This is a genomic window from Streptomyces tibetensis, from assembly GCF_040647715.1.
GTDB classification, from domain to species: Bacteria; Actinomycetota; Actinomycetes; order Streptomycetales; family Streptomycetaceae; genus Streptomyces; species Streptomyces tibetensis_A.
Map to the genome: position 1 here is coordinate 1 of NZ_JBEZCR010000019.1, position 102,182 is coordinate 102,182.

Annotated in this window: 95 protein-coding genes and 2 pseudogenes; 53 read left to right on the forward strand and 44 right to left on the reverse strand. The window is 70.2% G+C overall.

Going from position 1 to position 102,182, the window contains the following annotated elements:
* Positions 1-198: 198 nt before the first annotated feature.
* The 4 genes from uppS to AB0B29_RS35240 all read right to left on the reverse strand — a co-directional run bounded on the left by uppS (position 199) and on the right by AB0B29_RS35240 (position 4,600).
* On the reverse strand, positions 199-2,070 hold the full coding sequence (gene uppS, locus AB0B29_RS35225) for a polyprenyl diphosphate synthase (protein ID WP_362246389.1): 1,872 nt from the start codon (positions 2,068-2,070) through the stop codon (positions 199-201).
* Positions 2,067-2,465, reverse strand: coding sequence for a DUF6114 domain-containing protein (locus AB0B29_RS35230; RefSeq protein ID WP_362246391.1), 399 nt, complete (start codon positions 2,463-2,465; stop codon positions 2,067-2,069). The genes uppS and AB0B29_RS35230 overlap by 4 nt, the downstream gene beginning before the upstream one ends.
* The gene (locus tag AB0B29_RS35235) at positions 2,462-3,043 is read right to left on the reverse strand and encodes a DUF6230 family protein (RefSeq protein WP_362246393.1); all 582 of its coding nucleotides are present in this window, start codon (positions 3,041-3,043) and stop codon (positions 2,462-2,464) included. The genes AB0B29_RS35230 and AB0B29_RS35235 overlap by 4 nt, the downstream gene beginning before the upstream one ends.
* Before the next feature lie 174 nt (positions 3,044-3,217).
* Positions 3,218-4,600: a cytochrome P450 gene (locus tag AB0B29_RS35240; RefSeq protein WP_362246395.1), complete on the reverse strand. Its 1,383-nt coding sequence runs from the start codon at positions 4,598-4,600 to the stop codon at positions 3,218-3,220.
* A 73-nt stretch (positions 4,601-4,673) separates the two neighbouring features.
* Between AB0B29_RS35240 and AB0B29_RS35245 the strand changes: the two genes are divergently transcribed.
* The 5 genes and pseudogenes from AB0B29_RS35245 to AB0B29_RS35265 all read left to right on the forward strand — a co-directional run bounded on the left by AB0B29_RS35245 (position 4,674) and on the right by AB0B29_RS35265 (position 9,396).
* Positions 4,674-6,212 carry a GMC family oxidoreductase gene (locus tag AB0B29_RS35245; protein ID WP_362246397.1) on the forward strand — a complete coding sequence of 513 codons (1,539 nt, stop codon included), beginning with the start codon at positions 4,674-4,676 and terminating at the stop codon, positions 6,210-6,212.
* Between the two features lie 6 nt (positions 6,213-6,218).
* Positions 6,219-6,716: a nitroreductase/quinone reductase family protein gene (locus tag AB0B29_RS35250; protein WP_362246399.1), complete on the forward strand. Its 498-nt coding sequence runs from the start codon at positions 6,219-6,221 to the stop codon at positions 6,714-6,716.
* Between the two features lie 317 nt (positions 6,717-7,033).
* Positions 7,034-7,892 (forward strand): annotated as a pseudogene (locus tag AB0B29_RS35255) (IS5 family transposase); the annotation flags it as partial.
* A 183-nt stretch (positions 7,893-8,075) separates the two neighbouring features.
* Positions 8,076-8,198: a hypothetical protein gene (locus AB0B29_RS35260; RefSeq protein WP_362246401.1), complete on the forward strand. Its 123-nt coding sequence runs from the start codon at positions 8,076-8,078 to the stop codon at positions 8,196-8,198.
* An 814-nt stretch (positions 8,199-9,012) separates the two neighbouring features.
* Entirely contained in the window at positions 9,013-9,396 is a 384-nt protein-coding gene (locus tag AB0B29_RS35265; protein WP_362246403.1) for a hypothetical protein, read from the forward strand.
* Between the two features lie 203 nt (positions 9,397-9,599).
* On the opposite strand, the gene AB0B29_RS35270 is transcribed toward AB0B29_RS35265, so the two are convergent.
* Positions 9,600-9,734, reverse strand: a complete 135-nt coding sequence (locus AB0B29_RS35270; protein WP_362246405.1) for a hypothetical protein — start codon at positions 9,732-9,734, stop codon at positions 9,600-9,602.
* Between the two features lie 163 nt (positions 9,735-9,897).
* On the opposite strand from AB0B29_RS35270, the gene AB0B29_RS35275 reads away from it, so the two are divergent.
* Both AB0B29_RS35275 and AB0B29_RS35280 read left to right on the forward strand, forming a co-directional pair.
* Entirely contained in the window at positions 9,898-10,779 is an 882-nt protein-coding gene (locus AB0B29_RS35275) for an alpha/beta fold hydrolase (RefSeq protein WP_362246407.1), read from the forward strand.
* 782 nt (positions 10,780-11,561) lie between these two features.
* Positions 11,562-11,876, forward strand: a complete 315-nt coding sequence (locus AB0B29_RS35280; RefSeq protein ID WP_362246409.1) for a hypothetical protein — start codon at positions 11,562-11,564, stop codon at positions 11,874-11,876.
* Positions 11,877-11,991: 115 nt separating this feature from the next.
* Here AB0B29_RS35280 and AB0B29_RS35285 read toward each other — a convergent pair whose 3' ends face one another.
* Both AB0B29_RS35285 and AB0B29_RS35290 read right to left on the reverse strand, forming a co-directional pair.
* Positions 11,992-12,714: a peptidoglycan recognition protein family protein gene (locus AB0B29_RS35285; RefSeq protein ID WP_362246411.1), complete on the reverse strand. Its 723-nt coding sequence runs from the start codon at positions 12,712-12,714 to the stop codon at positions 11,992-11,994.
* 104 nt (positions 12,715-12,818) lie between these two features.
* Positions 12,819-13,274: a carboxypeptidase regulatory-like domain-containing protein gene (locus AB0B29_RS35290; protein ID WP_362246413.1), complete on the reverse strand. Its 456-nt coding sequence runs from the start codon at positions 13,272-13,274 to the stop codon at positions 12,819-12,821.
* A 718-nt stretch (positions 13,275-13,992) separates the two neighbouring features.
* Here AB0B29_RS35290 and AB0B29_RS35295 point away from each other — a divergent pair.
* Together AB0B29_RS35295 and AB0B29_RS35300 are read left to right on the forward strand one after the other, a co-directional pair.
* Positions 13,993-14,316 (forward strand): RICIN domain-containing protein, encoded by a 324-nt coding sequence (locus AB0B29_RS35295; RefSeq protein WP_362246415.1) that lies wholly within the window; start codon positions 13,993-13,995, stop codon positions 14,314-14,316.
* A gap of 134 nt (positions 14,317-14,450) precedes the next feature.
* Positions 14,451-14,762, forward strand: coding sequence for an MOSC domain-containing protein (locus AB0B29_RS35300; protein ID WP_436845963.1), 312 nt, complete (start codon positions 14,451-14,453; stop codon positions 14,760-14,762).
* A gap of 387 nt (positions 14,763-15,149) precedes the next feature.
* On the opposite strand, the gene AB0B29_RS35305 is transcribed toward AB0B29_RS35300, so the two are convergent.
* Positions 15,150-16,028 carry an SCO6745 family protein gene (locus AB0B29_RS35305; protein WP_362246419.1) on the reverse strand — a complete coding sequence of 293 codons (879 nt, stop codon included), beginning with the start codon at positions 16,026-16,028 and terminating at the stop codon, positions 15,150-15,152.
* Positions 16,029-16,223: 195 nt separating this feature from the next.
* Between AB0B29_RS35305 and AB0B29_RS35310 the strand changes: the two genes are divergently transcribed.
* Complete coding sequence (locus tag AB0B29_RS35310; RefSeq protein ID WP_362246421.1) at positions 16,224-17,411, forward strand: polyamine ABC transporter substrate-binding protein; 1,188 nt, start codon at positions 16,224-16,226, stop codon at positions 17,409-17,411.
* A 136-nt stretch (positions 17,412-17,547) separates the two neighbouring features.
* Here AB0B29_RS35310 and AB0B29_RS35315 read toward each other — a convergent pair whose 3' ends face one another.
* On the reverse strand, positions 17,548-19,311 hold the full coding sequence (locus tag AB0B29_RS35315; RefSeq protein ID WP_362246423.1) for a hydroxysqualene dehydroxylase: 1,764 nt from the start codon (positions 19,309-19,311) through the stop codon (positions 17,548-17,550).
* A 270-nt stretch (positions 19,312-19,581) separates the two neighbouring features.
* Positions 19,582-22,251: a SpoIIE family protein phosphatase gene (locus AB0B29_RS35320; protein WP_362246425.1), complete on the reverse strand. Its 2,670-nt coding sequence runs from the start codon at positions 22,249-22,251 to the stop codon at positions 19,582-19,584.
* A 198-nt stretch (positions 22,252-22,449) separates the two neighbouring features.
* Between AB0B29_RS35320 and AB0B29_RS35325 the strand changes: the two genes are divergently transcribed.
* Together AB0B29_RS35325 and AB0B29_RS35330 are read left to right on the forward strand one after the other, a co-directional pair.
* The gene (locus AB0B29_RS35325) at positions 22,450-23,568 is read left to right on the forward strand and encodes a PP2C family protein-serine/threonine phosphatase (protein ID WP_362246427.1); all 1,119 of its coding nucleotides are present in this window, start codon (positions 22,450-22,452) and stop codon (positions 23,566-23,568) included.
* A gap of 73 nt (positions 23,569-23,641) precedes the next feature.
* Complete coding sequence (locus AB0B29_RS35330; RefSeq protein ID WP_362246428.1) at positions 23,642-23,836, forward strand: hypothetical protein; 195 nt, start codon at positions 23,642-23,644, stop codon at positions 23,834-23,836.
* A 144-nt stretch (positions 23,837-23,980) separates the two neighbouring features.
* Here the strand turns inward: AB0B29_RS35330 and AB0B29_RS35335 are convergent, their stop codons facing one another.
* Positions 23,981-25,357: an APC family permease gene (locus AB0B29_RS35335; RefSeq protein ID WP_436845960.1), complete on the reverse strand. Its 1,377-nt coding sequence runs from the start codon at positions 25,355-25,357 to the stop codon at positions 23,981-23,983.
* Between the two features lie 256 nt (positions 25,358-25,613).
* On the opposite strand from AB0B29_RS35335, the gene AB0B29_RS35340 reads away from it, so the two are divergent.
* The 3 genes from AB0B29_RS35340 to AB0B29_RS35350 all read left to right on the forward strand — a co-directional run bounded on the left by AB0B29_RS35340 (position 25,614) and on the right by AB0B29_RS35350 (position 29,189).
* Positions 25,614-26,054, forward strand: a complete 441-nt coding sequence (locus tag AB0B29_RS35340; protein WP_362246430.1) for a hypothetical protein — start codon at positions 25,614-25,616, stop codon at positions 26,052-26,054.
* 177 nt (positions 26,055-26,231) lie between these two features.
* Positions 26,232-26,852, forward strand: coding sequence for an SRPBCC family protein (locus tag AB0B29_RS35345; protein WP_362246432.1), 621 nt, complete (start codon positions 26,232-26,234; stop codon positions 26,850-26,852).
* A 36-nt stretch (positions 26,853-26,888) separates the two neighbouring features.
* Entirely contained in the window at positions 26,889-29,189 is a 2,301-nt protein-coding gene (locus tag AB0B29_RS35350; RefSeq protein WP_362246434.1) for an FdhF/YdeP family oxidoreductase, read from the forward strand.
* A 13-nt stretch (positions 29,190-29,202) separates the two neighbouring features.
* On the opposite strand, the gene AB0B29_RS35355 is transcribed toward AB0B29_RS35350, so the two are convergent.
* Positions 29,203-29,418 (reverse strand): hypothetical protein, encoded by a 216-nt coding sequence (locus tag AB0B29_RS35355; protein WP_362246435.1) that lies wholly within the window; start codon positions 29,416-29,418, stop codon positions 29,203-29,205.
* A 406-nt stretch (positions 29,419-29,824) separates the two neighbouring features.
* On the opposite strand from AB0B29_RS35355, the gene AB0B29_RS35360 reads away from it, so the two are divergent.
* Positions 29,825-31,333, forward strand: a complete 1,509-nt coding sequence (locus AB0B29_RS35360) for a DUF4246 domain-containing protein (protein ID WP_362246437.1) — start codon at positions 29,825-29,827, stop codon at positions 31,331-31,333.
* A gap of 52 nt (positions 31,334-31,385) precedes the next feature.
* Here AB0B29_RS35360 and AB0B29_RS35365 read toward each other — a convergent pair whose 3' ends face one another.
* The 4 genes from AB0B29_RS35365 to AB0B29_RS35380 all read right to left on the reverse strand — a co-directional run bounded on the left by AB0B29_RS35365 (position 31,386) and on the right by AB0B29_RS35380 (position 35,233).
* On the reverse strand, positions 31,386-32,153 hold the full coding sequence (locus AB0B29_RS35365) for a DJ-1/PfpI family protein (RefSeq protein ID WP_362246439.1): 768 nt from the start codon (positions 32,151-32,153) through the stop codon (positions 31,386-31,388).
* Positions 32,150-33,154 (reverse strand): GlxA family transcriptional regulator, encoded by a 1,005-nt coding sequence (locus tag AB0B29_RS35370; protein WP_362246441.1) that lies wholly within the window; start codon positions 33,152-33,154, stop codon positions 32,150-32,152. Before AB0B29_RS35370 ends, AB0B29_RS35365 begins: the two co-directional genes overlap by 4 nt.
* A gap of 169 nt (positions 33,155-33,323) precedes the next feature.
* Entirely contained in the window at positions 33,324-34,685 is a 1,362-nt protein-coding gene (locus tag AB0B29_RS35375) for a PQQ-binding-like beta-propeller repeat protein (RefSeq protein WP_362246443.1), read from the reverse strand.
* Entirely contained in the window at positions 34,682-35,233 is a 552-nt protein-coding gene (locus AB0B29_RS35380; RefSeq protein ID WP_362246445.1) for a SigE family RNA polymerase sigma factor, read from the reverse strand. The genes AB0B29_RS35375 and AB0B29_RS35380 overlap by 4 nt, the downstream gene beginning before the upstream one ends.
* Before the next feature lie 183 nt (positions 35,234-35,416).
* Here AB0B29_RS35380 and AB0B29_RS35385 point away from each other — a divergent pair, with 183 nt between their 5' ends.
* Entirely contained in the window at positions 35,417-35,833 is a 417-nt protein-coding gene (locus tag AB0B29_RS35385; protein WP_362246446.1) for a hypothetical protein, read from the forward strand.
* A gap of 52 nt (positions 35,834-35,885) precedes the next feature.
* Here the strand turns inward: AB0B29_RS35385 and AB0B29_RS35390 are convergent, their stop codons facing one another.
* On the reverse strand, positions 35,886-36,104 hold the full coding sequence (locus AB0B29_RS35390; RefSeq protein ID WP_362246448.1) for a hypothetical protein: 219 nt from the start codon (positions 36,102-36,104) through the stop codon (positions 35,886-35,888).
* Between the two features lie 103 nt (positions 36,105-36,207).
* A complete protein-coding gene (locus tag AB0B29_RS35395) occupies positions 36,208-37,488 on the reverse strand; it encodes an NlpC/P60 family protein (RefSeq protein WP_362246450.1) in 1,281 nt (426 codons plus the stop codon).
* A gap of 842 nt (positions 37,489-38,330) precedes the next feature.
* Here AB0B29_RS35395 and AB0B29_RS35400 point away from each other — a divergent pair.
* The gene (locus AB0B29_RS35400) at positions 38,331-39,038 is read left to right on the forward strand and encodes a beta-glucanase (protein WP_362246451.1); all 708 of its coding nucleotides are present in this window, start codon (positions 38,331-38,333) and stop codon (positions 39,036-39,038) included.
* Positions 39,039-39,113: 75 nt separating this feature from the next.
* Here the strand turns inward: AB0B29_RS35400 and AB0B29_RS35405 are convergent, their stop codons facing one another.
* The 4 genes from AB0B29_RS35405 to AB0B29_RS35420 all read right to left on the reverse strand — a co-directional run bounded on the left by AB0B29_RS35405 (position 39,114) and on the right by AB0B29_RS35420 (position 44,024).
* A complete protein-coding gene (locus tag AB0B29_RS35405; protein WP_362246453.1) occupies positions 39,114-40,559 on the reverse strand; it encodes a serine/threonine-protein kinase in 1,446 nt (481 codons plus the stop codon).
* A gap of 224 nt (positions 40,560-40,783) precedes the next feature.
* Entirely contained in the window at positions 40,784-42,106 is a 1,323-nt protein-coding gene (locus AB0B29_RS35410; protein ID WP_362246455.1) for an aldehyde dehydrogenase family protein, read from the reverse strand.
* A 167-nt stretch (positions 42,107-42,273) separates the two neighbouring features.
* Positions 42,274-43,194 carry a glutathione S-transferase C-terminal domain-containing protein gene (locus AB0B29_RS35415; protein ID WP_362246457.1) on the reverse strand — a complete coding sequence of 307 codons (921 nt, stop codon included), beginning with the start codon at positions 43,192-43,194 and terminating at the stop codon, positions 42,274-42,276.
* A 395-nt stretch (positions 43,195-43,589) separates the two neighbouring features.
* Positions 43,590-44,024 (reverse strand): VOC family protein, encoded by a 435-nt coding sequence (locus AB0B29_RS35420; RefSeq protein ID WP_362246459.1) that lies wholly within the window; start codon positions 44,022-44,024, stop codon positions 43,590-43,592.
* Positions 44,025-44,268: 244 nt separating this feature from the next.
* Between AB0B29_RS35420 and AB0B29_RS35425 the strand changes: the two genes are divergently transcribed.
* Complete coding sequence (locus AB0B29_RS35425) at positions 44,269-47,037, forward strand: hypothetical protein (protein WP_362246461.1); 2,769 nt, start codon at positions 44,269-44,271, stop codon at positions 47,035-47,037.
* A gap of 138 nt (positions 47,038-47,175) precedes the next feature.
* On the opposite strand, the gene AB0B29_RS35430 is transcribed toward AB0B29_RS35425, so the two are convergent.
* Positions 47,176-48,087 (reverse strand): helix-turn-helix domain-containing protein, encoded by a 912-nt coding sequence (locus tag AB0B29_RS35430; RefSeq protein ID WP_362246463.1) that lies wholly within the window; start codon positions 48,085-48,087, stop codon positions 47,176-47,178.
* Positions 48,088-48,142: 55 nt separating this feature from the next.
* Here AB0B29_RS35430 and AB0B29_RS35435 point away from each other — a divergent pair, with 55 nt between their 5' ends.
* The 3 genes from AB0B29_RS35435 to AB0B29_RS35445 are packed head-to-tail and all read left to right on the forward strand — an operon-like array spanning position 48,143 to position 50,492.
* On the forward strand, positions 48,143-48,724 hold the full coding sequence (locus AB0B29_RS35435) for a non-oxidative hydroxyarylic acid decarboxylases subunit B (RefSeq protein ID WP_362246464.1): 582 nt from the start codon (positions 48,143-48,145) through the stop codon (positions 48,722-48,724).
* 33 nt (positions 48,725-48,757) lie between these two features.
* Positions 48,758-50,182 carry a non-oxidative hydroxyarylic acid decarboxylases subunit C gene (locus AB0B29_RS35440; RefSeq protein WP_362246466.1) on the forward strand — a complete coding sequence of 475 codons (1,425 nt, stop codon included), beginning with the start codon at positions 48,758-48,760 and terminating at the stop codon, positions 50,180-50,182.
* 31 nt (positions 50,183-50,213) lie between these two features.
* Complete coding sequence (locus tag AB0B29_RS35445; protein ID WP_362246468.1) at positions 50,214-50,492, forward strand: non-oxidative hydroxyarylic acid decarboxylases subunit D; 279 nt, start codon at positions 50,214-50,216, stop codon at positions 50,490-50,492.
* A gap of 6 nt (positions 50,493-50,498) precedes the next feature.
* Here AB0B29_RS35445 and AB0B29_RS35450 read toward each other — a convergent pair.
* Positions 50,499-51,101, reverse strand: a pseudogene (locus AB0B29_RS35450) (phosphotransferase); the annotation flags it as partial.
* A gap of 538 nt (positions 51,102-51,639) precedes the next feature.
* Here AB0B29_RS35450 and AB0B29_RS35455 point away from each other — a divergent pair.
* The 4 genes from AB0B29_RS35455 (at position 51,640) to AB0B29_RS35470 (ending at position 55,151) form a co-directional block, all read left to right on the forward strand.
* Complete coding sequence (locus tag AB0B29_RS35455; protein ID WP_362246470.1) at positions 51,640-51,984, forward strand: hypothetical protein; 345 nt, start codon at positions 51,640-51,642, stop codon at positions 51,982-51,984.
* Between the two features lie 201 nt (positions 51,985-52,185).
* Positions 52,186-53,946 carry a S8 family peptidase gene (locus AB0B29_RS35460; RefSeq protein WP_362246472.1) on the forward strand — a complete coding sequence of 587 codons (1,761 nt, stop codon included), beginning with the start codon at positions 52,186-52,188 and terminating at the stop codon, positions 53,944-53,946.
* 129 nt (positions 53,947-54,075) lie between these two features.
* On the forward strand, positions 54,076-54,567 hold the full coding sequence (locus tag AB0B29_RS35465) for a DUF2975 domain-containing protein (protein ID WP_362246474.1): 492 nt from the start codon (positions 54,076-54,078) through the stop codon (positions 54,565-54,567).
* A 107-nt stretch (positions 54,568-54,674) separates the two neighbouring features.
* Positions 54,675-55,151 carry an ATP-binding protein gene (locus AB0B29_RS35470; protein ID WP_436845964.1) on the forward strand — a complete coding sequence of 159 codons (477 nt, stop codon included), beginning with the start codon at positions 54,675-54,677 and terminating at the stop codon, positions 55,149-55,151.
* A gap of 184 nt (positions 55,152-55,335) precedes the next feature.
* Here AB0B29_RS35470 and AB0B29_RS35475 read toward each other — a convergent pair whose 3' ends face one another.
* Positions 55,336-55,941 (reverse strand): pyridoxamine 5'-phosphate oxidase family protein, encoded by a 606-nt coding sequence (locus tag AB0B29_RS35475; RefSeq protein WP_362246476.1) that lies wholly within the window; start codon positions 55,939-55,941, stop codon positions 55,336-55,338.
* 403 nt (positions 55,942-56,344) lie between these two features.
* Here AB0B29_RS35475 and AB0B29_RS35480 point away from each other — a divergent pair, with 403 nt between their 5' ends.
* Positions 56,345-56,995, forward strand: a complete 651-nt coding sequence (locus AB0B29_RS35480; protein ID WP_362246478.1) for an FMN-dependent NADH-azoreductase — start codon at positions 56,345-56,347, stop codon at positions 56,993-56,995.
* Between the two features lie 195 nt (positions 56,996-57,190).
* On the opposite strand, the gene AB0B29_RS35485 is transcribed toward AB0B29_RS35480, so the two are convergent.
* Positions 57,191-58,501: an MFS transporter gene (locus AB0B29_RS35485; protein WP_362246480.1), complete on the reverse strand. Its 1,311-nt coding sequence runs from the start codon at positions 58,499-58,501 to the stop codon at positions 57,191-57,193.
* A 71-nt stretch (positions 58,502-58,572) separates the two neighbouring features.
* On the opposite strand from AB0B29_RS35485, the gene AB0B29_RS35490 reads away from it, so the two are divergent.
* On the forward strand, positions 58,573-59,556 hold the full coding sequence (locus tag AB0B29_RS35490) for a GlxA family transcriptional regulator (RefSeq protein ID WP_362246482.1): 984 nt from the start codon (positions 58,573-58,575) through the stop codon (positions 59,554-59,556).
* A 155-nt stretch (positions 59,557-59,711) separates the two neighbouring features.
* On the opposite strand, the gene rph is transcribed toward AB0B29_RS35490, so the two are convergent.
* Both rph and msrA read right to left on the reverse strand, forming a co-directional pair.
* Positions 59,712-62,324 (reverse strand): rifamycin-inactivating phosphotransferase, encoded by a 2,613-nt coding sequence (rph, locus tag AB0B29_RS35495; protein ID WP_362246484.1) that lies wholly within the window; start codon positions 62,322-62,324, stop codon positions 59,712-59,714.
* A 702-nt stretch (positions 62,325-63,026) separates the two neighbouring features.
* Positions 63,027-63,536, reverse strand: coding sequence for a peptide-methionine (S)-S-oxide reductase MsrA (gene msrA / locus AB0B29_RS35505; protein WP_362246486.1), 510 nt, complete (start codon positions 63,534-63,536; stop codon positions 63,027-63,029).
* A gap of 435 nt (positions 63,537-63,971) precedes the next feature.
* On the opposite strand from msrA, the gene AB0B29_RS35510 reads away from it, so the two are divergent.
* From AB0B29_RS35510 to AB0B29_RS35555, 10 genes are all read left to right on the forward strand, one after another.
* Complete coding sequence (locus tag AB0B29_RS35510) at positions 63,972-64,496, forward strand: hypothetical protein (RefSeq protein WP_362246488.1); 525 nt, start codon at positions 63,972-63,974, stop codon at positions 64,494-64,496.
* A 398-nt stretch (positions 64,497-64,894) separates the two neighbouring features.
* A complete protein-coding gene (locus AB0B29_RS35515) occupies positions 64,895-67,024 on the forward strand; it encodes a hypothetical protein (RefSeq protein ID WP_362246489.1) in 2,130 nt (709 codons plus the stop codon).
* Positions 67,025-67,121: 97 nt separating this feature from the next.
* Positions 67,122-68,642, forward strand: coding sequence for a GT4 family glycosyltransferase PelF (pelF, locus tag AB0B29_RS35520; RefSeq protein ID WP_362246491.1), 1,521 nt, complete (start codon positions 67,122-67,124; stop codon positions 68,640-68,642).
* A complete protein-coding gene (locus AB0B29_RS35525) occupies positions 68,639-70,057 on the forward strand; it encodes a hypothetical protein (RefSeq protein ID WP_362246493.1) in 1,419 nt (472 codons plus the stop codon). The genes pelF and AB0B29_RS35525 overlap by 4 nt, the downstream gene beginning before the upstream one ends.
* 48 nt (positions 70,058-70,105) lie before the next feature.
* On the forward strand, positions 70,106-71,107 hold the full coding sequence (locus AB0B29_RS35530) for a GDP-mannose 4,6-dehydratase (protein WP_362246495.1): 1,002 nt from the start codon (positions 70,106-70,108) through the stop codon (positions 71,105-71,107).
* A gap of 69 nt (positions 71,108-71,176) precedes the next feature.
* Entirely contained in the window at positions 71,177-71,890 is a 714-nt protein-coding gene (locus tag AB0B29_RS35535; protein ID WP_362246497.1) for a nucleotidyltransferase family protein, read from the forward strand.
* 7 nt (positions 71,891-71,897) lie between these two features.
* Positions 71,898-72,800, forward strand: a complete 903-nt coding sequence (locus AB0B29_RS35540; protein ID WP_362246498.1) for an NAD-dependent epimerase/dehydratase family protein — start codon at positions 71,898-71,900, stop codon at positions 72,798-72,800.
* Complete coding sequence (locus AB0B29_RS35545; protein ID WP_362246500.1) at positions 72,797-73,459, forward strand: spherulation-specific family 4 protein; 663 nt, start codon at positions 72,797-72,799, stop codon at positions 73,457-73,459. The genes AB0B29_RS35540 and AB0B29_RS35545 overlap by 4 nt, the downstream gene beginning before the upstream one ends.
* Positions 73,456-74,277, forward strand: coding sequence for an endo alpha-1,4 polygalactosaminidase (locus AB0B29_RS35550; protein ID WP_362246502.1), 822 nt, complete (start codon positions 73,456-73,458; stop codon positions 74,275-74,277). Before AB0B29_RS35545 ends, AB0B29_RS35550 begins: the two co-directional genes overlap by 4 nt.
* The gene (locus tag AB0B29_RS35555) at positions 74,259-74,882 is read left to right on the forward strand and encodes a hypothetical protein (RefSeq protein WP_362246504.1); all 624 of its coding nucleotides are present in this window, start codon (positions 74,259-74,261) and stop codon (positions 74,880-74,882) included. Before AB0B29_RS35550 ends, AB0B29_RS35555 begins: the two co-directional genes overlap by 19 nt.
* Before the next feature lie 77 nt (positions 74,883-74,959).
* On the opposite strand, the gene AB0B29_RS35560 is transcribed toward AB0B29_RS35555, so the two are convergent.
* Entirely contained in the window at positions 74,960-75,238 is a 279-nt protein-coding gene (locus AB0B29_RS35560; protein WP_344456246.1) for a GlsB/YeaQ/YmgE family stress response membrane protein, read from the reverse strand.
* 127 nt (positions 75,239-75,365) lie between these two features.
* Positions 75,366-76,181: an alpha/beta fold hydrolase gene (locus AB0B29_RS35565; RefSeq protein WP_362246506.1), complete on the reverse strand. Its 816-nt coding sequence runs from the start codon at positions 76,179-76,181 to the stop codon at positions 75,366-75,368.
* 261 nt (positions 76,182-76,442) lie between these two features.
* Between AB0B29_RS35565 and AB0B29_RS35570 the strand changes: the two genes are divergently transcribed.
* On the forward strand, positions 76,443-77,327 hold the full coding sequence (locus AB0B29_RS35570) for an NAD-dependent protein deacetylase (RefSeq protein WP_362246508.1): 885 nt from the start codon (positions 76,443-76,445) through the stop codon (positions 77,325-77,327).
* Between the two features lie 468 nt (positions 77,328-77,795).
* Positions 77,796-78,983 (forward strand): type III polyketide synthase, encoded by a 1,188-nt coding sequence (locus AB0B29_RS35575; RefSeq protein ID WP_362246510.1) that lies wholly within the window; start codon positions 77,796-77,798, stop codon positions 78,981-78,983.
* 84 nt (positions 78,984-79,067) lie between these two features.
* Here the strand turns inward: AB0B29_RS35575 and AB0B29_RS35580 are convergent, their stop codons facing one another.
* The 3 genes from AB0B29_RS35580 to AB0B29_RS35590 all read right to left on the reverse strand — a co-directional run bounded on the left by AB0B29_RS35580 (position 79,068) and on the right by AB0B29_RS35590 (position 84,949).
* Entirely contained in the window at positions 79,068-81,218 is a 2,151-nt protein-coding gene (locus AB0B29_RS35580; RefSeq protein WP_362246512.1) for a SpoIIE family protein phosphatase, read from the reverse strand.
* Positions 81,219-81,386: 168 nt separating this feature from the next.
* The gene (locus AB0B29_RS35585) at positions 81,387-83,468 is read right to left on the reverse strand and encodes a SpoIIE family protein phosphatase (RefSeq protein ID WP_362246514.1); all 2,082 of its coding nucleotides are present in this window, start codon (positions 83,466-83,468) and stop codon (positions 81,387-81,389) included.
* 119 nt (positions 83,469-83,587) lie between these two features.
* The gene (locus tag AB0B29_RS35590; protein WP_436845962.1) at positions 83,588-84,949 is read right to left on the reverse strand and encodes an MFS transporter; all 1,362 of its coding nucleotides are present in this window, start codon (positions 84,947-84,949) and stop codon (positions 83,588-83,590) included.
* Positions 84,950-85,308: 359 nt separating this feature from the next.
* Between AB0B29_RS35590 and AB0B29_RS35595 the strand changes: the two genes are divergently transcribed.
* Both AB0B29_RS35595 and AB0B29_RS35600 read left to right on the forward strand, forming a co-directional pair.
* Entirely contained in the window at positions 85,309-85,560 is a 252-nt protein-coding gene (locus AB0B29_RS35595) for a DUF1275 family protein (protein ID WP_362246516.1), read from the forward strand.
* A 294-nt stretch (positions 85,561-85,854) separates the two neighbouring features.
* Positions 85,855-86,385: a GNAT family N-acetyltransferase gene (locus AB0B29_RS35600; RefSeq protein ID WP_362246518.1), complete on the forward strand. Its 531-nt coding sequence runs from the start codon at positions 85,855-85,857 to the stop codon at positions 86,383-86,385.
* 29 nt (positions 86,386-86,414) lie between these two features.
* Here AB0B29_RS35600 and AB0B29_RS35605 read toward each other — a convergent pair whose 3' ends face one another.
* Entirely contained in the window at positions 86,415-87,008 is a 594-nt protein-coding gene (locus AB0B29_RS35605; protein ID WP_362246520.1) for a TetR/AcrR family transcriptional regulator, read from the reverse strand.
* A gap of 147 nt (positions 87,009-87,155) precedes the next feature.
* On the opposite strand from AB0B29_RS35605, the gene AB0B29_RS35610 reads away from it, so the two are divergent.
* Positions 87,156-88,040, forward strand: a complete 885-nt coding sequence (locus AB0B29_RS35610) for an NAD(P)-dependent oxidoreductase (protein ID WP_362246522.1) — start codon at positions 87,156-87,158, stop codon at positions 88,038-88,040.
* Positions 88,041-88,298: 258 nt separating this feature from the next.
* Here AB0B29_RS35610 and AB0B29_RS35615 read toward each other — a convergent pair whose 3' ends face one another.
* Positions 88,299-89,060, reverse strand: a complete 762-nt coding sequence (locus AB0B29_RS35615; protein WP_362246524.1) for a ZIP family metal transporter — start codon at positions 89,058-89,060, stop codon at positions 88,299-88,301.
* Positions 89,061-89,374: 314 nt separating this feature from the next.
* Here AB0B29_RS35615 and AB0B29_RS35620 point away from each other — a divergent pair, with 314 nt between their 5' ends.
* On the forward strand, positions 89,375-89,950 hold the full coding sequence (locus AB0B29_RS35620; protein ID WP_362246526.1) for a dihydrofolate reductase family protein: 576 nt from the start codon (positions 89,375-89,377) through the stop codon (positions 89,948-89,950).
* Between the two features lie 33 nt (positions 89,951-89,983).
* On the opposite strand, the gene AB0B29_RS35625 is transcribed toward AB0B29_RS35620, so the two are convergent.
* The 5 genes from AB0B29_RS35625 to AB0B29_RS35645 all read right to left on the reverse strand — a co-directional run bounded on the left by AB0B29_RS35625 (position 89,984) and on the right by AB0B29_RS35645 (position 92,643).
* Positions 89,984-90,277 (reverse strand): hypothetical protein, encoded by a 294-nt coding sequence (locus AB0B29_RS35625; protein ID WP_362246528.1) that lies wholly within the window; start codon positions 90,275-90,277, stop codon positions 89,984-89,986.
* Between the two features lie 69 nt (positions 90,278-90,346).
* The gene (locus tag AB0B29_RS35630; RefSeq protein ID WP_362246529.1) at positions 90,347-90,877 is read right to left on the reverse strand and encodes a hypothetical protein; all 531 of its coding nucleotides are present in this window, start codon (positions 90,875-90,877) and stop codon (positions 90,347-90,349) included.
* A gap of 78 nt (positions 90,878-90,955) precedes the next feature.
* The gene (locus tag AB0B29_RS35635) at positions 90,956-91,198 is read right to left on the reverse strand and encodes a hypothetical protein (protein WP_362246531.1); all 243 of its coding nucleotides are present in this window, start codon (positions 91,196-91,198) and stop codon (positions 90,956-90,958) included.
* A gap of 332 nt (positions 91,199-91,530) precedes the next feature.
* Entirely contained in the window at positions 91,531-92,118 is a 588-nt protein-coding gene (locus AB0B29_RS35640; RefSeq protein ID WP_362246533.1) for a class I SAM-dependent methyltransferase, read from the reverse strand.
* A 237-nt stretch (positions 92,119-92,355) separates the two neighbouring features.
* Complete coding sequence (locus AB0B29_RS35645; RefSeq protein WP_362246535.1) at positions 92,356-92,643, reverse strand: hypothetical protein; 288 nt, start codon at positions 92,641-92,643, stop codon at positions 92,356-92,358.
* Positions 92,644-92,746: 103 nt separating this feature from the next.
* Between AB0B29_RS35645 and AB0B29_RS35650 the strand changes: the two genes are divergently transcribed.
* A complete protein-coding gene (locus AB0B29_RS35650) occupies positions 92,747-93,145 on the forward strand; it encodes a nuclear transport factor 2 family protein (protein WP_362246536.1) in 399 nt (132 codons plus the stop codon).
* Between the two features lie 87 nt (positions 93,146-93,232).
* Here the strand turns inward: AB0B29_RS35650 and AB0B29_RS35655 are convergent, their stop codons facing one another.
* Complete coding sequence (locus tag AB0B29_RS35655; protein ID WP_362246537.1) at positions 93,233-93,703, reverse strand: DUF488 domain-containing protein; 471 nt, start codon at positions 93,701-93,703, stop codon at positions 93,233-93,235.
* An 83-nt stretch (positions 93,704-93,786) separates the two neighbouring features.
* A complete protein-coding gene (locus AB0B29_RS35660; RefSeq protein ID WP_362246539.1) occupies positions 93,787-94,182 on the reverse strand; it encodes a RidA family protein in 396 nt (131 codons plus the stop codon).
* 132 nt (positions 94,183-94,314) lie between these two features.
* Here AB0B29_RS35660 and AB0B29_RS35665 point away from each other — a divergent pair, with 132 nt between their 5' ends.
* Both AB0B29_RS35665 and AB0B29_RS35670 read left to right on the forward strand, forming a co-directional pair.
* Entirely contained in the window at positions 94,315-95,286 is a 972-nt protein-coding gene (locus AB0B29_RS35665; RefSeq protein WP_362246541.1) for a helix-turn-helix transcriptional regulator, read from the forward strand.
* 387 nt (positions 95,287-95,673) lie between these two features.
* The gene (locus AB0B29_RS35670) at positions 95,674-96,201 is read left to right on the forward strand and encodes a DUF4232 domain-containing protein (RefSeq protein ID WP_362246543.1); all 528 of its coding nucleotides are present in this window, start codon (positions 95,674-95,676) and stop codon (positions 96,199-96,201) included.
* 62 nt (positions 96,202-96,263) lie between these two features.
* Here AB0B29_RS35670 and AB0B29_RS35675 read toward each other — a convergent pair whose 3' ends face one another.
* The gene (locus tag AB0B29_RS35675; protein WP_362246545.1) at positions 96,264-96,617 is read right to left on the reverse strand and encodes a TetR-like C-terminal domain-containing protein; all 354 of its coding nucleotides are present in this window, start codon (positions 96,615-96,617) and stop codon (positions 96,264-96,266) included.
* 36 nt (positions 96,618-96,653) lie between these two features.
* Positions 96,654-96,869 (reverse strand): hypothetical protein, encoded by a 216-nt coding sequence (locus AB0B29_RS35680; protein WP_362246547.1) that lies wholly within the window; start codon positions 96,867-96,869, stop codon positions 96,654-96,656.
* A 467-nt stretch (positions 96,870-97,336) separates the two neighbouring features.
* Between AB0B29_RS35680 and AB0B29_RS35685 the strand changes: the two genes are divergently transcribed.
* The 6 genes from AB0B29_RS35685 to AB0B29_RS35710 form a co-directional block, all read left to right on the forward strand.
* Positions 97,337-98,119: a restriction endonuclease gene (locus AB0B29_RS35685; protein WP_362246549.1), complete on the forward strand. Its 783-nt coding sequence runs from the start codon at positions 97,337-97,339 to the stop codon at positions 98,117-98,119.
* Positions 98,120-98,662: 543 nt separating this feature from the next.
* Positions 98,663-99,652, forward strand: a complete 990-nt coding sequence (locus AB0B29_RS35690) for a Fic family protein (protein ID WP_362246551.1) — start codon at positions 98,663-98,665, stop codon at positions 99,650-99,652.
* Between the two features lie 80 nt (positions 99,653-99,732).
* Positions 99,733-100,158 carry a DUF6003 family protein gene (locus tag AB0B29_RS35695; protein WP_362246553.1) on the forward strand — a complete coding sequence of 142 codons (426 nt, stop codon included), beginning with the start codon at positions 99,733-99,735 and terminating at the stop codon, positions 100,156-100,158.
* Positions 100,159-100,404: 246 nt separating this feature from the next.
* Positions 100,405-100,932, forward strand: coding sequence for a hypothetical protein (locus AB0B29_RS35700; protein ID WP_362246555.1), 528 nt, complete (start codon positions 100,405-100,407; stop codon positions 100,930-100,932).
* Positions 100,933-101,013: 81 nt separating this feature from the next.
* Entirely contained in the window at positions 101,014-101,862 is an 849-nt protein-coding gene (locus AB0B29_RS35705) for a DUF4097 family beta strand repeat-containing protein (RefSeq protein WP_362246557.1), read from the forward strand.
* An 81-nt stretch (positions 101,863-101,943) separates the two neighbouring features.
* A partial coding sequence (locus tag AB0B29_RS35710) for an ATP-binding cassette domain-containing protein (protein WP_362246559.1) occupies positions 101,944-102,182 on the forward strand: 239 nt, incomplete at its 3' end.

Consider the following 102,182-nt stretch of genomic DNA (forward strand, 5'->3'; position numbering starts at 1 on the left):
AGGGGATACACCGTCCAATCACCCGCCAACCCGACCAGGGCCGCCACCACCCACCACGCCAACCCCGCACCGCCACATACCACCGCGCCGGTCAGGCAGGGCGTCGCGTTCGAGGACTATCACCTTGTCCACGTACGGGGCCATGGCCACGGCGGCCAGGGGTTCCCGCCAGCCCGCCTCCCAGGATGACCACGTGACTCACGTCATCGGTGCTCCGTGTCCACTCAGGGGGCCGGTCTGGGCGGGGATGCGGGGGACCGCGCCGTAGCGGCGGGTACGCCGGGCGTACTGTTCGATCGCGTCCCACAGGGTGCGGCGATCCACCTCGGGCCAGGGGGTGTCGAGAAACAGCAGCTCGGCGTAGGTGGCCTGCCAAGGCAGGAAGTTGGAGGTGCGCTGGTCGCCGCCGGTGCGCAGGAGCAGGTCGACATCGGGCAGTTCGGGGACATGGAGGTAGCGGGCGAAGGCGTGCTCGGAGACGGAGCCGGGGTCGACCTTCCCGGCGACCGCTTCCTGGGCGAGTTTCACTGCGGCTGCCGTGATCTCGGTGCGGCCGCCGTAGTTCACGCACATGGTCAGGGTCATTCCGGTGCGGTCGCGGGTGGTCCGCTCGTCCTGGAGGAGTTGCTCGATGACGTCGGCCGGGAGGCGGGAGCGCACGCCGGCCCAGCGCACGCGGAGGTCCAGTTTCTCGTCCACCAGGCGACGCACGCCCTGGGGAATCTCGTACATCAGGGTCTGTAGTTCGGCGGCCGGGCGTTTCCAGTTCTCGGTGGAGAACGCGTACACGCTCAGGTACTTCAGACCGATTTCAAGGGCACCGTGGACGACGTCGACCAGTGCCTCGACTCCTTGCCGGTGGCCGTCGGTGCGGGGCAGGCCGCGGGCGGTGGCCCAGCGGCCATTGCCGTCCATCACGATCGCGACGTGGCGGGGCATGTCTTTTCCGGGCAGTTGGGGCGGGCGGACTCCCGAGGGGTGGGGAGTCGGAGTGACGGTCGAGTGCCGCTGGGCGGCAGGCGAGCGCATCTCTTCGGCCTCGCCGGACCGTTCGGGCGTCTTGGCCAGTGCGGGTTGCGGCGGGCAGGGCTGGATGGGGAAGGGGAACAGGCCCCCGGCCAGCGCGGCCTTCGCCTGGGCGGGCAGCATCAGGCGCAGCCGGGTGCTTCGTGGCAAGGCCGGGCGGCTGTGCAGCAGCGTGGCGGGGGCGTCGGCCACGGTCTTCAGGCGTAGCCGGTACAGGTCGGTGTAGGCGCCGAGCGCGATACCGACCGACGGGTGCAGCACCGGCGGCAGTGGCGTGTGGTCCAGCCAGGTGCGGGCCCGGTCGGCCAGGCGGCGCACCAGGTCCTCGAACTCCGGGGTGGTGCGCCGGGCCAGTAGGTCCGTCCGGTGCACGCCTGCCTCGTCCAGGGCTTCCTGCGGCAGCGCAACGTGGCCGCGGTTGAGATCGTCGGAGAGGTCGACGAGGGCGTCGGTGAGGTAGATCGCCTCGACGGCGGTCTGGCAGGCCATAGCCGCGTGCGGCACGGTTGCGGCGATCGCCTCCGGCTCGGTGGGCAGGCCCGCGGCCCGTAGCAGCAGGGAGCCCGCCCGCAGCACGAGCGGGGTGTTGATCAGGCTGTTGTAGTGCCGCCACTCCTGCCAGGTGGCGAACTGCCGTCCGTGGACGTCCTGGCGGAGTTCCTCGAACAGGGTGTGCAGGAATCCTGACGGCAGGTTCCAGGTCAGCATGGTGTGGATCAGTGCCTGCCGTACTGGGTCGCTGCCGCGGCCTTCGCGCAGGTCCGTGTCGAACGCCGAGATCCACGCTTCCAGCCGTTCGGCCCGCCCCGGATCCGACTCGCCGGCGGATCCGACCGCGTCGGCCAGGTCGTCCACTGCCCGGACAGCGCCGTACAGCGCCCAGATGGCGGTCCGCAGCGGCGGTGGCAGCAGCAGCGAGACGGCGTACTCGATCTCGCCCGTCGCGCGGGTGGCGCGGCGGCACACCTCGTAGCCGCGGCGCAGGGCCGCGTCGTGGATGCCGCTGCGCCGGTAGACGGCGGCGGGCAGGGCGGGAGAACTCACCTCACCCCTCCTCTTTCTGGGGTCGAAGGTGCTTGCTGGGGGATCCAGGCCAGGGCGAGGGCGCTGCCGACGGCGGTGAGCAGGAAGCCCAGCAGCAGGCCGCCGAGGTTGGCGGCGACCAGGCTGACCAGGGACATGACGGCTGCCAGGACGCCGGAGAAGTAGCGCAGGGCAGGGTTGCGCCATGTCGTCACACCGGCGACGACGAACAGGGTGCCCAGGGCCCATGAGGCGGCGCCCGCGGTGCCGGTGAACCGCAGGAACCCCAGTCCCACCCAGGAGACGCAGATCAACTCCAACCCTCCGAGCCCCAACAGCAGGCCCGCCGTGAACGGGCGGCCCCGACGCCACGCCCGCCACCCAGATCGCGGGCCGGGGCGGGTCGCCGTACTCACCGAGCCGCTCCCGGCTCGCAGCTGCCATCACCCTGGCGCAGATCGATGGTGACACCCCGGGAGGTGATCGTCCCGGCCGTGAAGGCATGCGGTTGTGTGGTCACCGTGCTGCCGCTGACTTTCCGCGCGCCGACGGTGAACAGGCCGGTGGGCCGGTTCGGGGACACCTGCGGGGTGCTGAACTTCGCGCCGGTGAGCTTCACCGAGCGGGCCGTCGCCTTGTCCGTCTCCACTGTCAGGCCAGCGGCGGTGGAGTGCTCGATACGTACGACTGCCGTCACCGCTCCGACGACCGGCAGGTGGGCGGTGGAGGTGACGCAGGCACCCTCCACCGTGGCCTGTTCCATTCGCGTGGCCAGCGCCGGCAGCAGTCCGCCACGGCCGGAGGCGGCCGGGGAGGCCGACACGCCGACTGCGGACACCCGCGCCGCGTGGACCGTCACCGGCACCTCCCCCGCGAACGCCATCGATACGGCTCCCTCGGCACTCCCGGCCAGCAGGACAGAGGCGCCCACGAGCAGGGGTGCCAGCGCCAGAGCGAAACGCCGGCGGCTCGTCCGCCCGCCGCAGGTTCTCATGGGTAATTCGTCGCCGATCACGATCAGCCCAACGACCATCCCGGACCGAAGTACCGCCAAACACACCATCGGCTGATACGTCATCGCAGCCAGTTGCCGCGCCAGGCACGGATTCCGCGCGTGCTGTTGGCCCATGGACGAAGTGCACGGGATGTGCGGCGAGCCGACCTGGCCTCATGGACGCTTACGGGGGTGGCAGGTCATGGGCATCGGGCCCGGGGCGAGAAAGATGCCCACCCGCGGCCGGTAGCGGTGCCCCGGCGCGGTGCGCAGGGTCCAGTGGCCGGCGATGGTGGCCAGGGCGATGAGGATCTGGTTCATCGTCATCGCGTCGCCGATGCACTTGCGTACTCCGGTACCGAAGGTGAGGTCGGCGCAGCGGGGCAGAGGCTTGAGACGCTCCGGCAGCCAGCGGTCGGGGTCGAAGCGCAGCGGATCGGGGTGAACGTCCGGATTGCGGTGTACCGCGTAGTTGTTGTAGAGGAGCTCGGTGCCCGCCGGCAGTTCCGCCGGTCCGAGACGGACGGGCACGAGGGTGCGGCGGGCCACCACCCACACCGCCGGGTACAGCCGCAGGGTCTCCTTGACGACGCGTCGGGTGTACGCGAGCCGGGCCAGGTCCTCGGCCTGCACAGGACGGCCCTGGAGGACGGAGTCGATCTCGTCGTGCACGCGCTGCTCGATGTGGGGATGGCGGTGCAGCTCGTACAGGACGTGGGGCAGCACGTCCTTGAGGCCGTGGACGCCGGCGAAGAGCAGGAACAGCATGTCGGAGATGATCTGCTGGTCGGTGAGCGGCTCGTCCGTGTCCGCGTACCGGGCTCGCAGGAGCTGGGAAAGGACGTCGTCACCGCCGGCGCCGTGATGGCGGTGGTGAGTGAGAGCGGCGGTGACGGCGGCGCGCAGGCCGGTCAGAGCCCGCGTGAAGCGGCCAGTGCCCGGGACGTGCGTGAAACGGGCGAGCCGGGGAAGGGCCAGGCGCCAGTACAGGCCCGCGGTGGTGTGCGACGAAAGGCCCGCGATCCCGGCCACCACCCGGTCGAGGGCCGGGGTGTCTCCGCACAGGGCGTATGCGTTGACGGTGTACGCGAGTTGCGCCATCGCCAGATCCACCCGGAGCGTCGTGCCGGGCTGCCACCGGCAGATCGCTTCTTCGGTGGCCTGCCGGACCGCAGGTGTCCCGGCGGCGATCCGGTGCGGGTGAAAGGCGTGCTGCACGGCACGACGGTGACGGCGATGGGATTCGAACAGCGTCAATCCGTCGAACCGCATGTCCATCACCAGACTGAGGCCGAACTGGGAGCCGATGCCCTCGCTGATCCGCCCCTGTGCGTAGCTGCGGGCGTCGGTCACCAGCATCTGCTGGAGCAGGTCCGGCGAGTTGACCATGTAGACATCAGGAGTGAACAGGGGGCCCCGCCCCCGTACCAGCGGCCCCAGCCTGCTGAGCGACACGACGAAGCCGAGCGGATCACGTACGGCCTTCAGCCCGTGCCCCAGCAGGGGCAGCGCCCCGGCAGCGGTGGGGACGGCAGGCAAAGGAGCGGAGGCAGTCACGGGCACTCTCCCGGGTCGTCGCGAGCACATTATGCGACGGGTAATGTACTGGGCGTGATGGGTGGGGGTGGCCGTGGAAGCCGTGTATGACGTGCTGGTCGTGGGATCGGGGTTCGGTGGAGCTGTCGCGGCGCTACGGCTGGCGGAGAAGGGGTACCGCGTCGCCGTCGTCGAGACCGGGCCGTACCGGAGACCGGAGGACTTCGCCGCCTCCCCGTGGCAGGCTCACCGCTTGCTGTGGGCTCCCTGGCTCGGGTGCCGGGGGATCGTACGACTGCGGGTACGGCGCCGGCTGGCCGCCCTGACGGGCATCGGAGTCGGCGGCGGCTCGCTCGTCTACGCGGGGGTGCACTACCTGCCGGACGCAGCCGTACTCCGGTCACCCTGCTGGGATCCGGCCGTCGACTGGGCTGCCGAACTCGCCCCGCACTACCGGATCGCGCAGCGGATACTGGGCACCACGCCAGTGCCCAGGCAGGCGGCGGGCGACGACGCCCTGCGGGAGGTGGCCGACGCCCTCGGGGTATCCGGAACCGTGCACGCCACCCGGGTCGGCATCCACTTCGGCCCCTCCGACCAACCGGTGCCCGACCCCTTCTTCAACGGCCGTGGCCCGGCACGCAACGGCTGCACCCTGTGCGGACGCTGCATCCTCGGCTGCCGCACCGGCGCCAAGAACTCCCTGGACCACAACTACCTCCATCTCGCCGAACTTGCCGGAGCCGACATCCGGCCCCTGACCGAGGCCCGCACTCTCGTCCCGCTGCCGGAAGGCACCTGGCAGATCCATACGCGCGGCGGCCATCCAGTGCGTAGGAAGCATGTGCTGACGGCGCGCCAGGTGGTGCTGGCGGGTGGCGCCTGGGGCACAGTGGAACTCCTGCAGCGCTCCCGCCCTCACCTGCCGCGACTCTCGCCTGCGCTGGGCACGCACACCCGGACCAACCGCGAGGTGTTCACAGCCGTCTGGGCCGAGGACTTCGACGTCGGCCCCGGCGTCGCCATCAGCTCCGCGCTGCGGCCACGCCCCGATCTGCTGGTACAGATGTGCCGCATCGGATCCGGCTCCCATCCGGCGGCGCTGCTCACCGCGTCGTTGCCGCTCTCCTGGCGGGACTTCGGCCGTCGCAGCGCCGTGCTCTTCGCCATGGAACAGCGGGACTCACATCTGACCAGCCACTATCGACACGGCCCGTTCGGCGGGCGGATGAGCTTCCGCCCCGGCAGCCCCGAACCCGAACCAGTACGGCTGCCGGCCGCCGAGACCGTCGCCGGCCACTACGCCCGCCTCATCAAGGGCCGGGCCCGCCCGCTGTGGAACACCGTCCTGGGACTGCCGGTCACCGCCCATCTCCTGGGCGGATGCCGCATCGGCACCGACCCCGCCACGAGTGTCGCCGACCCCTACCACCGCATCCACGGCTATCCGACCCTGCACATCGCCGACGCCTCCGCAGTTCCCGCCAACCTGGGCGTCAACCCGGCGCTGACCGTGACCGCGATGGCCGAGCGGGCCTTCGCCACCTGGCCCGACGCGGGCCGCCCCGATCAACGCCCGCACCAGCACGAGCCGTACCGGCCCATCCCCTTCCCCGCGACCCCGAGGACATAGCCCCCCGTGCCCCACCCGCTCGTCGTCCGCCTCGGCACCACCCGTGCCTTCACCCGGATCGCCCCCCATGTGCTGCCTCGATGCGACCTGCTCGTCCACCGGCTCACCCGCGGTCGGCTCCTGCCCAGTCGGCTGTTCGTCGACACCATCATGCTGACCACCACCGGACATCGCAGCGGCCGTACGCGCACCACGCCGCTGTGCGCCCATCAGGACCGGGACGGCACCTGGATCGTCGTGGCCAGCAACTTCGGCCGCAGCCGCGACCCGGCATGGAGCACCAACCTGCTGCACGACCCCAGAGCCACTGTCACCACCCATGCCCGCGCCTGGCCGGTCATCGCACGGCAGCTCACGACCCACGAGAAGCAACAGCAGCGCCCCCGCATCCTGTTGGCTCTTCCGGTATACGACACCTACGCCGCCCGCGCTGGCCGGTACATCCGCGTCTTCTGCCTCACCCCGGTCACCGCTCAACCCACCGATCGAGCTCTCTTCACATGAGGACGGCACCGGCAAGGGGCTAGGCCGATTTGTTCGGATCACTCCCGCTGGCGGAGGTTGTCGTCGATGATGTCGGTGTGACTAACCGCATCAGCGCCCTGATCTCGGCCTTCGGTGTCGTTGCCAGCATGTTGCTGCTCGCCCTTGCTGTTCGTGAGTACCGTTCTGGGGCAACGATTCTCTGGATCGGGGCTGGAGCTTTGATCTTCCTTGGTGCCTCTTACACGCTTGTGCGGGACGTTCGGCGGCTCCGCTCGGGGCGGACGGCCTGACGAGCAGCGCCGTTCCCGACCACCCTCGTCGGTCGTTGTTCGTGTGTGCCGTTGACTGACGCGCAGTGGGCGCGAATCGAGCCGTTACTTCCCAATAGGACGCCGAAGAGAGGTGGCCGGTGGCGGGATCACCGTGAGGTGATCGACGCGATCGTCTGGAAGTTCCAGACGGGATCGCAGTGGATCCACCTCCCCGAGACGTACGGCAACTGGCGAGGCGTCTACAACCGGCTACGGATGTGGGCCATCGACGGCACCTGGGAGCGGGTGTTCACCGCGCTGGTCGCTCAGGCAGACGCCGACGAAGACCTCAACTGGGCCGTCTCAGTGGATTCCACAATCGTGCGCGCACACCAGCACGCGGCTGGGGCCCGCAAAAAGGGGCCCCGGCCGGCGAGCCGGACGACCACGCCATCGGCCGGTCCCGCGGCGGACTGACCACAAAGATCCACCTGGCCTCCGATGCCCACTGCCGGCCACTGGCTTTCGTGCTCACTGTCGGACAGGCCGGCGACGCACCCGCCTTCGCACACGTCATGGCCCGCCTTCGCGTTCCTCGACAGCGAGGACGGCCCCGCACCAGGCCGGACGTGGTCCTGGCCGACAAGGCTTACTCCTCCCGCGCGATCCGCGAGCACCTTCGCAAACGCGGTGTCCGGGCGGTCCTCCCCGTTCCGCCGACCAACGCGGCCAACGCCTGCGGCGCGGAAGCCGAGGCGGCAGGCCACCGGCCTTCGACCGTGAGGCATACAAGCAGCGCAACACCGTCGAACGCTGCATCAATCGCTTGAAGCAATGGCGGGGCATCGCCACCCCCTACGAGAAGACCGCGACCATCTACCTGGCCGGACTCCACAATTGCGGGAATCTTCCTCTGGTCCGCACGGTGATCCAAACGAAACGACCTTGCACCCATCCGGGTGAACCGCGGCGGCACGGCGTATCGCCGCCGAAGCGATCAAGATCTGCCTTGGGGCACCATCCTCCACAGCCCGGCACACGGTCGCTGCCAGCCGCCAGGGGAGCTCCACTGAACCGGCAAGGGCATTGACGTGCGCCGAAAGGCGCTCCCGCCGCATCTGTTGACGTGAGACGCCTGAACATCACGCTCGGGTGCAACGACTGGGCCAAGATCCCCGGCGGCCTCTCCATCATCGGCATGGCCGCCGAAGGCACCGTCTGGGGCGTCAACTCCGGCGGCGACATCTAGCGCTATACCGGAGACCAGCCGGGCTAATCCTGCCTGATGACGCTACACGGCGCCCCTCAAGGGGCTGCCCGAGTCACGGCCCGGGCAGCCCCACACCCAAGACCCTCACGGGCCACCCCCATCACCAGCCGGCGGGAGCGCCACCCGGAACTGACCAGCTTCTCTTTCGGGGGACCCGCTGGCCGAGCTCACAGTCCGTGCGGCGTGAACGGCACATCCTGATTCACTGTGACGCGATCGGCCGCGTCCCTCGCGCGCAGGTTGGGCCTGTTCGAGACGCGCATGCCGCTACCGACGGAACGGTCCGGTCCACCCGGCCCCCCTTTCGACCGAGTGCGATCATAGGAGCGAGGGGAATAAAAGGCCAGGTCAGGCGGTGTTTCGAGGCCATGCCCCTGAAGTGTGCTGCTGCCCGCCCCACGATGAGACCGGGAGGAAACCCACTCCAGGCCCCGACGCCGCGTCTGCCCAAGCACCCCTACGGGACCGGGAAAGGCCCCTCCCCGGCCACGCCAGGCAGACCCTTTCGACGAGTTCCCAGTGGCGCCGCAGGGCGAACGTTGTCTGACGCGGCACTAGTTACGGCTTGAGCCGTTACCGGCCAGCCTCCCCGGTCGGCCAGCAACGGCGCTCGCCTCCTCTCCTTGAGAGGCGATCCACCGGCCGCCTCCCGCTCCATCGATTTGCTGTCGTCCCCGCGCCCACGGGGTATTGGTGCTGGCGGCGGTGCGGGAGGAGTTGGAGGTGGCGGCGGGTAGGTTGGTGAACGGCCGGGGCGCCTTCGGCGCTGAGTGAGGAAATTGAGGGGGGCCACTTGACCGGACTGATAGGTGTCGGAGTGGTCCTCCTGCCGTTCGGGCTGCGGATCTGGTACGTCGAACGGAGCATGAGGCGCAACGGCGTGCGCGTGGTGGCCACCTGCGTCGACCACATCTACGAGGGCAACAGCGCCAATCCGAGACGGCTCGTCTGCACCGGCACCACCGCGGACGGCCGCTCCATGCGCTGGAATGTGGATGCCCACCTCGATTCGTTCCCGCGCGTGGGGGAGCCGATCGACCTGGTCTACGACGCCCACTACCCAGGCCAGGCGGAACGGTGGACGGAGAAGAAGTCTCCTGTCAGCCTCGGTGTCGGCTGGACCTCCTTGGCCGTGCTGCTGATCGCGGCGGGCACGCTGGTCGTGCTGCTCGGATAGAGCGGAGACCTGCGGTCACGCCGTACGCGCCCGGAACCGCGGCAACCGTTCAACTCCCGCTCGAATCCTGCTCAGCCGTCACTCGACGCGCCGACTGAGCTGGGCCAGGCGCAGTTCGTTACCGGGGCTTCGTCGGCCCGCTCGGCTGCCTAGCGCGCCTCGACCGTGGGATCGTCGGTGAGACGAAGGTGCCAGCAGTGCGATCACAGCGCCTCCGGTGCCCAGCGCACGAGAGCGCGCTCCAGCCTGCGGGTCAGCAGCGAGCCGGGCTGGTCGCCGTCGAGTCCGGCGCCCAGGACGACGACATGGGTGGTTTCCGGCAGGGGCCTGCTACACACCGGCCGAGGTGCCGGCTCACCGAGTTCGTCCGGTTCCGTGTCCGGCGGCGGGCGAAGGGGGTGAGGCAGGCGGAGGCGCGCTCCGAAGTGGGAGCGCGGCCCTGTCGTGGAGCGATGCCTGTCGCGCCGATGAGTTTCGGGGACGGAGCCGGTCTACACAGGTATGGAGACTCACACGCTTGAAACAGCCGGCGCGAACCTGGTCTATGACGTTCGCGGGCCGCTGCCGGCCGCAGATGGACGCGCGCCGTTGTTCATGATCGGGCAGCCCATGGATGCCAGTGGCTTCGTCGCGCTCGCCGCGCGCTTTCCGGAGCGGACGGTGGTCACCTATGACCCGCGCGGTCTCGGTCGCACCATTCGTAAGGACGGGCGGGTCGACCACACGCCGCAGACTCAGGCCGACGACGTGCACGCTGTCATCGAGGCGCTCGGGGTCGGGCCGGTCGAGATGTTCGCCAGCAGTGGAGGAGCGGTCACCGCGCTCGCGGTCGTGGCGAAGTATCCGGCAGACGTGACGACCCTGGTCGCGCACGAGCCGCCGCTCATCAACCTTGTGCCGGACGGCCCGGCGGCCGTGCGGGCGCGGGCGGGAGTCCGGGATGCCTACGAGAAGCGGGGAGGGGGCGCCGGGATGGCTGCGTTCGTGGCGATGACCTCGTGGAAGGGAGAGTTCACCGACGCGTACTTCGCACAGCCAGAGGCCGATCCCGCCGCGTTCGGGATGCCCACGGAGGATGACGGCTCACGTGACGATCCGCTGCTCTCCGACCGGTCATGGGCGGTGAGCAGCTATCGGCCGGATGCCGATGCGATCGCGGCTGCGCCGACCCGCGTTGTGATCGCTGTGGGTGAGGAGTCCGAAGAGGTGCTGACCGGACGCACCGCCGTCGCGACCGCTGAACTGCTCGGACAGCAGGTGACCGTGTTCCCGAGCCATCACGGCGGGTTCATGGACGGGGAGTTCGGATATGCGGGGAAGCCGGACGAGTTCGCGCGTCGGCTGCGCCAGGTCCTTGACGGCGCCTCGTACACCGACCTCTGACCGACCAGCTTTCCCACCCCGTGTGCTCTGGCCTCGAGCACGATGAGAGCTGGGCACGCGCGGTCGTACCTACCTGGGGACGTTCGAGCGTATGCCGACACAGGTCTTGCCAGATCGCCATGCGGATTCCCATGAGGCCCGTTGTTCGTCGGTCCAGACGGTACGAGCGGGTGGGTCGTGCTGGTCCTGGACGGGCGGTCGCCCGCAGAGGCATCGAGCGTGGACGCAGTGCTCCGCGGACTGCCCTGGTGGCCGGTACGGCGACCAGGGCGGCCCGGCCTGACACCGGGCCGCCCCTTTTGGGTGCCCAGGATCGGGCGCGCCGGGCCGTGACGACCACACATCAGCCCGCTGTTACTCACTTTCGGGTGACCTCCCCGCTCCCCCGCGGGGAGGCGGACCGTGGCGGAGGGACGGCGCACCACAGGTCCCGTAAGGCCTGACTGCGTGTCAGCGCGTCAACACCACGCGTGGAAAATATAGGTGGACGTGGCATCCGAGTGATACGGAACAGTGGGCAACAAGTAACAGGGGCCGCGTTTTGCCCTCAACTTCTTCGTGGCGTGGACAGAGTGCTCCTGTCACTCACTGCTCGCCTACTCGCCGCCGCCGCAGCGACGACCGGCCTGCACCAGGGCCGCCGCCCCTCCGTCTGAGACAACCGCTCCGCAACGAGCGGAAGGCCGGAGTGGCCGTGCCTCTTGTTTGGGTGTCGAGAGTCGCTCGAAGGGACACAGAGCTTTATGGGGAAGAAGAAGACGGGACCGCACAGCAATGGCCACATGGCTGGGACAGGCCGGAGACAGGTCAGCCGATCCAAGCGGGCGACCGGCAAGTTCGTGCGCATGTACCGCCGCTACCACGCGTGGCGTGCCCCGTTCCCGCTGTGGGCGCGGATCGTGTGCGACACCGTGTTCTGGGCCGTCATCGCTGCCGGGGCCTACGTGGCGATCGGCAGCCTGTGCGGGGCACTCCTCATCGCAGCTCCCCTTCTCGGGTTCCTCGGGCTCGCGTCCTCCAGGGAACACGACGACGGCATCGACTGGAGCGACCACCGAATGGGAGGACAGCCCAAGAACCCCGGGCCCAAGATTTGACCGCGGCTGAATGCGTGGTCGCGGAGGCAGCGGCGGCCTCCAACGGCGTTGACCTGATGAATTTGTTGCAGGGCGGCCATGTCGTGGACGCCGCCAAGCCTTGACGCGTTGACGGTCAGCGTTGGCGCTCGACCGGTACCGGCTCGGTATCCGGCCGGAGGGTGGGGTGTGCGTCCTTGAAGTGGTCGTACGCCACCTGCGCCGCGGCGAGGACCTGGTCGTAGATCTGGTCCATGTACGGGCCGGCGCAGACTGTCGAGGACCAGTGGTGGTGGTAGAAGACGTTGCTCCTGCTGGGGCGTTCGCCAATCACCTCTGCGAAGAGCCAGCCGGCGAGACGTGCGGCGTTCTTCCAGGTGGCCTCGCCGACCGTCCAGTTGGGCGCGAGTGTTGCGTTCGCCATTTCGATGCTGATCGAGCTCTGGTTGCCGACCGTGTTGCCGACGGCCCAGGCGTACTCGTGCACCTTGACGTACTGAGCGACGTCGCCTGCCGCATCAACGTCGAAGTGGGCCGAAGCGGGACGTACCTTCCAGACGTCGAGCACATCCTGGTGCGAAAGCCGGCCGGCGTTGTGGTGCAGCGTGACCGACGTCTTCATGTACGGCGTGTGGGTGACGTGGCCCGTCGCGCTGAGCTCGTCGATGAAGTTCGCGACGGGACAGTCGTAAGGGATGGTGGCGGTCGCCTGGGGGCCGGCGTCCGCGTCGTCCTCGGCGGACCCTACGAAGTCGCTCTCCGGAAGGTCGTCAAGGTTGTCGGTGCCGGGTCCATCGCCGGTGTCCGGCCTCTCGATGGCCGCCTTCACGTCCTCGTCGGCGACGTTCTTCTCAGGCATGACGCCGTCCTTTCAGTTGCGCGACTTCGCGTCACGGGTGGTCCGGGTGACGGACAAGGAGGAGTCGCGGCACGATGACCGCGTGCCGGGTCAGGTACGGCCCATCAGGCGTCGGCCTGGTCCGTGAAGTGCTCCATGAGGGCTGCCTGGATGTGCTGGAGAAACAGCGTGTCCTGCTTGATCCGGGACAGTCGCGTCGTGGCGTGGGCGGCGTACTCCGGCCCTTCCACGGCCGAGGCCAGGAGGCCGGCGGCGAGCACGTCGATACCGCGCGCCGTATCCGCGAACTGGCCCACGGGGACCAGACGGCGATCGAGCGGGACTGTGTCGTCGGCGACCACCTCGGTGACCACCGACGGCTGCCAGCTGTCCGCGTTGTTGAGCGAGTGATGGGTGTCGAACCGGACGGTGACGGTCTCACCGGCGGGCACGTCGACGCTGTACGAACCGTCGTCGTTGGTGAAGGCGTGGCCGATGAGCGTGAGGTCGGGGCGGTAGACGCTGACCTTGATCATGGAGATCGGCTCGTCATCGGTGATGGTTCGCACATGCCCGTGCATGCAAGTCTCCTCTCGGGCGCGGCCGGAGTCGACGAACGCAAGTCTGGTTGCGATACGGACTTCTGAGGAGCCGTTCAGGACGTCTGACTCCAGGTTCGCCCCCTGTGCAAACGCTGTCAATTTCGGTCGGCGCGTGCGTCCGCGCAGTCCTCGATCCGTTGGCGTTGCACCGGGCCGCACCATACGCCCACACATTCGAACCTTTGTCCGATAGAGCCCCAGGGTCGGTTGGGACTGTCTCGGCCAGCGGGTCAGTACGGTCGCCGGTCCTCGCGATCCTCGCCGTGTGAGCACCCTCCCCGCCTGGCTGGGCCAGCCTGTCGAGCCCGGTGTCTCGTCGTGGCAGAGGCGGCGTATGAGACAGCGGCACCGTCGGGGCGACGGTCCGTTGTTCGCTCTTGCCGCACCTCGATGCCACGGATGTTCTCCCTCGCCTGTTTGAATCCCTCAGTGCGCCGCCGCAAGGTTGCGTCGCATGCGCGGCCTGTGGGTGACCACCCGTCGGGAAGACCTGACGAGCGCCGCCTACGCGTTCGAGAAGTCCCGAGACTGAGGAGCACCGAGTCGGCCGACCTCGTACTGCTCGCGGGCGGATCGGTGACCATGACCCATCACGTCACCGGCACCTACTTCATGTGCAACGACTGGCACGACGGTGTCGGCATCACACCCAGACGCGGGCTCAGGACCTGTTCGCCAAGGACAACACCTCGCACCGGTGGTTCCTCGGCAGAACGCCCACGGAACCGTAGGGGTCGAGACCTACGCCAACCAGCGCTGCCTGACCGCCGGCGCCAACCCGCCCGACACCGTGACCCTCCGAGAACGCACCGACAGCCTCAACCAGCACTGGCGGCCGGTCCCCCACACGGAGCGTGGCAACGACTACTACATGGTCTCGGTCGTGCACCCGCGCTACGCCCTGGCCATCGTCGACCATCTTCAGGGCAACGACCGGCTGGTGGGCCTGACCCGCATGTGGGGCGGCCCGAACCTCACCCAGTTGTGGCGGATCTACCCCTCCTCGCAGGACGAGGGGTGAGTGACTGCCGACGAGCACGCGCGCTGTGCCGTGGTCAGAACTAGACGCCTGTCGCGGTAGCCGCCGCCTTGGGTCTCGTCCCGATGGCCGTTGTGCCTGCGCTTCCAGCGCCTCCGCCGTGCTGAAGGAAACAACTGACTGTCCGTCCGGCCTGGCGTGGCTTTCGGCCCAACCTCCTCATCCGCACACCACCGGGCACACCTGCGTTCGTGGAGGACCAGTGGCTCGGCTCCACCGTCCGCATCGGAAGCGCGGTGGGCGTCACGTTCGAACGCTCCAGCGAGCGCTGCATCATGGTCAGCGAGCCCCAGCGGGACCTGCCGCACTCCCCGCTCGTGCTGAAGACCATCGCCCGGGCGCACGACAAGCGTCTGGACGCACTGGGCACCGTGACCGAGCCGGGCTCCATCGGCGTCGGGGATACTGTCACTGTGATCCGATCCTGATCCGGGGCCGGTCGCACCGGCGAGGCTGGAGGCACCGAACCGGCGCATGTGGGGACCCCAAGGCGGCAACGAAGCGTGACTTGCCGGCGTGGCGCGACGATTGCTCACTGCCTCTGTCTCGGTCCGGGCGGATCATGCGCCATGTCGCCGCAGCATCCGTGCTCGCCGCCCCAACCGCATGCTGCAGCAGTTCGGCTCGGACTCGCGGTCGCCGTCTTCCTCTGGCCGACGGTGTGAGGGAGCCGTCGACGCTGCGTCCGTGCTTCTTCGTGTTGTGCCGCCACCACCGGTGCTGGTGCACTCGGTAGCCGGCAACCCGCGCTCCGGATCGCCGTGCGGCCGCGGCTGTCCGCCGCGGTCCCGATGGTGGGGCGCTGCGTCACCCCCTCACCCCGTCGAGCCCCACGTGTTCTCCGTCAGGCCAACCGGATTGCCAGTCGGCACGATTCCGGAGTCCAGGACGCGTCGCGCGAGCGGTTCGAGGAGGTGGGCAAGGCGGGTGGTGTCGTCGGTGCCGAGCGTCTGCCACGGTGTGGCCGCCGCCGCGTCCGTGTCCGCCTCGATCTGTTCGTGCTCGGCCGCCCCGGCCCTGGTGAGGCGCCCCTCCTCGTCGATCCAGCCTCGCTCGCGCAGCTTCGCCTGCGCCGAACGCCACGCCTCGGTGCTCCATCGACGGACGCGTCGCTGGAACTCGGCGTCGGTTTCGCCTGTCGCGCTCTTGAGTACCAGCGCCTCGACCGGCCCCAGACGACGGCCCACCAGCACGGCCACGTGTCCGTCGCCACGGTGTTCGCGCAAGGTGGTCACCGCCTGCCAGAGCCTGACATGGGGTTGGGCAGGTCGGGGCAGCTCCTGGTTGGCCACGCCGAGCACCCGTCCGGCGGTGTCCGCGGCGCGGGCTGCCTCCCAGGCGAGGTCGGCGGCCTCGGCCAGTTCGGCGGAGGCGACCACATCCGGACCGTAGAAGTTGGTCATCGCGGCCCCCACGGCACGCTCGCGCACCTCGATCAGCTGCTGGGGAGGGGCGAGATCCCAGGCGTCCGGCAGCACGCTCGCCGCCCGGTCGGGATGGAAGACGTAGAAGCAGCTGGTGACGACGGAGGCAGACACAGGGCCGAGCGGCGCGGCGCGCAAGGCGAAGTAGCCCTTCCAGTAGCCCCGTAGACCGAGGCCTTCCACGGCCTCGCGTACCTCGGGGGTGAAGTAGACCAGTTGGTGGACCGGTTCGAACCTCTCCCACATCGCCCGTGCGACGCTTTCGCTCACTTTCGGGCCCTCCCGGCTCGTCCTGCTCGGCTGAGGCGACACCGAGAGGCAGCATCCATCATGACAGCCGTCATAACAACCCCTCGGCTCAGGCCCCGCGGGCAGAGGCTTTCGGCAAGGTGTCAGGTACCAGTGCCCGGCCTCTCGACGCGGTGTCGATTGTCGGGTCATCAGCAGGCGCGGCATGCTGCCCCCATGCCCCTGATGACGGTCCCTCCGCTCTCCCGCCGTACGCTGCTGCGCGCGCTGGGCTCCGGCGCGGTGCTCGGCGGACTCGCCGGGTGTGGTGTCCCGGCCGCGTATGTACCTCCCGGCGACCGCGCCGCCGTCGATCTGTCCTCCACCGATCAGCGGCTGAACTGGGCGAACTGGCCGTTGTACATCGACACCGACGACGAGCGCCCTGCACGGCGGCCCACCCTCGAGGCCTTCGAGAGGCGTACCGGGATCTCGGTCGAGTACGTCGAGGAGATCAACGACAACGACGAGTTCTTCGGCAAGATCAGCCCGGCGCTGATGAACCGTCAGCCGACCGGCCGCGATCTGATCGTCGTCAGTGACTGGATGAGTGCGCGGTTCGTGCGGCTCGGGTGGGTGCAGGAGATGGACCGAGCCCGGCAGCCGAACGTGACCCGGTACCTCGATCCGCAGTTGCGGTCGCCCGCGTTCGACCCCGGGCGCACGTGCACGGTGCCGTGGCAGTGCGGCATCACCGGCATCGCGTACAACCGGCGCAGGACCGGCCGGGAAATACGGCAGGTGTCGGACTTGTGGGCGAGCGACCTGAAGGGCCGGGTCACTCTGCTGTCCGGTCTGGACGAGGCGTTCGCGTTGCTGATGCAGGGCAACGGCGTCGACATCACCCGGTGGGCGGCCGACGACTTCCACACCGTCTGTGACCAGGTGGAGAGGCAGGTGAGGGCAGGTCAGATCCGGCGCTTCACGGGCAATGACTACATCAAGGACCTGTCCAGTGGTGACGTCCTGGCATGCCAGGCGTATTCGGGCGATGTGATCCAGCTCCAGGCCGACGACCCGGACATCGAATTCGTGGTCCCCGAAGAAGGCGCCGAGCTGTGGGCCGAGTCGCTGATGATTCCCAACCTCGCCCGCCACAAAGCGAATGCGGAGCGGCTCATCGACTACTACTACGATCCCGAGGTCGCCGCCGAGCTGGCCGCCTGGGTCAACTACGTGTGCCCGGTCCCGGCCGCCCGGGACGTCCTGGCCTCCGCCCGGGACGAGGAGAGCGCCGCCCTCGCCGAGAACCCGTTGATCTTCCCCGACGAGGAGATGCGCACCCGGCTCGCCATCGCCCGGGACATCGACGCGGACGAGCGCGTGGAGTTCAGCAAGCGGTGGAATGGGATCGCGGGATTGTGAGGACGGCCGTCGCCACCGGCCCGTACGGTCGGGCATGCCTCTCGGCGCGGCGTGTGTCCTCCGCGCTCACAGCGGCTGACCATGCCGACAGCCGCTGCGCTGTGAACGCACGAGACGTGCCCGGCCGCAACGGTCTTCAGCCGATGTCGAAGGCATTCGGCAGGCCGAGGAGGTAGCGGGTGCGGTCGTGGCGTCTGAGGGGCTCCAGTTCGGGGGCGCGGTACAGGGGGGTCACGGTGCAGCGTGGCGCGGTGGATCCGCATCGGTCCAGCAGGGCGTTGACAGCCTGCCGGGCCGAGGAGTTGGCGCCCTCCATGGTGGCGAGGTCGATGGGTACCGCCACGTAGTCGCCGGCCAGGAAGAGGTTGGGAATCTTCGTGGCCGATCGCGGGCGGAGATGGAAGGTGCCCACCGGGTGGATGAGCAGTTGTTCGTCGTTGACGGGATGAGGCGTGCCGAGGCCGTCGACGGCGGGGTCGAGGAACCAGGAGTGCAGCACGGAGTCCTTCAGGACCGTACGGCCGCTGTCGTTGAGTGACGCTTTCAGCTGTGCCCAGACCTCGCGGGCGACCTCGGTACGGGTGCACTGCTTGGCGGTCTTGCCGTACAGGATGCCGGGGCGGTCCCACTCGGAGACGTCCACGGACAGGCAGTCCGCGACCGTACCGTCGCCGTAGTCGGCCGGGAAGTCACGGCCGGGCCAGTGCTGGGCCTGCGCGATCGCGGTCAGCGACCACGGGGAGTCGATGAGGTCGAGGTGGCCGTGCACCATCGGCATGCGTTCGGTCAGGTAGAACTGAATGCCCGTCATCCAGTCCGTCTCCAGGCGGTCACACTCGGCCAGCTGGGGGTCGGCTGCGCGGACGGCGGAGTTCCATGTGCGGCGGGCGTGCTCGACGGGCATCGCCGAGATGTAGTGGTCGGCGGTGACGGTCCGGCGCGCGCCGGAGCGGTCCTCCACGACGGCTCCGGCGATCGCACCCGCGTCCAGGGCCAGGTCCCGTACGGTCCAGCCGACGCGGAACTCGACCCCCAGTGACTTCAGGTAGGTCACCCAGGGGTCGATCCATGCCTCGTTGGTGGGTGCGTTCAGGATCCGGTCCAGTGGTCCGTCCGCGCCCCGCCCGAGGAGGTTGAAGGCGAAGGCCTCCAGCAGGGTTCCGACCGTACGGGTGCTGGCCTCCTCCGCTTTGGTGGCCACGATGTTGCGGGTGATGCCGACCGCGAGGACCCGCTGGTAGTCGTAGGACATGCGTCCGGCGCGCACGAAGTCCCACCAGGGCGTCCGCTCCCATACGGTGTCGCGGCGCTGGTCGCAGCTGGTGAGGAAGACCAGGAAGCGGTTGGCGAAGTAGAGGGCCTCATGGAGGGGGAGGTTGAAGGCCGTGTCCAGAACGGCGGTGCAGGCGCGGCGGATTTCGTCGAGGGTGAGTTCGGCCGGGGTGCTGTCGGGCCAGGGCAGGGGGATCCGGATGTCCTCGCGGCCGCCCGATCGGGCGAACAGCATCTCCTTCGGGGCGACGAGGTTGTCGTGAACGCCGCCCGGGTTGCCGGGGAAGGGGATGCGCCGCATCGTGTCGGGCAGGTTGTGGTAGATGCCGGGGATGAAGCGGAAGCCGTGCTCGCCCGGCAGGGGGCGCCGGCCGCCCGTGTCACTGGCGGGTACGTCCATGCTGCGGGCCTTGCCGCCAAGTGCCCTGCGTTCGTACACCGTTACCCGGAAGCCGCGCTCGGCGAGTTCGTGGGCGGCCGTGAGCCCGGCGACGCCGCCGCCCAGGACCGCCACGGTCTGTGGTGTGGAGGCGTTCTCGGCCGATGCCCGTTCCGGGGTTGCGAGGCCCAACCCGCCGCCGGCGGCCGCTGCAGTGCCCAGGAACCCTCTGCGCGTGGTGCCACTCATCGCCACCCCTTACCGTTGGTAACATCGGCCGCACGAGGATAGGGGCGAGGCAACGATCCCGGAAGGCAACCGGCACAACTTGGCCTGATGGCCCATCACGTGGCCTGGCCTCGGCGCACACCCTTGACAGGTACGGCCCCTCGGTGGCGCGCAGCGGGCCCGGGTCGCAATCAGCCCATGCCCATCAGTCGGCGCCTGCGTCCAGTGCCGCACCGAGGGCGGGCGGCATGCGGGGCCGTGACGCCTGAAACGCCCGCCCCGGCACCGGAACTAGGGCAGAGCCTGTTCCGCCCAGATCACCTTGCCCTGCGGGCTGTACCGGGTGCCCCAGCGCTCGGCCATCTGCGACACCAGGAACAGGCCCCGGCCGCCCTCGTCCGTCGTCGCGGCGTAGCGCAGATGGGGTGAGGTGCTGCTGCCGTCGGCGACCTCGCAGATCAGCGTGCGGTCGCGGATCAGCCGTACGTGGATCGGCCCGGAACCGTAGCGGATGGCGTTGGTGACGAGCTCGCTCAGGATGAGCTCCATGGTGAAGCCGAGCTCCGACAGGCCCCAGGTTTCGAGCCTTCGCGACACAGCGTCGCGCATGCCCGCGACGGCGGCGGGGTCCGGTGGCACGTCCCAGTCGGCGACCTGATCGGGCGGCAGTTGCCGCGTGCGGGCGACGAGCAGGGCGACGTCGTCCTTGGGACGGCCGGGAAGCACACGGTCCAGCACGTCCTGGCAGGTCTGCTCGGGTGGCCGGCCGGGGTTGCCGGTGAGTGCCTCGCGCAGCAGCTCCATTCCCACGTCCAGGTCGCGCCTGCGGTCCTCGATGAGGCCGTCGGTGTACAGGACGAGCTGGGTTCCCTCGGCGAGGCACAGCTCCGCGGTCCGGAACGGCATGCCGCCGAGCCCCAGCGGTGGGCCGGCGGGCACGTCCGGGAAGGTGACGGTCCCGTCCGGCCGGACCAGCGCCGGCGCGAGATGTCCCGCCCGCGCCATGACGTAGCGGCGCGTCACGGGGTCGTAGATCCCGTACAGGCAGGTGGCGCCCACGACGCCCGCCGCGCTCTCCGCGGTCTCGCTCTGGTCGATGCTTCCGACCAGGTCGTCCAGATGGCTCAGCAGCTCGTCCGGGGGCAGGTCGAGGGCGGAGAAGTTGTGCACCGCGGTACGCAGCCGTCCCATCGTGGCGGCGGCGTGGAGGCCGTGGCCCACCACGTCGCCGACGGCCAGGGCCACCCGGCTGCCCGGCATGGGAATCACGTCGAACCAGTCCCCGCCCACGCCCGACTGAGCCGGGAGGTAGCGGTAGGCGATGTCGAGGGCGTTCTGCTCAGGCATGGCCTGGGGCAGCAGGCTGCGCTGGAGGGTGACCGCCAGGGCGTGCTCGCGGGTGTAGCGGCGGGCGTTGTCGATGCTGATCGCGGCACGGGCCACCAACTCCTCCGCCAGCGACACGTCCTCCTCGTTGAAGCGCTCATGCTGCTGCGTGCGCCAGAAGGTGGCCATGCCCAGCACGACGCCACGGGCCTGGATGGGAGCGGTGATGAGGGAGTGGATGCCGTAGTCGATGATCGCCTTGGCCCGCTCCGGATCCTGCACGCGCCAGCCGGTGGCGGTCGGCAGATCGCTGACCAGCTGGGAGCGGCCGCTGCCGTAGCCACGCGCCTGCGGCGTGGAGGGGAGGTAGTCGAAGAGCCGGCCCTGCTCGGTGAGCGGATGGTTGTCCACGATGCCGGCCACGGCCGCGCGTCGCATGGCCGTCCCGGTGGGGGCGGGCTCCTCGCCGTGCAGGACGGCGTCGGCCAGGTCCACGGTGACGAAGTCCGCGAAGCGGGGAATGGGGACTCGCGCCAGCTCGTCGGCGGTGCGCAGCACGTCCAGGGTGGTACCGATGTGGAGTCCGGCGTCGTACAGCAGCCTGAGGCGTTCCCGTGCCACCTCCGCCCTGCCGGTCACCGCCTGCAGCTCGGTGGAGTCGCGTAGTGTCACCACCGTTTCCCTGGGCCCTCCCTCGCGCCCTGTGGGCCGCTGGTTGACCGCGAGCAACCGCTCTCCCGCGAGGTGCACCTCGTCGGTCGCCTCCCGTCCGGAGGCGAGCAGCGCCTTCATCTCGGGCTCGAGGCCCGGCAGGTCCGAGACGAGCCGCCCCTCGAGGTCCGGGGGCAGCTCCAGCAGACGTCTGGCTTCATCGTTGGCCAGCATCAGCTGCCCGTCGGCAGCCACGATCAGCACCCCTTCCCTGACGGAGTGGAGCACCGTGTCGTGGTGCTCGTACATCAGGGCCATCTCGTCCGGGGCGAGGCTGTGCGTCTGCCGTCGCAGCCGCCGGCCCACCAGTGCCGTCACTCCGGCGGACAACGCGAGCGCTCCCGCCCCCGCGCCCAGGATGATCGGTAGTTGCTGGTTCAACTGGCTTTCGACGTTCCTGACCTTCATCCCGGCCGAGACGAGGCCCACCACCTCGCTGTCGGCGTTCTTGATCGGGACCGTGGCCTGCACCTCGCGGCCGAGCGGGCCGTCGACGCTCTCCACGAAGACCTTCCCTGCCAGCGACGGCCCGATCTCGCCCACGAACCGTTTTCCGATCCGGTCCGGCAAGGGATGCGTGTATCGAATGCCCATGGTGTCCATGACCACGATGAAGTCGACGTCGGCGGCCCGGCGTGCCGCCTCGGTGAGGGGCTGGAGGATCGCGCTGGGGTCCGGGGTCTGCAATGCCGCCAGGACACCCGGCGAGTGTGCGAAGGTCTGCGCCACCGCTGTGGAGCGGCGCCTGGCCTCGGCGCTGCTGTCCCGTTCGGACTGCAGGATGAGAGCGACGACGGCGCAGGCGACGAGCAGCACCACCAGAGCCACCTGGAAAACCAGCACCTGCCCGGCTACAGTCCGCGCGCTCTTACTGATCAGACGCTTGACCGACAGGTGTCGAAGACGGGCGAAAAGACTCGCCATGCGACCTTTCTAACACCGGTGATCCCAAGTAGCCAGGGCGCGCCCGGTCCCCGATCGGCCGGCATCGGCGTCTGCGGCGGCCGTGCGCCGCGGTGCCTCGCCCCTCCCCGGAGCCTGACCGCCCGTCGCACATTCTCGAGCGCGCATGATCCTTGCACGCCCCGCGCCCGATTGGACCGATAAGATAATTTTGTGATCATGTCTGCATGGCCGTGGCGCCGTCGCCCCGCCTACAGCGGCCGATGGGAGGCTGCCCGGCTGGCGCCCCTGGTCCTGACCGTTCTCATCGCCGGCCTGGCGTTCTCCACCCCCAGGGAGATCGCCTTCAGCCGTCTGCTGCCCGTCGCCCCCGCTCTCGCGGCCGCCATGTGGCCCGTGCTCCCCACGATGGTGCTGGGCGCCTTCTGTCTCCTGCTCATGATCGTCCTCAGCTTCTTCCACACCGATCTGGGGACGCCGTACACGTCGGCCGCGATCATCGCGGTCACCTTGGCGGCCGCATACGGCAGCCATGTCCGGCTTCAGCGGGAGGAAACGCTCTTCCAGGTCCGGCTTGTGGCCGACGCGGCCCAGAAGGTACTGCTGCGCCCGCTGCCGCGCCGCATCGAGGGCGTCGAGATCGAGTCGCTGTATCTGGCGGCTCAGGAACAAGCGCGGATCGGCGGTGATTTCTACGAGGCGATCGGTACACCGCACGGGGTCCGGCTGCTCATCGGCGACGTACGGGGAAAAGGTCTGTCAGCGGTGGGGGCGGCCTCGGCGGTGATCAGCTGCTTCAGGGAGGCCGCCTACGACGAGCCCGACCTGCAAGGCATCGTCCACCGCCTGGAGACCACCGTCACGCGCCACAGCGCCGCGTTTCCCGTCCAGGACCAGCGCGAGCACTTCGCCACCGCCCTCCTCGCCGAGATCCCGCACGGCGGCGGCCGGCTACGACTGCTCAACTGCGGGCATCCTCCGCCGCTGATCGCGTACTCCGGGAAGGTCAGGGTCCTGGAGCCCACCGTCCCCTCCCCGCCCCTCAACCTCGCATCGATCATCGGTGACCGCTACTGGGTCGACATCGTCTCCTTCGCCCCGGGTGAGCAGCTGCTGCTCTACACGGACGGCGTATCGGAGACCCGGGACCACACGGGCCGGTTCTTCCCGTTGCCGGACTGGATGCGGCGGCAGGATCCGGGACACCCCCGCGAACTGCTGGACCAGCTGCACCGGGATCTGCTCCGGCACAGCGGCGGACGGCTCGACGACGACATCGCGGCCCTCGCGCTGAGACGCACCACCGTGCCGGATCGGATCGCCGGCGCCGAGGGCTGAACACGGAATCGACGTCAACGCCATGGGTACCCCGCATCGGAAGCCACCACTTCCAAGCTGCATTCGGAGAGTCATGACACAGGGGATCGAGAACGGGCAGGGCAATCGGTTCTGCAAGGCATGCGGCACACCCGCCGAGGACGGGAAGCTGTGCAGCCACTGCGGGGCCGTTCTGGACTTTCCCGACGGGGAGGGGCTGATCGAGGATGAAGGGGCGGCAGTGCGCCGGGATTTCGAGGGACGTGCCAGGCAGCAAGAGCAGGAGTGACTGAAGCTGCCCCTATCTGGCCTGGGGGAAGCGGTACAGTCGCGCAGGGGTGAGTGTGGTTCGGGCAGGCCGCGGATGCCGGTCGGCGAGCGCGTCCAGCGCCTGCGCCGAGGCCTCATGGGGAGCGACGGACGCGACGCGCGGTCAGCCGATGGGCGCGTCCCCGCCTCCGGCGGCGCTCTTGTTTCGCTTCGCGGCGGTGAGTGCGCCGAGCACTGTACCGACGGCCACGATCGCAAGTCCGCGCAGCCAGACCTGTGCCTCGATCTGCGTGGCAAGCACGACACAGGACGCGATGCCCAGCACCGGCACCACGGTTGGCGACCGGAAGTGGTCGGCCTCGCCCGGGTCCCGGCGCAGTACCAGCACCGCCGTGTTGACCATGAGGAACACGACCAGGAGCAGCAGGACCAGGGTGGACGCCAGGGTGGCGACGCTGCCGGTGAGCGCCAGCAGCATCGCCAGGAGCGTGGTGACTGCGATCGAGACCCAGGGCGTACGACGGCCCGGCAGCACCTGGGTCAGCGCGGCGGGCAGCAGCCCGTCCTTCGCCATACCGTAGGCCAGGCGTGAGGACATGATGCCCGTGAGCAGCGCGCCGTTGGCCACGGCGACGAGTGCGATGGCACTGAACAGTCGCGTCGGCACGGCCCCTGCCTCCTCCACGACCTCCAGCAGCGGCCCGCTCGACCCCGCCAGCCGGGCGGTCGGTACCGCTGCGGACGCGGCGATGCCCACCAGCACGTACACGGCCCCGGCGGTGGCGAGGGCGCCGAACAGGGCACGCGGGTAGGACCGCCGCGGGTTCCGGGTCTCCTCCGCGACGTTCACCGACGTCTCGAACCCGACGAAGGAGTAGTACGCCAGTACCGAGCCGCTCAGCACGGCCGTCGCCGCCCCCTTCTCCGGCGTACCCAGCTGCATGAGCCGTCCGACGTCGCCGTCGCCGCGAAGCAACATCCACGCGCCGAGGACGACGATGACGACCAGCCCGCCGACCTCGACGAGGGTGGCAACGACGTTTGCGCGGGTCGACTCTTCGATGCCCCGCGCGTTGACCAGGGCGAGCAAGGCCAGGAACAGCACGGCCACGAGCCCCACGGGCAGTGTCACGAAGGCCGACAAGTAGTCGCCGCCGAAGCCGCGCGCGAGAGCGGCCACGGAGACGAGACCGGCAGCCAGCATGCAAAAGCCCGCGATGAATCCGGCACACGGCCCGAAGGCGCGCGTGGTGTAGTGGGAGGCTCCGCCCGCCCGTGGATACTTCGTCGCCAGCTCGGCGTAGGAGGCTGCGGTCAGCAGCGCCAGCAGCAGCGCGACGACCAGCGGTACCCACACCGCTCCCCCGGCGTCGGCCGCGACCTGGCCGATCAGGACGTAGACGCCGGCGCCGAGGACGTCGCCCAGAATGAAGAAGTACAGCAGCGGGGTCGTCAGCGCGCGCTTGAGGCCCGTTCCTTCCTGTGCCCCTCCCTGTTCCACCGAGTCTGCCGACGCCCTGTTCCCGACTCTTCTCGCCATAGCGCATCGTGTCCCCCGTCCCGTGCGATGCACGCTCGGCCGACCGGGGAGCCCGCGCCATCAGTCCTCGACGCCGCCGGCCCGCTTTGCCGCCGGCTTCGGGTGGGGGCCGGTCTCAACTCGCTGTGACACCGGTGACAGAACAGTGACGAAGCACTCCACAACTATCGGTGAGCACCCCGGGTCTCATGATGCGTGGGCGGCGACGACCGCCGTCTGCGACCAACTGATTCGGACCACAAACCGGGGGAACATCATGAAGTCGACCCGCCGCAAGGCAGCCACCGCCGCCGCCCTGACCGTTCTCGCCCTGGGCGGAACTCTCGCCGCCACCGCACCGGCCTCGGCTGCCACGCCCACTCGTTACAACGGCGCCTGTGGCACCGGATACGACGTCATCCGGGCCACGCCGATCCGCTCCTCGCAGTCCACCGTCCCCGCCACCACGTTCGTGACCTACAACAGCACCGCCGGCAAGGTCTGCGCGGTCACCGTGCGCACCGCTCCGGGTCCCCGCGTCTTCATGGAGGTCACACTGGACACCTGGCCCTACAGCAGCGGTGAGGCCAAGGACTCCGGCTCCTACACCAGCTACGCGGGCCCGGTCTACAAGGACGTCCCCGACGACGGTCAGTGCCTGACGTGGAGCGGTTCGTTCGACATCTACTACAACTCGGACAACGGCAACTGCACCTGACCGGCCCCCCGTAAGCCCGGGAACCGGCCCGCCCTCTCGCAGGGCGGGCTCGCGGGGCCCGGGTGCCGGGGGGAGTTGAAGTGGGCGAGGCGGGAACTGGGAGAGCAGCCCTGACGCGCGAGGGTGGGCCGGCCGGATGCCCGGACGCCCGGTTCCCGCACCGGAAGGAAGACCACGATGGCGCACGAAGACGACACTCGGCAGGCCGTGCCCAACACGCTTGGGACGCGCCCTGACGGCGACGGTGTGACGCGCCACCGTCCTCTGCGGGAGCGGCACGTCGAGGAGACGGTCGAGGTCGCCGTGCCGGTGCGGACGGCGTACAACCAGTGGACGCAGTTCAAGACGTTCCCGCGCTTTTCGACCGTGGTGCGCGACGTCGAACAGATCAGGCCGACCGTGACCGCCTGGACCATCGGCTGGGGCCCCCTGCGCCACCGCTTCGCGGTGGAGATCCTGGAGCAGGACCCCGATGCCTACCTGGCGTGGCGCGCTCTGGAGCAGAAGCCTTCCCACCAGGGCGAGGTCGAGTTCAGGCCGACGGAATCCGGCGGTACCGCCATCACGTTCCGGTTGTGCCTGCAACCGCGGGGAGCAGCGAGGCTCCTCAACCGCCCGTCCGGGGTCGTCCGGCTGACGGCCCGTCTGGTGCGGGACGAACTCGTGAACTTCAAGCAGTTCATCGAAGGACTGGGGCAGGAGGGCGGGGCGTGGCGCGGCACCATCCGCAACGGCCGTGTGCAGCACGATCACCCGGAACCGCCCAGGAGCCGCGTGGCCCAGTGGCCCGTCGGCTGACCGGTGTGACGGACACGGCAGGAGAAAGGCGAACCGATGCAGAACCCGCCCGGCGAGGAGCCGGAGACCAGCCTCTCCGTGACACCGCCGAAGAAGTGGGCAGCAGGAGTCCCCGCGGTCGTGCACGCGCTGGAGTACTCCCTGGAGCAGACCTCCACCCGCAAGGCCGTGGTCGATCTGCTGACCATGAATCAGGTGGGCGGGATCGACTGCCCCGGCTGCGCGTGGGCTGACCCGGCCCCTGGCCGGCGCCATCGCAACGAGTACTGCGAGAACGGCGCCAAACACATCAACGACGAGGCCACCACGCGCCGGATCACCGCCGACTTCTTCCGTGAGCACAGCGTCTCCGACCTCGCCACGCGCTCCGACATGTGGCTCAACCAGCAGGGCCGGCTCACCGAGCCGATGATCAAGCGGCCCGGTTCCGAGCACTACGAGCCCATCGGCTGGAACGACGCCCTGGGCGTCCTGGCACGGGAACTCACGGCACTGGACTCCCCCGATGAGGCCGTCTTCTACACCTCGGGCCGCGCCAGCAACGAGGCCGCCTTCGTCCTGCAGCTCTTCGCCCGCGCCTTCGGCACCAACAACCTCCCCGACTGCAGCAACATGTGCCACGAGTCCAGCGGCTTCGCCCTGAGCGAGACCCTAGGCACCGGCAAGGGCACGGTCAGCCTCGACGACCTCCACCACGCCGATCTGATCTTCCTCGTCGGGCAGAACCCTGGTAGCAACCACCCGCGTCAGCTGAGCGCGTTGGAGGAGGCCAAACGTAACGGCGGCCGGATCGTGGCGGTCAACCCGCTGCCTGAGGCCGGGCTGCGACGCTTCAAGAACCCGCAGAAACCACACGGGGTCGTCGGACGTGGCACCCAGATCGCCGACCGCTTCCTGCACATCAAGCCGGGCGGCGACCTCGCGCTGTTCCAGGCCCTCAACGGCCTGCTGCTGGAGGCCGAGGACGCCCGGCCCGGCAGCGTCCTGGACCACGCCTTCATCGACGCCCACACCACCGGCTTCGAGGAGTTCGCCCAGCATGCCCGCGCGGTCGACTGGGACGACGTCCGCACGGCGACCGGCCTGACCCGCGAGGAGATCGAGAAGGTCCGCGACGAGGTTCTGAACAGCGAACGTGTCATCGTCTGCTGGGCGATGGGCATCACGCAGCACAAGCACGGTGTCCCCACCATCCGGGAGATCGTCAACTTCCTTATGCTGCGCGGCAACCTGGGGCGCGCCGGCACCGGCGCCTGCCCGGTGCGCGGGCACAGCAACGTCCAGGGCGACCGCACGATGGGCATCTGGGAGCAGATGCCGGACACCTTCCTCGACGCCCTGCAGAAGGAGTTCGGCTTCGACCCGCCGCGCCCGCACGGCCTGGACTCGGTGAACGCGATCAAGGCGATGCGCGAGGGCCGCGTCAAGGTCTTCCTCGCTCTGGCCGGCAACTTCGTCCGCGCTGCTCCCGACAGCGAGGCCACCGAGGAGGCGATGCGCTCGTGCCGGCTGACCGCCCACATCTCCACCAAGCTCAACCGCTCGCACACCGTCTGCGGCGACACCGCGCTGATCCTGCCGACCCTCGGGCGGACCGAGCGTGACGTCCAGGCCGACGGCGAGCAGTTCGTCACCGTCGAGAACTCCATGAGCGAGGTGCACACCTCCCAGGGCCGCCTGGAGCCGGCCTCCCGGCTCCTGCTCAGCGAAGTGGCCATCCTCTGCCGCCTGGCCCGTCACACCCTGGACGGCGAGGCGGACATCCCCTGGGACCAGTTCGAGGGCGACTACGGCACCATCCGCGACCGCATCTCCCGCATAGTGCCGGGCTTCCACGACTTCAACGCACGAGTGACCCGTCCCGGGGGCTTCCAACTGCCCAACCCGGTCAACGAGGGCGTCTTCAACAACAAGGTCGGCAAGGCCCTGTTCACCTGCAACGAGCGCGTCGTCCCCCGGGCGCCCGAGGGGCACCTGCTGTTGCAGACGCTGCGCTCGCACGACCAGTGGAACACCGTCCCCTACACCGACAATGACCGCTACCGCGGGATCCACGGAAGCCGTCACGTCGTGCTGGTCAACCCGGCCGACCTGACCGAACTCGGCCTCGCCCAGGGCGATCGCGTCGACCTCGTGAGCGTCTGGGCGGACGGCTCCGAGCGCCGGGCCGAGAACTTCCAGGTCGTGCCCTACCCGGCCGCCAAGGGCTCGGCCGCCGCCTACTACCCGGAGACGAACGTCCTGGTGCCGCTGGACAGCGTCGCCGACATCAGCAACCAGCCCACGTCGAAGGGCATCGTCGTGCGTCTCGAGCCCACCCTCGACCGGGGTGTCTGACGCGGAGGTCAACTCAGGTCGTGGCTCCGGTCAGCAGGAACTGCCGCAGGACGACGAACTGCTCCCGCACGAAGACGAGCTGCTCCCGCAGGACGACGAACTGCTCCCGCAGGACGAGCTGCTCCCGCAGGACGACGAACTGCTCCCGCAGGACGAGCTGCTCCCGCACGACGAGGAAGTGCCGCTGGAACAGCCGGTCGAAGTGCCTTCGCTCCCGCCTGCCTCCCACCAGGATGACTGGTCGACTGGGCTGTAGGCGTCATGCGGCGTCGTTGCGCTGTGAGTTCCGCTGCTGGTCGGCCACGCTCCGTGGCCTGGCCCGGCACTCGCCCCGTACGCCGTTGCCCGCGCGCCCAGATCGTCCCAAGCGCGTCGCCATGCCCGGCGCACCATCCAGGTGACCAGTGTGACGAGTGCCAGCACGCCCACCAACACGAATGCGATCAACACGACGCCCCCTTCCGCCGAGCTGCGCCCGGATTGACCGCAGTATGCCCGGCGTCGCGGTCGGCTGAAGCGCCTCTTGAGCAAGTCCAGAGCTTCGCCGGGGCGGCGATGACCGGGGTCCGGAAGCAGTGTCAGTCCGCTGAAGTACTCTTCCCGCCACCGAGTACCCACTGTGAGGACCGAGAGAATTGACTGCCTCGTCTGCTTTCCCCTTGCCTTTTCACGCTTCCCGTTCCATACCGTTCACGCCGCCGCGAACGCTGCGGGAACTGCAGATGATGCAGTGCAGCGCACACATCCGGGCGAAGCCTGGGTGGTTCGAGAAGATGAATGATGCCGGCATCGTCGCGAGGTGGACGCGAGAAGCGGTCTCTCAAGGCCTCACCGAAGCACAAGTGCGCTACGTGCTGGCCGAACTCGCCTATTACGCCGGTCTGAGAGATGAGAGAACCGGCATCGAGGTGTCCGCCGTCGACGGGGTGTGGCAGTCGGACGCTCTGGTCGACGACACGCTCCGAACGCGGTTGCGCAGAGCGGTTCAGGTTCTGGAACAGGTCCCCGAAGCAGACCTGGACTGGCACCCCGGATCCGGCGGCCAGGTATTGGATCTGGTTCATCCCTCACTGTTCTGTCTGGTGAGGGGGGTGAGCGGTGCGCCCGAGCGGGCCTGGCAGAATCCGACGAGCCACTACTCGAAGTACGAGTTCTCGGAGAGATTCCAGTGGCTGCCCACGGACGTCGACGTCTGTGACGACGGCGATGTCGCCTTCCGCTCGTACGTCAACAACATCCACCCCGAGACGCACCACGAACTGGCCACCGTCCTGCCGGACCTGTTCGCACGTATGCGTCCGCTACTGGAGAACGTGCTCACCGATCTGCGCCATCCGCGGCCCCTGCGGATCGAGGCCGACCCCTACGGTTGGTACGACTCGGAGCCCGAGTACCCGGTCAGATCTTCCTTCAGTGATGACGAGGCCTTTGCGGAAGCCCGACGCGTATGGGCAGTGGCCCATGACGAGTGGTGGGAGAACCGCCGCCCCGTCGTTCCGGACGCCCCGGCCTTCACTCCACCCCAGCCACCCGACGAATCCGCCCGAGTCGACCTGCGTGGCCACCGTCTCCAGGTCATCGTCAAGCTCGCCACCATCCACCTCACCCCCGACAAGCCCGAATACGCCGGTGGATCCTGGCATGTCGAGGGAATGCTGAACGAGCGGATCGTCTCCACGGCAATCTATTACTGGGACAGCGAGAACATCACGGAAAGCCGGCTGAGCTTCCGGGCGGCGCTCGACGACCCGGACTACGAACAGAACGACGACAACGGCCTGCGTGAGGTCTACGGCCTGGAGGACGAAGACGCACTGAACCAGATGCTGGGCTCGGCTTCGACCCCAGCGGGCCGCTGCCTCGCGTTCCCGAACGTCCTGCAACACCGGGTCGGCTCATTCCGCCTGGTGGACCCCACTCGCCCGGGACACCGCAAGATCCTCGCGTTCTTCCTGGTCGACCCGTCGGAGACCATCGTCTCGACATCCGATGTGCCACCGCAGCAACCGTGGTCCGACACCTCGACCATGACACTTGAACAGGCCAAAAGCTACCGCGAACAGCTGATGCAGGAACGCAAGTTCTTCGTCGACGAACACAACGAGCAGTTGTACGAACGAGAGTTCTCCCTCTGCGAGCACTGAGCCATTTCCCTCGCCGATGCAGCCGCCGAGTCGTGCTCTCGAACACCGGTCGTCACACCTGAGAGGCGGCGAGCAACTTCAACGCTCTCTCCTTCAGTTCGGCACTCGCCTCGGCGGCATTGCCGGAGTCGAAGGGCGGCTGGGGGTCGTACTCGACGGCGAGCTGGATCGCCTTGGCCGTCTGATCTCCCGCGATCAGGGACGCAAGGTACAGGGCCATGTCCACGCCCGCCGACACTCCGGCCGCGGTGATGATGTTCCCGGAGCGGACGTAGCGCTGTGGCAGGCAGGTCACGTCGAACGTGGACTGGAGGTACTCGGCGGAGGCCCAGTAGGTCGCCGCCTGTCTTCCGTCGAGCAGGCCGGCCGCCGCGAGGATGATGCTCCCCGTGCAGACGGAAGTCGTCCACTGTGTGTGCTGGTGGACCCGGCGGATCCAGCGCAAAAGCGACTGGTTGTTCATCGCACCTATGGTGCCCCGGTTGCCGGCGCCCGGAACGAGCAGGACGTCGAGGCGGTCGACATCGGCGGTGGACCGTTCGGCGACCACGGCCACATCTCCGGTGTCCGTGCGGACCGGGCCGCGCTTCTCGGCGATCATCGTCACGGTCGCGTCCGGTAGCCGCGAAAGGATCTCGGCCGGACCTGTGGGGTCCAGCAGGCTGTAGCCGTCGTACAGCAGGATGCCGATGCTCGGCCCCGAACTGCCACCCGGGGCGGCGGCGTACGCCTCCCCGGTCGCCGCTGCGGCGGTGGTAGCGAGTGCGGCGGTGGCTACGGCCCCGCGCAGTACGTCTCTGCGTTTCGTCCCATGGCTCATGAACCGGGAGTCTTCCGCTGTCTCGTGACGCGTGGCGGTGGGATGTCCGGCATCCTGCGCATCATGTCCCCCGTCATGCCGTAGTGGTCCCAGAACGCCTGCCTCAGGGTCTGTGCCGACCCGAATCCGCAGCGGCGGGCGATCGCCACGAGGGAGAGACCACTGGACTGCACCAGGTGTGCCGCCGCTTCGGTGCGCACCACGCGCACGGCCCTGGCCGGAGTCGTATCGAGGTACGTGCGGAAGAGACGGGTCAGGTGCCGGGTGCTGACGCCCGCCCGCCTCGCCAGAGCAGTGGGGGTCAGGTCCTCGGAGATGTGCGCGGCGATGTAGCCCGTCAGGTCCCGCACGAGCCGGTCGTCCGGCGGTGGAGCAGCCAGGAACGTGGAGATCTGCGCCTGATCGGCGCGGCGGTGCAGATGCGTCACGAGTTCCCGTGCGACGGCTCGGGCCAGCGTCGGGCCGTGGTCGTCCTCGATCAGGGCCAGGGTCAGGTCGAGCGCGCTGGTGACGCCGGCCGAGGTGTAGACGTTGCCGTCACGGATGTAGAGGGGGTTCGCGTCCACCGCCACGGCGGGGTGGCGGTCGGCGAGCCGGTCGCCCCATCCCCAGTGGGTGGTCACTCGCCGGTGGTCCAGAAGTCCGGCAGCGGCCAGCACGTAGGCACCGGTGCAGACGGAGGCCACACGCCGGCTGAGGCCGGCGAGCCGGCGAACCTGGCCGAGTAACCGCTCGTCCGCCGCCGCGTCCTCGCAGCCGATGCCGCCCACAACGATCAGGGTGTCCAGGCGCCCCGCTACCGTCTCCAGCCCCTGCTCCGCCCCCACCGTGATGCCCGCCGAGCTTCGGGCGGCCCGACGGCCCAGGGTTCCCAGTTCAACGGAGTACCGCGGCTCCGCGCCGTAGCGGTTGGCGATGTCCAGCGCGCCGCTGGGACAGGCGATGTCGAGGATCTGCGCATCGTCGTAGGCAACGATGAGAACGCGTCGCTTGGTGGTCATGGCTCCAGATACCAGCATGCGCGCGACCCAGGAGCCAGGTTCCAGACCGGCTGTTTCCGGCGTGACGGGAGTGCCGGTGTTCGTCCTCGGGCAGCGGTCCGTTCCACCGCGGTGGCGAAGCCCGCCCCAGGCCGGGGAGCGTGATGCCGCCCGGCCCGGGGCTTACGGGTCAGTCGCCGATCCGGGGCAGGAGGGAGACCATCTTGCTGCCGTTCCTGGCGACGAGTACGTCGTCGTACAGCAGGAGTTGGGGCGAGCCCCCGAATCCGGGCCTCGGCTTGCCGGTGTCGACGTGAGTGCGCCAGACCTGCTCACCCGTGTGCAGGTCGAGCCCGGACAGGTCTCCGTTGGGGCTGAAGAAGTACACGACCCCCTGCTTCGCCGACGCCACGGGTGTCGCGATCCCGGGCATCGTGTCCACGGTCGGCACCTTGACGCCCACCGGTCGGGTCCACAAGGTCTCCCCCGTGGTCAGCGAGTGCGCCGAGGCCTTGCCCTGCCGGGACACGGTGATCAGGCGTTCACCGACGACATCGAAGGTGGCCAGGGGGCCGTCGACCCGATAGGGGTGTGAGGCATGCTCTCCCGAGCCGCTGACGGTGGTCAGCCGCATGTCCTTGCGGTCGCCGCCTGCTGCTGCGATCAGGACGATCCGGTCCCCCGACGTCCCGACGAGCTGCTGCCCGCCGGGCAGAGTCGCGACCTTCGTGGTGCTTCCGGTCACGGGGTCGAGACGCAGGATTTCGGTGTAGCCCGGACTCTCGACGTCAGGTGTGCACAGGAGGTAGGGCACTGCGCTCAGCACGGCCCGCTGACACACGATGCCCTTGGCCCAGGTTTGGTGCCACTTCTCCTTACCGGTCAGCGGGTCGAGGGCCGACATCGTGCGGACCGAGGGGGTGTTGGCCAGTACCGCACCGTCGATGAGCATGGCGGCCTGGTCCGTGCGGTCGTCCTGCGGCATCTTCACCGTCCACAGCACCTTGCCCGTGCCGGCGTTCACCGCCATCAGGTCGGTGCCGCCGCTGTAGTCCCCGTTGGGCAGGTTCTCCGCGGTGTGATTGCGGTAGGCGTACACCACGCCGTCACGCACGGCGAACGGGTGGTCGTTGCCGTCGCCCTCGCGATTGACCTCGACGCCCCACAGACGCTTGCCGGTGTTGGCGTCGATCTTCGCGGCGTCGTACTTGGAACCGCTGCAGTACAGTGCGGCGCCGTCCACCACGCAGCCCCGCTCGTCGGCGTCCGGACTGCTGCTCTGCCAGGGTTTCCAGCCCTCCGGCGGCGTCGCAGGGGACGCTGCCGGCCGCACGGGCCGTTCATGTCGCGCCGTACCAGTGTCCCCGAAGCCGAACACCGCGCCCACGCTGATCGCGGCAACCGCGACCGCCGTCCCCGCGGCCTGTGAGAAGCGGCGCCGGCTGCGCCGCCGCACCACCTTCTCCGCCAGGTCCCCGGGCGCTCGCACGCGGTCCAGGGCGACCGCGTGCAGCGTCTGCCTGACCTTCTCCTCCACGCGCTCCGTCGTCATCGCTGAACCTCCTTGGGCGTGTAGCTGAGCGACTGGATCCGTTCCTTCGGACCTTCGGGCCCGAGCTCCGGTACGAGCAGCCGGAGCTTGGCGAGCGAGCGGTGCGCCGTACTGCGGACCGTGCCGACCGGGCACCCCAGGAGCGCCGCGACCTCGGCCTCCGGCAGGTCCTCGAAGTAGCGCAGTACGACCACGGCCCGCTGGCGCTTCGTCAGACGGCCCAGCGCCGCCCAGAGCGCGATCCGCAGCTCGGCGTCCGCCCCGGCCCCCGCACCCGTCGCCTCCTCGGGCAGAACGGGCACTGTCGTCTCCGCGCGGTGTCTTTGCAACCGCCAGCGGTTGACCTGCTGGCGGTACATCACCTGGCGGATATAGGCCTCGTGTTGCTCGATGCGCCCCCAGCGCCCGTAGGCCTTCATCAGTGCGATCTGCAGCAGGTCTTCCGCCGCATAGCGGTCCCCGCCGGTGAGCAGCACCGCCAGGCGTAGCAGCGCGGTGGAGCGCATCTGAACGAACTCCCGGAACTCGTCATGACTCGAGGCCTCCATCGACCCTCCCCTTCTCGAATCATCACGACGCGATGAGCCGCCCCTGGCTATCCCTCACCGGGCAAGATCATGCGTTCGCACTCATCCAGCGGGGCGCCGCCGGTCACAACACGGCCACGTGCCCCGCATGCCACCCTCGCGGGGCGCATGATGTCCTGTCAGTACACAGCACTTGGGGGGACCATGCGCACGCGCACATCACTCGCGGCGGTGGTCGCGCTGCTGCTCGCCACGCTCACCGCCTGCGGCGGCACCGAAGCCAAGGCGGATCCGCAGGATTGCAGGAAGGCCCTGTACGACCAGTACAGAGACACGGTCGCGGCCGGCGACGACACGCCTGAGAGCAAGAGGCCCGCAGCCTGTGACGGCGTCGACGACAAGGCGCTGCAGCGCCTCGCGGGTGAAGCCATCAAAGAGTACCTGGCGAGCGACGATGCCGAGAAGGCTGTCGACGATGCGGTGGAGGGCGCCATCGACGACGCCCCGTGGGAAGAGGTGATGCCGACCCCGGACGCCTCCGACCTCGGCAAAGAGTTCGACGACGCCAAGAAGAAGCTGGACGACCTGATGAAGGAGACCAGCGACGCCACGGCACCGTGACACAAGGAGCAGATGAGCCCTCGGGCCGACTTCCACCGGCGACGGCCCGGCGCTACTCAGCCTCTTCGCCTCGACGGCGAGCCCGCGCCCGTTCACCTGCCCTTCGCGCCTTGCCGTTCAACCGCTCCCGGCCCCATGACAGCAGGAGAGCCAGAGGCGTGGCGAGCAGACCGATCAGCAGTGCCGGACCCCAGTCCATGCCGTCTCTTCGATAGCGCATGAGCAGGACGAGAAGGACGTAGGTCAGCACGATGGTCACTGTGGTCTTCAATGGTTTGGGCAGTGTCATGCACCGCCATGTGCCCCGATGACTCGGGCACATGGCGGAATCCCCAACCTCACTTCTTCCCGTTCGCACCGGACGGTGAGCGGCGTCAGGCCGGACGGACCACACCCTTGATCGCCGACTGACCGGCGAAGAACACCGACTCCTCACGGATGAGCGCTCCAGGGCCCGGGGCGTGGATCATCATGCCGTCGCCGCTCCAGATGCCGACGTGGCCGAGGTCGTCGTGGAAGAAGACCAGGTCTCCGAATAGGGCCTCAGCGAGGGAGACTTGCACTCCCGCGCCCCACTGGGCCTGAGCGGTCCGGGGAAGCGTGACACCGGCAGTCTTCCACGCGGCCTGGGTGAGCCCGGCGGCGTCGTACGATCCCGGCCCGACCGCGCCCCATACGCAGGGCCGGCCGATCTGGGCGCGGGCGAAGGCGATCACCCGCTCGGTCCGGGTGCTGTGGACCTGGTCCGGCGCCGGCCACATTCCACCGTCGGCGCCGGCCGTGAGATCGGCTGCCAGAGCTGTGGCGTGCGGCGCGGTCGCGACGGCTGCCTGCCCGGCGCCGTACGACTCCGTCCCGTTCGCTGGAAGATCGGCCCGGTGAGCACCCGCCGTGTGGGCGAGGGCATCGGGCAGCACCCCCGCGGGATCCGGAAGGGCCGGCAGCGCCGCGGTGTGGTCCGGGACGGAGGGCAGCACCGCTGGGTGGTCCAGGACGGAGGGCAGCACCGCTGGGTGGTCCAGGACGGAGGGCGGCACCGCAGTGTGGTCCGGGACGGCCGGCAGCACCGCGGTGGACTGTGGGCTGAACTCCGGTGCAGGCACCGACGAGGGCTCGTACAGCGGCCACGCCACCATGTCGGCGTCGAGGGCCGACTGTGCACCGGTCGGCCAGGTGCCCTCGTTCTGCCGGGGCCTGCCTGGCGCAGTCGGTACGGCACGCTGCTCGGGCAGCTTCGGAAGGAACTCGGTGGCCGGCGTCGCAGCTGATCCGCTGGTCAGCTCGAGCGCAGCCCCGGTCGGTGCCGGGGGCGCTTCGAGGGCGCGGGGTTCTGCGGGGCGTTCCAACTGGCGCGCGGGGCGTGCTGCCCGGGGCGCGCGGTCGGGCCGGGCCTGCACCTCCTGGCCCGCGTGCCACGCCGGCACGGTCGGGCCCAACTTCGCGCGGGCGGCGTCGAACCACTTCCGGGCCAGGGTTCCGACCGCCGGCTCCGCGTCACCTTGGGACCGGCCACGGGCGGCCGCGTCGCGCTGTCGCGGGATCGCGGCGGCACGGGTCGCGTTGAAGCGCCCCGTGTCGCTCTCGGCCCGGTCGTAGAGCCTGTCGACCCATCGCCGCACCTCGTCGGGGCTCGGCCCTTCGCTGTCAGTCGCCAACGCGCGCACCAGCCACATGCGAGAGCCGTGCCTCGGCAGTGAGAGCGTCCGGGGCAAGGGAGTCGGCCTTGTCCGGGAAGTCGGTCACTCCGGGGGGCGAGGTTCGTTCCAGCGCCATGGAAAGGGCACTCCTTCCGTTCCGAGAGCGCACCAAACCACCGGCCCATCGGTGAGAGTTGTGCACAGGGTGACCAACTTAGCCAACTTGTGCGCCTTCCGTGAAGATCGAAGAACGAAATGCCTGATATGCCGCTGTGATCTTCGCCCCGTCCTTCGCGAACCATTATCCAAATGAGCTCACTGACGCAGCTTTTGATGCGTTTGAGGAGGTGAACAGGGAGCGGCCCTTGCGCGCTCCGCCGAGTTGCCCGAGGCTCAGAACAGCCGTCCCTGGCAGCCTCGTCGAGAAGAGAGCTGACCGGTCCCGCTTGTGGTTGCCGGCGCCGGTCCATCGCCGAACAGCGGAGCCGTACCGCACTCGTCCAGCTCGGCCGGGATCCGGCCGTCGACCTCCGGGCGCGGCGGTGCCTCACGGTCGAAGTCGTCCGGAGTCATGCCCACCCAGTCGCGGCCGCCTTGCTCACTCACTCGTCGTCACCGCCTCTCCCCGGGCCCCACTCCCGGAAAGCCTTCCGGGATCAAGTGTCGCCCACCCATGATCAGTTCCACCATCGGGCGCTTCTGAACACCGGAGCCCAGGAGGCGGAGGCGAACGGGACCGAGCCCGTCCGGGTCGCGAACGTCCGGCGGTCCTGTCTCCGGCCGTTCACCTGAAAGGGTCGGATCTGCCCGAGGCCGGGGGCTGCAGGCATAGGAGGCCTTCAAGCGGTGAGACATTCGCCATGACCGAACCCTTACCGGCCGGCTTCCTTCCCCCTCCCGGCCGCCCGCTCTCCCCACCGGTCGTGTTCACGGCGGACTTCACCTCCCCCTCCCAGTGGGTGGCGGGCCGTACGTGGGCCTATCCCGGCGGTGGCCCGGTCAACCCGCGCGACGACAAGCTCGATCACCTGGTGGCCGACCCCGCATACAGCCGCTCCGGCGTCTTCCGTGCCCGACGACGACAGGACGGCCTGTGGAACACCGGGCTGCTCACCACCGAGGGAAGTGAAGAGGGTCTCACCGTCCGTGCGGGGGACGTACTGGAAGCCCGGGTACGGCTGCCGGCAGAGAGCGGCGCCTGGCCTGCGATCTGGACCTGGCGCGACGGCGGCCAGGAGATCGACGTCTTCGAGTACCACCCGGACCATCCCGGCCTGCTCGAATTCACCAACCACGTACGCGGCACCAACCGCTACCACCACGACCAAGCGGTCGGCCCGGGCGCATGGGTGAACCTGCGTACCTTCTTCGGCGCCCGCTCGGTGGACTGGTGGCTCAACGGCCAACCGGTCTTCAGCGACGGGCGAGGCGTGGGCCGGACCTGGCAGGCCTACCTCATCGTCAGTCTCTCCGTGTGCGCCGGGCGATACCATCGCGCACCGCAGCCGGAAACGACCGAGATGTCATACGAGGTGAGCCACCTGCTCGTACGACGGCCCACCATCTGACCCGTATGTCGCCGCGGCGGGCGACGTCGGCGTAGGTGTCCAGGCCGGACACCTACTTCTCCTCGAGCACCGCTGTCAGCGCCTGCGGTTGCGCTGTGCGGTCGGTGCTGTCTTCTTTCCCTTTCGCTTGTCCCGTGCATGACCCGGCGGCACCTTGGGGGTCTTCACCCCGCCTTTCGCGGGTGCGTGGGCCGCGGTCCGCTCAGGGACGCCGTCAGTGGTTTCGTGGTGGGCTTCGGGCTTCGGCTTGCCGGAGGGCGGGGGAACGTCGCGCACGGGTACGGAATCGCTCAGCGGCCGATCGGAGTCCGAGGGACGCGAGGACCGGGTCGCCGAGGTGGGGGGCGCGACGTCCTGGTGACCGGCGGTGTCGGGAGAGGTGGGAGCGACCGGATCCGAGGCGGACGGGGCCGCTTCGTCCACGGAGTCGTGCTGTGACAAACCGTCGGTGACCGCCAGGCCGGTGGCGAGAAGGGCGGCCAGTGCGGCCGCCACCCCACGCGTTCGCAGGCCGACGCGTACGGAGGCGGATCGAACAGCCCCCTGAGAAAGTCCTGTCGTAGTACGCGACCTCCCGGAAGCTTGCGCAGCGGGTGGCACACCCCGGTGCGTGACGTCGGCGCGCTCCGCGACTGCGGGGGACACGACGCTGAGCGCGGGACGGGCATCGGATGCGGCATGCTCTTCCTGGCCCGTTCCGGAGAGCCGGGTCAGCTCTTGGGCGCAGTCGTAGGCGTCAGGACGAGCGTGTTCCTCCAGGCTGGTCATGTCCCGAAGGAGGGCTGCGAAGTCGTCGGGCAGGAAGTCGGGGAGTTCGGGCCGGCGGTGCAGGCGTGCTATGGCGGACTCCAGAGGGCCGCCGTCGTATTCGAGGCGGCCGGTGAGGCTCTCGAGGAGGACCAGGCCGAGGGCATAGATGTCGGCGGGCCGGCTGACCGGCTTTCCCAGTACCTGTTCCGGGGAGAGATAGGCCGCCGTGCCGGTCAGGGTGTCGGGAGCGGTGCGCGTGGTCGCATCCAGGGCCCGGGAGATGCCGAAGTCCGTCAGGTGGGCGCGGCCGGAGGAGTCGAGGAGGATGTTGGAGGGTTTGACGTCCCGATGGACGATTCCCTCCTGGTGGGCATGAGCCAGAGCGTCGGCCAAAGCCGCCCCGAGCGCGGCCACAGCCTCGCACGACAGGGGTCCTTCGGCGATGCGGGACTTCAGAGTGCGTCCGTCGATCAACTGCATGACCAGGAAGGCATCGCCGTCATCGCGTCCGGCGTCGAAGGCGGTCACCAGGCCCGGATGGTTCAAACGGGCGAGGATCACAGCCTCGCTCCGGAAGGCCTCCTCCGTGTCGAAGCCGGTGCCGTGGCGGAACACCTTCACGGCGACCGGCCGTCGCAGTCTGAGGTCGTACCCGCGGTACACGTCGGCCGCACCCCCCGAACCGATCAGCGCATCCAGACGGTAGCGGCCCGCCAGTATCCGGGCACAGCCCGGAAAAGCCCGGGCGCCCCGCACCTCGCGCAATCCCACCTCGATCTCCCCACTCCGCGCACTCGCATCGCTCACCAGGCCCGCCGTCGACGCGCCGCCGAACGCAGGTACCCAGCCGTCGGCCGCTTGCACAACAGTGGAAGTATCCCGCCTCGTCGGCCCCCGGCCGGACGACGTCCGGTGGGGGCCGGGCAGCGGGTCAGGGCAACACCGGGATCATCACGAGCAGCGATGGTGGTGCGGTGTGCGCCCGAACGAGGAGTTCAGGTCAGCGGCTTGTCCAGGACCGCCTTGCGGTGGCTGAACGTCTCGATGGAGTACCTGCCGTGGTAGTTGCCCATGCCGCTCTCCCCCACCCCGCCGAACGGCAGGTCGGAGACCGTGAGATGGGCGAGCGGCAGGCCGTATCCGAGGCCGCCCGAGGAGGTCTCCGCGGCGATCCGGTCGCGCGTCTCGCCGGACTCGCTGAAGACGTACAGGGCGAGCGGCTTGTCGCGGTCGTTGATGAAGTCGATCGCCTCGTCGAGGCCGGACACGGTGACGATGGGCAGGATCGGCCCGAAGATCTCCTCCTGCATCACAGGGGACTTCGGGTCGACGTCCGCGAGGACCGTCGGCGCGATGTACTTGCCGGTGCGGTCGCTGCCGCCGCCGGTCACGACACGGCCCGAGTCGAGCAGGGCGGACAGCCGGTCGAAGTGCCGCTCGTTGATGATCCGGCCGTATTCCGGCGAGGCGGCCGGGTCCGCGCCGTACAGGGCGTCGACGGCGCGTACGAGGGCGGGCTCCAGGCCGGCTGCGGTCTCCGGGGTGGTGAGGACGTAATCGGGGGCCACGCAGGTCTGCCCTGCGTTGATGAACTTGCCGCGGGCCAGCCGGCCGGCGACCGCGTCGAGGTCGGTGTCGCGGTCGACGAACACCGGTGACTTGCCGCCGAGCTCCAGGGTGACCGGGGTGAGGTGCTCGGCTGCCGCGCGCATCACGATGCGGCCCACGGTGCCGTTGCCGGTGTAGAAGACGTGGTCGAACCGCTCCGCCAGCAGGGCCGTGGTCTCTGGGACTCCACCCTCGACGACGGCGACCGCGTCGGTGTCGAGATAGGCCGGGAGGAGCTCGGCCAGCGCGGCCGAGGTGGCCGGGGCCAGCTCGCTCGGCTTGGCCACGACGGCGTTCCCGGAGGCGAGCGCGCCGACCACCGGGGCGAGCAGCAACTGGGCCGGGTAGTTCCACGGGGCGATGACGAGTACGACGCCGAGGGGGTCGTACCGCGTCCAGGCGGTCGCGTCGGCACCGAGGTGCGCGGGGACGGGAGCGGGCTCGGGGCGCAGCCAGCCGTCGAGGTGGTCGAGGGTGTGGTCGATCTCCCGGACGGTGAAGTCGATCTCGGTGCGGTAGGCCTCGGTGCTGCTCTTGCCGAGGTCGGCATGGAGGGCGGCGGCGAGGTCGGAGCCCTGCTCGGTAAGCATCGCCCGCATACGGCGCAGCTGGCCGGTGCGCCATTCCAGGGGCTTGGTGCGCCCGGTGCGGAAGGTGGCCCGCAGCCGAGCCACGACGTCGGCGGGCTTCTCGGGTGTGTGCTGGCTCATGGCGCCTCTCCGGTGGGCGCCGGGTGGTCGCCCGCCCGGCGCGGAATCTCGATCAGATGTATATGCCAACCTTTCTCTTGCTCCGTCGCATCCCGGCGACACGTTTTCGTGGCAAGGCTCACGAAGCGGCCGGGTGATCACCGGCATGCGGAGTCTCGTCGGGCTGGTCAGGCGGTACGGCCGTCCGTACCGGTGCGGGCAGGTCCCACCGCGGCGCCGTCCGCGGTGTGAACCGCCCAGTCCAGGATCTGTACCGCTGCCCCTGCGGCCTCCAGGCCCTGGCAGCGGGCGTGGTGCCTGTGGGCGATGCCGTCGAGGTCGAGATGGCGGCCGAAGGCGGGGTGAGCGGCGAGGCGGCGTGCGTAACGCCACAGATGGGGATGGTCGGCGAGGCGATGGACCGCGGCGGCGTCCAGGTGCAGACGGTGCACGGTGTCGAGCTGGACCAGTGCGACCCACAGCCGTACGTCGGCGGCGGTCATGTCGTCCCCGAGGACGAAGTCCTGGTGAGCGAGCCGCCACTCCAGTGAGCCCAGGACGCGGAGCAGGGTGCCGAGAGCGGTGTGGCGCGTCGCGTCGTCGATGTCGGCCTGCCCGGCGACCTGTGCGGCGTGGTCGATGCGGTTCTCGCAGAGGCGTTCGACGGCCTGGATCTCCTTCTCCGCGTCCTGCGGGTAGAGGAGGGGCCGGCCCTGGGCGTCACCGCCGAAGTGGCGGGCCAGGTCCCGCAGGATGTGCGAGGAGTGCGTGGTGACGATCCGTCCCGTCCAGGTGTCGCTCAGCACCGGCGCCACTGCCGGTCCGGGGTGCCGATGCGAGCTGGCCTCGTACAAGGCGTGCAGCGCGGAGTGGCCGCCGTCGGGCCGGTCGGGGACCGCCGGCAGCAGGACGACCGGGAGGGTGTCCTCCAGTCCGAGCAGGCTGTGAGTGATGGCGATCTGCAGACAGTTCGGGCAGGGCAGCGAAAGGTGCAGGCGGTAGCGGCGCGGCACGGCGTGATAGCCGCTGTTCGCGTCGCAGCCGATCCTGCTGGGGAACGATCGCGAGGAGGGAAGGGACGGCACGGTGGTCAGGGGCGTGGACGGCATGTGTCTCCCTGGGTCCGGAATCCGGCTGCTGGCTCTGGGAGGTGCGGCGAGAAGCGCACGCACGGACTGGGCACGCGGGGGACGTGGGCGCACATCCGCACGCGGCGGAGTGCGGTGCCTACGGACACCCCGGTTTCAGCGCAGGAGGCTCGCGGCGCTGCAGACACGCAGGAGATCGATGTGCCGACGGGAAGTGAGGAGGAGAGATGACCGGCCGACGCGCGGGGCGCGTTCGGCGGTCGGCTCCAGACGCTCCATCATTTCCTACCCATGCACTGGGGAATCCTCCTTTGGAGTGTCGGGGGCCGCTCCCGCCACGTCAAGAGGGCTGCCGATGTTCCGTCGAGAGTCCGGAGCTCAGGGCGCCGCCCCGGTCCCGTCGGTGCGCAGGATGCTCAGTCGAGGCAGAACTCGTTGCCCTCGATGTCCTGCATCAGGATGCACGATTCGTTCTCCTCGTCGGCGACCATCGTCTGTACGTGCGTCGCGCCGAGCGCGACCAGTCGTGCGCACTCGGCCTCCAGCGTGGCGAGGCGCTCTTCGCCCACGAGTCCCGTGCCGACCCGCACGTCGAGGTGGACGCGGTTCTTGACGACCTTCCCTTCCGGAACACGCTGGAAGAGCAGGCGCGGTCCCACTCCCGAGGGATCGCTGCACGCGATGTAGACGACCTGGTCCTCAGGCGGCAGTGAGCGGTGGTGGTCCTCCCAGGTGGCGAACCCCTCCGGGACCGGCGGTACGACGTACCCCAGCACCTCGCACCAGAAGCCGGCGAGGCGCGCGGGCTCTGCGCAGTCGAAGGTGACCTGGAACTGCTTGATCGATGACATCGGCGCACCATAGCAAGGGACGCGATCGCTCATCTCAGCAGGAGTTCGAACGGGGCTGCGCCCAGCATGCTGTGCGCGGCTTCGTTTCGAAGGGCGGTCAACTGGGCTGGCTGGGCACCTCGTTCGTCGGCCGTGTCGGCCTCTCCGTACAGACAACCCCCGGGCACCCCTCCCCGTCCTAGGTGACGCGAGAGGCGCCCGGTACCGACGGGACGTCTGCGCACGGGGTTTGAGGAGAGGTTCATTGATCCGTGCCCGGCGAATATGTGTGACCGCCGTGGCGGTGCTGGCGGCCCTGGGGAGCTCGCCCGGACCGGCACAGGCCGAACAGCCGTACTCAACGAAGGTGTTCAGCGCGACGGACGACAGCCCCCTTCCGCCGGGGTGGCGGATCGACGGAGAGGCCGGGGCGCGCGAGCTGGTCTGGCGGGCGCCGAAGGCCGTGCCCATGGGGGATGCGCGGGTCGAGTTCCGTAACGGGGACCGGCTGCTCGGGGTTCCGAGGCCGGCGAGGGACGGACGCACCTTCCGGCTCGACCTCGTGGGGGCGCGTCCGAAGGAGCTGACGGACCTTCATGTCATGGCGGCGGGGCGCCGACTGGACGCGGCGGCTGACGACACGCGTAGGTCCGGCTCGCGCGTGGGACGACTGCCCGCACCGGCACCGGCGAACGGCGTCGATCCGGGCAGACCAGGCTCGTACCGCACGGTCACCGGAGAGTACGACCTCGACCCGGTGCGCCTGCCGGGGTACGCCGTTCCGGTGGAGATGACCGCCCAGGTGGTGGCGCCGAAGGGTGCCGCCGGCAGCCGGCCGTTGGCGCTGTTCCTGCACGGCCGCCACGACACCTGCTACAAGCCGGGTTCCGAGGACGACGTGACCGGCGACTGGCCCTGTGCGGAGGGCTACAAGCCGATTCCGAGCCACCAGGGCTATCTGCGCGACCAGCGACTGCTGGCCTCGCAGGGCTATGTGACGGTGTCGATCTCGGCGAACGGCATCAACGCCCAAGATCTGGAGACCGAGGACGCCGGCGCGCAGGCGCGTTCCTCGCTGGTACGGCAGCACCTCGCCCGCTGGGCCGACTGGGCCACCCATCGCTCCTCCGCTCCGGCCGTCGTACACCAGGCGTCGAAGGCGGACCTCTCCCAGGTCCTGCTCGTCGGCCACTCGCGCGGCGGCGAGGGCGTCAACCGGGCCGCGATGGACAGCCTCTACCCACCGCCTGCCGCCGAGGACGGCTACCGGGGCCCGGTGCGCTGGAAGATACGCGGGGCCGTGCTCATCGCACCGACGATCTTCGGCCAGAATCCGGTCGCCGACGTGCCGTCCGTGACGCTGCTGCCGGGCTGCGACGGCGACGTCTCCGACCTGCAGGGCGAGGCCTTCGTCGACGGGACACGCGGGATCCGCCGGGGCACGGCACTGCACAGCGCGGTCTACATGGTCGGCGCCAACCACAACTACTTCAACAGCGAGTGGACCCCGGGAGCGGCCGTCGCACCGGCCAGTGACGACTTCGGGAACGACCCGGAGCAGCCGGACCCGGTGTGCGCGCCGGGTGCCGCGACCCGGCTCACCGCCGCCCAGCAGCACAAGGCGGGCGCCACGTACATCGCCGCCGCGGCCCGGCTCTTCCTCGCCGGGGACGACCGGGTGCGTCCGCTGCTCGACGGCTCCGGCAAGCGGGCACCGTCCGCGGGCCCGGCCCGGGTACTGACCCACGCGGTCGGCGGCCGCCGCAGCGGTGGGTTCCTGCCGGACGGCGGGGCGAAGGTGACCGGCGCCCGGTCGTGCTCGGCGATCGACCCCGACCCGGCCGTGGCCTGTCTGGATCCGGAGACCCTCGGTTCGTCACCGCACTTCGCGTCGTGGGAGACGAAGAAGGAGACCGGCCGCAGCGCGGTGGACCTCAAGTGGTCTGCGCCGGGCAGGGCCGTAGGTGTCACTCCGGCCAAGCCGCTCTCTCTGCGCGGGTCTCAGAAGCTCGCGCTGCGGGTCTTCGTACCGCCGAACACGACCGGCACGACGTTCGACGTGTCCATCACCGATTCGCGGAACCGCAGGGCGACACTGGGCCGGGTCGAGATGGCGGGGCTGCCGGGGTCCGCCGCCACCGCGTCCTACTGGGCTCAGGAGCTGCGCGTCCCGCTGTCGGCCGCGACCCGGGCCGGGCTCGATCTCCGGCATGTCGAGTGCCTCGTGCTGACGCCCCGTTCGCAAACCGGGCGGGCCTGGCTGATGGACGCCTGGGGCTGGGCCCCCGGCACCCCGGCGGTGAAGGCTGCCGCACTGCCGCGCGTCGACGTGGGCCGCACGCTCGTCAAGGAGGGCGATTCGGGCACCCGCACCTACCGGATCCCGGTCGAGGTCTCCGGCCGCGGCAGCGGGCAGGTCCGCCTGTACGTCATCGACCCGGACAGCGGCCGGGCCGAGGACCGCCTCGTGACCGTGCGGCCCGGCAGCGGCGCGGTCGACATTCCGGTCGAGGTGAGGGGCGACACGGCCTACGGCGACGATGTGGAGCACGACATCGCCGTCAAGGCCGTCCGGGGCGCCGTCGTCGGCAAGTACCGGGGCGGGCTCACCGTCGGGAACGACGACCCCGAGCCGGTGATCACCCTGTCGCCGGTCGCGGACCGGGTCACCGAGGGAGAGTCGCTGACCTGGCGGCTGTCCCTGGACGCGCCCGCGGAGGCGGAACTCTGGGAACCGGTACGGGTTCTGCCGGTCACCGACGGCGTCGAGCTGTCCACCAGGGACGTGGCCCCGCAGTGGCTCGAGGACTCGTCCGGTGACGTGCCGGACCCCGAGCGGCCGCTGTCCGACGCGCGCCTGTGGGTGTGGTTGAACATCCCGCCCGGAAGCACCGGCGTGGACTTCGAGGTGCCGACGGTACGGGACCAGGTGGCGGAACCGGCCGAGTCGATGCGCCTCGCGCTGACTGACCGCCGCGGCAAGCCGCTTCCCGACAGCCCGGTGCTGACGGGGACGGTGCTCGACAAGCCGTAAACACAAGGGGCGAGGAGCGAGGGAGCAGGAGCACCCCTCTCGCGCGGGGCCCGCTGCGTCGGGCCCCGCGCTTCACAAGGACCTCTTGAGGGCAGGGTTCGGTTGTCGGGCCCCGCGCTCCACGTCGACATCCGGAGGTCAGTCGGCCGGCTGTGTACCACGCGCCGCCGAGCGGAACTCCTGCGGCGCTCGGCCGTCGCGCTTGCGGAAGAACTTGGCGAAGTCGCCCGGGTCCCTGAAGCCCAGCCGGCCGGCGATGTCCGCCGACGTGGCGTCGGTGTGCACGAGGAGGCGCTTGGCTTCGAGCAGGATGCGCGCGTCCAGGTACTGCTTGGCCGTGGAGCCGGTGGCCGCGAGGGTGGCGCGGGTGAGGGTGCGGACGCTGTAGCCGAGCGCCGAGGCGTAGTCGGCGACCCGGTGGGTTCGGCCGAAGTCCCGCTCGACGGCAGCGTGGTAGCGGCCGAACGCCCCGTCGGCAGAGGCGCTCTCCAGCGGTCTGCCGGAACGGGCGTGGGTGAGGCGGAGCAGCAGGACGCCCAGCAGATGACGGAGCGCCTCGATGTGGGCGTCGAGCGGAATGGCACCCAAGTCGGCGTACTCGTGGGTGAGATGACGCAGCGCGAGTGCCAGCGCGCCGTCGTGGGCAGGGCCGGGCAGCAGGGGCGACGGGTCGCCGGGGGGTGCGGGGCCGGGCTCCGGATCGGTGGCGGTGAAGCCGGGCTGCCAGATGACGATCGTGCCGCGTGCGGGGGCGAGCTCGTCGGGTGAGTACTGGTGGACCTGGCCAGGGCGGATCCGCAGCCAGCTGCCGGGACGGAGAGTGTGGTCCGAAAAGTCCACGGTGTGCCGCAGCGGTCCGCTGCCGCCGTGGACGTGGATCAGATGGTGGAAGGCGGGGCGTTGCGGCGCCGTCAGGTCGATCCCCCGCCGTCGTCCCCGGTCGCGGAGTTCGGCGAAGTCCAGGACGTCCATACCGAGGGGGGCGCTGAGCAACGGGCGGTAGGGGACGTCCGTGATCTCCGCCCGGTCAACGTGTCCGTTTTTTCCCATGAGAAGTCCCCACCGTACCGGAGCGGCCGGTGGGAGTGCTCCTAGCGTCGGGGGCATGCGACTGATTGTGGGAATGACCGGGGCCACCGGGGCGCCGTTCGGGGTCCGTCTGCTGGAGCGGCTGGCCGCATTGCAGGAGGTCGAGACGCACCTCGTCCTCAGCCGCTGGGCGCGGACGACGATCGAGATGGAGACCGGACACACGGCCCGCGATCTCGGTGCCCTGGCCGACGTCGTCCACAAACCGGACGACCAGGGCGCCTCCGTCGCCTCCGGGTCGTTCAGGACCGACGGCATGGTGATCGTGCCCTGCTCGATGAAGACGCTGGCCGGAATCCGCGCCGGGTACGCGGACGGGCTGGTCGGCCGGGCGGCGGACGTGGTGCTGAAGGAGCGGCGTCCGCTGGTGCTCGTACCACGTGAGACACCGCTGGGCGAGATCCACCTGGAGAACATGCTCGACCTCGCGCGCAAGGGCGTCCGGATCGTGCCGCCGATGCCCGCCTTCTACAACCACCCCGCCTCGGTCGGCGACATCGTCGACCACGTCACCGCGCGCATCCTCGACCAGTTGGACCTGCCCGCACCGGATGCCAAGCGCTGGCACGGCATGCGCGCCGCCCGTCCGGCGGTGTAGGTCCCGGAACAGAAACGACGAAGGACACACGACATGGCCTACGACGACCTCCGCGGCTTCCTCTCCGCCCTCGACGACGAGGGCCAGCTGCTGCGGATCACCGACGAGGTGCGGCCCGAGCCCGACCTCGCCGCCGCGGCCAACGCGGCCTGCCGGATCGGCGACGGCGCCCCGACGCTGTGGTTCGACAACGTTGCGGGCTTCACCGATGCCCGCATCGCCATGAACGTCCACGGTTCGTGGCGCAACCACGCCCTGGCGCTCGGGCTGCCGGCCGGGACGTCGGTCAAGGACCAGGTCGAGGAGTTCGCCCGACGCTGGGACATGTTCCCCGTGCCGCCGGAGCGTCGCGAGGACGCGCCGTGGCGGGAGAACACCGTCGAGGGCGAGGACGTCGACCTCTTCCGCATCCTGCCGCTGTTCCGGCTGAACGACGGTGACGGCGGCTTCTACCTGGACAAGGCAGCGGTGGTCTCCCGGGACCCGGGGGACCCGCAGCACTTCGGGAAGCAGAACGTCGGCACGTACCGGCTCCAGGTCACCGGACGCGACCGGCTCGCCATCCAGCCGGTCCCGATGCACGACATCGCCCTGCACCTGCGTGCCGCCGAGGAGCGCGGCGAGGACCTGCCGGTGGCCATCACGCTGGGCAACGACCCGGTGATGACCATCGTGGCCGGCATGCCGATGGGTTACGACCAGTCCGAGTACGAGATGGCAGGTGCCCTGCGCGGTGCGCCCGCGCCCCTCGCCACCGCACCGCTGACCGGCTTCGACGTGCCCTGGGGCAGCGAGGTCGTGATCGAGGGCGTCATCGAGGGCCGCAGGCGCGAGATCGAGGGCCCGTTCGGCGAGTTCACCGGACACTACTCGGGCGGCCGGCGCATGCCGGTGATCCGGGTCGACCGGGTCTCGTACCGCACGGACCCGGTGTTCGAGTCGCTGTACCTGGGGATGCCGTGGACCGAGGTGGACTACCTGGTCGGGCCGAACACCTGCGTGCCGCTGCTGAAGCAGCTGCGCGCGGAGTTCCCCGAGGTGCAGGCGGTCAACGCGATGTACACGCACGGGCTCGCGGTCATCATCTCCACGAAGAAGCGGTACGGCGGCTTCGCGAAGGCCCTCGGAATGCGGGCGATGACGACGCCGCACGGCCTCGGCTACGTCGCGCAGGTGATCGTCGTCGACGAGGACATCGACCCGTTCGACCTGCCGCAGGTGATGTGGGCGATGTCGGCGAAGGTCAATCCGCAGGAGGACGTCGTCATCATCCCGAACCTGTCCGTCGTCGAACTCGCGCCGGCCGCCTCACCGGCCGGCATCACCAGCAAGATGATCATCGACGCGACGACGCCGGTGTCCCCGGACGTCCGGGGCAACTTCAGCACACCGGCGCGCGATCTGCCGGAGACCAAGGAGTGGATCGGCCGTCTGCAGTCCCTGCTGGGCGCCCGCTGACCCGCCGACCGTGAGGAACGGAGCCTCGATCATGACCTGCATCTGCCCCCGCTGCGCGTACGGCACCGTCGCGACCGTCGCCACCTCCCCCGTACCCGGGGTGTGGGACGTTCTGCAGTGCGGCCGTTGCCGCTACATGTGGCGCACGACGGAGCCGGGCCGCCGCACCCGGCGCGATCTGTACCCGGCCGAGTTCCGGCTGACCCAGGCCGACCTCGACGATGCCCCCGAGGTCCCGTCGGTACCGCCCGGGCTCTCCGGCCCGGCGACCGGCCGAACCACGGGCACGATCCGCAACGCCGCGTCCTGACGGCGTCTACAGCACCGAGACCAGGGCCAGGGTCTCGTTGCCGTGGTGCTCGGCGATCGCCTTCATGAAGGTCCTGTGGGGGAAGTCTCCTTCGAGGAGCCGGAGCGGTCCCGCCGTCAGTGACAGGCGCTGGACGAGCGTGTAGAGCGCGAGCCCGTCCTCGTCGAGCCCCTCCACCGCCAACCGCCGGTAGCGGTCATCGGGATGACGGAGCCTTAGGAACACGTGCTCCCACTCGACGTCGAAGTACATGAGGTCCTCGATGTCGATCAGAACAGGGTCGCCGGCCCGGTCCACCAGGACGTGGTCCAGGCCCAGTTCCCCATGGACGACGGAGTGCTCGGCACGCGGCCGCACCGCCGCGGCGAGCTCGAGGAGCCGCTGCTCGAGCCGGTCGCGGGCGCCCGCGATCCTCCCGTCACGGGAAGCGGCCTCGGCCAGGCAGTGCAGCCCGAATCCGAGCGCGGCCTGCTCGCCCGACGCCTCCCGCGACACGCCGCCGGCATCGACGAGGCCGACCTTGCCGAACGAGGGACCGCGGTGGCTTCCCATCGCCGCCAGGGCGTCGGCGAGGCGCGCCATGGTCGGTTCCGCAGCGTGCGGATCGCGGTTGGTTCTCCACTGTTCGCGGCGCCATGCCCACGACCCGCCTCCCGCTCGCGAGCGGGGCACCTTACGTGAGCGGCTCCGCGATGCCGAACGATGTGCGCAGAGCCCCGGCCGGACGGGGGAATCGCGGCCGGGGCGGTCAGGTGGTGGGTGCGGATGGCGGTCGCCTCTCGGCGAAAGGCTCCACAGGGCTTCAGCCGAACGATCGTCCCTGTGGGCGAATGGTGAGGCCCGGGGACACTGTCCCATCCGCACCCACGCTTTGTTCAACGGGCAACCAGCGCTGGTTGTTCCGTGCTCGGCTCGGAAGCGTGGTGATCCGCACCACTCCCCCGGGCCCGTCAAGGGTGGTCGGCCGCCGACCGCGCACGGCCACCCAGCCGGAACTTGAACGCGTTCACATTCGGTGGGAGGATCGCGCTCAACCGCTCGGGGGTGGGTGAGGATGCCGGACAAGGCAGCGCGTCAGAGGGCGATGACCGTGGGAAGGCCCGCGGGGCTCATCGCAGCATCCCTGGCGTGGGCGACACTGATCGCCGTGAGTCCCTGGCTGCCGAGCACCGTGGGCATCCTTGATCTGACAGGTGTGGCCGTCGTCCTGAGCATGCTGCTCTTCGGCCCCGCACCCTCCTTCCTCCTGGGGGCGCTGCTGGGGCGTGCCCGTGCCACCTGGCCGGTGGCAACGTGTGGCGCTGCCGGGCCGCTTCTCTGGATCCTCGACTTCACGGTCTTCAGCGATCCCCATGTCCGCTCCTCGACGGCGGTGGCAGTCGCTTTCGCGGGCGCTTCGGCCTCGGCGCTCGTCAGTGTCCCTCTTCTGGGGGGAGCGACGGCAGGCCGATTCTGCTGTCGCTCCGGCACGGCCGGCCGCTTCCGGGCTTGATCCGGAGCCAATCCACTCACTTGCCGGCTCACGACCACCGATGCATCGCAGCCCCTTCCCTTGTCATGCACTCATCTGAAATCTTGCGTCGACCCATTCGGCCCACGACCCGGTAGCGCCACCCAATGCCCCGGGCTCTCGGAGGATGCTGTGACAACCCCCCGCATATCCCAGCACCGTCTCAGACGGTCGCTGCTGTCCATGGCCGCTGCCGGAGCGGCTCTCGCGCTCGCCACTCCCGCCGGTGCGGCCGACGTGGACACCGGCCTTCCGCCGGGCCCGGCCGCGGCCCGCGCCACCACGCCCGCCCAGACCGCCGCTGGTTGGGCCGCCGGAACCCGCTCCTACCTCGTCATCACCGCTCCTGGTGACACCTCGGCCGCACGCAACGCCGTGACGGCGAACGGCGGTTCGGTCTTCGCGTACTACGACGCGATCGGCGTGGTCGTCGCACACTCCTCCTCCGCCGGCTTCGCCACCGCGATGCGCTCCGTCGCGGGTGTGCAGAAGGTGGGGGCGACCCGCACCTCGGACGTCCCCGCGGACGCCTACTCCCCCACCCTGCCGAATGCTCCCGCGCAGTCGCCCACCACCCTCACCGAGACCGCGCGGTGGGACATGACCCGGATCAACGCCGACAAGGCCTGGGCCGTCAGCACCGGGTCCCCGGCCGTCACGGTGGGCGTGCTCGACACGGGGGTGGACGACCGGCACCAGGACATCGCGCCCAACTTCGACGCGGCGGACTCCGCCTCCTGCGCCTACGGCAAGGCCGACACCCGAGCCGGCGCCTGGCGTGACGTCGACACCCACGGCACCCACGTGGCGGGCACCATCGCCGCCGCGAAGAACGGCAAGGGAGTGGTCGGCGTCGCGCCCGGCGTGAAGATCGCCTCTGTGCGCATCGCCGAGCCGAACACGAGCATGTTCTTCGCCGAGAACACGATCTGCGGCTTCATGTGGGCCGGTGACCACGGCTTCGACGTCACCAACAACAGCTATTACACGGATCCGTGGATGTTCAACTGCCCCGACGACCCGGACCAGGCGGCCATCATCGAGGGTGTGCGCCGGGCCCAGGAGTACGCGGAGGGCAAGGGCTCGCTCCAGGTCGCGGCGGCAGGCAACTCCGACTACGACCTGGCCGACAAGCGTTCGGACAGCTCCAGCCCGAACGACTCGACGCCCGTGAACCGCACGATCACCAACGCCTGCGTCGACATCCCGACGGAGCTGCCGGGCGTCGTGACCGTCGCGGCGATGGGCAACGGAAACATCAAGGCGTCCTACTCCAACTTCGGCCGGGACGTCATCGACGTCGCGGCCCCGGGCGGCGACGGAGCCTACGGTGTCTACTCGACGCTCCCGGGTGGCAAGTACGGGAACAAGAACGGTACGTCGATGGCCTCCCCGCACGTGGCAGGTGTTGCCGCGCTGCTGAAGAGCGCCGACCCGGCCGCCACCCCCGCCGACCTCCGTGCGCGGCTGGGAACCCAGGCCACGGACACCGTGTGCCCGTCCGACAGCCGCTGCACCGGCACCACGGCGAGGAACGCCTTCTTCGGGGAGGGCCAGGTCGACGCGCTGAAGGCCGTCGCCGGCAGCACGCCACCGCCCGGCCGCTCCTTCGAGAACGCCACCGACGTCACCGTCGCCGACAACGCCACGGTGGAGTCACCGATCACCGTGACCGGCGTGCCGGGCAACGCCCCGGCCACGCTGAAGGTCGGCGTGGACGTCAAGCACACCTACCGCGGCGACCTGGTGCTGTCGCTCGTCGCCCCGGACGGATCGGTCTACCCCCTGGAGGACTTCGCCGACGGCGACAGCGCGGACGACGTGGTGAAGACGTACACCGTCGACGCGTCGTCCGAGGCCGCGTCCGGTACGTGGAAGCTGCGGGTCCGCGACATCGCGGCCCAGGACACCGGCCGGATCGACACCTGGAATCTGACCTTCTAGACGGAGGGCAGCCTGCGCGCGCACGTCCTCCCCGTCGACCCTTCCTGACCACCCCTTGTTCTTGGCCCCTCTTGCCCAGCCTATCGAAATTCGATAGGTTCCCATCGTAAGTCGATTGAAGGATGGGTCATGGGGAAGCTGGCAGTGTGCGCGCTGCGCGCCGTGCTCGTGGTGTTGCTCGCCGGAACCGTGTTGGTCCAGGCATCGATGGTGTGGGCGTTGGTCAGCGGGAACGACCCGGAGGACGGGTCGCTCCCGCTGACCCCGTTGCGCGTGATCACGGTTCTGGGCCTGGCGGCGGCCCAGGCGGCCCTGGTCTGCGTATGGCGGCTGGTGACGATGGTGCGTCGCAGAACCGTGTTCTCCCCCGCCGCTTTCCGGTACGTGGACGTCGTGATCGGCTCGATCGTGACGGCCGCCCTCGTGTGGTTCGCGGTCACGATCCTCAACGCCCCGGGGCAGCGGGACGACCCGGGCGTCACCGTCATCATGGGTGGCATCGGTCTGGCCATCCTGGGTGTCGCCCTCATCGTGCTCGTACTGCGGATGCTGCTCGCGCAGGCCGTCGCCCGCGACGTCGAGGCGTCTCGGATGCAGGCCGAACTGAACGAGGTGATCTGAGACCGATCGCCGTCGAACCTTCGCGTGCGGGCCGGTGGCATTGCCCGGCGTTTTGTGGGTAGGCGGGGCTCGTGTTGGACGAATACTCGAAGGACGCGACGGCCCCCATGGACCACGAAATGGGAGGAAACGGCCCGGATGCATTGTCCGCCGGCGCCATTTCCGTATCGGCGGCGTTCGACGGCGACACCGGGATCGCCGAAGCCCGCGACCTGGCCCGGACGTTCCTGACCCGGGTGCAGGCGGTGCACGGCCTGCCGGTCTCCAGCCGGGCCATGGGGATGGTCCAGCTCGTGGTCAGCGAACTGGTCACCAATGCCCGCAAGTACGCTCCCGGCCCCTGCCTGCTGACCCTGGACATCGTGGACGGGGCCGTACGGACCAGCGTGTGGGACAGCAGCACCACGCTGCCGGCGATCCTGGCGCCCGACCCGAGCCGTATCGGACAGCACGGCCTCGAGATCGTGGCCGCCGTCTGCGTCGGGTTCGCCATCCACCGCGAGCCGGTCGGAAAGCGCATCACCGCCGACGTCGTACTCGCCGACGACCCCGGCGGGTCCGCCGCCGGCCACCAGGTGCTGTAGTACCGGCAAGGACATCGGTGGTGCCCGGCGTCGCACTCGCCGACGCCGGTCTCGACCACTGCGGCCGGGCATCAGACGTCACTCCTGGGCCGGCACGATGTGCTCCACCGCGGCCGTAAGAAGCAGGTTTTTTTTCCCGTTCCGGTCGGACGGTGCGCGTGTCGGTGTCCGGCCGGTCCGTGGATCAGCGTACGGCCTGGTTGCGCCGTGTCTCCGCTGCCTTGAAGTAGTCGCCGCCTTTGCGCTTGACGTCGTCCGTGCCCCAGGCCTGCTCCCCTCCGGCGGCGGAGCCGGCCTGCGCGGCATTCGGCCGCAGCGGTGCTCTGACCAGCCTGGGTATGTGCTTCGAGCAGTGGATGTAGGCCTCTTCGACCGCGACTTCGACCCACATCTGGGGGCGGCGGCCGGGCAGGGGATCGACGGGCAGATCGGGATGGCTCCGGCGCATCGCCTCATCGGGGACCATGCGGGCCCGGCCGTTGACGTGCAAACCGATGCGGTCCTCGGAGAAGTCGATCATCAGGAGGCCGACGTGCGGGTTCTCCAGGATGTTGCCGAGCGAGGCCATGACGCCGTTCCCCCGGTACTCCGGGTAGACGAGGGTCGCGTCGTCGAGAACATGGAGAAAGCCGGGCGGCCCGGCGCGGAACGTGCTGTCGCACTCGCCCTGACCGTCGGACGTGGCGAGGAAGAACATCTCCTGGCGGGCGACGAACTCCCTCATCCTGGAGTTGAGCCGGTCCAGGACCTGTTCGTCGTAGAACCGGTCTGCTCGGCTGGTGGTACCCAACTCGCCCTGAATGTGATGCTCTCCGTGGCTTCCGGGCCGGTCCGCCCGCGGATCCTGGTGCAACGGTCCTCCTGACAGGCGAACCAACGCCTGTGTCCGAGCCCTGCACCGGTGGTCGCTCGGCGCAGATGACTCTGCCGATCCCCTCGGAGGCCGAAGAGCGCTCACCGGCCACGCACATGAGGGTAGAGCAGGCGCTTGCACCGTCCGGTGTGCACCCGGCGTTCGCCCGGCGGTGAGGCCGCCACAGTCGCGTGCGAGCGGTGCGCTGACGATACCGGCAGGCCCGACGGTGACGTACATCACACCGACTGGACCTCAACCACGCTTGAGGAAGCAGGCTGTGGGACATCCCACCGGGCGTGCCGCGCAAGGGCAGCCCGATAGTCCGCAGGAGACCTTGATGGCCACGTTGCTTCACATCGACACCTCCCTCAACGGCGAGAACTCCCACTCCCGCGCGGTGACCGCCGCCTTCCGGCGCGTGTGGGAGGACGAGAACCCGCAGGGCTCGGTGATCTACCGCGATCTCGACGCCGACCCGATCCCCCATCTGCGGGCCGCGGCCTACTACGCCGGCTACACCGCCCCCGGCGATCGGTCCCCGGAAGAACGGGCCGCCTTCGCACTGCGCGCCGAACTGATCGAAGAAGCCGAGACGGCGGACGCGATCCTGCTGAGCGCACCGATGTACAACTACTCGATCCCCTCCACGCTCAAGGCCTGGATCGACCACGTGTTCGCCGTGGGCCGCACCTCCATGACCGAACATCCCTCGCTCGCCGGCAAGCCGGCGGTCGTCGTGACCAGCCGCGGTGGCTCCTACCAGGAGGGAACCCCACAGCACGGCAATGACTACGTGCAGAGCTATCTGCAGCAGGCCCTCGGAACCGGCCTCGGTCTGGACGTCACTTTCATCGTCCCCGAACTGACCTTGGCCCCGACCGTCCCGGCCATGGCCGATCTCATCCCCCTCTTCGAGACGTCCCGCAGGGCCTCCCTCGCGGCAGCCGAATCCCACGCCAGGGAGCTGGCCATGCGTCCTGCCGCATAGGGGTGGGGAGCCGAGCGGGCGGGACCGCCGGTCCCAGAGCGCCTCAACGGCTCCAGCCCTCACCCGGCCGCCGCTGAGACGGTCCGACGTGGCGACCCCGCCGGGCGAGTTGCTTCGGACTGTAGCGAGGGACGGGCGTCCCGGTGCCCGCCGCACGACGCCCGCCCGGTGTGAAGCCTGTGCTCGCTGTCGCCGTCACGGCCGTGCGGCTGATGTGGCGTATGCCTTCCGGTCGGCGTCGGCAGGGGGCGTGGGGTGGTGACGGATGACCAGGGGCAGCAGCGCTGCGGCGGCGCAGACCGCGCCCAGGGCGAGCCAGACGGGGTCGTAGCTGCCGAACGTGTCACGGGCGACGCCCCCGAGGAAGGACGCCGACGCGGCGCCGACCTGGTGTGCTGCGCCGGCCCAGCCGAAGACGATGGCACTGTCGTCTCCGTGGAAGGTCCGGCACAGGGCGATGACCGGTGGCACGGTCGCCAGATCGAGCAGGCCGAAGGCGACCACGAAGACGAGCATGGGCGCGCCGACCGTGGCCGTCATCGTCAGCGGCAGGCTGACCAGGAGCAGGCCTCGCAGCAGGAAGTAGACGGCGAGGAGCCGGCGGGGGTCCATCCGGTCGGTGAGCCATCCGGAGGCGATCGTGCCGACCACGTTGAAGATGCCGATGAACGCCAGCAGGGTCGAGGCCGTGGTGACGGGCATGCCCTGGTCGTGGGCAGCGGGGGTGAAGTGGGTCCACATGATGCCGTTGGTGGACGCGCCGCAGACGGCGAACGCGCCCGCGAGCAGCCAGAAAGGGGCGGTCCGGACGGCGCGGCTCAGCACGGTCAGGGTGCGGCGGGCGGCGCCGGGGACCGGCTCGGGCCGCGGGACGAAGGTGTCACTGCCGTAGGGGCGCCGTCCCAGGTCGGCGGGATGGTCGCGCAGTACGAGGTGGACCAGCGGGCTGATCGCCAGGGCGGCGAGGGCGAGGGTGACGAGGGCGGGCCGCCAGTCGTAGCGGTCGATGGTCCATGACAGGGCAGGCAGGAAGACCATCTGGCCGAGGACGCTGCCGGAGGAGAGGACGCCGGTCACCAGGCCGCGACGGGTGGTGAACCAACGGTTGGTGACAGTGGTGCCGAGGGTCATCGACAGTGCCCCGGTGCCCAGGCCCACGAGAAGGCCCCACAAGAGGGTGAACTGCCAGGCGGCGTTCATCGCGGTGGTGAGCATGGCTCCCGCGGCCACCGTCCCGAGCGCGGCGATGACGACGCGGCGGATGCCGAACCGGTCCATCAGGGCGGCGGCGTAGGGAGCGGTGAGTCCGTACAGGACCATGTTGACCGAGGCGGCCAGGCCGATGGAACCCCGCGACCAGTGGAACTCCTGCCGCAAGGGGTCCTGCAGAAGGCCCGGCAGGGTGGAGAAGGCACCGGCGACGATGATGGCCGTCCCGGCGACGGCGGCTACCCACCAGGCGCGACGCCCGGAGTCCTTGGTGTGATGGCCGGTTGTCTCATGCATGTCTTCATCGTCGGGGGCGGGGGACACCCGAAACCACTGGCCGTTTGGACACGTAGTGAAAGAATCTGGTCATGATGGTTCGTGATGAAGGGGTGCACACGGTCGCTGTCCTGGTTCGTTCCGGGTTGCTGCCCATGGAACTCGGGATCGTGCACCGGCTGTTCGGCACGGCGGTGGACGCCACCGGCCGGCCGCTGTATTCGGTGGTGACCTGCGCGGCGGAGCCGGGTGAGATATCCACGGAGGCCGACTTCACCGTCAACGTGCCGCTGGGACCGCAGGCACTGCGCCGGGCGGACACGGTCATCGTGCCCGCCGCCGTCGAGGACTACCGTCCGCAGCGGCGGGGTCAGTTGAGTCCGCCGGTACGAGCCGCCCTCGAGGAAGTGCCGGAAACGGCGCGTCTGGCTTCCATCTGCACCGGTTCGTTCGTGCTGGCGGCGGCCGGCCGTCTCGCGGGCCGCCGGGCGACGACGCACTGGAAGTCCTGCCCCGAACTCGCAGCCCTTTACCCCGAGATCGAGGTGGACCCCGATGTGCTGTACACCGACGACCGTGGAGTTCTGACCTCCGCCGGGGTCGCTGCCGGGATCGATCTGTGCCTGCACATGATCCGCAGCGACCACGGTGCCGACATCGCCAACACCGTCGCCCGCGGCACGGTGGTCCCTCCGCACCGCGAAGGCGGCCAGGCCCAGTACATCGACCGTCCCGTACCGGACTCCGACGACAGCTCCCTGGCAACGGTCCGCGCCTGGGCCCTGGAGCACCTCGGTGAGCCCCTCACCCTGGAGGATCTGGCGGGGCGGGCGGCGACGAGCGTACGCACGCTGTCGCGCCGATTCCGTCAGGAGACCGGGGTGCCTCCGATGCAGTGGCTCGGTCAGCAGCGCGTGCAGTACGCCCGTAGGCTGCTGGAGCGCACGGACGAGCCCGTGGACCGCATCGCGGCCGAGGCCGGCTTCGGCACGGGCACCGCGATGCGCCAGCACTTCCGAGACGCTCTGGGCGTGTCACCCCGCGCGTACCGCAACACCTTCCGTGGAGGGAGGTGAGGGCGCGGGCTGATCGGAACAAGCTGTCCCGCGCGCCCGTTGAGGCCCACGAGTCGGGTGGATGCGCCCGCCCCGGTGCCGGGGAGGGCGCATCCTGAGCAACGACAGCCGGCCGGTGTCCTCACGGCGGTGGCTCTCGCTGTCCGGTGGTGCTGTCAGGACAGGATCTCGACGTAGCCGTCGCTCCCGTGCACCCGGATCCGCTGTCCGTCACGGATCAGCTTGGTGGCCTGGTTCACGCCCACGACGGCCGGCAAGCCGTACTCGCGTGCGATCACCGCGCCATGGGTCATCAGGCCGCCCACCTCCGTCACCAGGCCCGCGATTCCGACGAACAGGGGTGACCAACTGGGGTCCGTGAAAGCCGTGACCAGGATGTCGCCCGCCTCGAGATCGGCTTGCGCCATGTCGAGCACGACACGGGCCCGTCCCTCGATGGTCCCCCCGGAAACCGGCAGGCCGATCAGGGCACCGGGCGGCACGTCGTCGCGCCGGTACGCCCCGTTGACGGCCTCGCCCTCCGATGTGAGGACCCGGGGCGGTGTGAGCGCGTGGTACGTCCAAAACGCCTCCTTGCGCTGCTCGATGAGCTGGTCGTCCACGTGCTTCGAGCGGACGACGTCGTGGAGTTCCTGGAACGTGAGGTAGAAGATGTCCTCCCTGTCGGCGAGCACCCCGGCCCGCACGAGTCGGTCGGCTTCCCCCAGCAGGGCTTGCTTGTAGACGAAGTAGCGGCTGACGATGCCGTACTTGGGGTACTCGCGGTACCCGATGAAGGTGCGGACCCGGTCGATCATCCGCTTGGTCTCGTCGGCTTTGCTCTCCCCGTCGGGCAGCGCCCGCAGGCGTGACAGCACGTCCTGTTCCTTCTTCCACGCCTCCTGCCGGCCCTGCTCGAAGCGCCGCCGGGCGGCGCCCGGTTCGAAGTTCCTCACGTTGTCGAGGATCGCCGGCACGAGCGTGCTGGGGCGCTCTCGCCAACGGGGCCTCGTGATGTCGATCTCTCCGGCACAGCGCATGCCGTACCGGTCGAGGTAGGCCTCGATGGCGTCGCGCGCCTCGGTGCCGCCCGCGAGCTTCGGCAACTCGTCCAGGAAACCGTCGTCGCGGGCGTTCTGCAGGAAGTCAACCACCTGTGCGTGGGGTCGGATCGCGTCCGCGACGTCGAGCAGCTCCAGTCCCATCTCGGACGTGACGTTGTCGGGGGCGGACAACGTCAGGGTGTCGGCCGCGTTCTTCTCCCCCAGCCATTCCTGGAGCTTGTCGTTGAGCCACCAGGTGGCCTCCATGCCGGCCATGATCGCCTGCATGCTCAGCGGATCGGTGAGCACTCGCTTGTGCTCCTCGAAGGCCTCCAGCAGGAAGTCGAACAGAGCCGGCCCGGTCTTCGTCCCGATCTCGCGCCGCAGGGCGGCGATCGACTCCCTGTTGCGCTCGATCAGCCCGGTGACGACGGCCGGATCGGTCTCGATCGGGGTGGGTGCGCCGCCACCGGCCCGCGGGCCGCCGGGAGCCGCCTTCGGGTCCGGGTCCGGGAGCGAGGGGATGAAGTCCTCGCGCTCCAGGACGGTTTCCAGCGCGTCCCTGGTCAGGGGATCGCCCCTCCCCATGAGGTCCAGGAGGCCGGCGCGGCTCGCGGGCGAGGACAGGGCCCGGGTGGCGTCGACGAACAGCCTGCCGCCGGCGTCGGAGAACGAGGCCATGGCCGTCAGCTTCCACACGGAGAGTCCGAGGGGCTTCATGGGGTCGGTCATCATCTGCTGATGGCCGACGGAGACGTAGACGTGGTTGTCCTGATCGTCGGTCTCGGGGATCGGGAAGAGCGTGGTGATCGGCCGGCTCTGGACCATCTGGAAGCCGTCGTCGACGAGACACCATTCGATGTCCTGGGGGCGGCCGAAATGCTCCTCGATCCGCCTCCCGAGCTGGACGAGCCGCACGACCTGCGCATCCGTGAGCGCCGGCTCCTGCTGCCGCTGCGGGTCGACCGCCACCTGCTGCGTGCCGCCGTCCGGCAGGGCGCGCACGGCACGCTGTTTGACGGCGACCGCCCTCTCGACGATCTCGTCCCCCCTCACCTTGTAGACGTCCGGGTTCACCAGGCCGGAGACCAGGGCTTCGCCGAGGCCGAAGCCCGCGTCGACGGTGGACACCTTCCGGTTGCCCGTGACGGGATCGGCCGTGAACAGGATGCCGGACGCATGCGGGAAGACCATCCGCTGTACGACCACGGCCATGTCGACCATGCGGTGGTCGATGTCGCTTCGCTGACGGTAGGTCACGGCCCGCTCGGTGAAGAGCGAGGCCCAGCACCGGCTGACATGCCGGAGGACCTCCGTCGGCCCCACGACGTTGAGGTACGTGTCCTGCTGGCCGGCGAAGGATGCCGTCGGAAGGTCCTCCGCCGTCGCGCTGGATCGGACCGCGCAGGCGACCTGCTCACCCAGCCGGGCGACGGCTCGGGTGATCTCTGCGGCGAGGTCGTCCGGGACGGCAGTCTCTTCGATGGTCCCGCGGATCCGCGCGCTGAGCGTGCCGATCGCCCCCCGGTCGTCCGGGTTCGAGCGCGACAGCTGATCCAGCAGATCCGCGATCGACGGCGACTGCGCCACGATCCGCCGGAAGGCGTCCGTCGTCACGCAGAAGCCGCCCGGCACGCTGACGCCCTCGATCCGTGCGAGCGCACCCAGGTGGGCACCCTTGCCGCCGACGACCGCGAGGTGCGTCTCGTCGACGTCACGGAGATCCAGCACGTACCGCCCGGTCATCGCGATACCCCCTGCTCTGCCGCATCCATGGTCGAGCCCGTTTCGATCTCCGACACACGCACCTCGTGTCCCCGTTTCCGCAGGTAGTGGCTTCGGTCGACGATTCTGCGACAGGCCCGGGGCCTTGCCGCAAGCCCCCCTGTGCGCTATAACTTGGGAGAGGCAAGGAGAGATCTCCTTGCCTTCGTGCTTTTCGTGCACAGGTCGCCAAGCCGCCCCGCCCGCTGCGCCTCGCGGCCTGGGAACTCGCCGCGCAGGCAGAGGACAGTGGGTGCCCTCTCGTGTCCCTCAAGGGCGTGCGGGTGGCCGGCCGGCTGCTTTCCAGCCGTGGGTGAGGTGCGCAGGTGGCCCGGACTGACGGTGGGACTGCTCACTCAAGACCCCGCGTTCGGGCGGCTCGACCGCACTCGTCCGAAACACCTACGAGCTGTCGGTGGGCCAGCGCCGGCGTCTGGCCCCGGCGCTGCTCGTGGGCCCGCGCGCCTCACCTGTTGCTGCTCGACGAACCCGCCAACCACCTCCCCCCGGCTGTGCGACGAGCGGGAGGAGGCACTGAGAGCCGGGGTCAGGTTCGCGACCACCGTAGCTGCCCGCCGCCGTCGTCTGTCACAGCACGTGCCTGAGTGCAGCCGCATGTGTGTGCCATGGACGACGCGTGGCCGGGAAGGGCGGCACCCTTCCCGGCCACGTCGGCGTGCAGGATCAACCGCGCCTGGGCAGCCGCCAGTTCGGGCGCGGGAAGTGGCAGGTGTACCCCTCCGGGTAGCGCTGGAGGTAGTCCTGGTGCTCCGGCTCGGCCTCCCAGAACGGACCCGCCGGCACGACTTCGGTCACCACCGGGCCCGGCCACAGGCCGGACGCCTCGACGTCGGCGATGGTGTCCAGCGCGACGCGCTGCTGCTCGTCGTCAAGGTAGAAGATGGCGGACCGGTAGCTCTCACCGATGTCGTTGCCCTGCCGGTTCCGGGTGGTCGGGTCGTGGATCTGAAAGAAGAACTCCAGGATCGCCCGGTAATCGGTCGCGGTCGGGTCGAACACGATCTCGATCGACTCCGCGTGCCTGCCGTGGTCACGGTAGGTGGCGTGGGGCTTGTCGTTGTCGCCGCTGTAGCCGACCCGGGTGCGGATCACTCCGGGAAGCGACCGGATCAGCTCCTGCATGCCCCAGAAGCAGCCACCCGCCAGCAGCGCCCTCTCCTCGACATCACTCATGGCGCATCACCCTTCTTGCCCGTATTCGTCCACACTCGCATGTAGTCACCATCTTGGCAGGTGACGACCCGGGCTGTCACGGCCGGTTCCTCTGCTCACCGGCCACGGCGTCCGCGTCCGCCGGGACGCCTCCCTGCACGCAGGCCGGAAACCGGCGGGTGGCCGAGAATCTCCAAGCGAGCCCGGGAGGGAGAGCGGTCCCGGGGATCCGATATGCGCCAATGTCATCTTCTCGCGCCGGGAGAGCGGGCCACCCTGCCCGGCCCGCTCAGCCATCCCGGCAAGCACCGGCTGCCTGGGACGACGCGAGGTCCGTCACGCCTTCATGTTTCCCACACGACTCCCTCACGTCATGAACACTTCCGGCCGAGTGGCGAGCGGCACCGTCCCGAGGGGGCAGACGGTGTACCCGGCCCCTGCCTAGCCTCCCAGGCCATGCGATCACCCCTGATGAGACGTTTCGGCCTCGGTGCCGTCCTCGCCCTCGCCCTCGCCGTGTTCGGCCTGGCCCCCAGCGCGAGTGCGGCGGCAGCGCCGGCGGAGCTGACCTTCACCACCGACAGCGCCACCACCGCACCCGGCGGCTCGGTCAAGCTGTCGATGACCCTCACCAACAACAACACCTACGACGTCTGGTTCGTGTACCAGACGATCGAGCCGACGTGGCTGACCACGCAGCGCCCCGACCTCAAGTACAGCTTCTCCGGGTGCAGCCTGACCACCACAAGCGGCCCGGCCCCGTGCTCCGGCACCGGCCCGGCCAACCTCGGCGGCAACTACGGCGCCACCGTCCCGCCCGGCCAGAGCCGCACGGTCACCCTGACCCTGGACGTCGCCCCCGACTCCGGCTGCAACGGCAACATCGGCTTCTACTCGTACTTCTACGCCGAGTTCAGCGACTCCACGAACGTCAGCGGCGGGCCGGTCTACACGCCCGTGACGCGAGTGCTCTGCTCCTGACGCTCCGTCCGTGGAGCCGGCGGCCGTGACCTGAAAGGCTCGCTGTCCAGGCACCGGCGCCGGTCTGGACCACTGGCACTCCGACCGGCGGGTCCCACAGACCCGCCGGTGCGCCGCACCGGGCCCGGACCAGCACACCGAGCCCTCGCGTCCACCGGGCCCGGCCTCATGCGGCAGCACAGAACCGCTCGTTCCGCTTTCGGAACCACCGCGTTGGGCACCTGCTCTTTTCCGTCATGTTCCGCAACATGACCGCGAATTCTCCACACAGACATCACTATGTGACGCGAACGGATGCGTGACGAACCGGCTTCTGAGGGGGACGCCGGCGGCACGCAAGGGGGTGTCCGCTCCACAGGAGCCGTGCTCACCCCTGCCCGGGGAGGGGACCTCACCGCATGAAGCGGACCTTTCGCACCACCGTGCTCACGGTGAGTGCGCTCATCGCCGCAGTCGGCCTGCCGGCCGGCGCGGCACACGCCGACACCACGCCCCGCATCGACCTGCGGGTGCTGGTGGTGAGCGACGGCGGCCCGTCGACCGACGCGATAGCCGCCGAACTGGCCGCGGCGGGAACGCCGTACACCCGCGTCGACCTCACGCAGGCGGGCCGGCCCGTGATCGACGCCGGCTTCCTCGCGGACACCGTCGACGGCAGGCCGCGCGCCAAGTTCCAGGCCGTGGTGCTGCCCAGCGACAACCCGTTCCCGGCCGGCTCCGCCGAGATGGCGGCACTCGCGGCGTACGAGCAGAAGTACGACGTTCCCCAGGTCGACGCCTACACCTACGCGCGCCCCGAAGCGGGCCTGCAGTACCCGGTCTACGGGGGCTACTCCGGCAGCATGGACGGCAAGCGGGCGGAGGTGACCGCCGCCGGGAAGTCCGGCCCCTTCGGCTACCTCGACGGGGCGGTGCCCTTCGAGGACAACGACCCGGCCATCGGCGAGAGTTACGCCTACCTGTCCAAGCCCGTCGCGGGGGCCGACTTCACCCCGTACGTCGAGGCGGTGATCCCCGGGCAGACGGCCAAGGGCACGCTGGTGGGCGAGTACCGGCACGACGGGCGGCGCGAGCTGGTCGTCACCTTCGTCTACAACCAGTACCAGCAGCAGTTCCGGCTCCTGGCCCGCGGCATCGTGGAGTGGATGACCGGCGGGGTGCACCTGGGCGCCTCACGGAACTACTTCTCCGTCCACGTGGACGACGTGTTCGCCGCCGACGACCGCTGGAACAGCCAGCTCAACTGCACCCCGGGCGACGTCGACTGCGAGGATCCCAACGCGGCACCCGACCCGATCCGGATGACGCCGGCCGACGTGGACCACGCCGTCGACTGGCAGAACGGCGAGAAGTTCACCCTCGACTTCGCCTACAACGGCGCCGGCAGCGCCGACCACCGTGAGGACAACAACGGTGCCGACCCCCTGGCCGACCGGCTGACCGCACGGCGGGGCGAGTTCCGCTGGATCAACCACACCTACTCGCACCCGTTCCTCGGCTGTGTGCAGGACATCAGCGTGGTGCCGTGGAAGTGCGCGACCAACGCCGACGGCAGCACCCGCTGGATGAGCCGCAACGACATCTCCGACGAGATCGCCACGAACCGTGTCTGGGGCGAGAGAGCCGGACTGCCCCTGGTGAACGACGAGTTGGTCACCGGCGAACACTCCGGCATGAAGGTGCTGCCGCAGCAGCCCCAGGACAACCCCAACCTGGCCCTCGCCCTCGACGACAACCACATCGCCTGGCTCGGCTCCGACAACTCCCGTGAGCCCGCCCAGCGCCGGGTCGGCCCGGCCACGACCGTGCCCCGCTACCCCATGAACGTCTTCTACAACGCCGGCCGGGCGGCCGAGCAGGTCGACGAGTACAACTGGATCTACACCAGCCGCGCCCAGGGCGGCAGCGGCATCTGCGACGACAACCCGGCCACCACCACCTGCCTGCCGGCACCGCTGAACCCCGCCACCGGCTACGCCGACCACATCGTCCCGCTGGAGACCCGGATCGCCCTCGGGCACGTCCTGGCCAACGACCCCAAGCCGCACTTCATCCACCAGTCGAACCTGGCCGAGGAGCGCATCGCCTACCCCGTGCTCAACGGCGTCCTGGACGGCTACAAGGCCCTGTTCGCCGACAACGCGCCCGTGGTGAACCCGCGGATGAAGGACATCGGCGTCGAACTCCGGCGCCGGGCGGACTGGCAGGCCGCACTCCGGGCCGGGAAGATCACCGCCTACCGGATCGGCAGCACGGTGACCGTCGACGCGCCGAACGGGCTGGCGGTCACCGCGACCCTGCCCACCGGCAGCACGCTCGCCGGGGCCGCGTTCGGCGAGGCGTACGCAGGGGCCGTGTCCGGATGGACGGCCGCCCCGGGTACGCCGCTCACCCTCACCCTGCCGGCCTCCGCCGCGGCTCCGGCCACCGGCAACACGGCCGACCCCGCCCCGGCCACCGGCACCGCACCGCGCACCCGTGTCCCCGCGGGCGTCAGCGACCCCGTGGGGCACACCGCAGACGGCTGAACGGCGCATCCACCCCAGTCCGACCGACGGTCCCGGCCGCTCCACAGCGGCCAGGACCGGCCCGAACCACCCCACTCCTCGGCCGTGGAGCACATCGATGCCCGTTCCCCAGGGCGCGCGACATGCCGGAGCAACGCGCGTCACCCTGCTCACCGAAGGCACCTACCCGCACAGCCACGGAGGCGTCAGCGTCTGGTGCGACCAGCTCGTACAGGGCATGCCCGACCTCGCCTTCGACGTCATCGCCGTCACCGGGACCGGACGTGAACCGGTCGTATGGGACCTCCCCCCGCACGTCACGGGCGTGCTGTCCGTCCCCATGTGGGGCGCCCCGCCCGAGGGACGCCCGCCGCGGGGCAGGTCCCGCAACCGACTCGCCGCCGCCTACGAGCGCTTCCTGACCGCGCTGCTCGAGCCGCGCGCCGAGGACGGGTTCGCGCCCGCCCTGTACACACTGGCACGGGCCGCGTCGGACGGGACGCTGAGCCCCTTCCTGCGCGGAGACCGCGCGATCGCCATCCTCACCGCGCTGTGGACCCGTCCCGGTCTCGCCGTGCGCGAGGCGCAGCCGACCCTGCACGACGCGCTCACCGCGACCGCCCTCCTGGAGCACGCCCTGCGCCCGCTGGCCGCACCGGCTCCCGAGACCGGGGTCGCGCACGCGGTCAGCGGCGGGGTCGCCGTCCTGCCCGGCCTCGCCGCGCTCGAACGGCACGGTGTCCCGCTGCTGCTGACCGAGCACGGGGTCTACCTGCGGGAGCGCTACCTCGGCTACCGCACCGCGCCCTACCGCTGGCCGGTGAAGGCCGTGATCCTCGGGTTCTTCCGGCTGCTCGCCCGGGAGAGCTACCGCCGGGCCGCCCTGATCACGCCCGGCAACCGCTACAACCGGCTGTGGGAGGAGGAGGGCGGCGCCGATCCGGAGTCGATCCGTACCGTCTACAACGGCGTCGACCCCGCCGCGTTCCCGGCCGCAGGGCCCGAACCGGACACCCCGACCCTCAGCTGGGCGGGCCGCGTGGACCCCATCAAGGACCTGGAGACCCTCATCCGCGCCTTCGCCCTGGTCCGCGCCGAACTCCCGCACGCACGACTGCGGCTGTTCGGCGGGACGCCCCGGGGCGGAGAGGCCTACCGCGAACGCTGCGAAGCCCTGGCCGCCGAACTCGGGCACGGCGACGCCGTCACCTTCGAAGGCCGCGTCGACGACATCAAGGACGCCTACGCCGCCGGGAACGTCGTCATGCTCTCCAGCATCAGCGAAGGCTTCCCCTTCACGCTGATCGAAGCCATGTCCTGCGGCCGGGCGACCGTCTCCACCGACGTCGGCGGGGTACGCGAAGCCGTCGGGGACACCGGGCTCGTGGTGCCTCCGCGCGATCCGCAGGCGATGGCGAGGGCAGCGCTCCAGCTGCTGGGCGACGCCGCGCGGCGCAGGGCCATGGGCGAGGCGGCCCGGCTGCGGGTCATCGAGCAGTTCACCCTCCGGCAGACCATTGACACGTTTCGGTCCGTCTATCTGGAACTGGCCCACCCCGAACAGGAGTCGCCGGCCATGACCGCCACGGTCAGGATCTCCGCCCCGGCCGTCCACGGCACCGGAAGCCTCGCCCTGTGAGCGGGCCGATATCCCTCGAACCGGGGGGCTCCGAACAGGACACGCTGGCCATCCGGCTGGCCGGCACCCGCCCGCCGCGCCGCCGGCCACGGTGGGCCCTGGACGACGCCACGCTCGCCATCCGGCTCCCCCGCAGCGGGCCCGACGAGCAGGCGGTCAGTGAGCTCGCCGCCGAACTCGCCGACCGCATAGGGCCCGCCGTCCACCCCTACGAGGTCGCCGCGCTGCTGGAGGCGGAGGGACTGTCCGCCTCCGTCATCAACGAGCGCTACGGTCACCCGAACCTGTTCTCGCTCGCCTCCGCCCTGTACGAGCAGGTGCCGCGCACCTTCCCCGAACCCGCCCCGGCGGCCGACCCCTGGCGCCCCGACACCGTGCGCTGTCTGCTGCGGGGCGTGCTGTTCGCCCTGCCGGGGCTCGCCTACCTGCTGACCGCACCCTTGTGGGACGCCGGCGGGTACGCACCCGCCCTGATCGTGGCCGGACTCGTCTCGTGGGCGTGGGGGCAGGCGCTCGGGCACCGCGCGCACCTGCGGTTGGCGGCCGGGCGCCGGGAGGCGGGCCGTACCCTCCTGGCCGGCGCACCCGTGGGAGCGGCGGTGGCCACGGCGGTCGCCGCGCTGCCGGCGGGCGGCGGACCGGTGACCCTGGTGGCGGCCGCGCAGTCCGCGTATCTGGCGGCCGCCGGTGTCCTGCTGGTGCTGGGCCGGGAACGGCTGCTGCTGGCGGCGCTCAGCCCGCTGCTCGTGGGTGCGGCCGTCCTGCCCCGGTGGGAGCCGGGCCCCGTGGTGCGGGCCGGGCTGCCCCTGCTGGCGCTGCTCGCCACCCTCGCCGTCACCGGCTGGGTCCTGCGGGGCGCCCTCGCCGTCCCGGCCGCCGTCGGCTCGGCCCGGCCGCGTCTGCTGTGGTCACTGCCGTACGGCCTGTTCGGACTGGCCGCCGGGGTGCTGGTTTTGCTGGAGGGGCGTGAGGAGCCGTACGCGGTGATCGTGCTGACGCTGAGCATGGGGCCCGCGGAGTGGCTGCTGTACCGCTACCGCGGACTGTCCGTCGCCGCGCTGCGCGCCACCGCCACACCCGCCGGGTTCCTGCTGCGTTCGGCCGGCATCCTCGGGCTCTGCCTGCTCGCCTATCTCGCGCCGCTGCTGCCCGCGGCCCTGCTCACCGGCGCCGACCCGGTCGCCCTGCTGCTGCTCGCCGCCGTCCTGTGGACCGCGCTCCTGCTCCAGGCGTTCGGGGCGGCCTGGCCGTCGGCCGGGATCTGCCTGACGGCAGCAGGCGGAGCCGGAGCCGTCGTCCTGTTCCATCTGCCACCGGGCGCCGCCCTGGCCCTGCCGCTCGGCTGCGGCGCCGCCGCCCTGTGTCTGTCGGCGTGCGCGCTGTGGCTGCTCGGCCGGCCGGCACCGCACGCCTGAGCGCCGCTTCTCCCCCGCTCCGTTCATCTCATCGAAGGGACCACGCAGTTGACCTCCGCACCGCTCGCCGCCGTCACCGGAGCCGAGGGCTTCATCGGCTCGCACCTCACCGAGGCGCTGGTCGCCTCCGGACACCGGGTGCGGGCCATGGCCCAGTACAACTCCTTCTCCTCCTTCGGCTGGCTGGAGACCCTGCACCCGGACGTCCTGGACCAGGTGGAGATCGTCCTCGGGGACGTCCGGGACCCGGGCTCGGTCCGCGGCCTCCTGGAAGGCGCCGACACCGCCTACCACCTGGCCGCCCTGATCGCGATCCCGTACTCCTACCAGGCCCCGCACAGCTACGTGGACACCAACGTCACCGGCACCCTCAACGTGCTGGAAGCCGTGCGCGCCCTCGGCACGCCCCGGCTGGTGCACACCTCCACCAGCGAGACCTACGGCACCGCACAGACCGTGCCCATCACCGAGGACCACCCCATCAACACCCAGTCCCCGTACGCCGCTTCGAAGGCGGGCGGAGACCGGCTGGCCGACAGCTACCACGCCAGTTTCGACACCCCGGTCGTCACCCTGCGGCCCTTCAACACCTTCGGGCCGCGCCAGTCGATGCGCGCGGTCATCCCCACGGTCATCGGGCAGGTCGCTGCGGGGGAACGCACGATCACCCTCGGCGACCTGCGCCCCACCCGGGACTTCACCTTCGTCAAGGACACCGCGCAGGCCTTCCTCGCCGTCGGTACCGCGCCCGCCGAGCGGGTCGTGGGCCGTACCTTCAACGCGGGAACCGGCGGGGAGATCTCGGTGGGCGACCTGGTCGCGCTGATCGGCAAGGTGATGGACACCGCCCTCGACGTCCGCGAGGACACCGCCCGCATCCGTCCCGCCAACTCCGAGGTGATGCGGCTGGTCGCGGACGCGAGCCGGCTCGGTGCGGCCACCGGCTGGCGGCCCGCGCACACCCTGGAGGAAGGCCTCGCGTCCACCGTGGAGTTCTTCCGCGACCCCGCCAACCTCGCCCGGTACAAGACCGGCATCTACAACATCTGACACCACACAGCGGATCTCGTCCGTCACGTCTGCGCACGTCCACGAAGCGTCCACGAAGGAGGAGCCCCCATGCACGCAGTGATCCTGGCGGGAGGCAAGGGCGTCCGGCTGCGGCCGTACACCACCGCGCTGCCCAAGCCGCTCGTGCCCATCGGCGACCAGCACGCCATCCTGGAGATCGTCCTGCGCCAGCTGTCCACGGCCGGCTTCACCAGCTGCACCATCGCCATCGGCCACCTCGGCGAGATCATCCGCGCCTACGTCGGCGACGGTTCCCAGTGGGGTCTGACCGTCGACTACGCCACCGAGGACAGCCCGCTGGGCACCATGGGACCGCTGCTCAACCTGCGCCACCGGCTGCCCGAGACCTTCCTGGTGATGAACGGCGACGTCCTCACCGACCTCGACTACGCCGACGTCCTGCGCCGGCACCGCGCGTCCGGGGCCCCGCTGACCATCGCCACGTACGCCCGCAAGGTGCACATCGACTTCGGGGTGCTGACCACCGACTCCAGCAAGGTCGTCGCGTTCACCGAGAAGCCGAGCATGGACTACCGCGTCTCCATGGGCGTCTACGGCCTGTCCCGGAGCACCCTGGACGGCTACACGGCCGGGCTCCCCCTCGGCTTCGACGAGTTGGTGCTCGACCTGCTGAAGAGCGACAACCAGCCGCACGCCTACGACTTCGACGGGTACTGGCTGGACATCGGACGCCCGGACGACTACGACCGGGCCAACGCCGAGTTCACCACCCGCAAGTCGCTGCTGCTCAAGGGAGCCTGAGCACGTCATGCGCATTCTCGTCCTGGGCTTCACCGGCTATCTCGGCGCTCATGTCGTCGAGCGGCTGCGCGCCCTGCCGGGCGCACTGGTGATCGGTGCCGGCCGGTCGCCTGCCGCCGACCTCGACGTCGATCTGGCCCGTGTCCGTCCGGAGCGGCTGGCGAAGACCCTCGCGTCGGCCGCGCCCGACACCGTCGTCAACTGCGCGGGCGCCACCGGCGGTGACGCCGTCACCCTCGCCGAGGTCAACGCCCGCGGTCCCGCGGTGCTGTGCGCCGCCCTGCGCGAGGCGGCTCCCGCGGCGCGCCTGGTGCACCTGGGCTCGGCCGCCGAGTACGGCCCGGGCACGCCCGACGTCCCGGTGACGGAGTCGGCGCCGACCCGCCCGGTCGGTCCTTACGGGGCGACGAAGCTCGCGGGCACGGTCGCGGTGACCGCCTCGGGCCTGGACTCGGTGGTGCTGCGGGTGGGCAATCCGGTGGGCCCGGGCGCTCCGCCCACCGGGCTGCCCGGCCGGATCGCCGCACTGCTGCGCGAGGCCGGTTCAGGCCCGGAGGCGGTGCTGCGGCTGGGCGACCTGTCCGCCTACCGTGACTTCGTGGACGTACGCGATGTGGCGCGGGCGGTGGTGCTCGCGGCCACGGCTGAGGGCCCGTTGCCGCCCGTGCTCAACATCGGCGGTGGCGGGGCCGTCCCGGTGCGCGACCTGGTCCGGCGTCTGGCCGCGCTCGCCGGTTTCCGGGGCCGGATCGAGGAGGACACGGCGGGTGCCGCGGGCTCGGCCCGTTCCGGGCAGGTGTCGTGGCAGTGCTCCGACATCACCGCGGCCGGGCACGCCGTCGGCTGGCGTCCGGCGCACTCCCTCGGCGATGCGCTGACCGCCCTGTGGGAAGGCGGCCGCACGCCGTGAGCCTGCTGATCCCGCTGTACGTCCATCCGGCCGAGGACCCCGGTGCCTGGCACCGGCTGATCACCGCGGCGACCCACACCTACGGTGTCGTCCTCAACCCGGCGAGCGGGCCGGGCGAGGTGCCCGACCCGGCGTTCACCGCGGCGGCCGGTGCGCTGCGGGCCGCGGGGGCTCGGCTGCTCGGCTACGTCGACACCGACTACGGGATGCGCGAGCCCTCGGCCGTCGCCGAGGACGTGCGCCGGCACCGTGAGTGGTACGAGGCGGACGGATGTTTCCTGGACCGGGTGACGGCGACCGCGGACGGACTGCCCGCGTGCCGCAGGCTGGTGCGGGCGGTGCGCAGGCTGGGTGCGGGGACGGTCGTGCTCAACCCCGGCGTCCATCCGGCGCCGGGGTACGCCCGCCTCGCCGACCTGACCGTCACCTTCGAGGGCCCCTGGTCGACGTACGTCTCGGCCTTCAGCCGGCCGTCCTGGGCCGCACGGCACCCGCCCGAGCGGCTGTGCCACCTCGTCTACGGTGTGCCCGAGGCCCTCGTTCCCCTGGCCGTGCGCACCGCACACGAGCGCGGAGCGGCGGTCTGTGGTCCGGTGACGGGCGAACCGCCCAATCCCTGGGACCGGTTGACGCCCGCGCTCACCGGGGCGGGGCGATGAGCAGGGCGGCGGTGTGGTGCGCGGCCCTGCTGACCGCTGTGACGGCCGCGGCGCTGACGGGCTGTTCCGGCAGCGACGAGCGGCCCGCCGACGGGCAGGGTACGGCGTCACCCGCTCGCGCCGTGTGGAAGCCACGTCCGGGACTCGCCTGGCAGTGGCAACTCGACGGCAGGGTGGACGCGTCGGCCGACGTGCCCGTCTACGACATCGACGGCTTCGAGAACTCCGCGGCGGACGTGGCACGGCTGCACCGCGCGGGAAGGAAGGTCATCTGCTACGTCAACGTCGGCGCGTGGGAGGACTTCCGGCCGGACCGGGACGCTTTCCCGCGCTCGGTGCTCGGCGAGCCCAACGGGTGGTCGGGCGAGCGGTGGCTGGACATCCGGCAGCTGACCGTCCTGCGACCGATCATGGAACGCCGCTTCGACATGTGCCGCGACAAGGGCTTCGACGCGGTGGAACCCGATCTGGTGGAGGGCTACGGAAACGACACCGGTTTTCCGCTGACCGCACGCGACCAGCTCCGGTACAACAGGATGATCGCGGCCCTCGCTCATGAGCGGGGGATGTCGGTGGGGCTGAAGAACGACCTCCCCCAGATTCCCCAGCTCGTGGGCGATTTCGACTTCGCGGTCAACGAGGAGTGCGCCCAGTACGACGAGTGCGGCGAACTCTCCCCGTTCATCGCGGCGGGCAAGGCGGTGTTCCACGTGGAGTACGCGGAGCCGCGGAGCGCTTTCTGTGCGGAGTCCCGCCGACTGGGATTGTCGTCGATGCGGAAGAAGCCTGAACTCGGGGTGTGGCGGAGCTCCTGCTGAGCGTGTTGCATGATCAGGGCATGTCGAATCCTGCTGCGTTCCGTGACCGGTCGAACTGGTCCGGCGGTTACTACGAACTGGCCATCGAGGTCGGGTCAACCGCTGATGCCGACCTGCAGGCGCTCCTGAGTGCTGTGTGGTCGGCAGCGGAGGTGCGGGGTTCGTTCGCGTTCACCGATCGTGAGCCCGAGGAGCAGGAGCCCGTGCCGTGCACGGTTGCCTCCCTCGCGGAGTACGGCCACCTTCATGGTCGGGTGCGTTTGCCCACCGGCCGGCTGATCGTGTGCGGTTGCGTGGCGATCCGCGGAGGTGACGACAGCAGCGACTGGCTGGACTTCTACATCCCTGATGGCGCGCTGGACAACGCGGGGGTCGCCCAGTGGGACGGCCGGCCGTTCTTCAGGTCTGCGGTCATGGACGACTGGCTCGCGTCCATCGGGACGGCGGTCTTCGACCGGGTGCGCTTCAGTCTCGGCGTGATCGGCTGGGAGGTCTCCGGATGCACCGATGCGGCAACGCTGGCGGGCAGATTGCCACAGGAGCGCTCGATCGGATACCTGCTTCCGCGAGAGGGAGGCCTGCAGTACGGGGCGGCCAACGACTGAGCAAAGCCTGACGGCCCCTCCCTCGTCAGAGGAAGGAGCCGTCGGAGTGTGTGCAGAGGCGTTCGTCTTCTACGGGGTCAGGCGTGCCGATGCGAGTGCCGGTTGCCGGTGACGACGCGGTACAGGGCGAGCAGGATGAGGGAGCCGACGATCGCGGCGATCCACGTGGAGAGTTCGAAGAACCCGTCGATGGAGTCCACTCCGAAGATGACCTTGCCGAGCCAGCCGCCGAGCAGACCGCCGACAATGCCGATGAGCATCGTGACGATGATGCCGCCGGGGTCCTTGCCCGGCATCAGGGCCTTGGCGATGGCGCCGGCGAGGAGCCCGATGATGATCCAAGCAATGATGCCCATGGTGCGTCTCCGCTTCGTCGTATAAGGATTCTGTTAAGTCATCGGGTACGCCGAATGCGCCGGGCCAAACGTCTCCTTCTGATATCGGCTCTGCGGGCCTTGCAGCGAACCGGGTTGCCGGGGTGGCTCAGCGAGAGGGGGAACGGTCGAGCGCGGCCACCTCGCGAACGGCGTCGGCGACGGCCCGGAAGTCCTTCCTCAGGATCGAGCCGTGGTTGCTGTCGACCTTCACGCTGCGGAAGTTCGGACGGCGCGCTGTCACCGCGTCGAGGCTCGCGCGGATCCGCTCCTGCTCGTCGCCGCGGCTTCCGAACGACGTCCCCGAGGCGACGACGTACCGCACCGGGACGGTGATGCCGTCGAGTACGGGCCCCAACTCACGCTCGCGGGAGAGCTTTCCGAGCTCGATGTTGCTGTTCGCCTGCTCGTCGGGAGTCATGCGCGGGGCCAGGCCCGTGGGGCGCAGCAGCGGCATGAACCATCCCATCCGCCGGAACAGCTTCCGGATCCGCTGCTCCATGGCCTCGTCGAGCCAGTCGTGGGGGAAGGCGCCGTCGACCAGGACCGCACCCACGGCGCGCTCCGGGTTCCGGGCGGCCCAGTGCGCGGCGACGACCGCGCCGTAGGACCAGCCCACGACGAGGGCCCGGTCGACGGCTCGGGCCGCGAGGACGGCGTCGACATCCCGGACGGCCGCCTCGAAGGAGTAGTCCGCCGAACGCTTCGACTTGCCGCGGGCCCGCTCGTCATAGGTGATGTGCCGCCACCCCGTTCCCAGTTCGGCGAGGGTGCGCCGCCAGTACCCCTGAGTGGCGAACTGACCGTTGAGGTAGACCACCGGCAGACCGGGGCCCCCGGTGTCGGTGACGGCCAGGGCCGTGTCCTCGACCGGCACCGTCCCGGCCCAGCGCTCCTGGTCCGGGGAGGTGTTGTTCTTCGTCATGTCCTGCTCCTGTTCACATGGGGAGGTGCCGGGTCGGGAATCTTGTGACGCCTTGTGACGCTTAGTTTCGGATGATGGAAACGCTACGTTGCATTTCACGAGTTCGACAACGAGGTTACTACGTATTTCACTAATCAGTGCAGCTCAGAGCCATGAAATCGTTGCACCGCCATTGGCGTCGAACGCAACGGAATCATCCAATCCGTTGCAATGAGTTGAAGGTGAACGCTCTGGTGGGTCACTGTTTCGTACCCTGACGGCATGCGCATGCGTCCCACCTTGAGCTGGACCCCCGCCGAGGACCTGCCGCCGGGCAGTACGGATCCCGAGCCGGTCGTCGATGCGCTGCGCAACGGTGGAGTGCTGGTGCTCAGCGGCGCGGGCATCTCCACGGAATCGGGCATCCCCGACTACCGGGGCGAGGGAGGGAGCCTGAGCCGGCACACCCCGATGACCTACCAGGACTTCACCGCCGCCACCCAGGCACGGCGCCGGTACTGGGCACGCAGCCACCTCGGCTGGCGCACCTTCGGCCGAGCCCGCCCCAACGCCGGGCACCGGGCCGTGGCGGCCTTCGGGCGGCACGGCCTTCTCCAGGGTGTCGTCACTCAGAACGTGGACGGCCTGCACCAGGCCGCCGGCAGTGAGGACGTCGTGGAACTGCACGGGACCCTGAACCGGGTCGTCTGCCTCTCCTGCGGCGCCTACAGCCCTCGCCGCGAACTCGCCGTGCGGCTCGAGGAGGCCAACCCGGGGTTCGAGCCCGTGGCCGCGGGAATCAACCCCGACGGGGACGCCGATCTCACGGACGACCAGGTCGCGGGTTTCCGTGTGGTTCCCTGCACGGCATGCGGCGGCATCCTCAAACCGGACGTCGTGTTCTTCGGCGAATCCGTTCCGCCGCAGCGAGTCGAGCACTGCCGCGAGTTGGTCCGTGCGGCGACCTCACTGCTGGTCCTGGGCTCCTCCCTGACCGTGATGTCCGGCCTGCGCTTCGTCCGCCAGGCGGCCCAGGCCGGGAAACCGGTACTGATCGTCAACCGGGATCAGACCCGCGGCGACCACCTCGCCCTCACCAGGGTCTCCCTGCCGTTGGGCTCAGCCTTGAACTCGATGTCGCTGCGCCTCGGCATTCCCGTGGACTGAGCGGACCAGGAAGCGGCGGTTGAGCGCGCATACAGGTTCCTGACCGGGGCGCGGGGGTGAAGACGGGGTGAGGCGCCGGCGGGCCCGAGCCGGACGGTGAGCCGGTGATCGACTCTCGCCGGGACTTCCGGGCCTGAACGCCGGCCGCCCGGTTCCGCTCATCGCCGCGGGAGGACGCCCGGTCGAACAGCCCCCGCTGCTGCGCCCCTTCCGCGCGGCAAGCCGGAGCCCGTCCCCCAGTGAGAACGGCAGCTCGCCTTCCACTTCAACGGTGTGCGTCGTGTCACACCCCCCAAAATCCGCCTAAGTTGTCTGCATCACAGCGGAAATGTCCGTATGCGTCCATGCTCGATTCGGACGTCAGCCCCCGAAGTGGGGCCTATCGCCATCCTCTTGGGCGCGAAGTTCAAAGTGACCCATGACACAGCAGGCGTGACATTCTCCCCGCTCCCCGGAAGGTGCCCCACCATGGCCGCATACCTCTGCCCGCCAGCCGTGATACACGGCGAGCACGCCGTGAAGACCAGCGAGATCGTGGCGGAGGTGAGCGACCGGCACCGGCATGCGGCGTGGGCACCGCGGATCGACGGCATCGCCGCCAGTACGGGCATCGAGACCCGCGGCTGGATGCTGCCGCTGGAGACCGCCGTCGCACCCGGCAAGGGCAGCGGTCTGGATGCCGTCGGTATCGAGCCGGCCCAAGAGGCGCTCGCACGCGACGGGTTCGCACAGCAGGACGTGGACCGCGTGATCGCCGCCCTCGAGTCCATACCCGCCCGGCAGACCGTCCAGGAGCGCACCGCGCCCGCCTGGGAGGCCGTGCAGTCCTACGGAGAGCGTGCGGCACGCGGGGCCCTGCAGACAGCCGGGCTCGACGCCGCGGACGTGGACTGCCTGATCACCAGTCACTCCACCACCCCGGCACTGCCGGGCCTAGACGTCGCCCTGGCCAACAAGCTGTCGCTGCGCAGCGACACGATGCTGCTCCCGGCGACGCAGTGGGCGTGTATCGCGGGGACGCGTTCCCTGGCACTGGCGGCGGAGCTGGTCGCCGCCGACCCCGACCGGGTGGTCCTGGTCGTCATCTCGGAGGCGTTGAGCACGACCTACCAGCCCGGGGACGACACGCTCGAGTCCTTGATCGTCCGGCTGCTGTTCGCGGACACCGCGGTCGCCGCGGTGGTCACCGGCCGCCCCAGGCCCGAGTCGGTGCTGCGGCTGAACTCAGCCTGGCACCACACCCTGCCCGGCACCCAGGACCTGCACCGTCTGGAGACCCGCGCGGACGGCACCCACTTCGTGATGGACCGGCGTGGGCCGCGCGCCGTACAGGAGACGGTCACCGCGATGTGGGAGTGGCTGCGCACGCGGTACCAGGACGACCCCGGCTCCTGGCACCCCGACGTACTGCTCGCGCACCCCGGGGGAACCCGCGTGCTGGAGTACATGGAGCAGACGATGCCCGACGGGTGGCCTTCGGGGCTGCTGGACTACAGCCGGGACAGCTACACCACCGGAAACCGCGGAGGCGCGGCGGTGTTCGACATCCTGCGGCGGGCCCATGACGCGGGACAGCTGAAGGCGGGACATCGCGCCGTCCTGTACGCGGCGGCACCGGGACTCACCGCGACCGCCCTTGAAGGGCAGTGGCTGTAGTGCGATGGGCGTCGTCCGTTCCGTCCGCGGGGGCCGGGGCGCGCGCCTGACGTGTCCTCACCGCACTCCGCCGGGCGGGCCGTGTCACCTCGCGACTTCCGCCCAGACGACCTTCCCGGTGTCCGTCCACCGCACTCCCCACCGGGTGGTGAGCCGGTGCACGATGCTCAGACCACGGCCACCGTTGTCGAGCAGGTCGCCGCGCCTCAGCCGCGGCCTGCCGTTGCCGGTGTCGCCCACCTCGCACAGCAGGCCGTGACCGGACCTGATCAGCCGCACCGTGACGGGACCGGTGGCGAAGCGCACCGCGTTCGTGACCAGCTCGCTGACCAGCAGCAGTGTCTTGTCCCTGGTGTCGTCCCTGGTGCCCCACTGCCTCAGCAGCGCGGCGACCCGCTCACGGGCGTGGGCGGGGGCATCACTGCGGGCGGGCAGCCGCCAGGTCGCCGTGTCCCCCTTGCGGTAGCCGATCATCCGTGCGAGCAGCAGGGTCACGTCGTCGCGCTGGGGCGCGGGCGCCAGTGCGGAGACCACGTGGCGTGCCGTCTGCTGGAGGGCGTCCCAGGGGTGAACCGTGGACACGACGTCCGCCAGCCGGTCGATGCCCTCGTCGATCGAGAGGGCGGGATCCTCCACCAGCCCGTCGGTGTACAGGGCTAGCACGGAACCCGCAGGCACGCCGATGGTGTACACGTCGAACGGCTCGCGCAGCGCGAACTCGGCGCCCAGGCCCGGGTGAGGGCGGATCGAGAGCGCGCCCGCGTGCCCGTCCGGGGAGACCAGGATCGGCGGGAGATGACCGGCGCTGGACAGCGTCACATGGTGGCCCACCGGGTCGTACAGGGCGATGCAGCAGGTCGACCCCAGGGCGCTGTAGCCGGCCGCCAGTCCTGAATCGGCGTCGTCCAGCAGCGTCACGGTCTCGTCCAGGTGTTCCAGTACCTGGTCGGGCGCGAGCCCCGCGGACAGCAGCGCACGGGCCTCCATGCTCAGCTGCCCCATGGTCGCGGCGGCTCCCAGGCCGTGTCCGACGACGTCCCCGACCACCAGCGCGGTACGGCCGTCGGGCAGCGGGAAACTGTTCACCCAGTCGCCGCCGACGCCGGCGCTGTCGGGGGTGGCGGGCTGGTAGACGCTGGCGATCTCGATGGTGTCGCCGCCGGACCGGGGCAGGAGCCGGCGTTGCAGGGCCAGCACCTGTGTGTGCTCGCGCTGGTGCTGGCGAGCCAGGTCCACGTGATGGGCGGTTCTGGCCACCAGTTCCTGCAGGTCGAACAGCTCGCTGTCGCGGAAGGGGCAGTCCGCCCGCCGCCACACCTCCGCCACGCCCAGGACGACGGGCGGCGCGCCGTCCAGAACCAGGGGGATGCACGCCACGCCCGCCGACCGGCCGCTGGGTACCAGGGCACGTACCACGCGGGGGCTGCCGAAGACCCGTTCGACGGCCTGGCGGTCGGGGATGACGATGGTCTGCGGGGCATCGTCCCTCAGGACCGCCTGCGCCAGCAGACGACTCGCGTCCCCGGGAAGATCGTCGCCCGGGGTCAGGTAGCCCTCGGGCCACACCCGGTCCGGGACCAGGGCCGCCCGCCGGAGGTGAATACGCCCCTGAGCGTTTCCGGTGACCCCCTCGCCCGTCCACACGGCGAAGTCGAGGTCTACGGCGGCGACGTCCCCCCAGGCCAGCAGGGACTCCGCGAGGGACTGTGCGGTCTCGCCGATGTCCAGCGAAGTGCCGATCGCGGTCTCGGCGGCGTAGAGGTGCAGCCTCCTGGCCATCGCGATCACGGAGACCGTCAGCCCTTCCTCCGGTGACGCGGCGGGCAGGATGCTCATCGACACGACCAGCTCGGATCCGTCGCACCGCCGCAGCCGCTGGATCCGGGCGACGTGCGCCTCACCGCTCTCCACGACCTGCCGCAACCTGCGGGTGACCGTCGGTACGTCACCCGGGGGGAGGAGCTCCACGAACGGTTTCCCGGCGTCGGCATCGAGACCCGCGAACACCGGAGCGTCAAGGTTGCAGCGGGTGATGATCAGATCAGTGTCGAGGTTGACCGCGCCGAGGATCTGCTCCTGTTGTCCGGCCGCCGGAGGGTCCGGAACCCGCTGACGGGTGGCACGGTCGCCCCGCGGGTCGGCCGCTGTCGCTCCACCCTGCGGGATGTAGCGGCCAAGTGCGCGGCTGACCAGCTCGAACGCCGAGGAGGACGAGGGCGAGGGTGTGGAGTCCATGCGGCTCTCTCAGCATTCCCCGGCGTGGGTGCCGGGGCTTTGTTCGGACCCGTGCGGTGGGGCCCCGAGTCCCTGACCGCACACCTCATTGAATAACACCGGGGGCCGCTTCGCACACATCAGCGATGGCTCGAGCACCCGGACACGGGGGGGGCACTCGCCCCGTGCTCAGAGCAAGGTCAGTGGCTGTGCTTGGGCGATGAGCAGCGCGACATCGTCGTGGTCGGCGGGATTGCGCAGCTCCCGGAGCAGCCGGTCGCAGGTTTCCTCCGCGGAGCGGCACGGCGGGGACAGCAGGCGCAGGAGCTCGGCCAGGCGCTTGTCGATGGGATCGTCCCGGGTCTCGACCAGTCCGTCGGTGTACAGGACGAGCTGGTCACCGGGGTTCATGGCGACGACGGAGGTCTCGAAGGGACCGCTGCCGACTCCCAGCGGGGTGCCGGAGGGCAGGTCGAGCAGTTCGGGCGGTCGGCCGGCCCGTACCAGAACCGGGGGCAGATGGCCCGCACAGGCCACCTGCAAGCGGGCGGTGTGCGGATCGTGGACCGCGTACACGCAGGTGGCGATGTAGGGGTCCAGACCCTGTGTGATCTTGTCGAGATGGGTGAGGATGCGGCTCGGCGCGAGGTCGAGGTCGGCGAGGGTGGAGGTCGCGGTGCGCAACCGGCCCATGGCGGTGGCCGCCGGGATCCCGCTGCCCATGACGTCACCCACCGCCAGAGCGGTTCGGTCGCCGCTGAGCGGGATGATGTCGTACCAGTCGCCACCGACCTCGCTGAAGGCCTGCGCGGGCCGGTACCGGGTGGCGATCTCCAGGCCGGGGCGGCGTGGCGAGGGGCGGGGCAGCAGGCTGCGCTGCAGGGTTTCGGCGGCGCTGCGGATGTGCTGGTGCAGGACGGCGTTGTCGATGCTCAGCGCGGCGGAGGAGGCAAGCTCGCAGGCGAGGGTGAGGTCGTTCTCGTCGAAGGGCTGCGGGTTGCGGGCGCGGGCCAGGCCCATCACGCCGATGATCTCTCCCCGGGCGATGAGGGGGACGGCCATGTCGGTGTGGACCCCCGCCTCGGCGAGCAGTCCGGCTGCGGCGTCGTCGGCCGCGATACGGCTGAGATCGCGGCTGTCGAGGTGGGTGATCAGCAGCGGTTTGCGGGTGCGCAGGCAGTGGGCGGCCGGATGGTCCGCGTGGTAGGTGGTGAGGTGGCCGGGCTGGATGATCGCCTGGGAGGCCCCGGTGGGGTAGGCGGTCTTCACCGCCAGCGCCCGGAACAGCGCCGGGCCGTCTCCGCGCTCCGGGCGGCCTGTCCGCATCACGGAGTCCAGGATGTCCACCCCGATCATGTCGGCCAGGTCGGGCACCAGGACGTCCGCGAGTTCCTGGGCGGTCCGCTCCACCTCCAGGGTGGTCCCGATGCGCGCCGAGCCGTCGGCCATCAGGCGCAGGCGCTGCTGGGCCCGGTCGGCTTGCCTTGCCGCCTCGTACCGGTCGGTCACGTCCACCACCACGTTGGCGATCCCCAGCACGTGCCCGCTCTGGTCCTCCAGTCGGTAGAGCGACACGGCCCAGGCGTGGTCGTGGTCCGGGTCGGCCCGGGTCCGGCCCACGACCTGCTCGTCCACCATGGGCAGGCCCGTCGCCAGGACCTCCCGCATCTGGTTCTCCGCGGTCTTGAAAGCCGCGCCGGGCAGGATCTCCCGGAAGTGGCGGCCCACGTGGTCGGCCTCGGGGACGCCGTGCATCGAGGCCAGGGCGCCGTTGACCGCCACGTACCGCAACTCGGTGTCCAGGACGGACAGTCCGATCGGCGCCTGGGTGACCAGTTGGCTGGAGAGGGCCACGTTGCGCTCCACCTGCCGCACCGTGGCCCGGTCGGTGGCAAGCCCGAGCGCGTAGTGGTCGCCGAGGCTGTCCGTCAGCCGCATGTTGCGGAACTCGACCGTCCGGGTACTGCCGTCCTTGAGCCGGACGGGGAACGGGCCGGCCCAGCCCCGGCCGGTCGCCATCACCTCGTCGAACAGTCCCCTCCCCGCTTTCCGGTGTTCGGGATGGAGCAGCAGGGCGGCCGCGTTCTGCCCGACCGCTTCGTCACCGGTGTAGCCGAACAGCTCCTCGGCCTGCGGACTCCACATGTCGATCCGGCCGTCGGCCTCCACCAGCACCGCGGCGACACCCAGCAGGTCCATCAACCCACTCGGGTCGGACGCCGGATCCTGCGGATCGCCCGCCTGCTCCGGAGGCTGGTTCGCTCGGCTCATCACATCGCCCCTCAGGCCTTCGACCCCACGGCGCACCCGTCCGCCCGAGCAGACGTGCACTGCGGCCGGTGGCAGGCCGGCGGCCGCTCACGATCCGGGTCCGGCTCACAGGTCGGTCCTTACCTGTCCAGCCTTCCACAGGTCTCGGCTTCGTCCGAGGAGATCATGGTCCGCCGGGGTCGGATCGGGGCGGGGAGCTGCCGGCCCAGGCGGGCGAGCGGGGACAGGGCCATGATCCCGGGTGACAGCATCATGCCTGCGGCGGTCACCAGCAGGCCGGTGCGCAGCCCCCACTCCCCCGCGAGGAATCCGCCGGCCAGGGACCCGACCGGGGTCAGCCCCAGGCCCGCCCACGTGATCGTCGCAGCGGCGCGGCCCTGCATCCCGTCCGGGGTGACGGCCTGCCGGACGGCCATGAGCGTGACGTTCACCAGCTGGCCGCCCAGGCCGAACACGAAGCCCACGGCGAGGAGCACCGGAACCGTGACGGCCGAGGAGCCGTCCAGTGCGGGCACGCACAGGAACACGCCGTCTCCGAGAGCCGCCGCACACATGACCACCGTGCCGTGACCGAACCGGCCCGGCAGGCGGGCGGCCAGCAACGAGCCCACGAGCGCGCCCGGCCCCGCCGCCGCGAGCGCCAGCCCCACGACGGTGCCCGACAGGTGCAGCTCCCGGGGCAGGAACAGGAGGTAGACGGTCATCATGGCCGCGAACGAGAACTGGAAGGCTGCCGAGGCCACGCACACGGCTCTGAGGAAGGTGTCGCCGACGACGAAGCGCAAGCCCTCATGGATCCGCCGCCAGACCCGCGGGGACTTCTCCTGACGGGTCGGCATCGATTCGGCTCGGCGGATGCGCCGGATCGACAGGAACGACAACGCGAAGAACAGCGCCCCGGAGACGGCGGCGAAGGGCGCCGCCGGCAGAGACACCAGTGCACCGCCGAGTGCGGGACCGCCGATCTGCGCCGCGGACCGGCTGCCCTCGAGGGCGCTGTTGCCCCGTACCAGTCGGTCGCGTTCCACCAGTCGCACGAGAGACGCCTGGTACGCCACGTCGAAGAACACGGACAGGGCCCCGACGGTGAAGGTGAGCGCGAGCAGGCTGGGCAGGCCGAGCCCTCCGACGAGCGCGGCCAGGGCGGCAGCGCCCAGAGCCAAGGCCCGGCCGGCGTCGGAGAGCATCATCGTCGTGCGGGTACGCCATCGGTCGACCCACGCGCCGACGAACAGCGAGAGCAGCAGGACCGGCGCCTGTCCCACCGCGCGAAGGACGCCCAGGCCGCCGGCACTGGCGTCCAGCGTCAGGACGGCAAGGAGCGGCAGGATCACCAGGGTTGCGTGTTCGCCGACTTGGGACGCTGTCTGACCCCACCAGAGTCTGCGGAAGTCGGCGTCCCGCCACAGACCGGGCCGAGCGGGTCGGGCGGAACCGGATGCGGCTGAAGAAGCGGAAGAAGCGGAAGAAGCGGACGGCACGGTATCCCTCGTGTTGCCGACAACGAGGCCCCGCCACCGGGCACGGCGAAGGTGCTTCGGTGGTTTCGGGCAGGAGAAGGCTCGCTGTGCCGCACCATCACAGGCAGCACGCGATGACAGGCCGTCACACGGCCTACGACGTCAACGCGCGCTCGGGAAACCGACCATGTCTCAGCTCCTCGTGGTGACCAGGGGGGCCCAAACCCTAACCGGCCGAGGGCCGGTACGGAAGACGGCGGTCTTCGACGCGGTTGCGGGGTTGAGCGGTGTCGGACCGTAGTAGCCCGCCCGAAGCCATCGGACGTGTGTCCTGGCCAGGGTCCGGTGCTCCGGCCGTCGGGGCTGCTCACACTGGGCGCATGTCCGATGCGTCCCCGGTCCTCGCGACCGATGCCCGGCGGGTGGCCGTCATGACCGTGCTCACCGTGCCGGCGGGCGCCGTCGACGCCGTGAGCTTTCTGACCATGGGCAAGGTGTTCTGCGCGCTGGAGACCGGCAACGTCCTCTTCCTGTCCTTCGCGCGCGCCGCGGAGGGTGACGTTCCCGTGGCGCGGCCCGCCACCGCGATCGGGGCGTTCATGGTCGGGGCGGCCTCGGGGACGTCGTACTGAAGCGCCTCGCGGAACGCAGGGGCCCGTGGTTTCCGGCCGGACTCGCCTGCGAGGCCGCGTTGCTGGTGTGCGCGCTCGGCACGCTGTTGCTGGTGCCGCTGGGCACGGGGCGAGCGCTGCTCGTCATCGCGGCGGCGGTGCTGCTCCTCGCGGTGGCGGCCACGGTCGCACCGCCCGGTGGGACGGAACCGGCCGAGGCCGGTTGAAAGGGGCGGACGGAGCCGTCGGCGTGGCATGCGTGGGGGGGCGGTCCCGGATTCGCGCTCCCACTGCCGTGTCGGCAGGATGTGGGGCATGACCGAGATCCGCACGCCCCGTCTCCTGCTGCGCCGATGGCTCGACGACGACCTCGTCCCGCTGTCCGAGATCCACGCCGATCCGGTGGTGATGCAACGCGTCCCAGACGGCTCACCGCGCTCCCTGGAACAGACCGCCGAGGACATCGAGGCCTGGGAGGAGGAGTGGGACGAGGAAGGCTTCGGGGTGTTCGCCGTCGAGCTCCTGGGATCCGGTGAGCTGGCGGGCGCCGTCGGGCTGTCCGTGGCCGACGCCCCGGCCGAGATCTCCGGCCAGATCGCGATCAACTGGCGGCTCGGGCGGGTGTTCTGGGGGCAGGGATACGCCTCCGAAGCAGCGCACGCCACCTTGGAGTTCGCCGTGCAGGACCGCGGTCTCGACCGGGTGGTGGCCGTCTGCCGCCTGGACGACAGGGCTTCGGCGAACGTACTCGACAAGCTCGGCATGCAGAGGGAGGGAGCCGCCCGGCATCCGGATCACGACCACGGCCTCGCGGTCTACGGCATCGACCTGACGCAGTACCAGTAATTCCCCGACTGCCGTTGCCCGCAGGGCCGTCAGCGGGTCCGCACGGCCGCGTCGAGCAGAGGGCCCAGCTCCCGGGCCACGGTCGTCAGGGCCCGGACGTCCTGGTCGGCGCGGGCCAGGAGGATCGCCCCCTCAAGGCTGCTGATCATGAGCGTGGACAGCGCGCCGGCCCGTTTCGCGGGCACGCCCATCTCGGTGAGGGCCGCGGCGACCGCGCCGGTCCACGTCGCGAAAGCCGCGGATGCGGCCGTCCGCGTGGAGGGGACCGACTCCGCGCAGTCCACCGTGGCGGCCGCGACGGGGCATCCGCCGGCGAAGCCGGTGGTCTCGTACTCGTCGGTCCACTGACGCACCATCTCGGCGAAGAGGCCGCTCGGCGTCGGCTCGGGCAGCGCGGCCAGGAACCGGGCGACACGGCCTGCCGCGTATCCGCCTGCCCACCCCACCGCCTCGTCGACCAGCTGCGTCTTGCCACCGGGGAAGTAGTGCTGGAGGGATCCGCGTGGTGCTGCGGCGTCGACGGCGACCTCGCGCATGCCGGTGGAGTGGACTCCGTCGCGGCGGATGAGCTGGGCCGCGCTGAAGACCATCCGCTCGCGCGGTCCCCGTTCGGCCTTCGCCATCGTCGGCCTCCGTCCGCTCGCTCGCACCTCGTTCCCGGGCCGACAGTCTATGACCGCGGTCATAAGCGGAGCTACTATGACCGCTGTCATAGTCGAGGCTCGAGGGGGGCGGCTCGACCCCGCCCGGGCTCGGGAAGGCGGTACGCCATGTACGTCGGTTTCATCGGTCTGGGGGTCATGGGGCAGCCCATGGCAGTGAACCTCGCCCGGGCCGGCACACCTCTAGTGGTCTGGAACCGCACTCCCGAGCGATGTGAGGTGCTGCGCGTCGCCGGTGCCGAGGTGGCGGCGGACCCCGCCGAGGTCTTCCGCCGGGCGGCGACCGTGTTCCTCATGCTGGCCGACGAGGAGGCCGTGGACGCGGTGCTGGGGCGTGGCACGCCGGACTTCGCCCGGCGCGTCGCAGGGCGTGCCGTCGTCCACATGGGCACGACTTCGGCCACGTACTCCCACGGCCTCCTGGAGGACGTCCGGGCCGCGGGCGGGCGTTACGTGGAGGCCCCGGTCTCCGGCAGCCGTGTCCCTGCCGAGCGGGGCGAACTGGTGGGGATGCTGGCGGGCGACGACGACGCCTTGGAGGCCGTACGGCCCCTGCTCGCTCCGATGTGCCGTGAGACGTTCGCGTGCGGAGCCGTCCCGGGCGCGCTGCTGCTGAAATTCTCGGTGAACCTGTTCCTGATCACCCTGGTCACGGGTCTTGCCGAGGCGTTCCATTTCGCCGAGCGGCACGGGCTCGACCGGCATCTCCTCCGGGACGTCCTGGACGCCGGCCCCATGGCCAGTGCCGTGTCCCGGGGCAAGGGGCCCAAGCTGCTGGAGCGGGACTTCTCCGTCCAGGCGGCCGCCGCGGACGTCCTGAAGAACAACCGCCTGATCGCCGAGGCCGCCCGCACGGCAGACCTGACGTCCCCGCTTCTCGACGTGTGTCACGCCCTGTACGACGAGACCGTCCAGCAGGGCCATGGTGACGAGGACATGGTGGCCGTCCTGCGCGCCTTGGAGGCCCGGACCGCAAAAGGACGACGGCGCTGAGCGAACGTCGATTCACATCCGCATCCCGCGGGTTCGGGACGACGGCCGCGAGGAGCAGCGGAACGCCGAGCCGTAGCAGGAGCTCCCCGCCGGCATGCGTATCGCGTCCAGCTCCGGCCGCCGCTCCGACGATCCGGACGGTGATTCCGTGGGCGTCGCCATGCCGTCCTCCCCCGACTCGCGTGCGTGGCACCCATGGTGGCGGGGAGGGTCGTCGAGGACCATACCCGCACGCGCGAGCCGTTCGAGGGTCTGACGTCAGGCGTGGGACAGGGCGAAGGAGACGAGGAAGCCGCTGACCGTGACGAGTCCGATCGCCAGCTGAGCCTCCTGGAACGCCTCGGGGATCATCGTGTCGGCGATCATGGCCAGGATCGCACCGGCGGCCACGGCCGTCACCCCCGCGATCACCGTGGACGAGAAACCGCCCAGGACGGCGTATCCGAGGACGGCGGACACGGTGCTCGCGACCGCGATGGCGCCCCACACGGCGAAGACGTATCCCTTGCCGCGTCCGGCCTTCCTCATTCCGGCCGAGCTGGACAGACCTTCCGGGATGTTGCTGATGAACACGGCCGCGACGGTCACGAGGCTCACTGCCCCACCGTTGAGCAGGCTGACGCCGATCACCGCCGACTCGGGCACTCCGTCCAGGAGGGCGCCCAGTGCCAGCGCCAGGCCCGAGCCGCTCTGCTGCTCCTCGGACGGCTGCGTCTGGTCCGTGTGATGGCCCGACCGCTTGCGATGGCGAGCACCTCGGCCGGCCAGCCAGAGATTGCCTCCCGTGTAGGCCGCCGCTCCCGCCAGTGTCCCCACGGCCGCCGGCCCCAGGCCGCCCTGTTCGTAGGCCTCGCCGACCAGTTCGAAGGAGACGGCCGAGAGAAGCACGCCGGCACCGAAGGCCATCACCAGCGCGATGACCTTCTGCGACACGCGCATCCCGTAGCCGATCACCGCTCCCAGCAGGAGAGCACTTCCTGCCAGCAACCCCCAACCACCTGCTTGGATCACCTCGGACATGCCGCGCGTGTACCCACGAGAGTGTGATCGGCACCTTGTGGCCGGTCAGATCCCCGGACGAACGGCAGGGCATCCCTGCTGGGCGTCAGCCGCAGGAACGTCAGCGGGCCGAGGGAGTCGGTGTGCGCGCCCTGTCGCTGCCGTGGCAGTGTCCTCATCCGCCGTTCGAGGGATTCGCGAGCACATGTGGTGGTCGCGGCGATGAGTTCTGCGAGGGCACCGGGTCCATGGGTGCAACGGTCGCCGCAAAACGCCCGGAGAAAGAGATCACCGGTTCCCACGCACACCGGTCAACCGCTCGCAAGGAGATCGACATGGCAGCCACCTACACCTTCGACGTCTTCTCCAGCCTCGACGGCTACGGCGCCGCCGGCGGCGACTGGACCGGCTACTGGGGCAAGCAGGGGCCCGAGCTGCTCGACCACCGCTTCGCCCAGTACAGCGAGGAGCAGCGGATGGTCTACGGGGCCAACACCTATCGTGCCTTCGTGCAGATGCTCGCCACGAGCACCGAGGGGTCCGATGTGCGGGACCCCTGGGTGACGCGGATGAGGAACCTGCCGACGACCGTGGTGTCGAGGACGCTCGAAGGCCCGCTCGACTGGCCCGACGCGACCGTCGCGAACGGCGATGCCGTCGATGTCGTCGCCCGGCTGAAGGCGGAGTCCGACGTGCCGCTGCGTTCGCACGGCAGCCTGTCGTTGAACCGGGCTCTGATGGCCGCCGGCCTGGTCGACCGCTTGCAGGTGACGCTCTTCCCCGTCATCACCGGTCAGACCGGGCTGGACCCGGTCTTCCGGGACGCGGCGGACTTCGACCTGGAGCTGGTCGAGCACCGGACGCTCGACGGCCACATCCAGGAGCTCGTCTACCGCCCCACGTTGCATTGACCCCTCGTGCGGCGGTGACCCCGGCGGCCTGCCTCAGGCGTTGGCGTGCCGACGCCACGCCGTCCTGCGCGGTGCGGCGTGGTGCACGGGCTCCTTCGGCTGGTCGGCCTGCCGGCGCCTCAGCCACAGGGACGTCATGGCCAGCAACGAGACGAACACCACCAGGAGCGCCACCGACACCCACATCTGCCTGCTTCCCGGATCGGCCCATCCCACCGACACGGCAGAAGCGGCCCACAGGACGGCTCCCCCGGTGTAGAAGGTGCGCATCCGGCGCAGCTGCCGCAGGGCTCGTACGGACTCAGCGTGATCGGTTTCCGATGCCATGCCGACGCAGGTACCCCGATCCGCGCCGGCTATCAGCACTCGGTCGGACGTTCACCCCGAGGTAGCGATTCACAGTCCAGCCGCCTGGATCAGCCAGGCCCGTTCGTCCTCGCCCAGGTGGAGGCCGGCCAGCAGTTCGCCGTCGGCCAGGAGGCGCCGCACCCATGCCGCGTCGGCGACGAATGCCGCGCGGCACAGGGCCCGTTCAGGGTGGTCCTCCTCGGGGCCGCTGACCGCCATGTCCCATGGGCTGTCCGGATCCGTCGGTGCGGACAGGGCGGCGGCCACGAGCACCAGTCCGAAGAGCTCGTCGCGGCGCGGAGTCGACGGGTCGGCGGCCAGGCGCAGCAGGTACGGGACGACCGCCGGCATCGTGGCGCTGATGGACATCGGTCCTGACATCACGAGCCAGTCCAGTGCTCGTTCGGCCATCTCGGCCGCGGCCGGATCGAGCAGCCCGCGCAGGACGACCGGAACGTCGACCGGACAGCCGGGGATGGCCGACCACTCCACCTCCTCGCACCCGTGCAGTGCCGGATGCGGAGCAGCCTCTCGCGTCAGATGCGGGTGGGCCGCCGTCAGAGCCGCTGTCGCTCTCACCGCTGCGGCCTCGTGATCCACCGTGCACACCGGCATCCCCTCCCAGGATCATCTACGGTCGATGGCGAATGTGATGAGTCATCCTGCCCGGCCGGGATGAGCGCTCCCCCAGTGGTGTTCGAGGAGGTACGGGTCATCCAGACGAATGTCGTCGGCACGGTCGCGCACATCGTTCAGGAGCCAGCTCAGCAGTTCCGAGGAGGCGTCGTACTCGTCGTAGAAGCCCATGCGCAGTTCGATGATCTCGTACTCGGTCAACACGTCGTCGATGAGATCGGCAAGGTGTGAGTCGGCGGCCGGGGTGCGGGGGGGGCGGTCCACGTGTCCAGCCAGGGACGCAGGGTGCCCGTGGCGACGGTGATGAGGCTGAGGGTCTCCCTGACGGAGACGGGGCTCGGGCTGCTGTGCAGGGTGGCCCGCCACCAGGCGGACCAGACTTCGTGGAGTGCCTGCGCCAGGGGCGTGTCCCAGGTGGTCCAGTCTGCTTCGCGCAGGCGTGGGCGCCTTCGCCTCGGGTGCGTCGAGCGCTGTCATGAGCTGCTGCTGGTGGCGGGACATGGCAACCTGCCGGGGACTCCGACCGGGGAATCGGCGAAGGTCGCAGGCTATCAGCCCGGCGCGCACCGACGAACCCCGGCGACGTGCGGGCGCGATCAATCCTCGAAGCGCCGACGCGCGAGATGGACGGTGAGGTCGGCGGTCATCTCGACCCGGTCCGGAAGAACCCGCATGATCCGGCTGAACACCTGCTCCCGCTCCGGGGCCCGCAGGACGAGATAGGCCGAGATGGTGGAGAGGTACCCGATGTAGTCGCGCGCGCTCATGGTCAATCGCCGTTCGATCGCGGACTGCCGAATGTCGGTGAACCACGGGGACCGCTGCAGTTCGGTCCCCGGCCACTGCATCTCCTGTTCCGGAGGCGTCCCGTCGGGCGACGGTATCTCGTCGCTCTCGAGGAACGGTGCCCGCGCCGTGCGCACGGCTTCCTCCACGGCCGGGTCGGCCAGGCGGAACGGGCCGCCGAACGAGGCGAACACACCACCCGGCTCCAGCAGCGCGGCGATGCGTGACCACCGGCCTTCGGGATTCGTCCAGTGCAGCGCGGCGGCCGCGTAGACCAGCCCGTACCGCTCGCCGGACCGCAGGTCCTCGAACGCGGCTCGCATCGTCGCGACGGTGCCCGGTACGTGCTTGCGCAGCTCGGCGAGCATGGACTCGTCGGGCTCCGTCGCGGTGACCACGACCCCCCCGCCGGGCGAAGAGCCGGGTTGCTTTGCCGGTCCCGGCGCCGATCTCGAGGGCGGTCCGGACCGGACGGCCCGCGTACCCGACCACCCTGTCGAACAGCTCCGTCGGATATCCCGGCCTGAACCGTTCGTAGGCTTCCGCCACGACTCCGAAGCTCAACGCGCGACCAGGCATGCCCGCCATCCTGACACGAGCCGCACCATCGGTGGTGGCAGTCGGCAGCCGACGCCTCAAGGAGCGTCGCCGCGGTAGTGGAAGCGGCACGTCACTCCGGGGCCCGGTGTGCCGGGGACCGGGTCGTACAGCGCGCGGCCGCCGGGGAACTGCCCGAGTTCGGTGGGCAGGGCGGCCCCGGTGCCGATCTCGTCCGGCGTCCACCCCGTGACGTCCAGCAGCAGACCGTCCAGCGGTCCTCCGATGAGCTGGGCATAGGTCCGCCCGGAGCGTGGGCCCGGATCGGGGTCGTCGTGGTCGTGGCCGTAGACCCGGCCGCGCAGCAGTTGCTCGTCGCCGTTCATCCGATCAGCCTCTCAGCCACCACTGACAGCGCGGACCGTGGAGCCACCGCGTGCCACAGGTCGAATGCGCGGGCGGCCCGCACGCCGGGGCCATGATGAGCGTATGACCGATCGTGACGAATTCCTGGGGTGGGTCGGGACCGCCCTGTACGAGGCCGAGCTCGCACTGCACAACGGAGATCCGGCTCCCCGCCGCGCGCTCTGGTCGCGCCACGAGCCCGTGAGTGTCCTGGGGGCGTGGCGCAGCGCCCACGGGCAGGCGGAGCTGGACAACCTCTTCACGACCCTCGGGGCGACTTTTTCCGACTGCACGTCGTACGTGTTCGAGTTGCAGGCGTGCGACGTCTCAGGAGACATGGCCTATACGGCCGGCCTCGAGCACACCTCCGCCTCCGTCGACGGAGAACCACGCACCTACACGCTGCGGGCCACCCAGGTGTACCGCCGTGAGGACGGCGAGTGGAGGGTGGCCCACCGCCATGCCGACACCGTGACCGAGTGAGCATGCCGACGGGTTCCCTACGCCGCGCCTGTCGGCGAGCCGGATCGAACTCTCGCAGCGTCTGCGCCGGGCATCGGGCTCGCCCCCTCACGGGCGCAGGTGCTCGATCGTGACGCCGTGCCGTTCGGCCAACCGCTGGGCGATCAGCGAGCGGTGACATGCCTCAGGGTCGCGCTCGACACAGAACAGCGCTGCTGTTCCGCTGTCCGGCAGCGCCGACACGATCGGTGCGAGGTCGGCGAGGTCGAGGATCTCCGCCGTGTAGCGGCGGCTGTACTCGGCGGCAAGCTCGTGGCGCGAGCGCTTGCCCACCCCCCGACGGTCGTCCTCGGCGTACTGAAGCCGTCGGAGTTCGGTGGTGGGGGCGAGCTCGGGGTGGTGCTCGTAGGCGATCCGGGCGCGGGCGAGGGCCGACTGAAGCCGAAGCGAGTTCGCCCAGGCGTACTCGGGTCCGCGCACACCGCGGCGCTGACGGACGTCGAGCAGAACACGGACGTCGGCGTGCCGCAGCCGTCGCAGGAAGGACTCGCCGTCGAAGCCGTAGACGCCGATCGTCACCAATCTGAGCATCACCCATCACCCATCTGCCTGCCGCTCGTGCCGGTTCGCCCGGCACGAGCGGCTGAGGCGGCGAGGTCGCGTCACGCGACGGCGGTCCCCTCGAGTTCGACCATCTGGCCGGGGACGGCCAACCGTGTCACTCCGAGCAGCGTGGTGGTGGGTGCCACTCCGGCGGCGCCCAGCCGCGACGCCAGCACGCCGTAGTGCGGAAGCAGCAGATCGACGTCGGTGGTGTAGACGTTGAGCCGGATGAGGTTCGCGAGGGACATGCCGGCCTCGCCGAGGACGGCTTCCACGTTGTCGAGGCTCAGCGCCAACTGTGCGGCCATGTCACCGTCATGGCGGGGTTTGCCGTCACTGCTCATCGCGGTCTGTCCGGAGCAGTAGAGGGTGCGGGTGTGACCTGAGACGGTCTCGCCCTGGTTGAATCCCATCGCCATCGACCACGTCACCGGATTGACCGCTGTTCGGTCCACTGCCACATCAGCTCCGTTCGAGTCAGGGGGTACGTGCGTCCGCCGGGGGCGACTGGGCTCGCCGACGTCGGTGCTCATGAGCCTGCCGACAAATCACGACACCCTCGGTCATGTATTCGATACGGTTCTCGAATGCGCGCTGATCGGCTGGTATCGCTGGTGCTGCTGCTCCGTCAGCGCGGTCGGTTGACCGCCGAGACGCTGGCCCGCGAGTTGGAGGTGTCCACCCGTACCGTGCTGCGCGACATCGAGGCGCTGTCCGCGGCCGGCGTCCCGGTCTACGCCGAACGCGGACGGCGCGGCGGGTTCGCGCTGTTGCCCGGTTTCCGGACCGAGCTCACCGGACTGAACCACGACGAGGCCCTTGCACTGCTGACCGCCGGATCGGGGCGCGGCGAGCCGGCGTTCGGCCTCGGTCCGGCCCTCGCGTCGGCGCTGCGGAAAGTGGCTGATGCACTGCCCGAGAGCCATCGGGCCACCGCGAACGACGCCGCCCGGCGCCTTCTGGTCGAGCCGGAGACCGACCTGCTCTCACGTCGGCTGGTCACGGAGGACGTGCCCGGCAGGACGATGTCCGAGATCCGGCGCGCGGTGCTCGCCGGGCACAGACTGCGCATCCACTACGCCGCTGCGGACCGGACGCCGCAGTGGCGCACGGTGGATCCGATCGGCCTGGTCACCGTGCGCGAGCGGGGTTATCTGCTGGCCACGCGATCCGGCGCGGACCGCACCTACCGGCTGTCGCGGGTGCTGGCCGCCGAAGAGCTGCCCGAACCGGCACAGCGCCCGAGTCAGGTCGATCTGGACCGGGCCTGGCGGGAACGCTGCGCACGGTTTCTGTCCACTGATCACATCGCCGTGCGGGTGCGGTTGCTCCCGGAGCGGCGAGAGGAGCTGCTGGGCAGTGCGGTGGCCGTGCGCGCCGCAGAACGTGATACCGACGGCTGGTTGCGGCTGGAGGTGACGTTCGAGGACCTACGGCACGCCGAGTGGGCGCTGTGGCAGCTCGGCACGGACGCGGAAGCCCTGGCCCCGCCGGAGTTGCGCGCCTCCCTGCGCGACCGGGCTGCCGCGATGTCGACCCACTACACGGACCTCTTCTGAACGGTTGCGGGGTGGCTGCCGGTTGCAGGTGGCTGACGGCTTTGGCCTGCTCGGTGTTCGAGAGCCGGGTGGCTGCTGCCGGATTTCGGCCTGCTCGGGTGTTCAAGGGCCGGGTACCCGCTGCCGGCATTTGGCCTGCTCGGGGTGGCCAAGGCCGGGGGCTGCTGCCCGCTTTGGCCTGCTCGGGGTTCGAAGGCCGGTTCCGGCTGCCCTTCGCGTCCCGGCGCATCGTTCCAGGCTGTCGGCGTCTGTGCTGGTCAGCAGGCGTTCCAGCGTTCCAGCGTCCCGAACCGACCGCATGTCGTGGCGGACGGGACGGAACACGCAACAGGCTGAGGCCGTCCGAGCAGCCCGCTGGACAACCCACTTCGCACCATGGAGATATCGATGCGTTCGCGCTTTTCCGCCCCCTCCGCCCGCCTCGTCCTGGCCGCGGTCGCAGCAGTGGCCGTCGCCGCCACCGCGCCCACCACGGCCGCGGCAACGACCGACAGCCGGAGCAACGCCGTGCGGGCCTGCGCAACCAAGGACCTGAGCTTCAAGGTCAGCCTGAAGACACAGGCGGGCGGCTACTTCCTCGTCACTGCCAAGGCCAAGTCCGGCATCACCTGTTACCTGGAGGGCGTCTTCCCCTCCGCCTCCTTCGGCTCCTCCGCCGACACCGAGGTGGCGCCGGCCGAGCACAGCGTCAGCGAACGGGTCACGCTGTCCGGCTCCACCGCCGCGTACGCGGGCATCAACCCCAAGACCACGACCGGCAACCACGGCAAGCAGTTCGACTTCCTGCACCTGTCCGTCGCCGGCGACGAGACCAACGCCGTCACCCTCACCCTTCCGGAGACCGCCACGGTCGACCGGCCCGTCGCCACCAACTGGCACGCCGATCCGGCTGACGCCGTCCCCTTCTCCAACTGACGCCACACCAAACGCCCCCGGCAGACGGACACCGCCGTCGGCCGGGGGTTCGGCGCGTCCGATCAAGGACCGGTTTCGGCCCGGCGAAGGCTGCTGAACACCGCGGGTGTGGCCCATCCGCGCAGCGTGGCGTGAACCGTCGACCTGAAGGCGGACTCGGCCGTGGCGGCGTCGTGGGCCCCGGCCGGTTCGAGCGTCGCGACCCCGTGCATCACCGCCCAGACCGACAGGGCGATCGACGTCGCGTCGCCGGCGAGGACGGATTCCGTCACGGCACGGTCGATCGTCTCGAGGAGCGGACGGATCGGGTCATTGGCGCCGACCTCCCCTGACGGGTGGAAGGACTGCACACCGCCGAACAGCACCGTGTACAAACTCGCGACGAGATCGTCGCGTTCCTCCGCTGTGAGGATCAAGGAAGCAGCCCCTGACGTGATGGCGTGCGGCTGCGGTTATGCGTGCCAGAGCGAGCTGCGCCGATGACGTGCCGACGGAATGTCCACCATGTCCGCGGCTTCGAGGGCGAGTTCGTCGGCGCCGGCGTGCACCAGCCGCATCAGAGTTCCCACCTGGTGACGCAGCCGCTGCCGCGCCCGGCGTTCCTCCCGTGCGGACCACTCGGCGATGGAGCGGTCCGTCCGGCGCCGGGCGAACGAGTAGACCTCCACCGTGCGACGGACCAGGTGAGGTCGAGGCCTTCGGGACTCTCGCGCCGCGTCGGTGAGGCTGCGTGCGCTGTATCTCAGGCTATGGAGAACCAGCGATCGCCAGGGGGCTTCTGGCGGGCAGTCGAGTGGACTCCGGCCGAGTGAAGGGGGCAGGTGGTGGGCGGTGCGTGTCACGGGGGCTCCGATCGCGGCAACCACCAGGCTTCTCCTGGTGGGCTACCTGAAGCCCACCGGGCCGGTCGAACGCGCGTTTCCCATACCTGCAACCCTATCTCGCTGCTTGCGGGTGCGCCCGCGCAATTCCCTGGCCCGATGGGTCGGTTCATGTGGTGTGCCCCTTCCCTTGCCGCGACGCCGATGCCCTCATGAAGGCTTTGATCTTGGGAAGACGGTGGGGGTGATCTTGCGGTCGGCCCCATGAGGGGGCTTTGATGAGGGGGGATGTCGTGACAACGCCTACGCGTCGTATGCCGTTTGCGAAGCGTCGCCGCTATGGGTTCGACCTCCGGTCGACGGCCCTGTTCTTCGTTTTTCTCGCCGTGCTGTTGTGTGTCCTGGGACTTGCCGCTCGCGTGGCGGCGGGCGCCCTGGAGCGGCGTCCCGCCTGGGTGTTCGTGCTGGTCGCGATGGCTGTCGCGGGCTGCCTGGTCCTGCGGCGCCGCTGGCGCTTGGCAGGAGTGGCACGCCGGGCCGCGGCAGCGCTCGACGAGGCGGCCAGGGAAGCGGCCGAGGTGCTGGAAGCTTCGGCGGTCCCCGCTCAGCGGCCGTCCACTCCCGCCCCCACCGCCACCGCCGACACTGTCGCCTTGGCCGTGTCCGTCGACTACGACGCCCTGACACCGGAGGAGTTCGAGGAGGCGATCGCCGGACTCTGCGAACGCGACGGCTGCACCGACGTCGAAGTGGTAGGAGGGGCCGGCGACTTGGGCGCAGACGTGCTGGCCGTGACGCCCGACGGGCGCCGGGTCGTCGTCCAGTGCAAGCACTACGGCGAGTCACACCGGGTCGGATCTCAGGACCTGCAGCGCTTCGGTGGCACATGCTTTACGGTGCACGAGGCCGATGTCGCCGTACTGGTCTGCACGAGCGACTTCACGGCGCCGGCCGTGGAGTACGCCGAGCAGTGCGGGATCTTGTGCGTGGACCGGGAGGCCCTGGAGGCCTGGACCGACGGCACCGGCCCGCGCCCCTGGGAGGCCGCCCTGGAAGACGGGGAAGCAGGGTGGGAGACCGCAGGAGCCGGAATCTGAACCTGGCGGACTGCCGAAATTCCGGACTGGCGGGCTGGTGGTCTGGCAGCGCTGACCGACTGGCGGGCGCGGGCTGGACGGGCCGCTTCTCCGCACGCACGGAGAGGGGTGGGCGTGCCGATAATTCGCTTGATCGGGCCCCAGACGGCTGTGGCAGGCTGGCGCGGTGATCTTCACGCTGTCCCCCGGGTTGCTGAACTGGGACGAGGTGGACCCTGCCCGCCACCCCTTCGACGCCGCGTCGGCAACCGAGGTCGTTCACTCGCTCGGTCCGGCCCGGTGTGTGCCGCGTCGGCCGGATGTCCCCTTCGCCGACCCGGCGATGAGCGCCTGGGACCGGGACGAGGCCACGCCGTGGGCCGATGCCGTGTCGCACGCCTTGGTGGAGCACTACGGCCGCTGGGCAACGGGCTGGCGCTGGTCCCACGACGAAGGGGACTTCGACGGCGGACCGGTCGGGCACTGGTGCTGCCCGCGCGACTCGATCACCACTCCCGAGGAGACGCTCCCCCGCGTGGTCGCGGCGCTTCGCGAATGGCGTGCGTGGCTCGAAAGTCTCGCGGATGGATCGAGGCGTACCCGCTCGACCTGCGCACCGTCGAGGACGACCGGATCCTGTGGGACCGGGCGGCCCGCAACCTGATCCTCCAGGTGACCGACCGCACCGGGTGCGGCAGCGGCTGGCACGGGCACTGCCACCAGGTACTCACCTGGTTCCTCGACCGCTGGGACGTCGCACCCCACGTCGCGGAGGAGTTGGTCGACAGCGCGATCGGCGGCCGGTTCAAGAGCTGGACCGGCCCTGACCGCGCACTGGTCGACGAGGTCGCGGAGCGCCTCGCGCGGTCCCTGCGGCCGGCTGACCGCGCACCGTCCCCCGAGCCGCCGCCGGACCACCTCGAGCGCTGGCTCGCCGTGCGTGAGGGCGTGCCGTGGCAGCAGGCCCGGGACAGTGGTGTGAACGGACCGCTGACCCCGTACCGCGACGGCGCGGCAGAGGACATCCGCGGCTTCGACGGTGCCCTGGACCCGGCCCGGGCCCAGGGCTTGCTCACCGCCCTGGAACTGCTGCGAGCCGACGCCGCGCGCGGGGCCCGCCTCGACTTCGCGCTGCTGCAACGCTGGCAGCAGCACGTCCTGGACGCCCCGCAGCCGCCGCCGTTGCGCAGCCTGCCCGCCTTCGCGAAGGGCGGCCGCGAGCGCTACGGCATCACTCCCGACCTCCGGAGCCGGCTGGATGCCTGCCTGTCCGAGAGCGCGCAGGACGCCGACCGGCCCCTCCCCCTGACTGCTCGTGCCGCACGCGCCTACCTCGACGTCTGCTTCTTCCACCCCTTCGACGACGGCAACGCCCGCTGTGCCTTCCTCAGCCTGCTCTTCGTCCTCGCCCGGGAGGGCATCGCCCTCGACGGTGTCCTCCTGCTGCGCCGGGTCGCCTTCCGGGCCGACGACCCCCGGGACGCGCTGACTCTCGCCTCGTACATAGACGTCCACATCACCGGGACCCGGAGCAGTGCCGTCTCACTCGATTGAGTGCCTGGTGATCCGGCGGTAATCCGGGCTCGGCGGGGTAATGGGATGTCGTTCAACACCCTGTGGAGAAGGAGCCGAGGATGACCGACGACGCCTATCTGTTCCTGCTTGACGACGCGTCCGCGCAGCTCGGTGTGTCACCGGCCGCCGTCGGTGAACTCGCGTGCATGGAAACTCCCGCTGTTCGCGCCTGGCTCGATGCCCAGGGTTGTGCGCCGACCTCCCCCCATCTGCGCCTGCTGCCGCCGGAGGAGACGGCGGCCGTGCCCGAGGGAGCGGAACGGCTGCCCGTCCCGCTGGGCGAGGAGGAGCTGAACCGACTGCGCCACCAGCTGGTCCCGGAGCCGCTGGCCCGGGTCGAGCAGGAACTGCTCGCCTACCGTGACTGCGCCGGTGGGCGGGACGGTCTGATCGGCAAGGCGCTCGCCGCCGGTGTGGCACCGCACCGCATCGTCGAGTTGACCGGTGTGGACCCCGCGACCGTGACCGCCGCTGCGAACGGGTGACGACACCGCGGGCCACCTTCCGTCCTCCCCGCTCCCACAATCGGCCCCGCCTGGCGAGAACCGTCCGGCGGGGCCGCTCGGCGTGCCCTCAAGCGGCATCACGCGCCACTCACTGGCGTCACCTGGCGCATGGTGGCACCACATGGCGCCACACGGCGCCATCCAGCCCTCTGCTGTGGGCCGCATCAGCACGGGGACACCTTGGCGGGCTTGCGCATGGCACCACAATGGTGCCACCATGGCGCCATGGACCTCACCCCGTACGTCGAGAACCTTCGCCGGGAACTCGCGGTGGCCGCCGAAGCTGGTGGCGATGAAGCTCGTGAGCTGGCCGAGAGACTCACCGCCCCTCTGGAGTCGGCGACCCGGCTGACCCTGCTCAACGTGCTCTCCGCCGCGACGGACGAGATCACTCGCGAACTCGCCCCCGGCTCGGTCGACGTACGGCTGCGCGGGCTCGATCCCGACTTCGTGGTGGCACTGCCGCCCACCCACGACGGTGCGCCCGAGGAACCGTCCACGCCCGTCGAACCGCTCACCATGCCCCCTGCCCCAGCCCCGGCAGACGGCGAGGAGGGCGGCACCGCCCGCGTCAATCTGCGCCTGCCGGCCCACCTCAAGGCCCGCGCCGAGGAAGCCGCAGGCCGCGAGGGCCTGTCGGTCAACGCGTGGCTGGTACGAGCCGTGGCAGCAGCAGTCGACGGCGGCGCCCGGCCGCGTACGGCGGAGAAGACCAAGACCCTCGGACAGAGCTTCACGGGCTGGGTGCGCTGACCGCGCCGAGCCCGTATTACGTCACCCACACCACGTCCCACCAGCCGGGACGCTCTGCAGACCCAAGAAGACGGGACAGCCATGCCTTCTTTCGACACTCCTGAAGCGGTCTCGGTCACGGCACGCGTGGAGGCCGGTTCCATCCAGTTCACCGCGGGCGACCGCCTCGACACCGTGGTGGAGGTGCACCCCCGGAACCCCAAACGGGAACCGGACGTGCGGACCGCCGACCAGACCGAAGTCACGTACGTGGGTGGCGTCCTGACCGTCTGGACACCCAAGGCCAATCTGTTCGGCCTCGGCCGCACCGGCGTCGTCGACGTGACCGTCGAACTCCCCACGGGTTCGCACGTCGACATGACCGGCGCCTGGGTCCAGGTCCTCGGGGAGGGCCGGCTCGGCGAGGTCTGCGTGAAGACCTCGGTCGGCGACATCCGCTTCGACGCCACCGGCCCGGTGAAGCTGACCGCGTCGCACGGCTCGATCACCGTGGACCGGGTGGAGGGCATGGCCGAGATCACGAGCAGCACCGGCGATGTACGGGTCGGCACCATCGACGGCCCCGCCGTCCTGAAGAACTCGAACGGCACCACGACCGTCGGTGCCGTGACCGGCGAGCTGCGGCTGAGCGGCACCAACGGCGGCAGCGACATTGCGCGCGCCGAGGGGCCGGTCACGGGCACCGCGACCAACGGCTATCTGCGCTTCGGTGAGGTCATCGGAGATGAAGTGCAGTTGGAGACGTCCAACGGCGTCATCGAGGTGGGGATCCCCGAGGGCACCGCCGCCTGGCTCGACGTCAGCTCCCAGCGCGGACAGGTGCGCAACGCGCTCGCCGCATCCGAGGCTCCGGAACACACCGAGAACACCGTCAAGGTCCGCGCGCGGACCAACTGGGGCAACATCGACATCCGCCGCGCCAAGGTCTGAGCGCCGCGTCCTCGACCGGCCCCGTCCCTCCCATCCCGCTTCAGCCTTCTCAAGGAGGGCTCCCGTCTCAAGGAGGGCACCATGCCTTCATCTGTCATGTCCACGCCTACGCTGGGCCGCTCGTCACCCGCCGCCGTCTCCGCCGTCGGTCTGCGCAAGTCCTACGGCGACAAGACCGTCCTCGACGGCATCGATCTGCGCATCCCGGCCGGGTCCGTGTTCGCACTGCTCGGGCCGAACGGTGCCGGGAAGACCACCGCCGTCAAGATCCTCTCCACCCTCGTCACCGCCGACGGCGGACAGGCCCAGGTCGCCGGCCA

Excerpts from the sequence above, each read along its gene's own strand:
- AB0B29_RS35235 (WP_362246393.1), bottom strand. The coding sequence starts at position 3,043 with ATGAGAACCTGCGGCGGGCGGACGAGCCGCCGGCGTTTCGCTCTGGCG.
- AB0B29_RS35275 (WP_362246407.1), top strand. The coding sequence starts at position 9,898 with ATGGAGACTCACACGCTTGAAACAGCCGGCGCGAACCTGGTCTATGAC.
- AB0B29_RS35280 (WP_362246409.1), top strand. The coding sequence starts at position 11,562 with ATGGCTGGGACAGGCCGGAGACAGGTCAGCCGATCCAAGCGGGCGACC.
- AB0B29_RS35285 (WP_362246411.1), bottom strand. The coding sequence starts at position 12,714 with ATGCCTGAGAAGAACGTCGCCGACGAGGACGTGAAGGCGGCCATCGAG.
- AB0B29_RS35290 (WP_362246413.1), bottom strand. The coding sequence starts at position 13,274 with ATGCACGGGCATGTGCGAACCATCACCGATGACGAGCCGATCTCCATG.
- AB0B29_RS35310 (WP_362246421.1), top strand. The coding sequence starts at position 16,224 with ATGCCCCTGATGACGGTCCCTCCGCTCTCCCGCCGTACGCTGCTGCGC.
- AB0B29_RS35315 (WP_362246423.1), bottom strand. The coding sequence starts at position 19,311 with ATGAGTGGCACCACGCGCAGAGGGTTCCTGGGCACTGCAGCGGCCGCC.
- AB0B29_RS35320 (WP_362246425.1), bottom strand. The coding sequence starts at position 22,251 with ATGGCGAGTCTTTTCGCCCGTCTTCGACACCTGTCGGTCAAGCGTCTG.
- AB0B29_RS35325 (WP_362246427.1), top strand. The coding sequence starts at position 22,450 with ATGTCTGCATGGCCGTGGCGCCGTCGCCCCGCCTACAGCGGCCGATGG.
- AB0B29_RS35330 (WP_362246428.1), top strand. The coding sequence starts at position 23,642 with ATGACACAGGGGATCGAGAACGGGCAGGGCAATCGGTTCTGCAAGGCA.
- AB0B29_RS35335 (WP_436845960.1), bottom strand. The coding sequence starts at position 25,357 with ATGGCGAGAAGAGTCGGGAACAGGGCGTCGGCAGACTCGGTGGAACAG.
- AB0B29_RS35340 (WP_362246430.1), top strand. The coding sequence starts at position 25,614 with ATGAAGTCGACCCGCCGCAAGGCAGCCACCGCCGCCGCCCTGACCGTT.
- AB0B29_RS35345 (WP_362246432.1), top strand. The coding sequence starts at position 26,232 with ATGGCGCACGAAGACGACACTCGGCAGGCCGTGCCCAACACGCTTGGG.
- AB0B29_RS35350 (WP_362246434.1), top strand. The coding sequence starts at position 26,889 with ATGCAGAACCCGCCCGGCGAGGAGCCGGAGACCAGCCTCTCCGTGACA.
- AB0B29_RS35365 (WP_362246439.1), bottom strand. The coding sequence starts at position 32,153 with ATGAGCCATGGGACGAAACGCAGAGACGTACTGCGCGGGGCCGTAGCC.
- AB0B29_RS35370 (WP_362246441.1), bottom strand. The coding sequence starts at position 33,154 with ATGACCACCAAGCGACGCGTTCTCATCGTTGCCTACGACGATGCGCAG.
- AB0B29_RS35375 (WP_362246443.1), bottom strand. The coding sequence starts at position 34,685 with ATGACGACGGAGCGCGTGGAGGAGAAGGTCAGGCAGACGCTGCACGCG.
- AB0B29_RS35380 (WP_362246445.1), bottom strand. The coding sequence starts at position 35,233 with ATGGAGGCCTCGAGTCATGACGAGTTCCGGGAGTTCGTTCAGATGCGC.
- AB0B29_RS35385 (WP_362246446.1), top strand. The coding sequence starts at position 35,417 with ATGCGCACGCGCACATCACTCGCGGCGGTGGTCGCGCTGCTGCTCGCC.
- AB0B29_RS35400 (WP_362246451.1), top strand. The coding sequence starts at position 38,331 with ATGACCGAACCCTTACCGGCCGGCTTCCTTCCCCCTCCCGGCCGCCCG.
- AB0B29_RS35410 (WP_362246455.1), bottom strand. The coding sequence starts at position 42,106 with ATGAGCCAGCACACACCCGAGAAGCCCGCCGACGTCGTGGCTCGGCTG.
- AB0B29_RS35415 (WP_362246457.1), bottom strand. The coding sequence starts at position 43,194 with ATGCCGTCCACGCCCCTGACCACCGTGCCGTCCCTTCCCTCCTCGCGA.
- AB0B29_RS35420 (WP_362246459.1), bottom strand. The coding sequence starts at position 44,024 with ATGTCATCGATCAAGCAGTTCCAGGTCACCTTCGACTGCGCAGAGCCC.
- AB0B29_RS35430 (WP_362246463.1), bottom strand. The coding sequence starts at position 48,087 with ATGGGAAAAAACGGACACGTTGACCGGGCGGAGATCACGGACGTCCCC.
- AB0B29_RS35435 (WP_362246464.1), top strand. The coding sequence starts at position 48,143 with ATGCGACTGATTGTGGGAATGACCGGGGCCACCGGGGCGCCGTTCGGG.
- AB0B29_RS35440 (WP_362246466.1), top strand. The coding sequence starts at position 48,758 with ATGGCCTACGACGACCTCCGCGGCTTCCTCTCCGCCCTCGACGACGAG.
- AB0B29_RS35445 (WP_362246468.1), top strand. The coding sequence starts at position 50,214 with ATGACCTGCATCTGCCCCCGCTGCGCGTACGGCACCGTCGCGACCGTC.
- AB0B29_RS35460 (WP_362246472.1), top strand. The coding sequence starts at position 52,186 with ATGGCCGCTGCCGGAGCGGCTCTCGCGCTCGCCACTCCCGCCGGTGCG.
- AB0B29_RS35465 (WP_362246474.1), top strand. The coding sequence starts at position 54,076 with ATGGGGAAGCTGGCAGTGTGCGCGCTGCGCGCCGTGCTCGTGGTGTTG.
- AB0B29_RS35470 (WP_436845964.1), top strand. The coding sequence starts at position 54,675 with ATGGACCACGAAATGGGAGGAAACGGCCCGGATGCATTGTCCGCCGGC.
- AB0B29_RS35480 (WP_362246478.1), top strand. The coding sequence starts at position 56,345 with ATGGCCACGTTGCTTCACATCGACACCTCCCTCAACGGCGAGAACTCC.
- AB0B29_RS35485 (WP_362246480.1), bottom strand. The coding sequence starts at position 58,501 with ATGCATGAGACAACCGGCCATCACACCAAGGACTCCGGGCGTCGCGCC.
- AB0B29_RS35490 (WP_362246482.1), top strand. The coding sequence starts at position 58,573 with ATGATGGTTCGTGATGAAGGGGTGCACACGGTCGCTGTCCTGGTTCGT.
- rph (WP_362246484.1), bottom strand. The coding sequence starts at position 62,324 with ATGACCGGGCGGTACGTGCTGGATCTCCGTGACGTCGACGAGACGCAC.
- msrA (WP_362246486.1), bottom strand. The coding sequence starts at position 63,536 with ATGAGTGATGTCGAGGAGAGGGCGCTGCTGGCGGGTGGCTGCTTCTGG.
- AB0B29_RS35510 (WP_362246488.1), top strand. The coding sequence starts at position 63,972 with ATGCGATCACCCCTGATGAGACGTTTCGGCCTCGGTGCCGTCCTCGCC.
- AB0B29_RS35515 (WP_362246489.1), top strand. The coding sequence starts at position 64,895 with ATGAAGCGGACCTTTCGCACCACCGTGCTCACGGTGAGTGCGCTCATC.
- pelF (WP_362246491.1), top strand. The coding sequence starts at position 67,122 with ATGCCCGTTCCCCAGGGCGCGCGACATGCCGGAGCAACGCGCGTCACC.
- AB0B29_RS35535 (WP_362246497.1), top strand. The coding sequence starts at position 71,177 with ATGCACGCAGTGATCCTGGCGGGAGGCAAGGGCGTCCGGCTGCGGCCG.
- AB0B29_RS35540 (WP_362246498.1), top strand. The coding sequence starts at position 71,898 with ATGCGCATTCTCGTCCTGGGCTTCACCGGCTATCTCGGCGCTCATGTC.
- AB0B29_RS35550 (WP_362246502.1), top strand. The coding sequence starts at position 73,456 with ATGAGCAGGGCGGCGGTGTGGTGCGCGGCCCTGCTGACCGCTGTGACG.
- AB0B29_RS35560 (WP_344456246.1), bottom strand. The coding sequence starts at position 75,238 with ATGGGCATCATTGCTTGGATCATCATCGGGCTCCTCGCCGGCGCCATC.
- AB0B29_RS35565 (WP_362246506.1), bottom strand. The coding sequence starts at position 76,181 with ATGACGAAGAACAACACCTCCCCGGACCAGGAGCGCTGGGCCGGGACG.
- AB0B29_RS35570 (WP_362246508.1), top strand. The coding sequence starts at position 76,443 with ATGCGCATGCGTCCCACCTTGAGCTGGACCCCCGCCGAGGACCTGCCG.
- AB0B29_RS35575 (WP_362246510.1), top strand. The coding sequence starts at position 77,796 with ATGGCCGCATACCTCTGCCCGCCAGCCGTGATACACGGCGAGCACGCC.
- AB0B29_RS35580 (WP_362246512.1), bottom strand. The coding sequence starts at position 81,218 with ATGGACTCCACACCCTCGCCCTCGTCCTCCTCGGCGTTCGAGCTGGTC.
- AB0B29_RS35585 (WP_362246514.1), bottom strand. The coding sequence starts at position 83,468 with ATGAGCCGAGCGAACCAGCCTCCGGAGCAGGCGGGCGATCCGCAGGAT.
- AB0B29_RS35595 (WP_362246516.1), top strand. The coding sequence starts at position 85,309 with ATGTCCGATGCGTCCCCGGTCCTCGCGACCGATGCCCGGCGGGTGGCC.
- AB0B29_RS35600 (WP_362246518.1), top strand. The coding sequence starts at position 85,855 with ATGACCGAGATCCGCACGCCCCGTCTCCTGCTGCGCCGATGGCTCGAC.
- AB0B29_RS35605 (WP_362246520.1), bottom strand. The coding sequence starts at position 87,008 with ATGGCGAAGGCCGAACGGGGACCGCGCGAGCGGATGGTCTTCAGCGCG.
- AB0B29_RS35610 (WP_362246522.1), top strand. The coding sequence starts at position 87,156 with ATGTACGTCGGTTTCATCGGTCTGGGGGTCATGGGGCAGCCCATGGCA.
- AB0B29_RS35615 (WP_362246524.1), bottom strand. The coding sequence starts at position 89,060 with ATGTCCGAGGTGATCCAAGCAGGTGGTTGGGGGTTGCTGGCAGGAAGT.
- AB0B29_RS35620 (WP_362246526.1), top strand. The coding sequence starts at position 89,375 with ATGGCAGCCACCTACACCTTCGACGTCTTCTCCAGCCTCGACGGCTAC.
- AB0B29_RS35625 (WP_362246528.1), bottom strand. The coding sequence starts at position 90,277 with ATGGCATCGGAAACCGATCACGCTGAGTCCGTACGAGCCCTGCGGCAG.
- AB0B29_RS35645 (WP_362246535.1), bottom strand. The coding sequence starts at position 92,643 with ATGAACGGCGACGAGCAACTGCTGCGCGGCCGGGTCTACGGCCACGAC.
- AB0B29_RS35650 (WP_362246536.1), top strand. The coding sequence starts at position 92,747 with ATGACCGATCGTGACGAATTCCTGGGGTGGGTCGGGACCGCCCTGTAC.
- AB0B29_RS35665 (WP_362246541.1), top strand. The coding sequence starts at position 94,315 with ATGCGCGCTGATCGGCTGGTATCGCTGGTGCTGCTGCTCCGTCAGCGC.
- AB0B29_RS35670 (WP_362246543.1), top strand. The coding sequence starts at position 95,674 with ATGCGTTCGCGCTTTTCCGCCCCCTCCGCCCGCCTCGTCCTGGCCGCG.
- AB0B29_RS35685 (WP_362246549.1), top strand. The coding sequence starts at position 97,337 with ATGCCGTTTGCGAAGCGTCGCCGCTATGGGTTCGACCTCCGGTCGACG.
- AB0B29_RS35695 (WP_362246553.1), top strand. The coding sequence starts at position 99,733 with ATGACCGACGACGCCTATCTGTTCCTGCTTGACGACGCGTCCGCGCAG.
- AB0B29_RS35700 (WP_362246555.1), top strand. The coding sequence starts at position 100,405 with ATGGACCTCACCCCGTACGTCGAGAACCTTCGCCGGGAACTCGCGGTG.
- AB0B29_RS35705 (WP_362246557.1), top strand. The coding sequence starts at position 101,014 with ATGCCTTCTTTCGACACTCCTGAAGCGGTCTCGGTCACGGCACGCGTG.